The organism is Dermacoccus sp. CCH2-D9, from assembly GCF_001556795.1.
Lineage (GTDB): Bacteria > Actinomycetota > Actinomycetes > Actinomycetales > Dermatophilaceae > Dermacoccus > Dermacoccus nishinomiyaensis.
The window spans coordinates 1-113,765 of record NZ_LSJT01000146.1 but is presented as its reverse complement, the minus strand read 5'-3'; the positions used below and the strand labels follow the sequence as shown (position 1 = coordinate 113,765).

Here is a 113,765-nt window from a genome sequence, read left to right as displayed (position 1 = left end):
GTTCCGTAGCCGAATAACCTCTCGACCCACCGCTCCACATCATCCCCGAGCGGCACCCAATGCCGTAGCTCGGTCCAGACCCCGTTACCATTCTTCGACCTGACGTACTTCTCACGGGGACAGGGGGCGATCAGATGTCAGAATCTGATCGCGCTCGCTCTCCTGCAAGCGCCCGGCGCAACAACTCCACCATCTCCTCATGATGAGTGCGCACATCTGCGTCGTTCCAACTCCCGGTCTCCGCCCGCCGTGCCATCAGCTCGAGTTTCAGGCTCTGCCGGCGAGCATCGTGGTTGTTCGCCTTCTGCGCTGGGAGGTAGTTGCTGAACTTCGAGTTGGTGCTCACAGTGACCAGCGCCAAGTTCCCGAACCAGTCGAGAAGGTGCGGATCCTCCAGGCGGTATGCGAAGGAGGAGTGCTCGATGTCCTCGGTGCCCGGGGAGAAGTGCTCCACGGAGGTGCGGTAGCTGAAGGTGAAGTCCCATTGGTTCATCTCCTCCACCAGCAGGTAGTCCAGGTACGTGAACACGATGCGCGGGATGGCGAAGCCGAGCGCCATCCCATCCGGGCCGGTCTCCTCCTTGTCCGGGTCCGGGGTCACCGCCTCGCGCAGGCGCTCGTGGGCATGGGACTCGAGACAGTGGAGGAAGCCCTGAGCTGTGATCGGCTCATCGTGATCGGTGAGCTCGGTGACGTAGCGAAGTGCATCGGTCATCCAGTGCATCGTGCGCGGGGAGGTGTAGGTGATGCGCAGCGCCGACTGCAGCAGCAGGATCCGTCGGTGCAGGCTGCGCGGGCCGGCACCGGATTCGTCAGCGGCGAAGGTCGAGGGGTACCGGGGAGTGTCCTGCCCGTTGTTGCCGCGACGGGACGATCCTCGCGCGAGCCGGTACAACGACCAGCTGCCAGGTTCCTCGTCCGTGGTGGATTCGTGCCCGGTGGTCAGCGTCGCATCACGCTTGAGAATGAAATGATCGAACAGGTAGCGGATGCGCAGCAGGTCCGTGGTGAACTTGCGCACCCAGTCAATCCGCTCCGGCGGCGGTAGTGAATCGACGCGTGCAGAGAAGCGCTGCACTAGCAGTTTGTCGTCGAGCTGACGATCATCCTCCCGTGCGGAGCCCCTGCCTGCTCCCTCCACCGCGAGAACCTGCAGCAGCAGAGTCGGGAACGTGATCTGCGATGTGAATCGCTCGCCGCCGTCGGCATCTTCCGACTCGGTCCTGACCGTGGTCTGGGAGTAGGCAGCCACCGCATCGTCGAGGGTCAGCGCGGTGGATTCGGGTGTGTTCGAAGCGTCGTCGGCGGCGGGCGAGGCCGCTTCGGAGGTGGTGTCGATGAGTTGTGCACGCAAGCGGGAGAAATCTGCTGTCGGCATCTGGTCCCAGTCGGGGCCGAAGACTTCTGCGCGTTGGGAGGTGTTTCCGGCAGTGGCGCTCATCCCCACGTAGTGCTCCATGTCGGAGCATGCTGTCCAGACGCGGTTCAGCAGGGCGCGATCGAGGGGGTCAGACAGGTATCGGAGGAGTCGCGCCTTGACGATGTCCACGGGACTGAGCTGCGCACCGCGCGTATTCATGATCTCGAAGTACCGATTCAGATCGGTGCTCCGGTCGATCGGCATGCGGACGACGAGGACCCTGGTGAGCAGATAGTCGATCACCTGGGGAGTCTGTAAACGGTCACCGTCGGCCCCGCCGTCCAGTAGCTGTTCGATAATCATCGATGCGCGGAGGATGCCGGAGTCCTCTCGATCCTTCTCATCCTCCGCCGGCTCATCGATCGTATCGGCGACGCCGCGGAGAGCGCGGGTGGCCTTCTCCCGAGCCTCGTAGGTGAGCGGCCGAAGCGGACCGATGCGGTCCTTCAAACCCGGCCGGGAAGAGAGCTTGACCAGCAGGATATACAAGGTGGTCAGGCGCTGCTGTCCGTCGATCACGTCGAGCGGCTCATCGGCCCGTTGCGGAGGGGCGACCACGAGGTTGCCAAGGAAGTAGTCCTTGGCCTCCTCCTGCTCGGCCTCGTCGAAGACGTCGTGGATCAGGCGGTGTATCTGCTCCTCGCCCCAGGTGTAATTGCGCTGGTAGAGGGGAATCGAATAGCTGGGAGCGTCCGGGCTGAAGAGCTGCCCGACGGGGATGGCCTGGACGTCATCCTGAGCGATGGTCTGTGTCATCTCAGCGGGACTCCTTCAGCAGGGTGAGGAGCCGTGCATCCTCCGGGTTGTCAGTCCGCGCCGTGCGCGGGGCGCTCATGTTCTCCAGCTCGATCTCCCGCGGATCGAGACTGTCGCGGATGGCGGAGAACAGGTTCACCTTGTTCAGGCCGTCCATATTGGTGCTGATCCCTCGTGCGTAGTTGTCCGTGGTTCTCCAGCCCAGACGCTCGTACGCCAAGCGGAGGGAGTATGCCCAGCGGAAGAGGTGGCGTCGTACCTGCGGCATATCGGCCTCGGAGTACTTGTTCGTGTAGTACAGGACCGCGGCGACGTACAGCTCCCGGCAGTACCTGAATCGCGCCCCGTCGTGGAAGACCGTGCGATCCGCAGTCGTGAGACCGGCTGTGTTGGCGTCGGAGAAGAGTTCCTCGTCCAGCCGCTCATACTCCTCGAGCATGAACGCGGCGTAGTCGAAGAAGGACTTACCCGCAGCGACCGGAGCATCGAGCTGGTGCTGGGCCCGCTTGAGATCTCTGCGGGTCACCGAGTCGGCATCAGGATAGGACCACTCCTGCAGGCCGGGAAGCACCGCCTTGGCAGCGCGATGGTATTCGGCCCCCGGCAGGCGGCGAGTGGATCTGCCGACTCCCTTGAAGAGGTCGAGGTCATCGGTGGTATATGCATGCGCTGGCATGTTGCGGCTCCACCAGTGGATGCGGGCCAGGTAGGTGCCGAAGAGCCGGTCCAGCTCGTTCTCGTCGGCCTTCTCCCATTGCTCGACCACGGCGCGCTGCTCGGCAGTGCTGGCATCTGCCATTTCGCGCAGGTGGAAGGCCTTGAGCAGGTCGTGCGGGCGCAGTGATTTGCCTCGGAAGTTCTGCGAGTCGAAGAACTGGAATGCCTCATCCTCGTCATCGGTGACGATCTTCAGAACTTTGGCTTCGGCGTCGAGGAATTCCCGGTACCTGTCGAGGCGCCCCGGAGAACGTTCGAGGTCGGCGACCCGTCGCGAGAGTTCCTGATGGACGTGGTGGATCGGGGTGTCCCCTGATTGGAGATGGGGGATTCTCTGGCCGCGCAGAAGCGCCCGCAGCAGATGGAGGGTCAGGATTCTCTGCTGTCCATCGACCACCTCGAAATGCGACTCCTGGGGACGCCTCAGGAGGATGACGGTGCCCATGATGTACGAATGCTCCGGCCTGCTATCGAGAGCCTCCGCGACATCCGTGAACAGCTGTGCCGCGATGCGTGGGGACCAGGAGTACGGGCGCTGGAAATCCGGTATGCGCAGGTCGGGACCTTGAGTGCCGAGCAGTTCGTCGACGGAGACGAACTGCAGCATCTCGGTGTTGATCGTCATGGTGTCGACGGTAATCGATAGGTAGGACGCTGTACCAGGGGTCGGGATCCGAAATTGCATCGTGCAGTCAGTGCTGGAGTGCATGCAGGAGCATGGTGTGCGGGCAACAACGACAAAACGGTCAAGATCGCAACTGCGATAACACTCCAGAGCTGGATCACTGAGCCCCCTTAGGTTAGACCGGAACTCGACTACACATTGAACCTAAATTCCACCACGTCGCCGCACATACCAACCTCTGCGCGTGCACAGCTTCCTGGACCCCGTCATGCCGTCTCCCCACAGCCCAGTCGCGAAGAACGATCCCCATCTCGGGCTCACGCAGGCTGTTAGGACCTCGCGCCCGTGCTCGTAAGCATCCAAGCGCACAGAGATTGAGACAACTCTCGGTAGTAGGTAGACTGACCTACCTACTACCGGAGGGCGACATGAATCAAGGATCAGCGCGAGAGCGGCTGCTCGATGCCGCAGCGAGACGCTTCTACGAGGACGGCGTGCACGCGACAGGGATCGACACGATCACTTCTGAGGCCGGGGTCGCGAAGAAGAGCCTCTACAACAACTTCTCGTCCAAGGCAGAGCTCGTCAGCGCTTATATCGATTCCCGCCACGAGGAGTGGCTCGGCCTCCACCAGGCACGTGCGGTGAAGGCGTCTACGGCAGCAGACCGAGTGCTGGCAGTGTTCGACGCCTACATCGACCACGCGAACGATGCCTACGGCAAGGGCTTCCGGGGATGCGGGCTGCTCAATGCGGCCGCCGAGTTCCCGGCCGGACACCCTGCTCGCTCGGCCGTGCGCGCGCACAAGGAGCAGGTGGAGCGGATTCTCGTCGAGAACCTGGAAGTCATGGCCACCGACGCCGAGGCGCTGGAGCTGGCCGAGCACTTCAGCTTCCTCCTCGAAGGAGCCGTCGCACGGGCAGGTCTCGAGGGCACCCCGGCGCGCCTGGAGCACGCCCGAGCCATCGCATCGCGGATGCTGGCCGCACTGTGAAGCGAGGCTCCCCCACCGGCATCTTCGCGGTGCTCGCCGCCGCCCTCCTGTGGGGTACCACGGGGACTGCGGCGACGTTCGCACCGACAGTCGGCCCGCTGGCCATGGGCGCGGCCGCGCTCGGCATCGGCGGGATCCTGCAGGCAGCCATCGCGGCCCCCTCGCTCCGCCGGGAACGACCCGCACTGTCTTCGCAACGTGGGACAGTGCTCGTCGGAGCCGCAGCCGTGCTGATCTACCCGCTGGCCTTCTACAGCTCGATGCATCTGGCTGGCGTCGCGGTCGGCACTGTTGTGTCCCTCGGCTCTGCCCCCATCGCCTCGGGCCTTCTGGAACGAGTGATCGAGCGACGCAGACTCAGCGGCTGGTGGATGCTCGCCGTAGCGCTCGGCATCGCGGGCAGCGCAGTACTGTGCGCTGCGAAGATGCACGACTCGCCGAGCGAGACGCTCCCCACGGTCGCCGGCGTCATCCTGGGCCTGGTTGCTGGCGCAACCTACGCCATGTACTCGTGGAGCGCTCACCGCCTCATGAACCGCGGCGTCGGGCGCGCGGCAGCGATGGGCGCTGTCTTCGGTCTGGGCGGCATTGCGCTGATGCCCGTACTCATGCTCACCGGCGCACCACTCATCGCTTCCGCCCAGCCCATGATGGTCGGGCTCTACATGGCAATGGTCCCGATGTTCCTGGGCTATCTGCTCTTCGGGTACGGCCTCACGCGCGTCACTCTAAGCGCCGCGACAACGCTCACCCTCGCTGAACCCGCAATCGCCGCCCTCCTGGCGGTGGTCATCGTCGGTGAGCGCCTCCCCGCCCTCGGCTGGGTTGGACTGGCGGGCATCTGCGCCTCGCTCCTGGTCCTCTCGCTCGCACCTGCGACACAGGCGCGTGCCGCCGAACCGTCGCGTTCTAGCGAGCTCCCGATAGGTCAGGAAGTCTGAATCAGTCGGCCTGAGATAGACGTCGGGCAAGACCTGGAGATCCGCCCAGGACCGGGATCAAATCACTTGGTGCGGCCCAAATAGCTCTGTGGAGAGGCTAAAGCGCAAATCTAAATTCCACCACGTCGCCGTCCTGCATGACGTAGTCCTTGCCTTCCATGCGGGCCTTGCCCTTCGCGCGAGCCTCGGCCACCGAACCACACTCGACGAGATCGTCGAATGAGATGATCTCAGCCTTGATGAAGCCCTTCTGGAAGTCGGTGTGGATGACGCCGGCGGCCATGGGCGCCGTCCAGCCCTTGCCGATCGTCCAGGCGCGCGTCTCCTTCGGCCCGGCCGTCAGATACGTCTGCAGCCCGAGCGTGTTGAAACCCTTGTGCGCGAGCTGCTCCAGGCCCGGCTCGGTGATACCGACCGACTCGAGCAGCTCCTTCGCGTCGTCCTCGTCGAGCTCGGCGACCTCGGACTCGAGCTGCGCATTGAGGAAGATCGCCTCCGCCGGCGCGACGAGCGCCTGCATCTCGGCCTGGAACGCCTCGTCCGTCAGCTGCGACTCGTCGACGTTGAACACATAGATGAACGGCTTCGCCGTCAGCAGCCCGAGCTCGCGGATCTCGCTCGTGTCGAAACCGACGGAGCTCAGCGTCTTGCCCTCCTCGAGCACCTTCTGCGCGGCCAGGGCAGCGTCATAGACCGACTTCTCGGTCTTCTTGCCCTTGACCTCCTTCTCCAGACGCGGCACAGCCTTCTCCAGCGTCTGCAGATCGGCGAGGATCAGCTCGGTGTTGATCGTCTCCAGATCCGAACTCGGCGACACCTTGCCGTCGACATGGTGCACGTCGTCATCGACGAACGCGCGCACGACCTGGCAGATCGCGTCCGCCTCACGAATGTTGGCGAGGAACTTGTTCCCCAGCCCCTCCCCCTCGGACGCACCCTTGACGATGCCCGCGATGTCGACGAACGACACCGTCGCCGGCAGGATCGCCGCCGAACCGAAGATCTCCGCGAGCTTCTTCAACCGCGGATCCGGCAACGGCACGACACCGACGTTCGGCTCGATCGTTGCGAAGGGATAGTTGGCAGCGAGCACGTTGTTCTTCGTCAGAGCGTTGAACATGGTCGACTTGCCGACGTTGGGGAGACCGACGATTCCGATGGTAAGAGCCACGAGAGAAGAGTCTACGTGCCACCGCCCGCGCCGGCTTCATCCGACGGACGCCTTCGACATCAGCGGCGCTGACACAATGACGCCATGCTCGTGCACCTGCGTCTCAACGTGCCGACGGACCTCACCGACGCCGTCCGCGACACCCTGAGCGACGACGCCCGCCTCACCAACCTCACCCACCTGCGCGGCGCGTCCCTCAAACCGGCCGGCGACGTCTTCGAAGCCGACGTCGCCCGCGAAGCCGCCACCGCCGTCCTCGACGACCTCAACGCCGTCGGCCTCGGCCACCGCGGCGGCATCGTCATCGGCCAACCCCTCGGCACCCCGTTCGACGCCGCGCACGACGTCGAAGAAGCCGCGCACGGCGACCCGGACGACGCCGTGATCTGGCACCTCGTCGAACGAGAGGCAGAGAAGGCGAGCTCACCGACGGCGACCTACCTCGTGTTCCTCTGCATCGCAACGGCCCTCGCGAGCATCGCCGTCATCACCGACTCGGCCGTCCTCGTCGTCGGCGCGATGGTCGTCGGGCCCGAGTTCGCCGTCATAGCCGCGATCTGCACCGGCATCGCCCTCGGACGTTGGCGCCTCGCCGCGCGCAGCGCCGCCACCCTGCTGTGGACATTCGCGTTCGCCATCGTCGTCATCATGCTCGCCGCCCTGCTCGCGGCATCGCTCGACGTCGTCTCGGCCGCCGACGTGACACGCCCCCGCCCTCAGACGGGCTTCATCTGGCGCCCCGACCTGTGGTCGTTCATCGTGGCGCTGCTCGCCGGCACGGCCGGGGTGCTCGCCCTGGCGACCGACAAGACGAGCGCCATGGTGGGCGTCTTCATCTCCGTCACGACGGTGCCCGCCGCCGGAAACCTCGCCCTCGGCCTCGCCATCTTCGACGCGGCCGAGATCACCGGATCCGCCGCGCAGCTCGGGATGAACCTGGCCGGAATGATCATCGCGGGCGTGCTGACGCTCGTCGTGCAACGCCTCGTCTGGCGCCACCTCAGCGACGCCATGCGCCACCGTTCCTCCGAACGGTGGCTACGCGCGCAACTCGGGCCGAGCCCGACCTCACCCGCCGCGGTCGCCACACGGGAGCACTGACCCCGCCACCGCACGGTGGTGACAGGCACCGACCTGGCACCTCCACCGCACACGCAGCGCACCGACAAACCGCGCCGTTCCGGGGTTGTCGGCGGCAGATGCTTGAGTTTCACCCGTGCAGACAACAGCCATCTTCGTGACGTTCGTCGCCGGCCTCGCCCTCGGAGCCCTCGCCATGTGGGTCGCCCTGCGACGCACGGCCGTGACCCCGACGGACGACGTCGCACAGCTCGCCGCGGCGCAGGCCGAGCGCGACGTGCTGCGTGAACGCATCGTCGACCTCGAGGCGACGGTGAGCGACGACGCGCAGACGGCCGCCCTTCTGGGGCCCCTGCGTGACGCCCTGAGCCGCGTCGAGCGCCAGGTCGCGACGCTGGAACGCGACCGTGTCGAGCAGTTCAGCTCTGTCGACGTCGCCCTGCGCCGCGTCACTGCCACGACGGACGAGCTGCGGCGCGAGACCTCATCGCTGGCCGGTTCGCTCAACGCCTCGAGCGTGCGCGGGCAGTGGGGCGAATCGCAGTTGCGGCGCATCCTCGAGCTGTCGGGCATGCTGCGTCGCTGCGACTTCGACGAGCAGTGGCGCGGGCGCAACGACACCGGTGACGACGTGCGCCCCGACGTCGTCGTCCATCTGCCGGGCGAGCGTTCGCTCGTCATCGATGCCAAGGCGCCGCTGAGTGCGTTCCTCGCGGCGCAGGAGGCGGACCTCGACGAACGCGCCCGCAGCGCCGCGTTGGGGCGCCACGCCAAGCAGCTGCGCTCGCACGTCGACACGCTCGCCTCGAAGCGTTACTGGACGGCACTGCCGCAGGCGCCCGCGTTCGTCATCTGCTTCGTGCCGGGCGACGCCATTCTCGCGTCCGCGCTCAATGCCGACCCCGGTTTGCTCGAGGAGGCGATGGAGCGTCACGTCGTGCTCGCCTCGCCGAGCACCCTCATCGCGACGATGCGCAGCGTCAGCGCGATGTGGCAGCAGGCGACGCTCGAGGAGAACGCGCGTGAGCTGCTGACGCTCGGCCGCGAGCTCTACGACCGCATCGGAGTGCTCGCCAAGCACACCCACGATCTCGGCGGCTCGTTGCGACGCAGCGTCGAGGCGTACAACCTGTTCGTCGGCTCGCTCGAGAGCCGCGTGCTCGTCACCGCGCGCCGGATGCACGACCTCGACGTCTCCGCCACCCCGCCGCGTGGCGTCGCGCCCCTCGACGTGACGCCGCGCCCACTCACCCACGAGGCGCTGCTCGAGCCCGTGCTCGCCGAACCCGCGCCGGGCAACCCCTCGGACGAGCGGGGCTGACGGTGCGCGGCCGGGCATGCTGGATGGGATGTCGAAGGCCCCCGCTCCGACACGGAGCGAGGGCCCGGCGCCCGCACGCGTCAGCGTGGCGGCATGTCTCAGTGAAGCGAGTCGGCGCCCTGAACGACCTGCTCGCCGCCGCGCATCGAGTCGGACATGCCGCGCGCCTTGAGGTCACGGCGCAGTTCGTTGGGCAGCGCGAACAGCAGGCTCTCCTCGGCGGCGACGATCGGCTTGACGTCCTCATAGCCGCGGGCGGCGAGGTAGTCGAGCACGCCCCGCACGAGGATCTCCGGCACCGATGCCCCCGAGGTCACACCGACGGTCGTGACCCCGTCGAGCCATGCCTCGTCGAGCTCATCGGCGTAGTCCACGAGGTGCCCGGCGCGCGAACCGTGCTCCAGCGCCACCTCGACGAGACGGACCGAGTTCGACGAGTTGCGCGAGCCGACGACGATCATGAGGTCGCACTCGGGCGCCATCTGCTTGACGGCGAGCTGACGGTTCTGCGTCGCATAGCAGATGTCGTCGCTCGGCGGATCCTGCAGGTGCGGAAACTTCTCGCGCAACCGGCGCACCGTCTCCATCGTCTCGTCGACGCTCAGCGTCGTCTGCGACAACCACACGACGCGCTCCGGGTCGCGCACCTCGACGTTGACGACATCGTCGGGCCCGTCGACGAGCGTGATGTGCTCGGGCGCCTCACCCGCAGTGCCGACGACCTCCTCGTGCCCCTCGTGCCCGATGAGCAGGATGTCGTAGTCCTGGCTCGCGAAGCGCGTGGCCTCGCGGTGCACCTTCGTGACGAGCGGGCATGTGGCGTCGATCGTCTTGAGGCTCAACGCCTTCGCCTCCTCGTGAACGACGGGAGCGACCCCGTGCGCAGAGAAGATGACGGTCGCGCCCTCAGGCACCTGGTCGGTCTCGTCGACGAAGATCGCGCCGCGTTTCTCGAGCGTCGTCACGACATGCTTGTTGTGGACGATCTCCTTGCGCACGTACACCGGCGGGCCGTAGAGGTCGAGAGCCTTCTCGACGGTGATGACGGCCCGATCCACGCCCGCGCAGTATCCGCGCGGCGCGGCCAGGAGAACTCGCTTCGTCTGGGTATCCACGCCCATCATCGTAACGACCACGGCCTCCGAGGCCGAGCGAGTGGGAGCGGCATCACGCGTCGTGGGGTCGCGAACGCGAGCGCCGCAGACTGTTCGCTCCCGCAGAGCGCACCTCACCGCCGCATTCGTCCTTCGCACCCGAGCGTGGCGCCTCGCCCCCGTAGAGTTGCCCCGTGACGAGCACACCCCCAGGCACGGGCACGCCGGCGGGCCTTCCGGCCCTCGCGGGCGACACGACCGCCGAGCAGCCGTGGCCGGTGCGCGTGCTCAGCATGAAGATCGCGCAGTACGTCGATCGCATGTCGCCGCTGTGGGTCGAGGGGCAGATCGTGCAACTCAACATCCGCGCCCGCACGGCGTATTTGACGCTGCGGGACGCCGACGTCGACATGTCCCTCTCCCTCACCGTTCCGACGAACACGCTCAACGCGATGGGCCCCGCGGTTCGTGAAGGGGCGCGCGTCGTCGTGCACGCCAAACCGACGTTCTGGACGAAGCGCGGCAGCCTCATGATGGAGGGCCGCACGATGCGGCCCGTCGGCGAGGGCGAACTGCTCCTGCGCCTCGAACAGCTCAAGCGCACGCTCGCCGCAGAGGGCCTGTTCGCCCCCGACCGCAAACGGCCGCTGCCGTTCCTGCCCCGCGTCATCGGGCTCATCACCGGGCGTGAGGGCGCAGCCGAGAACGACGTCGTCGAGAACGCGCGACGCCGCTGGCCGGCCGCCCACTTCGAGATCCGCCACGTTCCCGTCCAGGGCCCCGACTGCGTCACCGCCGTCAGCGGCGCCCTGCGCGAACTCGACGGTCTCGACCACGTCGACGTCATCGTCATCGCGCGCGGCGGCGGCTCCTTCGAGGACCTGCTCGGGTTCAGCAACGAGACGCTCGTGCGGGCCGTCAGCGCCGCGCGCACTCCCGTCGTCAGCGCCATCGGGCACGACGTCGACACGCCGCTGCTCGATCACGTCGCCGACCGACGCGCCTCGACCCCGACGGACGCCGCCAAGCTCGTCGTACCGGATCTGGCCGCCGAACAGGCCGCCCTCGCGCAACACCGCACGCGGCTCAGCCAAGGCCTGCGCGGCCGCTTCGCCGCCGAACGGCGCCACCTCAACTCCCTCGTCGGGCGGCCCGTGCTGCGCGAACCGGGCACCCTCGTCACCCAGCAACGCGACGAGGTCGACCGCCTCACGAACCGCAGCGCCTACGCGATGCGGCAACGTCTCACCCGCGCGCGCGACCAGATCGCTCACGGGCGCGCCCAGGTGATCGCCCTGTCCCCGCAGAAGACCCTCGACCGCGGGTACGCCGTCGTCCAGCACGCCGACGGCTCCCTCGTCATGGCCCGTGACGACGTCAGCGTCGACGACATCCTCAAGGTGACCGTGTCGCAGGGCAACTTCGCCGTCACGCCCTATAGCGGCAAACCCCGGACGCGCCGAGCGGGGACGCCGGCGACAACGAAGGCGCGCACGGCTGCATCGTCTAAGAAGGCGACGCAGGGCCGCGCGTCCGATGCCCCGAAGGCCAAGAAGAAGACTGCACCGGCGACGGCTGACGATGCGACGCCCACCACCACCCGATCCGAGACCACCGAGGACGACGCATGAGCGACACGCACGAGGCACCCGCGAACGAGGCGTCCGAGGACGTCATGAACCACGACTCGACCAATGGCGCCCAGGCCGGCAACCCCGAGACCGTGCCCGCGAGCGCGCCCGACGCCGCGAACGCCGACATCGCGAGCATGGGTTACGAACAGGCTCGCGACGAGCTCGCCCAGATCGTCACGACGCTCGAAGGTGGTCGCGCGCCGCTCGAGGAGAGCATGCGGCTGTGGGAGCGCGGCGAGGCCCTCGCCGATCACTGCACGCGGTGGCTCGACGGGGCACAGTCGCGCATCGAAGAATCCGTCGCGCGCCGAGAGAACGGCAGAGAAAGAGCCTAACGCGCCGCGCATCTGACACTGCGCACGCCCGGCCTCAGCGGGTCCGAGTTCAGCGTTCCCGACGCTCGCGTTGGCTCACTTCGCGATCTGGCTGTACGGCTTGGCCGCCGCGGCGATCTGCTGCAACTGGGCCCACGAGCCCTTGCCGGTGACGACGGTGTCGAGCCCGGCGAGCGGCTGCGAGCGCACGAGCCCCTTCTGGCCCGACTGCATCTCGACCTTGCGCCAGCTCACGCCCCCGAGGTCGACGCTGCCGGCATCAGAGCCGGATGCGACGTCCTTGATCCAAGCTGCGCCGCCGTCCTTGCGCTGCTGGATCGAGACGTAGTCCTCACCGTCACCCTGATAGCCCGCCCGCCAACGCTCCGCGTGATCCTTGTCGCCCGGCACGATCGCGACGTTGACGGCACGCCACGGCGAACCGAGCCCGTCGGCGACGGCGACGTCCCAGTGCTTCGTCGACGACACCTCGCGCGCGATCTGTGACGCCTGCACGGTGGGCAGTTTCGTGGCCCCCTGACGAGGAATGAGGGCCAAAATCACCAAACAGCCGGCGATACAAGCGATCATGGACAGGACCATGCTCTTGGCGTTTCCCTGCATCCCGCGCCGCTTCGGCGGAGGGGGCGGGGGCATGGCCGGCGCTGACGCAGGCTGTGTCGGCTCGGTGGTCGTGGCCTTCTCGTGCGGGGTACTCACTCCCCCATGTTCGCCGACGCACCTGCGTCAGCGGAAACCGGGGCGGCCCGCCGCCCCGGCCACGCCGCCTCGAGCACCGCGGGAGCCAGCCGCCACACCAGTGCGACATCGAGGAGACACCGACCGTGACATCGAAGCTGCCCACCTACCAGATCCCCGACCGCAACCTGGCGCTCGAACTCGTGCGCGTCACCGAGTCAGCCGCCATGGCCGCCGGCCCCTGGGTGGGTCGTGGCGAGAAGAACCTCGCGGACGGCGCCGCCGTCGAGGCGATGCGCACCCTCATCTCGACGGTGAGCATGAACGGCACCGTCGTCATCGGCGAGGGCGAGAAGGACGAGGCCCCGATGCTGTTCAACGGTGAGCAGGTGGGCGACGGCACGGGCCCCGACGTCGACGTCGCCGTCGACCCGATCGACGGCACGACGCTGACGGCGAAGGGCATGCCGAACGCCGTCTCCGTCCTCGCCGTCAGCGAGCGCGGCTCGATGTACGACCCGAGTGCCGTGTTCTACATGGACAAGCTCGTCACCGGCCCCGAGGCCGCGGACGTCGTCGACATCCGCCTGCCCGTCGCCGAGAACATCCGCCGCATCGCGAAGGCGAAGAACACGACGAACAACGGCGTCACGGTCGTGCTGCTCGATCGCCCGCGCCACGAGCCGCTCGCGCAGGAGATCCGTGACGCCGGCGCGCGCATCAAGTTCATCTCCGACGGCGACGTCGCCGGCGCCATCATGGCTGCCCGCCCCAACACGGGTGTCGACCTGTTGCTCGGCATCGGCGGCACGCCTGAGGGCATCATCACCGCGTGCGCGATCAAGTGCATCGGCGGCGTCATCCAGGGCCGTCTTGCGCCGAAGGACGACGAGGAGAAGCAGCGCGCCCTCGACGCGGGCCACGACGTCAATCGTGTGCTGACGACGAACGACCTCGTCCGCGGCGACAACTGCTTCTTCGTCGCGACGGGCATCACCGACGGTGAACTGCTCAAGGGTGTGCGCTACCGCGAGAACGGCTGCACGACGAGCTCGCTCGTCATGCGCAGCAAGAGCGGTACCGTACGAACCATCGAGGCCGAGCACCGCCTGAGCAAGGTGGCTGAATACGCTTCGGAGCAGTACCAGTGAGTCGGGGCAGCGCATGACGCCGGCCGCGGCGACGAGACGCCAGGAGCCGACGCATGACCCAGCCCAATACCGCCACCACGCTCGTCATCGGTGAGGCCCTCATCGACGTCGTCCATCCTCGCGACGGCGAGAGCGCGGAACACGTCGGTGGCAGCCCGCTCAACGTCGCGGTCGGGCTGTCGCGCCTCGGCCACCCCGCCGTCCTCGCCACGCACCTCGGTGAGGACGAGCGGGGTCACCGCATCCAGCGCCTGCTCACCGACGAGGGCGTCGAGCTGACGGTCGCGAGCTTCGACCTCGACGCCACGTCGACAGCTCAGGCCCACCTCGATGACGACGGCGCCGCAACGTACGACTTCGCCATCGACTGGCCGGCGGTCACGGGCCTGCCGACGGATGTCGCGCACGTCCACACCGGCTCGATCGGCGCCTCGCTCACCCCGGGCTCCGCGTCGGTCTTCGAGGCGTTGAAGGCCGCTCACGCGTCCGCGACGACGTCGTTCGACCCGAACGTGCGCCCCTCCCTCATGGGCAGCCCCGACGACGAGCGCGAGCGCGTCGAGCAGTTCTGCGGGTACGTCGATGTCATCAAGTCCTCCGACGAGGACGCGCAGTGGCTCTACCCGGGCCGCAGCGTCGAGGAGATCGCCGAGTTGTGGGCCGGCCTCGGGCCGCGACTCGTCATCATCACCCGCGGCGGTGACGGAGCGCACGTCCGCCTCGCCGAGAGCGGCACCTTCGAGGTGGCCGGGCGCTCCGTCGAGGTCGCCGACACCGTCGGCGCCGGCGACTCGTTCATGTCAGGGCTCATCTCGGGGCTGCTCGACCTCGGGCTGCTCGGCGGTGTCGAGGCCCGTCAGCGCCTCGCGCACGCCCGCGAGGACGACGTGCGCCCCGCCCTCGCGCGCGCCATCGCCACATCCTCGACGACGGTGACGCGCGCCGGCTCGAACCCGCCCACGCGTGAAGAGATCGCCGGCCTCTGAGCTCGCACCAGGTCTCGACGCTTGCGCCAGTGCACCCGGCGCACAACCACGGCCCGACGGCGACACAGCACAGCCATGCCGAGCACCGTCCTTGCGAGGGCAGCGTCCTTGCAACGCAGCCCCACCGCGCAGTATTCGGATGCCGCACGAACACAGCACGAGGGCCCGCATCGTCACCGATGCGGGCCCTCGACCTCTACTGGAGCGTGACCTCAACCGATGCTCGGGGTGAACCCGAGCATGAGGCTCACATCAACGCTCAGACGTCCGTTCCTCCGGAGATGGCGCCGCGGGCGTCACGCTCCTTGGCACGCTGCAGCGCGGCCTTGCGCTGCTTCTCCGAGTTCGCCGCGATCTGGGTGGCCTTCTCCTCGTTGCGCGTGTAGTTGTGGCCCGATTCCGGGTCGAACACGTGCATGTGTGCCGGGTCGAACGCGAACTCGACCTCGTCGCCCTCGAAGATCTGCGAGCGAGCGTCGAGGTTGACGACGAGCTGGCTGCGAGCGCCCTCACCGTCGAGGTCCTTCTCGAGCGCGTCGAGGTGCTGCTTCGCGGCCGGGTCCTGCTCGAACGGGATGTAGGCGTACTGCTCGTTGCCGAGCCACTCCGTCTGGTCGACGACGGCCTTGAACGTCGCGCCACCGGAGACCGGGTTGACCTCGGCGTCCTTGATGTACTCGGGGCGGATGCCGACGATGACGATGTCCTTGCCCGCGACGTCACGGGCGAGCTGCTCCGTCATCGGCACGGTCGCGAACGGCAGACGCAGCGTGGTGTCCTCGACCCGTGCGGGCACGAAGTTCATCGGCGGCGAGCCGATGAAGCCCGCGACGAAGAGGTTGGCGGGCTGTTCGTACAGCTCGCGCGGGCTCGCACACTGCTGCAGCACGCCCTTCTTCAGCACGGCGACGCGGTCACCGAGCGTCATGGCCTCGGTCTGGTCGTGCGTGACGTAGATCGTCGTGATGCCGAGGCGACGCTGCATGCGCGCGATCTCCGTCCGCATCTGCCCGCGCAGCTTGGCGTCGAGGTTCGACAGCGGCTCGTCGAACAGGAACGCGTCGGCGTCGCGGACGATCGCGCGGCCCATCGCGACACGCTGACGCTGACCACCGGAGAGGTTGCCGGGCTTGCGCTCGAGGTGCTCGTCGAGTTCGAGCATCTTGCTCGCCTCGCGCACCTTGCGCTGGATCTCGTCATCGCTCACCTTGCCCTTGTTGAGCCGCAGCGGGAACGCGATGTTCTCGAACACCGTCAGGTGCGGGTAGAGGGCGTAGTTCTGGAACACCATCGCGAGGTTGCGGTCGCGCGGTGCGAGGTCGTTGACGCGCTTGCCGTTGATCTCGAGGTCACCGGAGGTGATGTCCTCGAGGCCGACGACCATGCGCAGCAGCGTCGACTTACCGCAGCCGGACGGGCCGACGAGGATCATGAACTCGCCGTCGGCGATGTCGAGGCTGACGTCGTTGACGGCCGGGAATCCGTCGCCGTACTTCTTGACGATGTTCTTGAGCTGGATGCTGGACATGAGGTGTCTCTCCTAAAGAGGCGGGCGTCAGCCCTTGACGGCGCCGGAGGTGAGGCCGGAGACGATCCGACGCTGGAAGATCAGGACGAGGATGATGACGGGGATCGTCACGATGACGGCGGCCGCGGCGATGGCGCCCGTCGGCTGCGTGAACTGGCTGGCGCCGGTGAAGAAGCTCAGCGCGGCGGGCACCGTGCGGGCGTTGCCCGACGTCAGCGAGATGGCGAACACGAAGTCGTTCCACGCCGTGAAGAACGTGATGATGGCCGTCGTGAAGACACCCGGGCCGGCGAGCGGCGCGATGACCTTGCGGAACGCCTGCCACGACGTCGCACCGTCGACCTGGGCGGCCTGCTCCATCTCCCACGGGATCTGCTGGAAGAACGCGGACAGCGTCCAGATCGCCAGCGGCAGCGTCAGCGCGAGGTACGGGATGACGAGGCCGGGGATCGTGTCGAACAGCCCGATCTGACGCCACATGTTGAACAGCGGCGTCACCATCGCGATGACCGGGAAGAACGAGACGGCGAGCGCCATCGTCAGGATCATCTTCTTGCCCGGGAAGTCGAGGCGGGCGATCGCGTAGGCGCAGAACGTCGCGAGGATGACAGAGATCAGCGTGGCGAGCAGCGACACGACGATCGAGTGCCACAGCGCCGGCATGAACAGGTCGGACGCTCCCCCCTTGAGGATCAACTCGTAGTTGTCCCAGCTCGGGTGCGTCGGGAAGAAGTTGCCGAAGCTGTTCTCCTTGCCCGTCGTGTCCGTGAGGGCTGCGTCGCTCTTGAGCGACAGCGCGAAGATCCACACGAGCGGCAGCAGCGTCCAGATCATGACGGGGATGGCGAAACCGAACATCCCCCACTTGGCCTTGTTCGAGACGTTGGTTTCCATCAGTTGTTCCTCCCGGCAGCGAGGTCGACCTTGAAGCCCTTGACGAAGATCGCCGCGATGATGAGCACGCAGAGGAAGAGGATGACAGCGAGGGCAGAGCCCATGCCGATCTCCACGCGATCGATCGCTTCACGGGAGACGAGCATCGAAAGGCTCGTCGTGTCGTTGGCGCCGCCGGTCATGACGTACGGGTTGTCGAAGATGCGGAAGGCGTCGAGCGTGCGGAACAGCAGGGCGACCATGATGGCGGCCTTCATGTTCGGCAGGATCACCTTCGTGAGGCGCTGCCACCAGGTGGCGCCGTCGACCTTGGCGGCCTCCTCCATCGAGGAGTCGACCTGTGCGAGGCCCGTCAGCAGCAGCAGTGACATGAACGGCGTCGTCTTCCAGATCTCCGACAGGCAGATGACGAACAGCGAGCTGCCCCGCTGACCGAACCAGTCGTAGTCGAGCGGGAACGAGCCGAACGTCAGGGTGTGCAGCCAGTGGTTGACGAAGCCGGTGCTGACGTCGAAGCCGAACTTCCACGCGAACGCGGAGACGACCGTGATGATCGCGTACGGCAGCAGGACGACGGTGCGCAGCGTGCGTCGTGGCATGACGATCTTGTTCATGAGCATCGCGATGGCGAAGCCGAGGATCAGCTCGACGACGACCGTGACGATCGTGATGATGAGCGTCGTGCCCATGGCGTTCCAGAACAGCGAGTCCTTGAGCGCGGAGGCGTAGTTCTGGAACCACACGAACTTCTTGCCCGCCGGGTCGGTGAGGCGGTACTTGAAGAACGACAGGTACAGCGCGTTGAGGATCGGGTACAGCGTCACGAGACACATGACGACGAACGCCGGCCCCGCGAGCTTCCACCCGAGGTTGCGCTCGGCGCGTGCGCGATCGGAGAGCGGCGCCTTCTTGCGCTTCGTCCCCGTTGCGACACCGGTGGCCGCACTCTTCTCCATGGATGCAGCGGTACTCACAGCAGGGCCTTCCCCTTCAGGACGTCGAGGATGAACTTCTGGGCCTCGGCCGGAGTGTTCGGCGTCACCTTCGACGGCGGCGAGAACTTCTGCTGCAGAGCCCCGGAGATGTCACCCCAGTAGGGCGAGAGCGGACGCGGCACGGCCTTGTCCAACGAGGTGCGGATCTGGGCGGCGATCCCGTTCGGGAACGCCTTCTTGACGTCCGCCGAGTCGTACGAGGCCTTGCGGCTGCTCGGATTGCCCGAGGCAACCATGTACGCCGTCGTGTTCTTCTCGTTCGTGATGCAGTCCGCCGCCTGGTAGGCGAGGTCGGTGTGCTTCGAGTTCTTGCCGACGGCGAGCTGGATACCACCGAACGGAGGCGCGGCGTCGTGCGAGGCGTCGGTGCGCGGGTAGACCGCGGCCGCCACGTCCTCGGCCACCTTCGGCGCGGCCTTCTGGATGGCACCGTAGGAGTAGGGCCAGTTGACGAGGAAACCGCCGCTCGGCGCCTGGAACAGCGTCAGCGACGCCGTCTCGTCGGACGAGCCGATCGCGGGGCCGCCGACGCCGGACGTCGCAACCTTGTTGATGATCGACGCGGCCTTCTTGCCGGCGTCCGAGTCGAGGCCGAGCTTGATGTTCTCGTACGTCGCACTCGGGTCCTCGACGATCTTGCCGCCGGCGCCCGCGACGAGCGCGTTGATCCACACGGCGTAGCCCTCGTAGAGCTTGCCCTGGACGCCGACGTTCGTCTTCGTCTTCTTCGCGGCGTCGATGACCTGGTCCCAGGTCACCGGCTTGCTCATGTCGAGACCGGCCTTCTGCGCCGTCGACTTCTTGTACCAGAGCAGCTGCGTGTTCGCCCAGAACGGCACGGACGTCAGCTTGCCCTGGTACATCGAGGCGTCGATGGAGCTCTGGACGCGGTCCTCCGTGAAGTTCTTCTGCATCGACTCCGGCACGGGCGCGAGGTAGCCCGCAGCAGCGAACTCGGTGACGAACGCCGGGTCGGTGCTCATGAGGTCCATCGAGCTGTCGCCCGCGGCGAGGCGACGCAGCAGCTGCGTGCGTTGGTCGGAGGCCGAGTTCGGCAGCAGCTCGACCTTGATCTTGTACTTGCCGCCGGAGGCCTTCGTGCAGTTCGCGGCGAGTGCGGCCTGGCCACCCTTGGAGGCGTCGGAGTTGCCGACGTCCGGGTTGATGTACCAGGTCAGCGTGGGCGTGCCGCCCCCGCTGTCGCCACCGCACCCGGCGAGCGCGGTCGTCGCGAGCATCGCCATCGATGCTGCGGCAGCCACTCGCCTGCGTGACTTGGATGTGTTCATGAACACCGCTCCATCCTTGTTAATCGACAACTCATCATCCATGCACGCTGTGATGGACGCCATACCCGCACCGCCATGGAGACCAAACGGTTATTGAGCCGTTACACGGTCGCGCGATCAGGGGTGCTACTTTCCCCCTCCCCTCCTGCGATCTGCGTCCACATCTGCGATTCTCGTCCGCATTCACACCCCACCCCCGCATGCCCTGACGGCGGCGCCGCAGGCTCGTCGGGCCGCAGCCGCGTCGCGCTCCGATAGTCTCCACGCATGGCTGATTTCGCGTACTCCGACCTGCTGCCCACCGGCGAGGACACGACCACCTACCGCAAGCTGACGAGCGACGGGGTGCGCACGCTCGAGGGCCCCGGCGGGCGCACCTTCCTCGAGGTCGACCCCTCGGCCCTGGAGACGTTGTCGGCCACCGCGATGCACGACATCGCGCACTACCTGCGTACGTCTCACCTCGCGCAGCTGCGCAAGATCCTCGACGACCCCGAGGCGAGCAACAACGACAAGTTCGTCGCGCTCGACCTGCTCAAGAACGCGAACATCGCGGCGGCGGGCGTCCTGCCGATGTGTCAGGACACGGGCACGGCGATCGTCATGGGCAAGAAGGGTTCGCAGGTGCTCGTCGCGCGTGACGAGCACGACCCCGCGCCCGACGAGGCGTCGCTCGCGAAGGGCGTCTACGACGCGTACACGAAGCTCAATCTGCGCTACAGCCAGATGGCGCCGCTGACGATGTGGGACGAGAAGAACACCGGCTCGAACCTGCCCGCGCAGATCGAGATCTACGCCGACAGCCAGCCGGGCCACGAGACCATCTACAAGTTCCTCTTCATGGCCAAGGGCGGCGGCAGCGCCAACAAGTCGTTCCTGTACCAGGAGACGAAGGCGATCCTCAACCCCAAGCGCATGCTCGAGTTCCTCGACGAGAAGTTGCGCAGCCTCGGCACCGCCGCGTGCCCGCCGTACCACCTCGCCGTCGTCATCGGTGGCACGAGCGCCGAGTTCGCGCTCAAGACGGCGAAGTACGCGAGCGCCAAGTACCTCGACGAGCTGCCGACGTCCGGTGACGCCGCCACCGGCCACGGCTTCCGCGACCCGGAGCTCGAGGAGCAGATCCTCGAACTGACGCGCAACTTCGGCATCGGCGCGCAGTTCGGTGGCAAGTACTTCTGTCACGACGTGCGCGTCGTCCGCCTCCCGCGCCACGGCGCGTCGCTGCCCGTCGCGATCGCCGTCAGCTGCTCGGCCGACCGTCAGGTGCTCGGCAAGATCACGCCCGAGGGCGTGTTCATCGAGCAGCTCGAGACCGACCCGGCGCAGTTCCTGCCCGACGTCACCGAGGCGCACCTCATCGAGAGCGGCGACGAGGCAGTCGGCGCGGGCTCGACCGGCAAGGGCGCCGCCGTCGACATCGACCTGAGCCGCCCGATGGACGAGATCCGCGCCGAGCTGAGCAAGCATCCCGTCAAGACCCGCCTGTCGCTGACGGGGACGCTCGTCGTCGCGCGCGACATCGCGCACGCGAAGATCAAGGAGCGTCTCGACGCCGGCGAGGAGATGCCGCAGTACCTCAAGGACCACCCGGTCTACTACGCGGGCCCGGCGAAGACGCCGGAGGGCATGGCGTCCGGTTCGTTCGGGCCGACGACGGCCGGGCGCATGGATTCGTACGTCAAGCAGTTCCAGGCCGCCGGCGGCTCGATGGTCATGCTCGCCAAGGGCAACCGCAGCGCCCAGGTGACGGAGGCCTGCCAGGAGTACGGCGGGTTCTACCTCGGCTCGATCGGCGGCCCGGCCGCGCGTCTCGCCCTCGACTGCATCAAGAAGGTCGAGGTGCTCGAATACCCTGAGCTCGGCATGGAGGCCGTGTGGAAGATCGAGGTCGAGAACTTCCCCGCGTTCATCGTCGTCGACGACAAGGGCAACGACTTCTTCGCCGCCACGGCGAAGCCGACCGCCATGACCATCACCACCCGCCCCAAACTGACGTGAGGATCTGACCATGAGTGAAAACGCCCCCCTGAGCGCGACCTCCGCAGACGCGAGCGCCACAGGCCCGTTCGCCGACCTGCTCGACGCCAACCGCGAGTTCGCCGAGGACTTCGCCTTCGGCGGGTTCGACGGCATCGCGCGCGCCGGCGTCGCCATCGTCACCTGCATGGACTCGCGCATCGACCCGCTGCGCATGCTCGGGCTCTCGCAAGGCGACGCGAAGATCTTCCGCAACCCGGGCGGACGCGTCACGCCCGCCGCGCTCGAGGCGCTCGTCCTCGGCGTCTACCTTCTCGGCGTGAAGCGCATCCTCGTCGTGCCCCACACGAGGTGCGCGATGACGAAGAACTCCGAGCAGGAGCTGCGCGAGAAGATCACCGAACTGTCCGGCCAGGACGCCTCGTGGCAGGGCTTCCACGTCGTCGCCGACCAGGAGGTCGCGCTCAAGCAGGACGTCGCCGCCGTGCGCAGCCACCCCCTCATCGGTGACGACGTCGCCGTCGGCGGGTTCATCTACGACGTCGACTCCGGGCTGATGAAGCAGCTCGTCTGACATCTTGCTCGACATGATCTGGGCCCGCGCCGCGTCGGCGCGGGCCCACTCACATTCAGCCCGAGGCATGCAAACTCGGGACGTTCGCCCCTCCCGCGCCCCCACCCCCAGGGCTATCGTCGACGGTGAATCGAGGCACTCATCCGATCCTCGCCGACGAAATGAGCTGACATGCCCAAGCCCGCCGTTCGCGTCGCCGTCAGCGGAGCCGCCGGCGCCATCGGTTACAGCCTCCCCTTCCGCATCGCCGCGGGTGAACTGCTCGGCCCCGACCAGCCCGTCGAGCTGCGCCTGCTCGAGGTCGACGAAGCGCTCGGCAAGCTGGAGGGCACCGTCATGGAGCTGCAGGACTGCGCGTTCCCGCTGCTCGCGGGCATGGAGACCGGCTCCGACGCGCGCCGCATGTTCGACGGCGTCAGTCACGCGCTGCTCGTCGGCGCGAAGCCGCGCGGGCCGGGCATGGAGCGCGGCGACCTGCTCGAGGTCAACGGCCGCATCTTCGGCCCGCAGGGAGAGGCGCTCAACGACGCTGCCGCCGATGACGTGCAGGTCACCGTCACCGGCAACCCGGCGAACACGAACTGCCTCATCGCGATGCATGCGGCACGTGACATCCCGAACGAACGCTTCAGCGCGCTGACGCGCCTCGACCAGAACCGCGCCGTCGCGCAGCTCGCCACGAAGACGGGTGCGAGCGTCACCGACATCCACGACGTCATCATCTGGGGCAACCACAGCGCGACGCAGTACCCGGACGTCACGCACGCGACGATCCACGGCCGTGCCGCGCGCCTCGAGGTGGGCGATGACGCCTGGCTCAACGACGTCTTCATCCGACGGTCGCGAAGCGCGGCGCCGCGATCATCGACGCCCGAGGCGCGTCGTCAGCGGCGAGCGCCGCGAGCGCGACGATCGATCACGCCCGCGACTGGGCTCTCGGCACCGGCCGGATCGTCTCCATGGCCGTGCCGTCGGACGGCTCCTACGGCGTGCCCGAGGGGCTCGTGTCGAGCTTCCCCGTCACCGTCACAGAGCGCGCCTGGCGGATCGTTCCCGATCTCACGATCGACGAGTTCAGCCGCGCCCGCATCGACGCGAGCGTCGCCGAGCTCGAGAGCGAGCGCGACGCCGTCCGCGCACTCGGGCTCATCTGAGCCCAGCGACTCGCGGCGGCGCGTCAGGAGACCAGGGGGTTCCTGACGCGCCGACGTGCATCCCACGAACAGTACGACCGGGGCCGTCTGACGTAGCCGGCACGACTGGTGAACCGCAGGACGTCACAGCGTCATGACGAGCTACCGACGAACCTCACCATCCGGTCGAACGCCTCGTCGAGCTCATCGCTCGCGACAGCGAGGCTCATCCGCATGAACCGGTGCCCGTCGACGGGGTCGAAGTCGATCCCGGGGGTGATGGCGACGCCCGTCGCGGCGAGCACGTCGGCGCACCAGCGCGCGGAGTCGTCGGTGAGGTGCGCGACGTCGCACCAGGCGTAGAACGCGCCGTCCGGTGGCGCGTAGGTCGTCACCCCGATCTCGGGAAGGCGCCGCTGCACCAACTCACGATTGCGCCGGTACGTCTCGACGTGCTCCTCCAGCTCACCGCGTGCCGCCTCGCCGAGGGCCGCGAGCGCCGCATGCTGTGACACGGCCGGCGGGCAGATCGTGAGATTCGAGGCGAGGATGGCGACGCGTCGGCGCAGGTGCGCGGGCACGAGCATCCACCCGACGCGCCAACCCGTCATCGAGAAGAACTTCGACACCGAACCGATGACGGCGCCCTGGCGCGACGTCTGCCACGCGCTCGACGTCGCGCGCCCGAACGAGATGCCGTGGTAGATCTCGTCGCTGACGAGCAGCACGCCGTGCGCGTCGCACCAGCGCGCGATGGCTGCGAGTTCGTCCGCGTCGATGATCGTGCCCGTCGGGTTGGCGGGGCTCGCGACGACGAGCCCCTTCGGCGCGGCGCCGCGCGCGACACGTTCCGCCTCGAGCATCGCGACGGTGGGTTGGTAGCGCACCTCGGCGCCGCACGCGAGCTCCACGACGGACGTCCCCAGCGCCCGCAGCGTATTGCGGTAGGCGGGGTAGCCCGGGCGGGTCATCCACACCTCGTCGCCGCCGTCGAACGCAGCGAGGAACAGCAGCGTGAACGCGCCCGACGACCCGGTCGTGACGACGACGTCGTCAGCACTCACGTCGTCGACGCCGAGGTCGCGGTGATACGCGGCGATCGCCTCACGCAGCGGCCGGATGCCGACCGTCTCGGTGTACCCGAGCGCATCGGCCTCGATCGCCGCGACGGCCGCCTCCCGGGCTGCGCGCGGCGCGCCCGTCGAGGGCTGGCCGGCGCACAGGCTGATGACGTCGGCGTGCGTAAGCTGACGTTCCGCTGCCGCGGCGAGCACCTCCATGACGTGGAACGGCTCGACGTCGCTGCGTCGACTCGGCTGGGCGGCTGGCAGGCTCATGCCTGCCACTGTGACACACCCCGCACGCGTGACGGCCGTCGGCGCTGTCCGTCAGCTCCCGTCGACAGCTCGTCGGGCCACCACACGACTGGGAGGCACACGACTGCGCCCAGATGCACCCGGGTGCATCTGGGCGCAGGACGAAAGCGCGCAGCCGGCAGATCAGTCGATCGACAGCTCGCGCTTGACGACGTCGGCGAGGTGCGTCGCGACGGCCTGCGCGCGTTCGGCGGTGTCGGCCTCGACCATGACGCGCACGACCGGTTCGGTGCCCGACTTGCGCAGCAGCACGCGCCCGGCGCCGGCGAGGTCGCTCTCGGCGGCGCGCACGGCGGCCTGCACGCCGTCGTGCGAATCGACGGCCGACTTGTCGACGCCCTTGACGTTGATGAGCTTCTGCGGCATCCGCTGCATGACGGCGCCGAGCTGGGCGAGCGAGCGCCCACTCGAGGCAGCGCGGGCAGCGAGGAGCAGGCCCGTGAGCACGCCGTCACCGGTCGTGCCGTGGTCGAGTGCGATGACGTGCCCGGACTGCTCGCCCCCGAGCGAGTACGACCCGCGGCGCATCTCCTCGAGCACGTAGCGGTCGCCGACACCGGTCTGCTTGACGTTGATGCCCTCGCGCTCCATCGCCTTGATCATGCCGAGGTTGCTCATGACCGTCGCGACGAGCGTGTCCTCGGCGAGCACGCCGCGCTCCTTGAGGTCGAGCGCGAGGATCGCCATGATCTGGTCGCCGTCGACCACCTCACCCGTTCCGTCGACGGCGAGGCAGCGGTCCGCGTCACCGTCGAAGGCCACACCGAAGTCGGCTCCATTCGCGACGACCGCTTCCTGCAGCTTCTCCAGGTGCGTCGAGCCGTAGCCGTCGTTGATGTTGAGCCCGTCCGGCGTCGCACCGATGACGACGACGTCCGCGCCCGCGCGGCGGAACACCTCGGGCCCGACGACGGAGGCCGCGCCGTGCGCGCAGTCGACGACGATCTTGAGGCCCTCGAGGCGGTGCGGAAGCGCGCCGAGCAGGTGACCGATGTACTTCTCACCGCCCTCGGCGTAGGGATGCACACGACCGACCGACGCACCCGTCGGACGCTCGTACTCCTCATGCAGGTGCGCCTCGATCGCGTCCTCGAGCGCGTCGGGCAGCTTGTGGCCGCCGCGGCTGAAGAACTTGATGCCGTTGTCGGGCATCGCGTTGTGCGAGGCCGACAGCATCGCGCCGAGGTCGGCGTTCATCGTCGCCGTCAGGTAGGCGATGGCCGGCGTCGGCAGCACGCCCGCGTCGTAGACGTCGACGCCCGCGCTCGCGAGCCCGGCGACGGTGGCCGCACCGAGGAACTCCCCCGACGCGCGCGGGTCGCGTCCGACGACGGCGACAGGACGCTCGTGATCGGCCGAGACCTCCCCGGCCTCGACGAGTACCCGTGCTGCTGCGACGGACAGCCCGAGTGCGAGCTCTGCCGTGACGTCCTGGTTGGCGACGCCACGCACACCGTCAGTGCCGAACATGCGGCCCATGTGCCCCTCCTGAGGTCTTCGGAATCTCTCTCCACAATACGCGGCGGTACGCGAATCGCTCCGCACCCGGCGCGTGGGCCGGATACGGAGCGATTCGAGCAGTGCAGCGCGTGGATCAGCGCTTGCTGAACTGCGACGCCTTGCGGGCCTTCTTGAGACCGGCCTTCTTGCGCTCCGGAACGCGTGCGTCACGCGTGAGGAAGCCGGCCTTCTTGAGGATCGGACGGTTCAGCTCTTCGTCGACGCCGTTCAGCGAACGGGCGACGCCGAGGCGAACGGCACCGGCCTGGCCCGAGGGGCCACCGCCGTGCACGCGCACGAGGACGTCGTACGCACCGTCCAGCTCGAGCACCGTGAGGGGCTCGTTGACGATCTGCTGGTGCACCTTGTTCGGGAAGTACTCCTCGAGGGTGCGGCCGTTGATCTTCCACTCGCCCGTACCGGGGACGATGCGGACGCGGGCGATGGCCTGCTTGCGGCGGCCGGTCGCGGCGCCGGGCGCGGAAGCGGACGGGCGACGAACCTCGCCGTTCTCGCCGACGGGGCCGGTCGACTCGCTCGTGTATTCGGTCAGCTGCGGCTCGTCCGTCTCGAGGACGTCGAGCTCAACGTTCTGGTCTGCCACGGTTCTCCTAAGAATTCAGCAGCGCGCGCGATTACTGCGCGACCTGGGTGATCTCGAACGGCTTGGGCTGCTGCGCGGCGTGCGGGTGCTCGGCACCGCGGTACACCTTGAGCTTGGCGATCTGGGCGCGGCCCAGCTTCGTCTTGGGCAGCATGCCTCGGACGGCCTTCTCGACGGCCTTCTCCGGGTCCTTCGCCATGAGCTCCGTGTAGGAGGTCGAGGTCAGACCGCCGGGGAAGCCCGAGTGACGGTAGGCCTTCTTCTTCTCGAGCTTGGCGCCGGTGAGGGCGACCTTGTCGGCGTTGATGATGATGACGAAGTCACCGGTGTCGATGTGCGGCGCAAACGTGGGCTTGTGCTTGCCACGCAGCAGCGATGCAGTCTGGGACGCGAGGCGACCCAGAACGACGTCGGTGGCGTCGATGACGTGCCAGGTGCGGTCAGCCTGAGCCGACTCCTGGTTGGGGGTGAACGTACGCACGGTCGTTCCCTTCGTTCTGTCGTTGACGATGGGCGGCCACTTCGTGCGCGCTCACCGCCCGGGCGACAGCCCGCATGCGACCAGCTGCGACGAAGCAACAGTCATCCAGTCTACGGCAGATGCACACCCGGTCGAAATCGTGCAGTCATGACGTATCCCCTTGCGCCGCAATGTCTTTCACGGATCGCCACACCCGTCGATCGACGCGCTCCGGGTCGATCGCACAACTATTGTGCAAAATGGACGCCTCCGTCGTCGCGCCATCGACTCCGGTAGCCTCACGCCATGAACACGGCCGCGGGCAGCGACCCCTACCGCGTCATCGCCCATCCGATGCGTTCGCGCATCCTCGCGCACCTGCGTCTGCACGGCGGTTCGACGTCTGCCGAACTGGCCCGAGCCCTCGGCACGCACACCGGGGCGACGAGCTACCACGTGCGCGTGCTCGAGAGCGCAGGCCTGGTCGAAGACACCGGGCTCGGCAACGCGAAAACGCGCGTCTGGGCTCTCGTCGACGAATCGGACGACACCGATGACGCGAACGCCGGTGATGCCCTCGAGTTCCTCGACGACGCCGACGCCGAAGACGCGCGCTGGCTCGAGCACGACTTCATCACGCACGTCAGTGAGCGCGCCCACGCCTGGGTCGACGAGCAGGACGCCTGGCCCTACGTGTGGCAGGACGAGTGCCGCGCGTTCGACTCCCCCGTCCTCGTGAGCGAGGAGCAGATGAGCGCTCTGCGCTCCGAGATGGAGGCGCTTCTTGCGCGGTATCGCCGAGCCGGCGCAGGCACCCCGGGTGCGCGACGGGTCGCCGTCACCGTCGTCCCGCTGCCGTTGCCGAACGTCACGTGAGCACCGGCCCAGGCGAGCTCCATGACCGGCCGATGAATTCGAGCGAACGGGCCGAATCCACGCGTCCTGACACTCGCGTCCGGCCACTCCGCTCGTATTCGCCGCGCTGACGTCGAGCCAGCGGTCGCGACGCGGTCAGGTTGCCCCATCGAGGTCAGCCGCCGAACGCATGACGCGCGACGCCGCATCGCGCGCCGCGAACTGATCGGGGCTCGGGTAGCTGACCTCCTCGAGGCACAGCCCGTGCGGCGGCATGACGACGACGCCCGGGTCGCGTCGCCCCGCCGTCAGCAACTGCGCGGGCCAGTCGATCGGGCGACGCCCCTCCCCCACCGGCACGACGCCGCCGATGAGGGCCCGCACCATCGAGTGGCAGAACGCGTCGGCCTCCAACCGCGCGGTGAGCACGCCGTCCGCCTCGCGCGTCCACGCGTAGTCGAGCAGCGTGCGGATCGTCGTCGCACCCTCGCGGGGCTTGCAGTAGGCCGCGAAGTCGTGCAACCCGACGAGCAGGGCCGACGCGGCGTTCATCGCGTCGACGTCCAGGTTTCGTTTGACGACGACGGTGTCGCGCCGACGAAGCGGGTCGAGGCGCGCCGCATCGTCGAGCAGGCGATAGCTGTAGCGGCGCTTCAGCGCCGAGAAGCGAGCATCGAAACTTGCGGGCTGCTCACTGGCGGCCTTGACGACGACGTCCCCCGCCAGGACGCCGTTGAGGCGCGTGACGAGCGCCTGCGCGGGCGCACGCTCGCTTCGCCCCGGCAGCGCAGCCCACGCGTCGGCGTCGATGTCGCCGTGGCACACCCCACCGCGCGCGTGGACGCCGGCGTCGGTGCGCCCGGCCACCGTCAGCCGGACGTCGTCGCGGCGCAGGACGCGCGTGAGCGCACCCGTCAGTTCTCCCTCGACAGTGCGACGTCCGGGCTGGCGGGCCCACCCCGAGAAGTCGGTGCCGTCGTAGGCGAAGTCGATCCTGAAACGCATGCCGCCCAACCTATCCCGCGAACTCGACCACGGACGCGACGATGCCCGCCTCCCCCGAGGGGGGAAGCGGGCATCGTGCGTGACAGGTCGATCAGGCGTCGCCGTCAGCCTTCGAGGCACCGCCGGACGTCTCCGTCGCGGCAGGGGTCACGGGCGTGACGTCCGCTGCCGGAGCGGCCGCAGCGTCTTCCTTGACCGCGCGCTTCGTGGCGGCCTCGGCCTCCTTGACCGTCGACTGCTTCGCGGAGTAGGCCTCGCGAACCAGTTCGATGACGACCATGGGGGCGTTGTCGCCCTTGCGCGGCGCGATCTTGGTGATGCGCGTGTAGCCGCCGGGACGCTCGGCCATGTCGGGTGCGATCTCCGTGAAGAGACGGTGCACGGCCGACTTGTCCGAGATCTTGCGCATCACGCGTCGACGCGAGGCGAGGTCGCCGCGCTTGCCGAACGAGATGAGGCGCTCGGCGTACGGACGCAGGCGCTTGGCCTTCGCCTCCGTCGTCGTGACGCGGTCGTGGGTGAACAGCTGAGTGGCCATGTTGGCCATGATCAGCCGCTCGTGCGACGGGCTGCCGCCGACGCGGGCGCCCTTCGTGGGGGTAGGCATGTTTTCTCCTTGGTCTACCGGTCAGCTGCGAGAATGCTCAACTCAGCGAGCAGGCTCACCGCTGTACCGAAAAGCTGCTCAGTACTGCTCGTCCTCGGCGAGGTCCGCGCCGTCGGCGTCCTCGTCGTAGCGGTCGGCGATGACGCTGGCGTCGAACCCGGGCGGGCTGTCCTTCAGCTGAAGGCCCATGTCGCGCAGCTTGTCGGCGACCTCGTGGATCGACTTCGAACCGAAGTTGCGAATGTCGAGCAGGTCGGCCTCGCTGCGGGACACGAGTTCACCCACGGTGTGGATGCCCTCGCGCTTGAGGCAGTTGTAGGAGCGGACGGTGAGGTCGAGGTCCTCGATCGGCAGAGCGAGGTCCTCGGCGAGCGCTGCGTCGGTCGGGGACGGACCCATGTCGATGCCCTCGGCCTCGACGTTGAGCTCACGCGCGAGACCGAACAGCTCGACGAGCGTGGAGCCGGCCGAAGCCATGGCGTCACGCGGGGCCATCGAGTTCTTCGTCTCGACGTCGACGATGAGCTTGTCGAAGTCGGTGCGCTGCTCGACACGCGTGGCCTCGACCTTGTAGGTCACGGCCAGCACCGGCGAGTAGATGGAGTCGACCGGGATGCGGCCGATCTCCTGCTCCGCCGACTTGTTCAGCGCCGCCGAGACGTAGCCGCGGCCGCGCTCGACCGTCAGCTCCATCTCGATGCTGCCCTTGTCGTTCAGCGTCGCGATCTCGAGGTCGGGGTTGTGCACCTCGACACCGGCCGGGGGCGCGATGTCAGCAGCGGTGACGACACCCGCGCCCTGCTTGCGCAGGTACATCACGACGGGCTCGTCGTGCTCCGAGGAGACGACCAGACCCTTGATGTTGAGGATGACCTCGGTGACGTCTTCCTTGACGCCGGGGATCGTCGAGAACTCGTGCTGGACGCCGTCGATGCGGATGCTGGTGACGGCGGCACCCGGGATGCTCGAGAGCAGGGTGCGGCGGAGCGAGTTGCCGAGCGTGTAGCCGAAACCCGGCTCCAGGGGCTCGATGACGAACCGCGAACGGCTCTCGGAAACCACGTCCTCGGAGAGCGTGGGGCGCTGTGCGATGAGCACTCTCTTTGTCCTTTCCTACGGCGACCACTATTTGACGCCGGGTGAACGAGCAGGAATCGAGTCCTGCGCCGGTGCGAGCTCTGTCTCTCGGACCGGCAGGTGGAAGGTGGCGCCTCACGCGGCGCGAAGCGCCACCTTCCGATGCGAAGCTCGGATCAGTTCTTCGAGTAGAGCTCGACGATGAGCTGCTCGGTGAGCTGGCTGTCGATCTGCTCGCGCGTCGGGAGCTGGTGGATCAGCACCTGCAGCGTGCCCGGGACGACGTGCAGCCACGCCGGAACGGGACGCTCGCCGAACGTCTCGCGAGCGAGCTGGATCGGGAACGCCTCGCGCGACTTCTCACGGACCGTGATGATGTCGTACTGCTCGACGCGGTAGGACGGGACGTCGACGCGCACGCCGTTGACCTCGAAGTGACCGTGCGTGACGAGCTGGCGAGCAGCGCGACGCGTGCGGGCGAGGCCGGCGCGGTAGATGACGTTGTCGAGGCGGGACTCGAGGATGATGAGCAGGTTCTCACCGGTCTTGCCGGGGCGGCGCGCCGCCTCCTTGTAGTACCGGACGAACTGCTTCTCCATGACGCCGTAGGTGAAGCGGGCCTTCTGCTTCTCCTGCAGCTGGTGGAGGTACTCCTTCTCCTGGATTCGACCGCGGCCGTGCTGGCCGGGCGGGAAGGGGCGCATCTCGAAGTTCTTGTCACCACCGACGAGGTCGGTCTTGAGTCGACGCGACTTCTTGGTGATCGGGCCGGTGTAACGGGCCATGTGGGGTGTCTCCTAGTTCGTCTTCGTTCGCGGTGTCTGGGTGATCAGACGCGGCGACGCTTGGGCGGGCGGACGCCGTTGTGCGGCGTGGGCGTGACATCGCTGATCGCGCCGACCTCGAGGCCGGTCGCGGTGAGCGAGCGGATGGCGGTCTCACGACCGGAACCCGGGCCCTTGACGAAGACGTCGACCTTGCGCATGCCGTGGTCCATGGCACGACGCGCAGCGGCCTCGGCGGCCATCTGCGCTGCGTAGGGGGTCGACTTGCGGGAGCCCTTGAAGCCGACCTGGCCGGCGGACGCCCACGAGATCACGGCACCGGTGGGGTCCGTGATGGAAACGATGGTGTTGTTGAACGTGCTCTTGATGTGGGCCTGGCCCGCAGCAACGTTCTTCTTCTCCTTGCGGCGCACCTTCTTGGCGCCCGCGGCCATACGGCTCTTGGGAGGCATAGTTCGAATCTCCTGTTTCGACGCTCAGTTGAGGAAGTAGTCGTGATCAGCCGAAGCTGCTCGACTCACTTGGCCTTCTTCTTGCCGGCCACGGTGCGCTTCGGGCCCTTGCGGGTACGAGCGTTCGTCTTGGTGCGCTGACCGTGCACGGGCAGGCCACGGCGGTGGCGCAGACCCTCGTAGCTTCCGATCTCCACCTTGCGGCGGATGTCGGCGGCGATCTCACGGCGCAGGTCACCTTCGAGGCGGAAGCTTGCCTCGAGGTGGTCACGCAGCTTGACGAGTTCTTCCTCGGTGAGGTCGCGGACGCGCGTGTCCGGGTTGACGCCGGTCGCGGCCAGCGTCTCCTGGGCACGGGTACGCCCGACGCCGAAGATGTAGGTGAGGCCGACCTCGACGCGCTTCTCGCGCGGCAGGTCGACACCGATGAGACGTGCCATGTGTTCTCCTGATCATGAGCGGAGGTCTGGGGCAGCACCGTTCCCGCTATGGCGTGAGCCTCGATGCTCGTGATGAGCGGTGGGACTCGCGGGTCCTCGGCCTCCGCGCCGAGGGTGACGTCCACTGGCGTGTCTCTGGATCAGATCGCTCTGAGAGATCTCGACGATTCATCCTGTCGGATCCTCGTCAGAGCCCAGTGGGGCCGGGTGCTGCAGTTTCATGTGTTGCGTCCTGGTGAAGACGCTGTGAGCTGGTGCTCGGTGGATCAGCCCTGGCGCTGCTTGTGGCGCAGGTTCTCGCAGATCACCATGACTCGGCCGTTGCGGCGAATCACCTTGCACTTGTCACAGATCTTCTTGACGCTCGGCTGAACCTTCATCTGCCTGCTGTCTTGTCGATCGCGCTCTCGACACACCGACACGCTGCGACCATGCGGACGCAGCGCGGGGAGCGAGAACTGGGTTGAATCAGCGGTAACGGAAGACGATACGGCCGCGGGTCAGGTCATAGGGCGAGAGCTCGACGACGACCCGGTCCTCGGGGAGGATCCGGATGTAGTGCTGACGCATCTTGCCCGAGATGTGAGCGAGAACCTTGTGACCGTTCGTGAGCTCGACCCGGAACATCGCGTTCGGGAGAGCCTCGACGATCGTGCCCTCGATCTCGATGACACCGTCCTTCTTGGCCATAGCCTCCGCATTTCGCTGCACGAAACCGTCCCGGATGGACGGAATCTGTTGGCCGGCCTACCCGGTCGCGTGACGCTGAGCGCCACATACCACGACAGACCGTCCCTCAGTCTACGAGACGCGCTCGGCTTCCCCAAATCGCCTCGACCCGCCTCCGTTCCGATGAGAGGGGCTCGAGCGTTGGGGGACCCGGACGGCGTCGCGTCCGCGTGGGCCCTCAGTCGTCCAGGCCGCCGTACAACCCGAGCGGCTCGAGACGCGAACGTCCGCCGTCCTGCGCCGTCAGCACCCACAGGCCCTTCTCCGTCACCGCCACGGTGTGCTCGAAATGCGCGGCGAGGGAGCCGTCGTCGGTCTTGACGGTCCAGCCATCGTCGAGCTCATGCGTCTCGTACGTGCCGAGCGTGACCATCGGCTCGACGGCGACGACGAGACCAGGCTTCACCTTGGGGAGCCGCTCGTTGACGTACTCGTTGTAGACCGTTGGATCTTGGTGCAACTCACGACCCACACCGTGGCCCGTGTAGCCGTCGACGATCTCGAAGCTGGGCATCTCCGGCGGCAACCCTGCGAGGCGCTCCGGAGCGTTGAACTCCTCGAGCAGGTCTTGTACGCCCTCACCGACGTCGTTGAGGCGCTCGCCCACCTGAAGCGCCTCGATGCCGGCCCACATCGACGCCTCGGTCGCGAGCACGAGAGCGCGGCGCGGGTCGCCCTGCGCCCACGCCACGACACCCTCTCGTCTGATCGCCGGCTCATCACCCGCGTGACGCGCCGCCACGCGCGGCGCCGAGCTCGCGTCGTCCCTCGCCGCCCCGACGACGAACGTCAACGCCGAGTCGCCGTGCCACCCGTCGACGATCGCTCCGCAGTCGAGCGAGACGACGTCGCCGTCTTGCAGCACGCGCTCCCCCGGGATGCCATGGACCACCTCGTCGTTGACGGAGATGCACAGCGTCGCCGGAAAGCCGTTGTACCCGAGGAACGACGGCGTCGCACCGCGTTCGAGCATGTGGGCGTGGGCGATGGCGTCGACGTCCTTCGTCGTCATGCCCGCGCGCGTTCCGAGTGCCGACGCGCGAAGCGCCGAGCCGGTCACGAGACCGGCCCGGCGCATCGCGCGGATGTCGTCACTCGACTTGAGATCCAGTCGGGTGCGTCCGAACATCAGTTCTTCGCCGCGACCTCGTCGAGTGCCGCGCCGATCCGCGCCTCGACCTCGTCGATCGAGCCCATGCCGTCGACCTGGACGAGGAGGCCACGCTCGGTGTAGGCGGCGGCCAGCGGCGCCGTCTCGCGCACGTAGAGCTCCTGACGCTCGCGGATGACCTCTTCGGTGTCGTCCGCACGGCCCGACGTCTCGGCGCGCTTGAGCAGGCGCTGCACGAGCTCCTCGCCATCGACGGTGAGTTCCAGGGCCGCGTCGAGGGCCTGGCCCTTCGCCGCGAGCATCTCCTCGAGCGCGACGACCTGGCCCGCGGTGCGCGGGTATCCGTCGAGCAGGAAGCCGTTCGCGGCGTCCTTCTCGTCGAGGCGGTTCTTGACGATCTCGTTCGTGATCTCGTCCGTCACGTACCCACCGGAGGCCAGGATGTCCTTGACCTTGAGGCCGAGCTCGGTCTCGTTCTTGATGTTGGCGCGGAAGATATCGCCGGTCGAGATGTGCGGGATGCCCCGGCTTTGGGCCAGACGCTCCGCCTGCGTTCCCTTGCCTGCCCCGGGGGGTCCGAGAATGATGAGTCGCATTACCGCAAGAACCCTTCGTAGTTGTGCTGTTGCAGCTTGGAGTCGACCTGCTTGACGGTCTCCAGACCCACGCCGACGAGGATGAGAATGGACGCACCACCGAACGGAACGTTCTGGTTCGCGTCGAAGAGCGCCAGCGCGATCAGGGGTAGCAGCGCGAGGAACGCGATGTAGATCGCGCCGACGGTGGTGATGCGCGTCAGGACGTAGTTGAGGTACTTGGCCGTCGCGGAGCCGGCGCGAACGCCCGGAATGAAGCTGCCGGCCTGCTTGAGGTTGTCCGCCACCTCGTCGGGCTGGTAGGTGATCGACACGTAGAAGAACGTGAAGAACAGGATCAGGACCGTGTAGATCGCCATGTAGACGGGGTGGTCGCCGCGCGCCAGGTAGGTGTTGATCCACTGCGCCCAACCGGGCGGATTCGTCTTGTTCGCCGCGAACTGCGAAACCATGACGGGCAGGGAGAGCAAGGACGTCGCGAAGATGATCGGGATGACGTTGGCCATGTTGACCTTCAGCGGGATGTACGTCGTCGTCCCGCCGTAGGAGCGACGTCCGACCATGCGCTTCGCGTATTGGACGGGGATGCGTCGCTGGCTGTTCTCCACGAAAACGACGGCGGTCGTCACGGCCAAGCACATGATGACCACGGCGATGAAACGCCCCCAGCCCTGGTTGTGGATCGCCCACAGACTCTGGGGCACGCGAGCGGCAACGGCGGTCAGGATGAGCAGCGACATACCGTTGCCGATACCCCGTTCCGTCACCTGCTCACCGAGCCACATGATGAGGCCGGTGCCGGCCGTCAGGGTCAGAATCATGAGCAGGACGGTCGGGATCGAGTCGTCCGTCATGATCGTCGAACACGTGGTCGGGCTACCACCGAGAATCGTCCACGGGCTACGAGCGGCGGTGATGAGCGTCGAACTCTGCAGGAGCGCTAGCGCGATCGCGAGATAGCGGGTGTACTGCGTCATCTTCGCCTGCCCGCTCTGGCCCTCCTTCTTGAGGGTCTCGAAACGCGGGATGACGACCGTCAACAACTGAATGATGATCGACGCGGTGATGTAGGGCATGATGCCGAGCGCGAAGATCGACAGCTGGAGCAGCGCGCCACCTGAGAACAGGTTCGCGAGCCCGAGGAGGCTGTTCGAACCACCGGCCGCGGCCTGACACTTGGCCACGAGATCGAAGCTGATCCCCGGCGTCGGAATGTGCGAACCGAGCCGGAACAACGCCATGATGGCCAGCGTGAACAGGATCTTGTTGCGCAGTTCGGGCGTCCGGAAGGCGCGTCCAAAACTGGTCAGCACAAAAACCTCCTGAGCCGTGACGCGTCACGGCTGAATACGTAAAGGGCTTGCCGGGTGGCCCCGACGACGGCGTCGCACCCGACGCGGGCGACCACCATCAACGAATAGACGATACCCTCCCCCGCGTCCCGACGACGAAAGAACCCCGCCGGGAGCACCACATCGTGGCACCCCGGCGGGGTCCTGTCTCAGACGCGTCACTCAGCGGTGACGGAACCGCCTGCGGCCTCGATCTTGTCCTTGGCCGTGGCCGAGAACTTCTGCGCCGTGACGTTCACCTTGACGGTGATGTCGCCAGTGCCGAGCACCTTGACGGGCTGGCCCTTGCGGACGGCACCCTTCTCCACGAGCGCCGCGACGTCGACGTCGCCGCCCTCGGGGAACAAGGTGGAGATCTTGTCCAGGTTCACGACCTGGTACTCGACCTTGAACGGGTTCTTGAAGCCGCGGAGCTTGGGCAGACGCATGTGCAGCGGCGTCTGACCACCCTCGAAGCGAGCGGGAACCTGGTAGCGAGCCTTCGTACCCTTGGTACCACGACCCGCGGTCTTGCCCTTGGAGCCCTCACCGCGACCCACACGGGTCTTCGCGGTCTTGGCACCCGGGGCGGGACGCAGGTTGTGGATCTTCAGGGCCGACCCGTTGGCCTTGGTGTCAGGCATTTTCAGTCAACCTCCTCGACGGTCACGAGGTGCGCGACCGCGCGGACCATGCCCCGAAACTCGGGGCGGTCCTCCTTGACGACCGTGTGGCCGATGCGCTTGAGGCCCAGCGAACGCAGGGTCTCACGGTGCTGCGGCTTGCCACCGATCTCGGAACGGATCTGGGTCACCTTGAGCTGAGCCATCACGCACCTGCCTTCTCGGCCATCGCGTGCTGCATCGCAGCGGGGACGACGTCGTCGATCGGCAGGCCACGGCGAGCGGCCACGGCCTCCGGACGCTCGAGACCCTGGAGGGCCGCGACCGTCGCGTGGACGATGTTGATCGAGTTGTCGGAGCCCAGGGACTTCGACAGCACGTCGTGGATGCCCGCGCACTCGAGGACGGCGCGCACCGGACCACCGGCGATGACACCGGTACCGGGCGATGCCGGCTTCAGCAGGACGACGCCCGCCGCAGCCTCACCCTGAACGGGGTGCGGGATCGTGCCCTGGATGCGGGGGACGCGGAAGAAGTTCTTCTTCGCCTCCTCGACACCCTTGGCGATGGCCGCGGGAACTTCCTTGGCCTTGCCGTAGCCGACACCGACGGTGCCGTCACCGTCACCGACGACGACGAGGGCGGTGAAGCTGAAGCGACGACCACCCTTGACGACCTTGGCGACACGGTTGATGGTGACGACGTTCTCGACGTACTGGTTGCGCTCTTCCTCGCGACCGCGGCCGCGGCCGCCGTCACGACGACCGCCATCGCGGCGGTTGTCACGCTGGTTGTTGTCGCGCTCGCCGCCCGTCTGGGCGGTACCGGCGCCTCGACGCTGGGGTCCAGCCATCAGACATTCCTCTTCTCGGCGTTGTTCTGGTTGGTCATCACAGGCTCAGGCCACCTTCGCGGGCGCCGTCGGCGATCGCGGCGACGCGGCCGGCGTAGCGGTTGCCGCCACGGTCGAACACGACTGCCTCGATGCCCTGGGCCTTCGCACGCTCGGCCACGAGTTCGCCGACCTTGCGGGCCTTGGCGGACTTGTCACCCTCGAACGTGCGCAGGTCGGCTTCCATGGTGGACGCGGACGCGACGGTCTTGCCGACCGTGTCGTCGACGACCTGGACGAAGACGTGACGGCTGGAACGCGAGACGACCAGGCGCGGGCGAACCGCGGTCCCCGTGACCTTCTTGCGCAGGCGCAGGTGACGACGGCCGCGAGCTGCGGACTTGCTCGTCGAACGCTTGACGATCTTTGCCATGGCTTACTTACCAGCCTTTCCGACCTTGCGGCGGATGTGCTCGCCTTCGTAGCGGACACCCTTCGCCTTGTACGGGTCGGGCTTGCGCAGCTTGCGGATGTTGGCCGAGACCTCACCGACGAGCTGCTTGTCGATACCGGAGACCGAGAAGCGGGTCGGGTTCTCGACCACGAACGTGATGCCCTCGGGGGCCTTCACGAGGATCGGGTGCGAGTAGCCGAGCGCGAACTCGAGGTCGCTGCCCTTCGCCGTCACGCGGTAACCCGTGCCGTGGATCTCGAGCTTCTTGGTGTAGCCGTCGGTGACACCGACGACCATGTTGTTGATCAGGCTCCGCGTCAGTCCGTGACGGGCGCGCGCGTCGCGCTCGTCGTTGGGTCGCGTCACCTCGACGGATCCGTCCTCGCCCTTGGCGACGGTGATCGGCGCGGGAACCGTCAGGTCAAGGCTGCCCTTGGGGCCCTTAACCGTGACGTCCTGGCCGTCGATGGTCACCTCGACACCGGACGGGACAGGAACCGGGAGACGTCCAATACGTGACATCTGTTTCTCCTCCTAATTCCTGATTACCAGACGTAGGCGAGGACTTCCCCGCCAACACCCTTGGCCGCCGCCTGCTTGTCGGTGAGCAGACCGGAGGACGTGGAAAGAATGGCAATGCCGAGGCCACCGAGAACCTTGGGGAGGTTGGTGGACTTGGCGTAGACGCGAAGGCCGGGCTTCGAGACGCGGCGCACTCCGGCGATGGAGCGCTCACGGTTCGGGCCGTACTTCAGGTTGATCGTGAGCGTCTGGCCGACGCGGGCTTCTTCGACGGTCCAGCCGGCGATGTAACCCTCGCGTTCAAGAATCTCAGCGATGTGGGACTTCAGCTTCGAGAACGGCATGGACGTCGAGTCGTGGTGCGCCGAGTTGGCGTTCCGGACTCGCGTCAACATGTCCGCGATCGGGTCGGTCATGGTCATTGGGCTTCTCCGCCCTTCCTCACCGGGGTTTCAACCCGCGTGTGTTGGGTCGACCTACGGTGTAGAACGAACTAATGAAAGTGGTGGGTTCTTACCAGCTGGACTTGGTCACGCCCGGCAGTTCGCCGGCGTGTGCCATCTCGCGCAAGCAGATGCGGCACAGGCCGAACTTGCGGTAGACCGAGTGCGGGCGGCCGCAGCGCTGGCAGCGCGTGTAGCCACGAACCTTGAACTTCGGCTTGGCGTTCGCCTTGTTGATCAGTGCGGTCTTCGCCATCGTCACTTCTCCTTGAACGGGAATCCGAGGGCGCGCAGCAGGGCGCGGCCTTCGTCGTCGTTCGCGGCGGTCGTCACGACGGTGATGTCCATGCCGCGGACGCGGTCGATCTTGTCCTGGTCGATCTCGTGGAACATCGACTGCTCGTTCAGACCGAACGTGTAGTTGCCGTTGCCGTCGAACTGCTTCGGCGACAGGCCGCGGAAGTCGCGGATACGCGGCAGCGCAACCGAAACGAGGCGGTCGAGGAACTCCCACATGCGGTCGCCGCGCAGCGTGACGTGCGCGCCGATCGGCATGCCCTCACGCAGCTTGAACTGGGCGATCGACTTGCGTGCCTTGGTGACAGCCGGCTTCTGGCCGGTGATGGCCTCGAGGTCGCGGATGGCGCCCTCGATCAGCTTGCTGTCCTTCGCGGCGTCGCCGACACCCATGTTGACGACGACCTTGACGACACCCGGAACCTGCATCGCGTTGGCGAAGTTGAACTCGCCCTGCAGCTGGCCCTTGATCTCGTCCTGGTAGCGCGTCTTCAGACGCGGGGTGGTCTTCGTGGTCTCAGACATCACAGGTCCTTACCGGAACGCACGGACACGCGGGTACGCACGGTCTTGGTCTTGCCGTCGCGCTCGACCTGCTCGACGCGGGTGCGCACACGGGTGGGCTTGTTCGTCTCCGGGTCGACGAGGGCCACGTTCGAGACGTGGATCGGCGCCTCGACGACCGTGAGGCCGCCGGTGCCCGCACCGGGCTGACCGGCCTTGACGTGCTTCGTGACGCGGTTGATGCCCTCGACGAGGACACGCTGCGTCTCCGGGAACACGGCGATGACCTTGCCCTGCTTGCCCTTGTCGCCGCCATTCTTCTCGGAACGGCCGCTGATGACCTGGACGAGGTCGTTCTTCTTGATCTTCATCTTGGCCACCATGGTTCAGAGCACCTCCGGGGCAAGCGAAATGATCTTCATGAACTTCTTGTCGCGCAGTTCACGGCCGACGGGGCCGAAGATGCGCGTACCACGCGGGTCGCCGTCACCCTTGAGGATGACTGCCGCGTTCTCGTCGAAGCGGATGTAGGAGCCGTCTGCACGACGGCGCTCCTTCTTGGTGCGAACGATGACGGCCTTGACGACGTCACCCTTCTTGACATTGCCACCGGGGATGGCGTCCTTGACGGTGGCCACGATGGTGTCACCGATGCCGGCGTACCGGCGGCCAGAACCGCCGAGCACGCGGATGCACAGGATCTCCTTGGCACCGGTGTTGTCGGCGACACGAAGTCGCGACTCCTGCTGAATCACAGTTTCTACTCCTGTCGTCTCACTGGTTCTCGCCCGATCTGAGCGAGCCTTGCGGAACGTTTAATGGTCTCACACCGATCGGCGCACGCGAAAACCGGGAGAGTCCCCCGCGCCGGTGGGGCGACGACGAGATCGCCGCCCCACCGATGACGGGCGTGGACTTCCCGGCTACGCGCGTGCCTCGCGGCTTACTTGGCGCGCTCGAGGATCTCGACGACGCGCCAACGCTTCGTTGCCGAGAGCGGGCGGGTCTCCATGATGAGAACGCGGTCGCCGATGCCGGCGCTGTTGTTCTCGTCGTGGGCCTTCACCTTGCTGCTGCGGCGCATGACCTTGCCGTACAGGGCGTGCTTGACGCGGTCCTCGACCTCGACGACGACGGTCTTGTCCATCTTGTCGCTGACGACGTAACCCTGACGCGTCTTGCGGTAGTTGCGCTCTGCCTGCTCGGTCACAGCGGTCTCCTGCTTGTCAGTCATGGTCAGCCAACCTTCTCATCACGGCCGATGTTGAGCTCGCGCTCACGCATCTCCGTGTAGATGCGCGCGATGTCCGTGCGAACGGAACGCAGACGGGCCGAGCTCTCGAGCTGGCCGGTGGCCGACTGGAAGCGCAGGTTGAAGAGTTCCTTCTTCGCCTCTGCGAGCTTCTGCGTCAGCACCTCGTCCGTCATCTCGCGCAGTGCCTTCGGCTGCAGGTCTTCCGAACCCTTGGCCATCAGATGTCACCACCTTCACGCGCGACGAAGCGGCACTTCATCGGCAGCTTGTGCATCGCGAGACGCATGGCCTCGCGCGCAACCTCTTCGGACACACCGTTGACCTCGAACATGACGCGGCCCGGCTTGACGTTGGCGACCCACCACTCCGGCGAACCCTTACCGGAACCCATGCGGGTCTCGGCGGGCTTCTTCGTCAGCGGACGGTCCGGGTAGATGTTGATCCACACCTTTCCGCCACGCTTCATGTAGCGGGTCATCGCGATACGAGCGGACTCGATCTGACGGTTCGTGACGTAAGCCGGCTCGAGAGCCTGGATGCCGTAGTCACCGAACGTGACCTGCGTGCCGCCCTTGGCGGTGCCGCTGCGCTTCGGGTGGTGCTGCTTGCGGTGCTTCACTCGACGGGGAATGAGCATCAGGCTTCGCCTCCCTCAGTCTTGGCGGGCTCGGTGACCTCGGTCGTCGTCTCGCTGGTGACAGCGGTCTGCTCGGCGCGCTGGCCACGACCGCGCCCGCGCTCACCACGGTCGCCGCGCGGGCCGTCGTTGCGGCGGCCACGGGCCGGACGCTGCGGGGCGGCGGCCTGCTCACGAGCGAGCTCCTTGGCCGTCAGGTCGCCCTTGTAGATCCAGACCTTGACACCGATGCGGCCGAACGTCGTACGCGCCTCGTAGAAGCCGTAGTCGATGTTGGCGCGCAGCGTGTGCAGCGGCACACGACCTTCGCGGTAGAACTCCGAGCGCGACATCTCGGCGCCGCCGAGACGACCGGAGCACTGGACACGGATGCCCTTGGCGCCGGCGCGCTGCGCGGACATGATGCCCTTGCGCATCGCACGACGGAAGGACACGCGCGCCGAGAGCTGCTCGGCGATGCCCTGCGCGACGAGCTGAGCGTCGGCCTCGGGGTTCTTGACCTCGAGGATGTTCAGCTGAACCTGCTTGCCCGTGAGCTTCTCAAGGCGCGAGCGGAGGCGGTCGGCCTCGGCGCCGCGGCGGCCGATGACGATGCCCGGACGCGCCGTGTGGATGTCGACGCGAACACGGTCACGCGTGCGCTCGATGTCGACGCGTGCGATACCGGCGCGCTCCATGCCCTCGGACAGGAGCTTGCGGATCGCGACGTCTTCCTTGACGTAGTCGCTGTAGCGCTGGCCCGGCTTCGTCGAGTCGGCGAACCAGCGGCTCTTGTGCTCGGTCGTGATGCCGAGGCGGAAACCGTTCGGGTTGATCTTCTGACCCATCAGCGGTTACCTCCCTTCGAGTCGCGCTCGCCCACAACGATGGTGATGTGGCTCGTGCGCTTGAGGATGCGGCTCGCGCGGCCCTGGGCACGCGGGCGGAATCGCTTCATGGTCGGACCTTCGTCGACGAACGCGGTCGTGACGACCAGTGCGTTCTCGTCGAAGGGTGCGGAGTTCTTGTCCGCCGTGAAACGCGCGTTCGCAATGGCGCTGTTGAGCGTCTTGAGAACGGGCTCGCTGGCAGTCTGCGGAGCAAACTGCAGCAGAGCGATCGCGTCAGCGGCCTGCTTGCCACGGATCATGTCCACGACGCGGCGGGCCTTCATCGGCGTCACGCGGACGTGCCGCGCCTGCGCCTTGGCTTCCATCGCTGTCCCTTTACTTTCGTTCGTCATGTTGGGTTACCCCGCCGCGTCAGCGACGGCGACCCTTCTTGTCGTCCTTCTCGTGACCCTTGAAGGTACGAGTGGGAGCGAACTCACCCAACTTGTGGCCGACCATGCTCTCGGTCACGAAGACCGGAACGTGCTTGCGACCGTCGTGGACGGCCAGGGTGTGGCCGAGCATGTCCGGGGTGATCATCGAGCGGCGCGACCACGTCTTGATGACGCTCTGCGTGCCGGCTTCGTTCTGGGCATCGACCTTCTTCGCGAGGTGCTCGTCGACGAAGGGGCCCTTCTTGAGGCTACGAGGCATTTCGAAAGGCTCCTATCAGCGCTTCTTGCCAGTACGACGGCGACGCACGATGAGCTTGTCGCTGTCCTTGTTCGGGCGGCGGGTGCGGCCTTCCTTCTGGCCCCACGGGCTCACCGGGTTACGACCACCGGAGGTCTTGCCCTCACCACCACCGTGCGGGTGGTCCACCGGGTTCATCGCGACACCACGGACGGTCGGGCGCTTGCCCTTCCAGCGCATGCGGCCGGCCTTGCCCCAGTTGATGTTGCTCTGCTCGGCGTTGCCCACCTCACCGATCGTCGCGCGGCAGCGGACGTCGACGTTGCGGATCTCACCGGAGGGCATGCGCAGCTGGGCGTAGGGGCCGTCCTTCGCGACGAGCTGGACGCGAACACCCGCGGAACGGGCGATCTTCGCGCCGCCACCGGGGCGCAGCTCGACACAGTGGATGACGGTACCGACGGGGATGTTACGCATCGGCAGGTTGTTGCCGGGCTTGATGTCGGCCTCGGGACCGTTCTCGATGCGGTCGCCCTGCTTCAGCTTGTTCGGCGCGATGATGTAGCGCTTCTCGCCGTCGGCGTAGTGCAGCAGCGCGATGCGGGCGGTGCGGTTGGGGTCGTACTCGATGTGAGCGACCTTGGCCGGGATGCCGTCCTTGTCCGCGCGGCGGAAGTCGATCACACGGTAGGCGCGCTTGTGGCCACCACCGATGTGACGGGTCGTGATACGTCCGGAGGCGTTGCGGCCACCGGTCTTGGTCAGGGGGCGCACCAGCGACTTCTCGGGCGTGGAGCGAGTGATCTCGACGAAGTCGGCCACACTCGAGCCACGACGACCGGGGGTCGTGGGCTTGTACTTGCGAATAGCCATGGGTCTAAGTCGTCCTCAGTCTTGGATTGATTCGGCGATCGTCATCGAGGGTCAGGAGGCCTGACCGAAGATGTCGATGTTGCCTTCCGTGAGCGAGACGATGGCGCGCTTGGTGTCCTTGCGCTTGCCCATGCCGAAACGTGTACGGCGCGTCTTGCCCTTGCGGTTCAGCGTGTGCACCGATGCGACCTTGACGTCGAAGATCTGCTCGATGGCGATCTTGATCTCCGTCTTGTTCGCACGCGGGTCCACGATGAACGTGTACTTGCCCTCGTCGAGGAGTGCGTAGGACTTCTCCGAGACGACGGGCTGGATGATGACGTCGCGGGGGTCCTTGTTCAGGGTGCTCACTTGGTGTCCTCCGACTTCTGGCCGCCGGCGACGAATGCGTCGAACGCAGCCTTCGTGAACGCGATGTCGTCGGCGCACAGCACGTCGTACGTGTTGAGCTGGTCGCTCCAGAGCACGTGGACGTTCGGCAGGTTGCGAACGCTGAGCTCGGAGACCGAGTCCATGCGGTCGATGACGACGAGGAGGTTCTTGCGGTCCGAGAGCGTGCCGAGGAACTTCGCGGCAGCCTTCGTCGACGGCGCCTCACCGGCGACGACGGACTCGAGAACGTGGATGCGCTCGAAACGGGCGCGGTCCGAGAGGGCTCCGCGCAGGGCGGCGGCCTTCATCTTCTTGGGCGTGCGCTGGCTGTAGTCGCGCGGCTGCGGGCCGTGGACGGTGCCACCGCCGGCGAACTGCGGCGCGCGGGTCGAACCCTGACGGGCGCGACCGGTGCCCTTCTGGCGGTACGGCTTGCGCCCACCACCACGGACCTCGCCGCGGGTCTTGGTCTTGTGCGTGCCCTGACGAGCTGCGGCCAGCTGCGCCACCACGACCTGGTGGATCAGCGGGACGTTGGTGGCGACATCGAAGATGTCGGCCGGCAGTTCGACAGAACCGGACGTCTTGCCCTCGGGGCTCAGGATGTCAACGGTAGTCATGCTCAGGCTCCCTTGATGGCCGTGCGCACGAGAACGACAGCGCCCGCGGGGCCGGGAACGGCACCCTTGATGAGCAGCAGGCCCTTCTCAGCGTCCACGGCGTGGATCTGGAGGTTCTGGGTCGTCTGGCGAACGCCACCCATGCGACCGGCCATGCGCATGCCCTTGAAAACTCGACCCGGGGTGGCGCAGCCACCGATCGAACCCGGCTTGCGGTGGTTGCGGTGCGCACCGTGCGAGGCCGAGACACCGGCGAAGCCGTGACGCTTCATGACACCGGCGAAACCCTTGCCCTTGGTGCGGCCGACGACGTCGACCTTCTGGCCGGCCTCGAAAGCCTCTGCCGTCAGCTCCTGGCCGAGCGAGTACTCGCCGGCGTCGGAGGTGCGCAGTTCGGCCAGGTGGCGGCGCGGCGTGACGCCGGCCTTCTCGAAGTGGCCGGTCAGCGGCTTCGTGACCTTGCGCGGGTCGATCTGGCCGTAGCCGATCTGAACCGCGTTGTAGCCGTCGACGCCTTCGCTGCGCAGCTGCGTGACGACGCACGGGCCGACGGCGACGACGGTGACGGGGATGAGGCGGTTGTCGGCGTCCCAGACCTGGGTCATGCCGAGCTTCTCGCCGAGGAGGCCCTTCACGGGGCGCTCAGTGGTTGCAGTCATGAGTCAAACCCTCGCTTACAGCTTGATCTCGATGTTGACGTCGGCCGGGAGGTCGAGTCGCATGAGCGAGTCCACCGCCTTCGGCGTCGGGTCAACGATGTCGATGAGGCGCTTGTGCGTACGCATCTCGAAGTGCTCGCGGCTGTCCTTGTACTTGTGCGGCGACCGGATGACGCAGAAGACGTTCTTCTCCGTCGGCAGCGGCACCGGTCCAACGACCGTTGCGCCTGCACGGGTCACCGTGTCGACAATCTTGCGCGCCGAGCTGTCGATGACCTCGTGGTCATACGACTTCAGTCGGATGCGGATCTTCTGTCCCGCCATTCGCGTGAGTCTCTCTTCTCGCCGATCATGTTCGTGTCCGGCTCCCCCACCCACGCGCTCGGGCGTGTCGCGCGCCCTCCGGGCGCGATCTTCCGGCAGGAAGATCTGGAGGCTTTTCAGCCGGTGCTTGCGCTTCCCTGGACGCACGCCGTTCCATGAGAACGTGTGCACTTCGTGAGGGAAGTGCGAACAAGTGCGTTTCAGAGGCGGCAGTGCAGGTACGGACCTTCACCACGCGTCAAGCAACTTGTCCATAGTGCCAGATCGCCCCCGCCGCCTCCAAATCGGGGCGTCGGGGGCGCTGATGGCGAGGGCATAGTGCGGCGGTCGCGGCGTCTCAATCCCGCGCGTGCTCGAGCGCCGCGATGAGGACGCACAGGGCCACGCCCGCCATGGCCTCCTCGACCTCGGCCAGGGGCGGCAGGCTGGGCGCGAGCCGGATGTTCTCGTCCAACGGGTCCTTGCCGTACGGGAACGAGGCGCCTGCCGGTGTCAGGGCGATGCCCGCCTCCTTGGCGAGTTCGACGACGCGGCTCGCGGTGCCGGGCACGACGTCGAGGTTGACGAAGTAGCCGCCCTCCGGCTTGTTCCAGCGTGCGACCCCGTACTCACCCAGCCGCTCGCTGAGGGCTGCGTCGACGGCAGCGAACTTGGGCGCCATGATGGCGGCGTGCTTGCGCATGTGCTCGCGCACCCCCTCTGCGTCGCCGAAGAACTGCGCGTGGGCCAACTGGTTCACCTTGTCCGGGCCGATGGAGCCGTGCCCGAGGTTCGCCAAGTACCAGCCGACCGTCTCGCGCGAGCCGGCCAGGAACGCGACGCCGGCACCGGCGAAGGTGATCTTCGACGTGGAGGCGAACATGATCGGGCGATCGGGATGGCCCGACGCCTGGGCCAGGCTCACGATGTCGGCCGACTTCGCCTCGTTCATGCTGAGATGGTGCACGGCGTACGCGTTGTCCCAAAAAATGCGGAAATCAGGCGCGGCGGCCGGCATCGCCGCCAGCTTCGCCGCGACCTCCTGCGAGCAGATCGCGCCGGTGGGGTTGGCGTATGTCGGCACGATCCACATGCCCTTGATGCTCGGGTCGTGCGCGACGAGGTGGGCGCACTCGTCCGCGTCGGGCCCGTCCTCACGCATCGGCACGTTGATCATCTCGATGCCGAGGCTCTCGAGCAGCCCGAAGTGGCGGTCGTACCCGGGCACGGGTGCGAGGAACTTGACGCTTCCCTCCTGTGACCACGGGCGCGGCGAGCCGAGGCCGCCTCGCAGCAGGTGATAGACGAGAACGTCGTGCATCATCGTCAGGCTCGAGTTGTTGCCCGCAACGATCTGATCGACGTCGACCCCGAGCAGGTCGGCGAAGATGCTTCGGATCTCCACGAGACCGGGCAACCCCCCGTAGTTGCGGACGTCGACCCCTGACTCGTCCTTCGTCCCCTCGGGCAACGACAGTAGCGCGTTCGACAGGTCGAGCTGCGCTGACGACGGCTTGCCGCGCGTGAGATCGAGACTCAGCCCGCGCGCACGTAACTGTTCGTAGTCGGCCTGGACGCGCTTCAACAGCTCATCACGCTCGGCGCGGGTGAGGTCGGCGAGTGACACGATGTCTCCTAGGTGCTGCGGTCGGTCTTGTCACCATCCTTTCACGGCGGGCGCGTCCCCCACGGGGCCGGCGCGCTCTGGTGGTCCACATCGCGGGCTTCGTCGAACGGCCCGCTCATGAGGGCCACGGAACCGCTCGGTCGCCGGTGCCGTCACAGCCATGAACGCGTTCGAGACCACGAACGGACCCGAGGCAGAGGAGAGCACGATGAAGACCCCCCGCATGGCAGCAGCGGCCCTGACGTTCGCCGCCGCGCTGTCCCTCACGGCATGTCAGGACGAGCAGGCCGCGACCACCAAGGGCTCGGCCTCGTCCCCGACGTCGTCTGCGTCCACGGCAACGGAGTCCTCCCCCACATCGTCGTCGTCGAGTGCCGCCGAGACTTCACCCTCTTCGGCACCGCCGTCCGCCTCCGCCGGCAGTGACGCTGCGGCCGCCGGCCCCACCGGCGCCCGTCCCAAGGCACCCGAGAAGGTGACGCCGCCCGCGGGCTCCGTGATGACGAACGCGAGCGTCGTCATGGCGGGCGGATACAAATCCGAACCGAGTTCCCAGTACGCGAAGCTGTACAGCGTCTGGAAGATCGATGGCACCGGCCCCGGCGTCGCCACGATCCAGTACGAGATGCTGGACGGCGACAACAAGGTGCTCGCGACGGCTGAGAGCTCCATCAACGTGGGCAAGGGCCGCCAGATGACCAAGGTCGACAACGGCCTGAGCAAGGCGCCCGCCGGCAGCGTCAAGGTGCGCATGCGCATCACCAAGGTGGAGCCCAACCCGCACGCAGACGACATCGCGGTTTCCGATGTCAAGGTCATTCCGGACGGGTACGAAGGTTTTCGACCCCGCATCACCGGCAAATATGCGGCCGGCCCCGAGTCGCAGGTCTATGGCTTCAGCGCGGTGTGCTACGAGCGCGCGAGCGGACGTGTCGTCGTCGGCAACGGCATGGCCGACGACGGTGGCGCGAAGAGCGGTACCTTCACCCTCGATCTCGGCGCCGCCCCAAGCCACTGGCACCCCACGCAGTGCTTCGTCGGCCAGAGCGGCAGTGGTGCTTGACACCCGTCGCAGCGCACCATCGGGAACGCAGGAGGGCCCGAGCACCTCACGGTGCTCGGGCCCTTCTTCGATGATGTCACTCCCTCACGGGAGCGAGATCACTTGATGATCTTGGTGACGCGACCGGCGCCGACCGTACGACCACCCTCACGGATGGCGAACTTGAGGCCTTCCTCCATGGCGATGGGCTGGATGAGCTCCACCGTCATGTCGGTGTTGTCGCCGGGCATGACCATCTCGGTGCCCTCGGGCAGGTGCACGACACCCGTGACGTCCGTCGTACGGAAGTAGAACTGCGGACGGTAGTTGTCGTAGAACGGCGTGTGACGGCCACCTTCGTCCTTCGACAGGATGTAGACCTGAGCCTCGAAGTCCGTGTGCGGGGTGATCGAACCCGGCTTCACGACGACCTGGCCACGCTCGACGTCCTCGCGCTTGATGCCGCGAAGGAGCAGACCGACGTTCTCACCCGCGCGACCCTCGTCGAGCAGCTTGCGGAACATCTCGATGCCCGTGACGGTCGTCTTGGCAGCCGGACCCTCGTGGATACCGACGATCTCGACGTCCTCGTTGACGTTCAGGACACCGCGCTCGATGCGACCGGTGACGACGGTGCCACGACCGGTGATCGTGAAGACGTCCTCGACGGGCATGAGGAAAGGCTTGTCGATGTCGCGCTCCGGCTCCGGGATCGACTCGTCGACAGCGTTCATGAGGTTCATGAGCTTGTCGCCCCACTCGGCGTCGCCCTCGAGCGCCTTGAGCGCCGAGACCTGGACGACGGGCAGGTCGTCACCCGGGAAGTCGTAGGAGGACAGCAGTTCGCGGACCTCCATCTCGACGAGCTCCATGATCTCTTCGTCGTCGACCATGTCAGCCTTGTTCAGCGCGACGACGATGTAGGGAACGCCGACCTGGCGAGCCAGGAGGACGTGCTCCTTCGTCTGCGGCATCGGACCGTCGGTCGCGGCGACGACGAGGATGGCGCCGTCCATCTGCGCCGCACCCGTGATCATGTTCTTCACGTAGTCAGCGTGACCGGGGCAGTCGACGTGAGCGTAGTGACGCTGCTCCGTCTGGTACTCGATGTGCGCGATCGAGATGGTGATGCCGCGCTGCTTCTCCTCGGGCGCCTTGTCGATCTCGTCGAACGGCGTGAAGGGGTTGAGCTCGGGGTACTTGTCGTGCAGAACCTTGGAGATTGCTGCCGTCAGCGTCGTCTTGCCGTGGTCGATGTGACCAATGGTGCCGATGTTGACGTGCGGCTTGTTCCGCTCGAACTTTGCCTTCGCCACTTGGGTCCTCCTCAGGACTTGTGTTGGTCAAACGCTGTGTCGCCTTCGGGTGAAGGCGCCGGGACGCGTCTGTTGGTTACAGGTGGTGTACGGGTCAATCGACGGGGATGAACCCGTTCACTCGCCCCGGATCTTCTTGATGATCTCGTCCGCGACGCTCCGGGGAACCTCGCTGTACGAGTCGAACTGCATCGTGTAGTTGGCACGACCCTGCGTCTTGGAACGGAGGTCGCCAACGTACCCGAACATCTCCGACAACGGAACCAGGCCGCGAACGACCTTGGCGCCACTGACGTCCTCCATGGCCTGGATCTGGCCACGGCGGGAGTTGATGTCACCGATCACGTCACCCATGTACTCCTCGGGCGTACGGACCTCGACAGCCATCATCGGCTCGAGGAGCACGGGGTCGGCCTTGCGGACGGCCTCCTTGAGCGCCATGGAACCGGCAATCTTGAACGCCATCTCCGAGGAGTCGACGTCGTGGTAGGCACCGTCGACGAGGATCGCCTTGATGCCGACCAGCGGGTAGCCCGCGAGGACACCCTGCTGCATCGCATCCTGGATGCCGTTGTCGACTGACGGGATGTACTCGCGCGGCACGCGACCACCGACGACGGCGTTCTCGAACTCGTAGAGCTCGCCCTCGGCCGTGTCCAGGGGCTCGAAGGTGATCTGGACCTTCGCGAACTGGCCCGAACCACCGGTCTGCTTCTTGTGCGTGTAGTCGTACTTCGGGACGGCCTTGCGGATCGTCTCGCGGTAGGCGACCTGCGGCGCACCGACGTTTGCCTCGACCTTGAACTCGCGCTTCATGCGGTCGACCAGGATGTCGAGGTGGAGCTCGCCCATGCCTCGGATGATGGTCTGACCGGTCTCCTCGTCGAGCTCGACCTGGAAGGTCGGGTCTTCCTGAGCCAGCTTCTGGATGGCCGTGGAGAGCTTCTCCTGGTCACCCTTCGTCTTGGGCTCGATGGCCACGGAGATGACGGGCTCCGGGAACGTCATCGACTCGAGAACGATCTGCTCGTTCACGTCGGACAGCGTGTCACCGGTGGTGGTCTCCTTGAGACCGATCGCCGCGTAGATGTGACCGGCCTGTGCTTCCTCGACCGGGTTCTCCTTGTTGGCGTGCATCTGGAAGAGCTTGCCGACGCGCTCCTTCTTGCCCTTCGTCGAGTTGACGACGGCCGAGCCGGCGGAGATCTTGCCCGAGTAGACGCGGATGAAGGTCAGCGAACCGAAGAACGGGTGCGCGGCGACCTTGAACGCCAGAGCCGAGAACGGCTCGTCGAGAGCCGGCTTGCGCGTGATCTCGGTCTCCTCGTCGCCCGGCTTGTGGCCGATCATCGGGGGGACGTCGAGCGGGCTCGGCAGGTAGTCGACGACGGCGTCGAGCATCGGCTGGACACCGCGGTTCTTGAAGGCCGAACCACACATGACCGGGTACAGCTCGGAGTTGACCGTGAGCTTGCGGATGCCGGCCTTGAGCTCAGCCGTCGTGAGCTCCTCGCCACCGAGGTACTTCTCCATGAGGTCGTCGTCCGACTCGGCGACGCGCTCGACGAGCGCGTTGCGGTACTCATCGGCCTTGGCCTGCAGGTCGGCCGGGATCTCCTGGATCTCGTACTTGGCGCCCATGGTGACGTCACCCTTGGCGTCACCGGGCCACACGAGCGCCCGCATCTCGACGAGGTCGACGACACCGATGAAGTCGTTCTCCGCACCGATGGGGAGCTGGAGGACGAGGGGCTCGGCGCCCAGACGGTCCTTGATGGTCTGCACGGTGAAGTAGAAGTCCGCGCCCATCTTGTCCATCTTGTTGACGAAGCACATGCGCGGAACGTCGTACTTGTCCGCCTGACGCCAGACCGTCTCGGACTGGGGCTCGACGCCCTCCTTGCCGTCGAAGACGGCGACGGCGCCGTCGAGCACGCGCAGGGAACGCTCGACCTCGACGGTGAAGTCGACGTGGCCCGGCGTGTCGATGATGTTGATCTGGGTGCCGTTCCAGAACGACGTCACAGCAGCGGACGTGATCGTGATGCCACGCTCCTTCTCCTGCTCCATCCAGTCGGTCGTCGACGCACCGTCGTGCGTCTCACCGATCTTGTGGTTGACGCCGGTGTAGAACAGGATCCGCTCGGTCACCGTCGTCTTGCCGGCGTCGATGTGCGCCATGATGCCGATGTTGCGGACCTTCTTGAGGTCAGTCAGCACGTCCTGTGCCACGGTGTCTCTTCTCGTTCGAAGTTCAGTGTGAGTAGCTGGAGCGAGCCGGGACGGCGGCCCGAACCCATCCTACGGAGAGGACGGGCCGCCGACCCAACCGCGATCACCAGCGGTAGTGCGCGAAGGCCTTGTTCGACTCGGCCATCTTGTGCGTATCCTCGCGGCGCTTGACCGCGGCACCCAGACCGTTGCTGGCGTCCAGGATCTCGTTCATCAGACGCTCGGTCATCGTCTTCTCGCGACGCTGACGCGAGTAGCCGACGAGCCAGCGCAGCGACAGCGTCGTCGCGCGGCCCGGCTTGACCTCGATCGGCACCTGGTAGGTCGCACCACCGACGCGGCGGGACTTGACCTCGAGGGCCGGCTTGATGTTGTCGAGAGCGCGCTTCAGCGTCACGACCGGGTCGGTACCCGTCTTCTCACGGCAACCTTCGAGGGCGTCGTACACGATGCGCTCGGCGATGGACTTCTTGCCGTCGAGCAGGATCTTGTTGACGAGCTGCGTGACGAGCGGCGAACCGTAGACCGGGTCGACGACGAGGGGGCGCTTAGGAGCAGGACCCTTACGAGGCATTACTTCTTCTCCTTCTTGGCGCCGTAGCGGCTACGAGCCTGGTTGCGGCCCTTGACACCCTGGGTGTCGAGCGCGCCGCGGATGATCTTGTAGCGCACACCGGGAAGGTCCTTCACACGGCCACCACGCACGAGCACGATCGAGTGCTCCTGCAGGTTGTGGCCGACGCCCGGGATGTAAGCCGTGACCTCGATGCCAGAGGTGAGCTTCACACGGGCGACCTTGCGCAGAGCCGAGTTCGGCTTCTTCGGGGTCGTGGTGTAGACGCGGGTGCACACACCGCGTCGCTGGGGGCTGCCCTTGAGAGCCGGAGTCGAGGCCTTCGTGGCCTTGTCCTGGCGACCCTTGCGGACGAGCTGGTTGATCGTAGGCAACCTAGTTCTCCGAACGTGTCGTATCTGTTCTGCCTGCAGGATGAATCGCAGGCTCCTTGGTCTCGTCGCGGATCGTGCGCCGAAGGGCGCAACAGGCGCGACCCCTCCCCTGCACTTTCGTCGCGGGGCGCATGCACGACGTTCGAGACGCCGTGCCCGACCCATCGCGGCGACTGCCCGGCGAGGGTGTGATCATGAGTGGAGTCCGGACAGACTCCTGCCATGCACCCGAGTAGTTTACCGACTCTCCCGGGCCCCGGCCAAATCGCGGGAGCATGCACGTTCCGACCGCAACGCGACACGCCGACGAACCTGAGGAGACCGCGAGGGGCACCCCCTGCCTGTGCAGGAGATGCCCCTCGCGGCGTGGATCTGCGTCGATCAGCTGTCGAAGCCGAGCGTCGCGTCGTCCAGTCGGACGGCCTCGCCCGAGCCCGGGCCAAAGACCGGGTAGTCGTACGGCTGGTAGTCCGGCAGCGCGTACATCGCGGCCTTCGCCTCCTCCGTCGGCTCCACCTTGACGTTGCGGTAACGGCTGAGGCCGGTACCCGCCGGGATGAGCTTTCCGAGGATGACGTTCTCCTTGAGGCCGAGCAGCGGGTCGCTCTTCACGTTCATGGCGGCCTCGGTGAGGACGCGCGTCGTTTCCTGGAACGATGCCGCCGACAGCCACGACTCGGTGGCTAGCGAAGCCTTCGTGATGCCCATGAGCTCGCTACGACCCGACGCCGGACGTCCGCCCTCGGCGATCGCCTTGCGCGAGGCGTCCTCGAAGCGCGCGCGGTCGGCCAGCTCACCCGGGAGCAGGTCGGTGTCACCCGCCTCGATGATCGTCACGCGGCGCAGCATCTGACGCACGATGACCTCGATGTGCTTGTCGTGGATCGACACACCCTGCTGGCGGTACACGCCCTGGACCTCGTCGACGAGGTGCTTCTGCACCTCACGCGGGCCGAGGATGCGCAGCACCTGCTTCGGGTCGATCGCACCCTGCACGAGCAGCGTGCCGACCTCGACGCGCTGGCCGTCCTCGACGAGCAGGCGCGCACGCTTGCTCACCGGGTAGGCGTGCGGCTCCGAGCCGTCGTCCGGGATGAGGTTGATGCGACGAGCCTTGTCGGTCTCCTCGATCTCGATCTTTCCGGATGCCTCCGCGATCGGGGCGACACCCTTCGGCGTGCGAGCCTCGAAGAGCTCGACGACTCGGGGCAGACCCTGCGTGATGTCGTCACCCGCGGCACCGCCGGTGTGGAAGGTACGCATCGTCAGCTGCGTGCCCGGCTCACCGATCGACTGCGCCGCGATGATGCCGACAGCCTCGCCGATGTCGACGAGCTTGCCGGTCGCGAGCGAACGGCCGTAGCACTTCGCACACGTCCCGACGCGCGACTCACAGGTGAGGACCGAGCGGACCTTGACCTCTTCGATGCCGGCGTCGATCAGCTTGCTGAGCGCGACGTCACCGAGGTCGTCGCCGGCCTGCAGGAACGTCTCGCCGTCGATCTCGACCGTCTGCGCCACGTTGCGGGCGTAGACCGAGCTCTCGACGTCCTCGTGCTCGACCAGCTGGCCGTCAGAGTTGCGCTGCGCGATCGGCAGGACGAGACCGCGCTTCGTGCCGCAGTCCTCCTCGCGGATGATGACGTCCTGCGAGACGTCGACGAGACGACGCGTCAGGTAACCCGAGTCGGCCGTACGCAGAGCGGTGTCGGCCAGACCCTTTCGTGCACCGTGGGTCGAGATGAAGAACTCCAGCACCGACAGGCCCTCACGGAAGTTGGCCTTGATCGGACGCGGGATGATCTCGCCCTTCGGGTTGGCCATGAGGCCTCGCATACCCGCGAGCTGGCGCAGCTGGAACCAGTTACCACGGGCACCCGAGTTGACCATGCGGTAGATCGGGTTGTCCTTCGGGAAGTTGTTCTCCATCTGCTTGGAGACCTCGTTCGCCGCCTGCGTCCAGATCTCGATGAGCTCCTGACGGCGCTCGTCGTCCGTGATCAGACCACGGTCGAACTGCAGCTGCACCTTCGCGGCCTTGGCGTCGTAGCTCTCGAGGATCTCGTCCTTGTTCGAGGGCATGACGACGTCCGAGATGGCGACGGTCGTGCCCGAGCGCGTGGCCCAGTGGAAACCGGTCTCCTTCAGCGCATCGAGCGACGCCGCGACCTGGACCTTCGAGTAACGCTCCGCAAGGTCGTTGACGATGGCCGAGAGGACCTTCTTGTCGACGGGCTTGTTGATGTACTCGTAGTCCTCCGGCAGCGTGCCGTTGAAGATCGCGCGACCCAGGGTCGTACGGATCCGCAGCTCGGAGACGAAGCCGTTCTCGTCCGCCTCGACGCCGTCGGGCAGCACCGTGCCGGCCGTCGGGACGAAGTCGCGAAGACGCACCGAGATCGGCGTGCCGATCTTGATCTCGCCCGCGTCGAAGGCCATGCGGGCCTCGGCGACGGTCGAGAACGCGCGGATGTCCTCGTCCTTCATCTCGTCGGCGTCGAGCACCTCGGAGGTGAGGTGGAACAGACCGATGATCATGTCCTGCGTCGGCATCGTCACGGGACGACCGTCGGCGGGCTTGAGGATGTTGTTGCTCGAGAGCATGAGGATGCGGGCCTCGGCCTGCGCCTCGGAGCTGAGCGGCACGTGGACGGCCATCTGGTCACCGTCGAAGTCGGCGTTGAACGCCGAGCAGACAAGCGGGTGGATCTGGACGGCCTTGCCCTCGACGAGCTGCGGCTCGAACGCCTGGATGCCCAGACGGTGCAGCGTCGGCGCGCGGTTGAGCAGCACGGGGTGCTCACGGATGACCTCTTCGAGGACGTCCCACACGACCGGGCGGGCACGCTCGACCATGCGCTTCGCCGACTTGATGTTCTGCGCGTGCTCGAGGTCGACGAGGCGCTTCATGACGAACGGCTTGAACAGCTCGAGCGCCATCTGCTTGGGCAGACCGCACTGGTGCAGCTTGAGCGTCGGACCGACGACGATGACCGAACGACCCGAGTAGTCGACTCGCTTGCCGAGCAGGTTCTGACGGAAACGACCCTGCTTGCCCTTGAGCATGTCGGACAGCGACTTGAGCGGCCGGTTGCCCGGACCGGTCACCGGTCGGCCACGACGGCCGTTGTCGAACAGCGCGTCGACGGCCTCCTGAAGCATGCGCTTCTCGTTGTTGACGATGATCTCCGGCGCACCGAGGTCGAGCAGACGCTTGAGTCGGTTGTTGCGGTTGATCACACGGCGGTACAGGTCGTTGAGGTCGGACGTCGCGAAACGGCCACCGTCGAGCTGCACCATCGGGCGCAGGTCCGGCGGGATGACCGGGACGCAGTCGAGAACCATGCCGGCCGGCTTGTTCTCGGTCTGCTGGAAGGCCGTGACGACGCGCAGACGCTTGAGCGCACGCGTCTTCTTCTGGCCCTTGCCCGTCGCGATGATCTCGCGCAGCAGCTCCGCCTCGGCGTCGAGGTCGAAGTTCTCGAGACGCTTCTGCAGCGCCGCAGCGCCCATGCCGCCCTCGAAGTACAGACCGAAACGGTCACGCATCTCGCGGTAGAGGATCTCGTCGCCCTCGAGGTCCTGGACCTTGAGGTTCTTGAAACGATCCCAGACCTGCTCGAGGCGCTCGATCTGCTGATCCGCGCGCTTGCGGATCTGCGTCATCTCGCGCTCGGCCGACTCGCGGACCTTGCGGCGGGCGTCAGCCTTGGCGCCCTCCTTCTCGAGCTCGGCGAGGTCGGCCTCGAGCTTCGTCGAACGCGTGTTGATGTCCGCGTCGCGACGGTTCTCGAGTTCCTTCTTCTCGACCTCGATCTGGTTCTCGAGCGACGGCAGGTCGGCGTGACGCTGCTCCTCGTCGACCGAGGTGATCATGTAGGCCGCGAAGTAGATGACCTTCTCGAGGTCCTTCGGCGCGAGGTCCAGCAGGTAGCCCAGACGGCTCGGGACACCCTTGAAGTACCAGATGTGCGTGACCGGCGCGGCGAGCTCGATGTGGCCCATGCGCTCGCGACGAACCGCGGAACGCGTGACCTCGACGCCGCAGCGCTCACAGATGATGCCCTTGAAACGGACGCGCTTGTACTTGCCGCAGTAGCACTCCCAGTCGCGCGTCGGGCCGAAGATCTTCTCGCAGAAGAGTCCGTCCTTCTCGGGCTTGAGGGTGCGGTAGTTGATGGTTTCGGGCTTCTTGACCTCGCCGTGCGACCACTCGCGGATGTCGTCCGCGGTCGCGAGGCCGATGCGAAGCTCGTCGAAGAAGTTGACGTCCAGCACGTTGCTGATTCCTTCTCTCGCCTAAATCTGAAAAGTCTGATCGTTGCTGTTGTGGTTGTCCGGTCGGCTCGTTCGAGCCGCGGACCTACGTCTGCGCCGGCTGATCCGACACGCGGTGGGCCGGGCGATCATCTCGATCGACCCACCGCGTGTCGGGCGCCGTGATCAGACTTCCTCGACGCTGCTCGGCTCGCGGCGCGACAGGTCGATGCCCAGCTCCTCCGCGGCCCGGAACACTTCCTGCTCCGAGTCGCGCAGGTCGATGGCGGTGCCGTCACTGCTCAGGACCTCGACGTTGAGGCAGAGCGACTGCATCTCCTTGATGAGGACCTTGAACGACTCCGGGATGCCCGGCTCGGGGATGTTCTCGCCCTTGACGATGGCCTCGTACACCTTGACGCGGCCCGTCACGTCGTCCGACTTGATCGTCAGCAACTCCTGCAGGGCGTATGCGGCGCCGTAGGCCTCGAGGGCCCACACCTCCATCTCACCGAAGCGCTGACCACCGAACTGCGCCTTACCACCGAGCGGCTGCTGCGTGATCATCGAGTACGGACCCGTCGAACGCGCGTGGATCTTCTCGTCGACGAGGTGGTGCAGCTTCAGGATGTACATGTACCCGACGGAGACCGGCTCCGGGAACGGCTCACCCGAGCGGCCGTCGAACAGCTGCGCCTTGCCGGAGTCGCCGATGAGGCGCACGCCGTCGCGCGTCGTGTTCGTCGACTCGAGCAGGCCACGGATCTCCGTCTCGCGCGCACCGTCGAACACGGGCGTCGCAATACGGGTGTTCGGGCCCGTCTCACGTGCATCGGCCGGGATCTTGGCCGCCCACTCCGGGTCACCCTCGATCTTCCAACCACGCGAGGCGGCCCAGCCCATGTGCAGCTCGAGCACCTGACCGGGGTTCATTCGCGAGGGAACACCGAGCGGGTTGAGCACGACGTCGACCGGCGTGCCGTCCTCGAGGAACGGCATGTCCTCGACCGGCAGGATCTTCGAGATGACGCCCTTGTTGCCGTGACGGCCGGCGAGCTTGTCACCGTCGGTGATCTTGCGCTTGTTCGCCACGTAGACACGCACGAGCTGGTTGACGCCCGGGGGCAACTCGTCGCCCTCGTCACGGTCGAAGACCTTGACGCCGATGACCGTGCCGGTCTCACCGTGCGGAACCTTCATCGACGTGTCGCGAACCTCACGGGCCTTCTCACCGAAGATGGCGCGCAGCAGGCGCTCCTCCGGCGTCAGCTCGGTCTCACCCTTGGGCGTGACCTTGCCGACGAGCAGGTCGCCGTCACGAACCTCGGCGCCGACGCGGATGATGCCGCGCTCGTCGAGGTCGGCCAGCACCTCGTCGGAGACGTTCGGGATGTCCCGCGTGATCTCCTCCGGGCCCAGCTTCGTGTCGCGGGCGTCGATCTCGTGCTCCTCGATGTGGATCGAGGAGAGCGTGTCGTCCTGCACGAGGCGCTGCGACAGGATGATCGCGTCCTCGTAGTTGTAGCCCTCCCACGGCATGAACGCCACGAGCAGGTTCTTGCCGAGCGACATCTCGCCGCCGTCGGTAGCGGGGCCGTCAGCGATGACGGCGCCCTCATCGAGGCGCTCACCCTCGTTGACCACGACACGTTGGTTGTAGCAGGTGCCCTGGTTCGAGCGCGTGAACTTCGCGATGCGGTACGTCGAGTACGTCGCGTCGTCGTTGGCGACCGTGACGAGGTCGGCGGAGACCTCCTGCACGACACCCGCCTTGGTGGCTCGCACGACGTCACCCGAGTCGAGTGCCGCACGGTACTCGATGCCGGTACCGACGAGCGGAGCCTCCGAACGAACGAGCGGCACCGCCTGACGCTGCATGTTGGCACCCATGAGGGCGCGGTTGGCGTCGTCGTGCTCGAGGAACGGGATGAGTGCGGTCGCGGCCGACACCATCTGACGCGCCGAGACGTCCATGTAGTCGACGTCCTCGATCGCGACGTCGCTCGCCTCTCCGCCCTTGGTGCGCGCCATGACGCGGTCCTCGGCGAAGTGGTTGTCCGGCGTCAGCGGCGCGTTGGCCTGCGCGATGACGAACGTGTCCTCCTCGTCCGCCGACAAGTAGTCGACGTCGTCGGTGACCTGGCCGTCGACGACCTTGCGGTACGGCGTCTCGACGAAACCGAACGGGTTGATGCGACCGAACGACGCGAGCGAACCGATGAGACCGATGTTCGGGCCTTCCGGCGTCTCGATCGGGCACATGCGGCCGTAGTGCGACGGGTGGACGTCACGGACCTCCATGCCTGCGCGGTCCCGCGACAGACCACCGGGGCCCAGCGCTGACAGACGACGCTTGTGCGTCAGACCGGCGAGCGGGTTGTTCTGGTCCATGAACTGCGACAGCTGCGACGTTCCGAAGAACTCCTTGATCGACGCCACCACGGGGCGGATGTTGATCAGGGTCTGCGGCGTGATGGCCTCGACGTCCTGCGTCGTCATGCGCTCACGAACCACGCGCTCCATGCGGGACAGGCCCGTGCGAACCTGGTTCTGGATGAGCTCACCGACGTTGCGCAGGCGGCGGTTGCCGAAGTGGTCGATGTCGTCGATCTCGACGCGGACGTCGATCTCTTCGCCGTGACGCGTGCCCTTCATCGTCTCCTCGCCGGCGTGCAGCGCGACGATGTACTTGATGGTGGCGACGATGTCGTCGATGCCGAGCGTCGAGTCTTCGAGCCCGCCGTCGACGCCCAGCTTCTTGTTGACCTTGTAGCGGCCGACCTTCGCGAGATCGTAGCGCTTGCCATTGAAGTACAGGTTGTCGAGCAGCTGCTGGGCAGCCTCACGCGTCGGCGGTTCGCCCGGGCGCAGCTTGCGGTAGATCTCGAGCAGCGCGGCGTCCTGGTCGGCCGTGTGGTCCTTCTCCAGGGTGGCGCGCATCGACTCGTACTGGCCGAACTCCTCGAGGATCTGAGCCTCGGTCCAGCCCAGCGCCTTGAGCAGCACCGTCACGGACTGCTTGCGCTTGCGGTCGACGCGGACACCGACCATGTCGCGCTTGTCGATCTCGAACTCGAGCCACGCACCACGGCTGGGGATGACCTTCGCCGTGTAGATCTCCTTGTCAGAGGTCTTGTCGATGGAGCGCTCGAAGTAGACGCCCGGCGAACGGACGAGCTGCGAGACGACGACGCGCTCGGTGCCGTTGATGACGAACGTGCCGCGGTCCGTCATGAGCGGGAAGTCGCCCATGAAGACCGTCTGGCTCTTGATCTCGCCCGTCTCGGCGTTCATGAACTCAGCCGTGACGAACAGCGGAGCCGCGTACGTCATGTCGCGCTCCTTGCACTCCTCGATGGAGTACTTGACGTCCTCGAATCGGTGGTCGCGGAAGCTCAGCGACATCGAGCCGGAGAAGTCTTCGATCGGCGAGATCTCCTCGAAGATCTCCTCCAGACCGGAGCGCTCGGGCACGTCGACACGGCCCTCCGACTTGGCGGCGGCCACGCGGGCCTGCCACTTCTCGTTGCCGAGAAGCCAGTCGAAGCTCTCGGTCTGCAGCGCGAGCAGATCCGGGATTTCGAGGGGCTCACGAATTTTGGCGAAGGTGAGACGGCCGGAGGCAGTCTTCGCCGAGGACAGAGTCTGGGTCGCGGTGCGCGAGGCAGCCAAGGAGGGTCCCTTCCAGAGGCCTTATAGATCGGCAGTGCGCGCCACCTGCCGTACGGGTCCTCCCCCCTCGACGCTCCTCGGACGGCCGGCGTCATGATGTCGCGACCAAGCAGAGCGGGCAGCTCTTCGTGGTGGCGTCTTGACGCGGAATCCGGATCGGGTGTCGGGGGCAGGCGCAGACAGGGCAGCGCAAAATAGCAGGATAGTACCCAGAGAAGAAGGATGCAAGCCGACGAACTCGGAACCCGAGTCTGTCGCACCGCGCGCCCATCCTGACGAGCCCGGGTGGACCGCATCGACCGCTATGATCCGGCGCCTCCCCCGGCGCCGTCTTGACCCCACGAGAATGACGCAGGGCGGGCGCACAGTCAAGCAGCGACGCGCCGGTCGCCCGTCACCCCGCCAGGTGCGACCAGCGCGTCTCGAGCTCACGCCACGGGCCGGCGTCCGCAACCCTGCCCGCCTCCAGGACGACGACGCGGTCGGCCCGGGCGAGAGCCGAACGCTTCGACGTCGCCCCGACGACGGCGCTGCCACGCGCACGCAACGCGTCCCACAGCTCGAGCTCGGTGCGCGCGTCGAGCGCGCTCGAGACGTCGTCGGCCAGGAGCAGTTCGGCCTCCGTCGACAGGGCTCGCGCGAGCGCCAGCCGCTGAACCTGCCCACCGGACAGGCGCACCCCGCGGTGGCCGACGAGACTGTCCCGGCCGCCCGCGTTGTCGATGTCGGGGGTGAGACGCGCAGCGTCGACGGAAGTGTCGAACTCGCGCTCGTGACCGAGGAGCACGTTCTCGGCGAAGGAGCCGGAGAGCACTCGGGGCGTCTGGGCGACGTAGGCGACCTGGCCGGGGCGGAGGAAGAGCTCTGGCTCGCTCACCTCTCGTCCGTTCCACGTGAGCGAGCCGGTGTGGTGCACGAGCCCCGCGAGTGCCGCCAGCAGGCTCGACTTGCCGGAGCCCACGGCGCCCAGGAGCAGCACGAGCTCGCCCTGCCCGACGGTGAGATCCACGCCTTCGACGCCGACCGTCCCGTCATCGTGCAGGGCGGCGAGGTCGCGCAACGCCAGTTCGCGCAAGGGCTCCCTCGGCGTCTCAGGTACCTGAGGTGCCGCACCGGAGGGCAGGTCGAGGCCAGCCGGGAGGTCGACGAGATCGGCCCCGCCGGCGAGTTCGCTCGTCGCCCTGAGCCAGGCCCGCGTTCCGGGCGCCTCGGTGACGACCGACCCGGCGACCCGGCCGAACCAGTCGAAGTTGGACGCCGCGTTGACGACGAGCAGCGCCGTCGCAAGGCCCCAGGTGCCGTACAGCGCCCCCGCCCAGGCTGCCACGATGCCTGCCTGCACCATGAGCGTCGGGACGCCGTCGAGCACGGCGGCGACTCGGTGCTCGCGCACCGCGGCCTCGACGCGCGTGCGGTCGACGGCGGCGAGGTGTTCGCGGATGCGCCCGGTGCGACCCGCGAGCTTGATGGTGCGCGCTGCTTCGAGCGAGGAGACGAGGGCGCGACCGAACTGGGCACGGGACGCCGACGCCCGCGCGGCGGAGCGGCCCGCCACGCGCCGTCCGAGGGCGGAGGCCAGCGCCGAGCCGACCATGATGACGAGCAGGACGAGACCCGCGAGCCAGGTGCCACCGAGCACAGCGGTGAGAACGACGATGACGAAACCGTTGGTGAAGTCGATCCACCGGTCGGCATAGCGGACGAAGCGATCCGAATCCATCGCGCGCGCGACGACCTCGCCGGGAGGCGTGCGCGGCAGCCGGTGCTGCCCCGTCTGTCCGATGAGCACGCGCATGCGCACCCGCAGGGAGATCTCGATCCACCACCGCGGGTAACGGATGACGGCCACCGCGAGCGAGACCGGGCCGAGCATCACGCACACCGCGACCGCTGCGGCCCAACCCCATGCGGGGGTGCCGTCCGCCAGGGCCTGCACGGTGTGACCCCAAGCCCAGCCCGTGACGCTGCCGATGGCACCGAAGATGGAGAACGCGAGGAACGCGAAGATGGCCACGACGCCCCACTCGGGCCGCACCTTCAGCGCGTTGATGATCGCGCGTGCGAGGGACGAACCCTCGGGGATGTCGCGCGTGACGGGCGCCGCGCCCGTGCGTCGCGCGTGCGCGACGTGCGGGGCCTCGTGGTCCGGGGCGGGGACGGCGGACGCGCCGGCGGCTTCGGTGAGGTCGCGGAAGTAACCGGGTGTCTCGAGCAGTTCGTCACGGCGACCGAACTGCACGAGGCGCCCGCGCTCCATGACGCCGATGAAGTCGGCCCGCTCGATGGTGCCGAGACGATGCGCGATGAGGATGCCGGTGCGCCCCTCGAGCAACCGTGCAGAGGCCGCGACGACGCGGGCCTCCGTCACCGGATCCATGCGGGCGGTCGCCTCGTCGAGCACGATGACGCGCACGTCGCGTGCGAGCAGACGGGCGAACGCCAGCAGCTGTTCCTCGCCGGCCGACAGGCTCACGCCACCCGGGCCGAGCACCGTGTCGAGGCCGTCGGGCAGGGTCGAGACCCACGGGCCGAGACCGAGCGTCTCGACGACGTCCTCGATCTGAGCGCGCGGCAGCGGCTCGAAGACGGTGATGTTCTCCGCCAGCGTGCCGGCGAGGATCTCGGTGCGCTGCGTGACGACACCGACGCCCCCGCGCAGCGCCTCCAGGTCGAGGTCGCGCACGTCGACGCCGCCGAGGAAGAGCGAACCGGGCGGCGGCTCGACGGCGCGCGAGACGAGGGAGGCCAACGTCGACTTGCCGGATCCGGTGCGTCCCACCAGGGCGAGAGTCGACCCGGCCGGCACGTGCAGGTCGACGTCCTGCAGCGCGAACGTGCCGGTGCCGTAGCTGAAGTCGAGGTGACGTACGTCGAGATCCAGCGGGCCCTCCGGCAGCGCTCGTCCGCCCTCGGGTTCGGCCGGAACGGCCAGGAGGGCGCGCAGGCGCACGATGGCGCCGAGGCCCGCCTGCATGTCCGGGAACTGCTCGGCGACCCGGGCCAGCATGCCGACGAACGTGCTCGTGACGAGGAACATCGTGACGAGATCACCGACCGACATCGACGTGCGCGAGGCGAGCGCGACGCCGGCGAGCACGACGAGGACGAGCAGCAGGTGCAGCGACAGGCCGGTGCGCAGCAGCAGCTTGACCTCGAGGCGCACGACGGCCAGGAACCGCTCGTGCACGCGCGCCGACAGCTTGGCGAGGCGCGCGACCACGAACGGCTGGCCGAGGCTCGTGCGGATGTCGTCGCGGCCCGCGACGCCCTCCTCGAAGATGGCGGCGTGCTCGGTCCAGGCGGCCTCCTCGAGAACCTTGCCCGCCGCGATCGGGGCGAGCAAGGAACGCATGAGCACCCACGTCAGCGCCGCGAAGAGCGGGAAGAGCACCCAGGCCGGCCACCACGTGATACCTGCGACGATCCACATCGGCACCATGGCGAGCGTCATCCGCAGCACCATCCAGATCTGCTGACGCAGCAGGTTCGAGATCTCGTGGGTGTCGTCGTCGACACGGTCGAGGATCTCACCGCCCGCCTGCTCCGACAGGGCCTCGAGCGGTTGCGCGAGCACCGCGTCGACGAGGTCGCGACGCAGCTGCCCGGCGGCACGATCGACCATACCCGCCCACAGGAAGCGCCCCGCGGTGTCGACGAGCGCCCCACCGAGGACGGTGACGGCCAGCAGCGTCACGAGGCGAGCGCTCGTGTGCTCGGCCAGCCGGCCCGCGATGACGGACGCCGCCGTCGTCGCCAACGCTGTGACGGCCGCGAGGATGACGGCGGCCCACGTACTGGGGACGGCGATGCGTCGCCATCCGATCTGGCGGGATGGCGAGGCGTGCGGCGCGGGTGGTGTCGTCATGGCACGTCACAGGCTACGGGTGAACACCGACAACCGCACTCGAATATCGCGCGCGTCATCGGCGGCACCGGCCTCGGCAGGGTTCCTCTGGCGCGACGCCAGGTCTGCGGGCATGCGAAAGCGGGCCGCACCGTGATGGTGCGACCCGCTTCGACGCGATGTCTCGCGATCAGTGCCCAGGCAGTGCCCGGGCAGAGATCACTTGACCTCGACGGTGGCGCCGGCGCCTTCGAGGGCTTCCTTGGCCTTGTCGGCAGCGTCCTTGGCGACACCTTCGAGAACCGGCTTCGGGGCGCCGTCGACGAGGTCCTTGGCCTCCTTGAGACCGAGGGACGTGAGGGCGCGCACCTCCTTGATGACCTGGATCTTCTTGTCACCGGCCGAGGCCAGGATGACGTCGAACTCGGACTTCTCCTCGGCAGCGCCGGCGTCGCCGCCGCCTGCAGCCGGAGCAGCCGCGGCAGCAACCGGGGCAGCAGCGGTGACGTTGAAGGTGTCTTCGAAGAGCGTCACGAACTCGGAGAGCTCGATGAGCGTCATTTCCTTGAAAGCCTCGAGGAGCTCGTCGTTGGAGAGCTTCGCCATGATGGGCGTCCTTTCTGTTCTGTCGGACCCGGACCGATGTGGTCGTGGGATCCGTGCCGTGAGTGGCGTTGTGGTGGGTTTGCGCTGATGCCGGTCAGGACCGGATCAGGCCTCGTCGCCACCCTCGGCGACGTCTGCGGTGGCCGCTTCGGCAGCCGGGGCTGCGTCGGTGGCCGGTCCCTCGGTCTCGACCTTCGCACGCAGGGCGTCGACGGTGCGAGCAGCCTGCGACAGCGGGGCCGCGAAGAGGTAGACAGCCTGGCTGAGCGAGGCCTGGAGGCCCCCGGCCAGCTTGGCGAGCAGGGTCTCGCGGGACTCGAGGTCCGCGAGCTTGTTGATCTCCTCGGCCGACATGGCCTTGCCGTCAAGGACGCCGCCCTTGATGACGAGGAGAGGGTTGGCCTTGGCGAAGTCACGCAGCTTCTTCGCCGTCTCCACCGGGTCACCGGTGACGAAGGCGATAGCGGACGGGCCCTGGAGCTGGCCGTCGAAAGCCGTCACGCCGGCTTCAGCAGCCGCACGGGCGGTCAGCGTGTTCTTCACCACGGCGTAGGTGGCGTGCTCACGGATGGAGTTACGCAGATCGGTGATCTGCGCCACGGTGAGACCGCGGTACTCCGTCAGCACGGCAGCATCCGAGTTGCGGAAGTTGTCCGCAAGCTCGGCAATGGCTGCATCCTTAGCGGCGGTAGCCATGCGCGCCTCCTTCGGTGGTGAGTGCCAGTCGCTCGGGCGACACGAAAAAAGAGCCTCGGCGCAGGCGCGCTGAGGCTCTGAAAACATGCTGACGAACAGCACGATCATCGACTGAAGCTCACCTGCGCCGGACGCTCACTGACGTGAGGCCTTCGGTCACATCCACCCAGAGGCAGAGTGCAACAACCGGCGGTCATTGGTCCTCCCAATGTACCGGGCGGGCGGCGGGCGGCCAAATCGGTGCGATCGACGCCCGTGGGCACTGGTGCACAGGCCGCAGAAACCTGACGAAAAACTTACCGTCGCGATCGGGTGCGACGCGCGCCGGGCTGGTGAGACTCGAGAAGTGGCCGGTGACGCACCGGGCGCTGTCTCACCGCCTACCGAAGGACCAAGCATGCCCGACGCACCCACCCCCGCAACTGCTCTACCCGACGATGGCGCGACCGCTCGTCGTGGACTTGCCGGGCGCCATCTCGCGCCACGTGGGGTCGCCGCGATCGCCCTGGCCGCGGCCGTGACGACGGCGGTGAGTGGGTGCGGCGACGACTCGACGGCCGATGCCTCGACGAGCACCATCGCCCCCTCCGACATGAGCCGCATCGCGGCCGGCAACACGCCGCGTTCCAGTTCGACTGACCCTTCTACGTCGTTGCGCAGCGCCGCCTCGTCTGCGCCCGCGACCTCGCGGAGTGCTTCGGTCGCGTCGAGCGCATCCGGGACGACATCCAAGGCCGGCGCCGCCGCAGTCGTCATCCCCGACGCCGCCAAGGCCCACACCAAAGACGGCGCCAAGGCCTTCGTGAAGTTCTACTGGGAAACCCTCGACCAACTGGACGCGGCACCCAAGGAAAACGTCCTGGCCAACCTGTACGCGCCGACTTGCACTGGCTGCGACCAGCAGGCTCTTGGGGTGGCAGAAAACGCTCGCACCGGAGTACACATCGAGGGATCCCGCACCACCCTCACCAAGCTCCAGGAAGCACCCACCTCATCACTGGACGAGCCCGTCTTTACCTTCGATCAAGCAGAGACACCAGCGACCCGGGTCGAGAGCGGAGGCAAGCGCACCGAGCTGAGCGCCATCAAGCTTAGGGGCGCCGTTCGACTCATGTGGGACGGCCAGCACTGGCGAGTGGGGATGTACGGTGCAGATCGCGCTTAAGACATCAGCGCCGCTGCTCATGGCCACAGCCGTCCTTGCCTCTGCCCCAGCCGCGGCATCGGGAAATCCCTGCGAGGGGACAAACCGGCAAGCGTGCCTCGGCGGCGACACAGTCTCCGTCGTGGTGGTGGCGGGTAAGAAGGAAGGCCGCGGCCAACTGCCAGACGGGCCACAACGTCCCCAGAACGCGCGCCCGGGAACAGGCACCCTGCCCCACATAAGCACTGGCTCAGCCGCCCCACATCCAGGAGCCCCGGAAGGCACCGGAACCGGCCGAGCCGCCACCACGGGAACAACGACCGCAACCGTCGATGCGACTGTGAACACCCGTTTAGCAGACATTCCGTGCGCGACAGGGGAAGGACAGACCCCGAAGCTATCGTGCGTCAACTACACCACCGCGCCACCTGCACCCACGATGACCACCCCCGCATCAGAAACCGCCACAGCGCCAGCAGCTCCGGCCGCGCCCACCTACACCGCCGAACAAGCAGCCACCCAGGCCTGGACGACTCAGACCTTCACGAAGGCCACCGTCGCCATCCAGCCCACCGGCAACACCACCCTCACCGGCTTGCCCACCTACTTCCACGCCACCTACGGCCCCGACGGGCTCGCCCCCGGTGAGACGACCACCGTCACCCTGCTCGGACACACCATCACCCTGCGCCCCACCGACGTCACCTACACCTACCACTACGGCGACACCGCCACCCACGGCCCCACCACCGACGCGGGCGGGCCCTACCCCACCGGCACCGTCACTCACACCTACCCCACCAAGGGCACCGTCACCACCCGCATCGACACCACCCTCAGCGGCCAGTACCAGGAGAACAACGGCCCCTGGCGCACCATCCCCGGCGCCACGACGATCACGGGACAGCCTCAACGGCTCACCATCGCCACCCTCCAATCACGCCTCCACCACTGACCACCGCACCCAGGGAACACACCCGCCGCCCGACCGCTCGCACCCACCCGCCAGCTGCACCACGAATGCGCGACTGCGCGCACGTTCCCCGTGTGGGTGCACAAGTCCCCAGCAGAGTCGCTGCACCAACTGTTCACCCACTGGCCACGATGACGCACCCTGCGCGCCGCGGCCCGCCGCCTACTGTCAGCTCGTCCTGTTGCTGAACTAACGAAAGCCCCTCATGCCACTGCTTCCCCAGCGCCCCACCGCCATCGTCACCGTCGCCGCAGCCGTCGCGGGGCTGACGTCGTTCTCGCTGTCCACCGCAGGTTCGGCGCAGGCTGCGTCGACCACCGTCACGATCAGCGAGGTGTTCGGCGGAGGCGGCAACAGCGGCGCACCGCTGCGCAGCGACTTCGTCGAGCTCTACAACACCTCGAGCGCGCCCGTCGACCTCACCGGCTGGAGCGTCCAGTACTGGTCCGCGTCGGGCACGAGCGCCCAGACGACTCCGCTCAGCGGCCAGGTCGCACCGGGACACCACTTCCTCGTCAAGGAAGCCGACGGCGCGAACGCGTCCGCGCCCGCCCTGGAGAATCCTGACGTGACGGGCACGATCGCGATGTCGGGCACCGCGGGCCGCGTCGCCGTCGTCGACCCGAACGGCGCCACCGTCGACCTCGTCGGCTGGGGCGGGGCGAGCGTCGCGGAGGGTTCCCCTGCCCCCGCGACGACGAACTCGACATCCGTCTTCCGCAAGAGCGAGTGCACCGACACCGACGACAACGCTGTCGACTTCACCGTCGGCACCCCGACGCCGACGTCGTCGGCGGCCGGCGCGACGGCCTGCACCCCGCAGGCGCCGCACGAGCCGTCGACGGTGACGATCCAGCAGATCCAGGGTTCCTCGCACCTCTCGCCGCTCAGGGACGAGCGCGTCAGCAAGGTCAGCGGTGTCGTCACCGCCATCAATGCCACCGGGTTCTGGATGCAGGCCCCGAGCGACGACGACGACGCGACGAGCGACGCCGTCTTCGTCTACACCAAGACCGCGCCCACCGCCGTCGTCGGTGACGCCGTCAGCGTCGACGCCACCGTCTCCGAATTCCGACCGGGCGGCGCCTCGGGCAACGACAACCTGACGACGACGCAGCTGACGAGCCCCGTCGTCACCGTCACCGCGTCCGGGCAAGCGCTGCCAGCGCCTGCCGTCCTCGGCAAGGACCGCATCGCCCCACAGCAGAACGTCGAGTCGGGCGACCCGAAGAACGTCGAATCGGCAGCGGCCACCTTCGACCCGACGAAGAACGCGATCGACTTCGACGAGTCGCTCGAAGGCATGCGCGTCGCCCTCGACGATGCGCGCGCCGTCGGCCCGACCAACCCCAAGTACCGCGAGACCCCGGTCGTGCCCGGCCAGAACGTCGACGCGCTGACCACGCCGCGCGGTGGCGTGCTCTACTCCGGCTACGACCACCCGAACGCGATGCGCGTCATCCTCGACGACCAGGCCAAGCCCGCCAACCCGCTGCCCGTCAGCACCGTAGGTGACGTCTACACCGGCCGCACCACCGGCATCATGGACTACTCCTTCGCCATGCCGCACGTGCACGTCACCGACGTCGCGGGGCACCGCAGCGCCGGCCTGAAGCGCGAGACGACGAAGGCCCAGGGCCTGTTCGAGATGGCCGTCGCGACATTCAACGTCGAGAACCTCGCACCCAGCGACCCCCAGACGAAGTACGACCGCCTCGCCGGCCAGATCACGGGCAACCTGCACTCCCCCGATGTCCTCGCGCTCGAAGAGATCCAGGACAACAACGGCGCCCAGAACGACGGCACCGTCGACTCGTCCACGACCGTCAAGAAGCTCGTCGACACCATCAAGGCCGCCGGCGGCCCGACGTACCAGGCGCGCTGGGTCGACCCCGAGAACGGCAAGGACGGAGGCCAGCCCGGAGGCAACATCCGCCAGGTGTTCCTCTACCGCACCGACCGCGGCACGTCGTTCGTCGACAAGGGAACCCCCGGCGCGACGACGGCCACCGGCGTCACCGGGCGTGGCCTGTTCACCGACCTCACCGTCTCGCCCGGCCGCATCGACCCGACGAACACCGCCTTCACCGACTCGCGCAAGCCGCTCGTCGGCGAGTTCAAGTTCCGCGGGACGAAGGTGTACGTCATCGCCAACCACTTCAACAGCAAGGGCGGCGACGACCCGCTCTTCGGCCGCTGGCAGCAGCCCGTGCGCTCGTCCGAGACGCAGCGCCACGCGCAGGCCACCGTCGTGCGCGGATTCATCGACAAGCTGCTCGCCGCCGACCCCAACGCTCGCATCGTGACGCTCGGTGACCTCAACGACTTCGAGTTCAGCCAGACCACCGACATCCTCGCCGGAAACGGCAAGACAGCGATGACGGACCTGCCGCGCACCCTGCCCGCCAGCGAGCGGTACTCGTACGTGTACGAGGGCAACAGCCAGATCCTCGACCACATCCTGCTCAGCCCCAAGCTCGCCCAGCCCTGGCTCGGCCTCGGGAAGCCGCCGTTCAACTACGACATCGTCCACACCAACAGCGAGTTCCCCGACCAGGACTCCGACCACGACCCGCAGATCGTCCGCATGACCGTCACCCCGTTCTGACGTCATGCGGCCGGCCACGTGATCTGGACGGCACAACAGGCGAGGCCCGCACCCCGAACGAATCGGGATGCGGGCCTCGCCCGTCGAGAAGCGTCGACCGCTCACGTAGAGCGATCGAGCGAGAAGCCGATCAGGCCTGCTCGGCGCCGTCCTCCGTGAGGTTGCGCGTGCGCGACTGGTCGATCAGGATGCCAGGGCCCATCGTCGTGGCCATCGTGGCCTTCGTGATGTAACGACCCTTCGACGCCGACGGCTTCAGCCGCAGGATCTCATCGAGCGCAGCCGCATAGTTCTCGACGAGAGCCTTCTCGTCGAACGAGGACTTGCCGATGATGAAGTGCAGGTTCGCGTGCTTGTCGACCCGGAACTCGATCTTTCCGCCCTTGATGTCTCCGACGGCCTTCGCGACGTCCATCGTCACCGTGCCCGTCTTAGGGTTCGGCATGAGACCACGCGGACCGAGCACCTTACCCAGGCGACCGACCTTGCCCATGAGGTCCGGCGTCGCGACGACGGCGTCGAAGTCCGTCCAGCCACCCTGAACCCTGGCGATCAGGTCATCCGAACCAACGAAGTCGGCGCCGGCAGCCTCAGCCGCCGCAGCCTTGTCACCGTTCGCGAACACGAGGACGCGAGCCGTCTTACCCGTGCCGTTCGGCAGGTTCACCGTGCCACGAACCATCTGGTCCGCCTTGCGCGGGTCGACACCGAGGCGCATCGCAACCTCGACCGTCGAATCGAACTTCGTGCCGGCCGTCTCCTTCGCGAGGCGAACAGCCTCGAGCGGCGAGTACAGCTTGCCTTCTTCGATCTTCTCTTCCGCCGCGCGGTACGTCTTGCTGCGCTTCATCTCAAACTCCTTCAACAGGGAGATCGTGGTTCTACGAGCCAGCGCCGGCCCAACCACTTTCGGGCTCCGCGCCCCCGACACCAGGTCGATCCTGACGCCGCGATGCCACACAGGCAACCGGTTGATCCTACGTGACGTGCGGGGGTGGGGTGAAATCGGCGACGGAGCACGAAGCCCCTGACCCAGGTGAGGGCCAGGGGCTTGCGTCGAACCGGGAGAACCGTCAGACGATTTCTTCTCGACTGATCGACCCGCCGAAACGTCACGGCGGCATGAACATCACCGACCGTACCGAAGGTGCACTCTCAGACACTTTTTCTCGACTGAACGCACCCCGGCCGGAACGTCACGGCAGTACGAACATCACTGCCCGTACCGAGGATGCACTCTCAGACACTTTTCCTCGACTGAACGCACCCCGCCGGAACGTCACGGCAGTACGAACATCACTGCCCGTACCGGCGGTGCACTTTCAGTCGGTGGTAATCCCCATCGAACGCGCCGTACCCGCAATGATCCGCGACGCCATGTCGAGATCGTTCGCGTTGAGGTCCTGCATCTTCTGCTGCGCGATCTCACGAACCTGATCCGCCGACAGGTGCGCGACCTTCGTCTTGTGCGGCTCGCCGGAACCCTTCTGGACGCCCGCAGCCTTCTTGATGAGCTCAGCAGCCGGCGGCGTCTTCGTGATGAACGTGAACGAACGGTCCTCGTAGACCGTGATCTCGACCGGGATGACGTTGCCGCGCTGGGACTCCGTCGCAGCGTTGTACGCCTTGACGAACTCCATGATGTTCACACCGTGCTGACCCAGCGCCGGACCGACCGGCGGAGCCGGCGTCGCCGCACCGGCCTGGATCTGCAGCTTGATGAAACCGGAAACCTTCTTCTTCGGAGGCATGAAGCCACCTCTTTCCTGTCATGGGCCGACGCCGTGGGCGATGACCCGGTTGCATCCTCACCACCCGGACAGGCGATGAGAGGTTGATGACGACCGCCGCGACGAAACGCGCGGCAGGTCGAAGGATCAGATCTTCGCGACCTGGTTGAAGCCCAGTTCGACCGGCGTCTCGCGACCGAAGATCGACACGAGCACCTTGATCTTCTGCGTGTCCGCGTTGATCTCGGAGATCGTCGCGGGCAACGTCTCGAACGGGCCTTCCATGACGGTGACGGACTCGCCGACGGTGAAGTCGACATCCGCGGACGCCGACGACGCGGAGCCACTCGACGCGGCCGCACCCTCAGCCGAAGCCTCCGGCTCCTCGAACGTCGGGTTCAGCATCGTGACGACCTCGTCGATCGACAACGGGTACGGCTGGTGCGCGTTGCCGACGAAGCCCGTGACACCCGGGGTGTGACGCACTGCGCCCCACGACTCGTCCGTCAGATCCATGCGCACGAGCACGTAACCCGGGATGCGCACGCGCGTACCCGACTTCTTCTGCCCGTTCTTGATCTCGGTGTAGTCCTCCATCGGAACCTCGATCTGGAAGATGTAATCCTCCATGTTGAGGCTCGTGATGCGCTGCTCGAGGTTCGTCTTCACACGCTTCTCGTAGCCCGCGTAGGAGTGGATGACGTACCAGTCACCGAACTGCGACTTGAGCTCCGCGATGAACGCCTCGCGAGGGTCGACCGCGTCAGCCTGCTCGGCCGGGGCGACCTCGGCGTCGACGACGGCCTCCTGCTCCACCTCGCGCTCGGCGTCGTCGGCGTGGGCCTCGGCGGCGCTCGGCAGTTCGCCGACTTCGCCCTGCTCGGGCGCCAGGTCAGCGTCAGGCGTGCGCACAGCGCCCGCCGCGAATTCGGCCTCTTCCGCCGCAGCCGGCGAAAGCTGCTCGGGGTTCTGCTCGGTCATCGACCTGCTTCCTTCACATGTGGGGACGTACGTCGCGTGCTCTCACACGAACGCCGCCCGCGCGGCCCCCGCGGGGGCGCTCAGGCGGCGAATCTTCGAGATGGGCCCGGGACTCAGTTCGAACCGAAGACCCAGGAGACCGCACGCGTGAACAGCCAGTCTAGACCGTTGACGTACGCCATGATGACGGCGAGGAAGACCAGGACCGCGATCGTGTACGTCGTCAACTCGTCACGCGTCGGATAAACGACCTTGCGCATCTCGCCGATGACCTGCCGGATGAACAACAGGATGCGGCCGAAGAAACCGCGGCGCTCAGATTCACCCGCGACGGAAGCCCCCGTCACGACATCGGAATCTGCCACGGCCCCGCCCTCTCGGATCAATACGCTGTGCAGGGCACGAGGGACTTGAACCCCCAACCCCCGGTTTTGGAGACCGGTGCTCTGCCAATTGAGCTAGTGCCCTTCGCGAGCGAACCCGCGCGACGCGGCGGTTGAGTGCCGTGTCGACCCCCAACTGTACGGGACGACGACGCTCGAACGGAAATCTGGCCCTCCCCCGTGCGTGATGCGCGGCAGCCGTCGCGCGAGGGCGGTGACAGGATGAGCGGGTGACGAGTCGCGACACCTCCCCCAGCCGCTCCCGGCGAGACCTCGACGCCCTGCCGAAGGCGCACCTGCACCTGCACTTCACCGGCTCGATGGCGTTCGACACCCTGCTCGACATGAGCGTGACGCACGGCGTCCGGCTGCCGGACAGCCTGAGGCGCAGCTGGCCTCCTCAGCTCGCATCGGCCCGCGACGAGCGGGGTTGGTTCCGCTTCCAACGCCTCTACGACGCCGCCCGCGCCTGCGTGCGTAGCGAGGATGACATGCGCCGCATCGTCGACGAGGCCGCCGCGAGCGATGCGCGTGAGGGCTCACGATGGTTGGAGATCCAGGTCGACCCCACGTCCTACGCACCGTTCGTCGGCGGCATCACACCCGCCTTGGAGATCGTGCTCGACGAAGCTGCGCGGGCCGGTGAGCGTCACGGCATCGGGGTGGGCGTCGTAGTCGCGGCGTCACGGCTACGGCATCCCCTCGACGCGCGGACGTTGGCCCGGCTCGCGGCGAAGAACGCCGGCGGTGTCGTCGGCTTCGGATTGAGCAACGACGAACGCCGCGGCGACACCTCCGCGTTCGCGCCGGCGTTCCGCATCGCGCGCAACGCGGGCCTCGCCTCACTGCCCCACGGGGGCGAACTGCTAGGCGCCGACGCCGTGAGCGAGACGCTCGACGCGCTGCACCCCACGCGGCTCGGGCACGGGGTGCGTTCCGCGGAATCGCCTGAGGTGTTGGCGCGCGTCGTCGATGCCGGCGTCGGGCTCGAGGTGTGCCCCGGCAGCAATGTGGCACTCGGCGTGTACGAGAGCGCCCCGGAGGTGCCCCTGCGTCCCTTGTTCGACGCAGGCGCGCGGATGGCGCTCGGCGCCGACGACCCGCTGCTGTTCGGCTCACGCCTCACGGATCAGTACCGCACCGCGCGCGACGTCCACGGATTCAGCGACGCCGAACTCGCCCAGCTCGCGCGCGACAGTTTCACGATCTCGAACGCGCCGGCGGACGTCGTCGCGGCCGCGGACGCCGACATCGACGCCTGGCTCGCCGCACCGCCTGCTTGAGCGCTCAGCCGGCCTCCCAGATTGCTGCGTCGCGCTCGAGCATCGAGTGCGCGGACGCCCGAGGTGGGCGGAGCGGGTCAGGCGATCGGTTCGAGCCCGACCCACACGGGCTCGGGCACGAGACGCACGCCGAACGCGGCCTCGACGCCGTCGACGATCTCGGTGGCGAGGGCCACGACGTCCGATGCGCCGGCATCGCCACGGTTCGTCAGAGCGAGCGTGTGCTTGGTCGACAACGCCGCCGGGCCGGGCATGTTGTACCCCTTGCCGAAGCCGGCCTTGTCGATGAGCCAGGCCGCCGACGTCTTGAGCAACCCCGGGTGCGCCGCGCCGGCGGGGAATTCGGGCGGTGTGGGTCCGTCGGCGCCGAGGCGCTCGGCCGCTCGCTCGCGGATGCGCGCCATGACGCGTTCGGAGACGATCGGGTTGGTGAAGAACGAACCGCACGACCAGGTGTCATGATCGGCCTCGACGACGACCATCCCGCGCTTGGAACGCTGGGCGAGGACGGCCTCGCGGGCGTCGGCGAGCGGAACGCGATCGCCCTGCTCGACGCCGAGCCCCGCGGCGAGATCCGCGTACGCGATGGGCTGGCTGCGATCGGCCTTGCGCAGCTGGAACGACACGTCGAGCACGACGTAGCGACCGCTCGCGTCGCCATCACGGAAGGGGGTGTTCTTGAAGAGGCTGTGACGGTAGGTGAAGTCGCAGTCGGCGTTGGCGAACGTCTTGATCTGCTGGGTGACACGGTCGTACGTCCGTACGCTCGCGACGGTCTGCGCGACCTCCTGGCCGTACGCGCCGACGTTCTGCACGGGCGTCGCGCCGACGAGCCCCGGGATACCCGACAACGCCTCGATGCCGGACCAGTCGTGGCTGCACGCGTACGCGACGAACTCGTCCCACACCATGCCGGCGCCGACACGAACCGTCACGCCCCCGCAGTCGGAGTCGTGCTCGACCTCGAGGGTGTCGTTCGCGATCTTGACGACCGTGCCGGGAAAACCCTCGTCCGCGATGAGCAGGTTCGAACCGCCCGAGAGCACGAGCAGCGGCTCCTCGGCGTCATCGACCTCGCGCACGACGTCGACGATCTCGTCGATCGTCTCCGCGACCACGAGACGTCGAGCAGGGCCACCGACATGCATCGTCGTCAGGCTCGCGAGCGGGACGTCGAACTGCTCCTGCATGAAGACCTCGATCAGAGTTGGATGACTGCTCTCGTTCGACTCAAGACCTTAGTGCCTGCCACCGACACCGCCGCGTCCAGCGTCACCCTGCCCGCGTCGTCGTCGCGCGAGAACAGCGAGACGACGATGTCGACGCGTGCATCGCCGCCGGCAGGCACGACGACGGGCGCGGCGAAGCGGGTGCCGAAGGAGACGATCAAGTGCCCCTGCGCCAGCTCCTCGATGCGTGAGGCGACCAGCCCCATCGTCAGCATGCCGTGGGCGATGACGTCGGGCAGGCCGACGCTCTTGGCGAACGCCTCGTCCTGGTGGATCGGGTTCTGATCGCCGCTGGCGTCGGCGTAGGCGACGAGATCGGCGCGTCGAAGCGTTTCGCTCGTCTCGAGCAACGTGTCGCCCGCGCTCGCGGACGTGAGGTCGACGCTGCGGTGTTCGTGCTCGCTCATGCGTGTGCCTCCTCTGCCCTGATGACGACGACGCTCGTCGTGTCAGCTCGATGCGACCCATCAGCGGTCGTGACGGCGGTGGCGAGCGTGACCATGTCGTGTCCGCCGGCCGAGCGAACGCGCGCGACGGTCGTCTCGGCGATGAGCGCCTCTCCCGCGACGATCGGCGCGTGATGCGTGAACGTCTCCTCACCATGGACGAGGCGCGAGAAGTCGACGCCGGCCTCCTCATCGCGCATGAAGAGCGCCTCCGCCTGCTGGGCGAGCGTGACGGCGAACGTCGTCGGCGCGACGATGTCCGTGTGGCCCGCGGCGCGGGCGGCGTCGACGTCGAGGCAACGGTCGTCGCTCGTGCGGACGGCGCGGGCGAACGTCACGATCTCATCGCGCGTGACGACGTGCGCCTGCGGCATGCGGTAGGTGCGGCCCTCGACCGCCGGGTTCACTGGCATGTCTCGACGCTAGAGGTGCCTCGGCGTTACTCGGAAGTCGGAGAGGCGCGAGGTCGAGGCGCGCATAGGTTCGAAGACGGCAGCACGACGGACGTCAGACGCATGTGACCGACAATCGCAGATGGGGACGAAAATCGCGAAGGTGGACAGGATTCGCCGATGGGGCGGGAATCGCAGATGGGGCGGGGTTGCGAAACGGCCGTCACCCTCGAGGGGTGACGGCCGTGACGTGTGGTTCAGACGAGATCAGCGGGTCTCGCGGTGAGCCGTGTGCTTCGTGCAGCGCTTGCAGTACTTCGCCAGCTCGAGACGGTCGGGGTTGTTCCGACGGTTCTTCTTGGTGACGTAGTTGCGCTCCTTGCACTCGGTGCAAGCCATCGTGATCTTCGGGCGAACGTCAGCGCTCTTCGAGGCCATGTCCTACACCTACTCTCAAAAAAGTCGAAAACTGTCGCGAGACAGACTGTCGGGAAAAACTTGGTAGCGGGAGCGGGACTCGATCCCGCGACCTCACGATTATGAGTCGTGCGCTCTAACCAGCTGAGCTACCCCGCCATGCCATGATCGCCGTCTCCGGCGCTCACGCGAGCCCCCAAACGGAATCGAACCGTTGACCTTCTCCTTACCATGGAGACGCTCTGCCGACTGAGCTATAGGGGCCTCACGCCACTGCCGCCGAGGCTATTTCAGCTGCTCAGCGCGTTTCAGGCGCGAGGAACACCTTACACGGCGCCCGAACGAACACGAAATCGACGAGCCCACGGCGCCGGACGCGGTGCCGCCGCGGATCGCCCCACGAAGTCGGGATCGGGTCGTCGTCACCGTCCCGGCGCCGAGACGTGTCACGCACGAGACGCGGGATCCCGACGGCACGTCATGCCGTCGGGATCCCGCGTCTCAGGGGTGTGCCTCACAGCGGACGGATCGTGCCCCGAGCGTGCTCCGTGCCCTTCTTGGCGTTGCGCAGCGCGAGGTCGAACGACCCCGGCCCGCCCGCAGACTGCGCGATGAAACGCACCGTCGACGGGATGAGCACCGGCTTCTTGAACGCAACGTTCACCTCGTAGGCGTCGGGCAACCGGTTCTCGAGCGCGCCGAGCATGCGGGCCTTGCTCCACATGCCGTGCACGATCGTCGTCGGGAAGCCGAGCGCCTTCGCGGCGAGCGGGTTCATGTGGATCGGGTTGACGTCGCCCGACACCTTTGCGTATCGGCGTCCGAGGTCGCCGGCGAGGCGCCACGTTGCACCGAAACCGTCGATGGCGTCCGGCTCGTCGACCTTCGGCGGCACCTCTCCGTCGACCTTCGCGCCGCGAAAGAGGTACGTCGAGCGGTCCTCCCACACGAGTTCGCCGTCGACGTACGCCTCACCGACGAGGTCGGCCTGCGCACCACGGAAGTGCGGGCGCAGGTTCTCGACCCGCGCGCGCAGCTCCAGCGTCTCGCCCAACAGCACCGGACGGTGCTGACGGATCGTGTTCTCGAGGTGCACCGAACCCATGAGGGCGAACGGGAAGCCCGGATCCGACATGAGCGCGACCTGCAGCGGGAAGACGAGCACGTGCAGGTACGTGCTCGGCACCCGGTTGCTCAACGCGAACCCGCAGACCGCGTCGTAGTCGGCGACGTCCGCGACGCTCGGCGTCACGTCGCGTCGCACGACCTCGAGGTCGGGCAGCGTCCGCCCCTTGCGCTTCGACCCGGTGACGACGGCTTTCGCGAACATGGGGCCGAGCTTCTTCTCGCCCTTCAGCTCGATCGTGCGCGTCACGTCAGGCTCCGATCTGGCTCTGCCCGCACACGCGCAGCACCTGGCCGGTGACGCCCGCCGAGCCCGGCTCGGCGAAGAACGCGATGGCCTCGCCGACGTCGATCGGGTTGCCGCCCTGCATCATCGAGTTGAGGCGGCGGCCCACCTCGCGCGTCGCCATCGGAATCTTGGACGTCATGTCGGTCTCGATGAAGCCGGGCGCGACGGCGTTGACGGTGATGTCGCGCTCGGCCAGCTTCTCCGAGAGCTCACGCACCATGCCGATGACGCCGGCCTTCGACGCCGCGTAGTTCGCCTGACCGCGGTTGCCGCCGATACCGGAGGTCGAGGCGACCGACACGATGCGTCCGCGGTCCTTGAGACCACCCTTCGTCGCCGGGTCGAGCAGCACCTCGTTGATGCGGAACTGCGCGCCGAGGTTGACGTCGACGACCGAGTTCCAGCGCGCCTCGTCGGTGTTGACGAACAGCTTGTCGCGCGTGATGCCCGCGTTGTGGACGATGACGTCGAGCTTGTCGGCGTGACGGGCGACGGCTTCGGCGATCTTCGCTCCCGCGTCGGGTGAGGTGATGTCGAGCCCGAGCGAGGTGCCGCCGATCTCGTTGGCGACCTTGCTCAGCGCGTCCCCGGCGGCCGGGATGTCGACGGCGATGACGTGCGCACCGGCGCGGGCGAACACGCGCGCGATCTGCGCGCCGATGCCGCGCGCCGCACCCGTGATGACGGCGACCTGGCCTGCGAACGGCTGGTGCCAGTCGGCGACCTCGGTGACGGCGTGCTTGCGGATGCGGATCGGCTGACCCGACACATACGCCGAGCGGCTCGAGCCGAAGAAGCGCAGCGGCGCCTCGAGCACGGCCGCGTCGCCCTGGGCGTCGGGGTCGATCCAGAACAGGTTCGCCGAGCCGCCGGCGCGCAGTTCCTTGCCGATCGAGCGCGTGATGCCCTCGAACGCCTGCGCCGTCGCGGCGGCTTCGACGTCGTCGAGCGCGGACGGCGTCGTCGCCATGACGATGACGCGCGCCGACCTGCCGAGCGCCTTGACCGCCGGGATGGCGATCTCGCGGAACGTCTCGAGGTCGGTCAGCTTCGTCGCCGCGGTGACGTCGATGACGAACGCGCCGAGCTTGTCGGAGTACGTCGCCTCTGCGGTGGCGTCGACCACGTCGGCGCCGGAGCCGCGCAGGATCGCCGCGGCCGTCGAACCGACGACGCCGGAACCGACCGTGCCGACGGCGGCGGGGCCGTCGAGCAGGTCCTGACCGACCTCGTAACGGCGCAGGACGGGCGGCTGCGGCAGCCCGATCTGCTTGGCGAGCTTCTTGCCGAAACCGTTGTTGACGAAGTTCGAGTAACCGTCAGCCATCACACTGCCTCCAGAATCGCGACGACGCCCTGGCCACCAGCGGCGCACACGGAGATGAGGCCGCGGCCGGAGCCCTTCTCGTGCAGCTGCTTGGCGAGCTGCGCGATGATGCGGCCACCGGTGGCCGCGAACGGGTGGCCCGCGGCGAGCGAGCTTCCGTTGACGTTGAGCTTGCTGCGGTCGATCGAGCCGAGCGGCGCGTCGAGACCGAGCTTGTCCTTGCAGAACTCGGGGCTCTCCCAGGCCTTGAGCGTGGCGAGCACCGTCGAGGCGAACGCCTCGTGGATCTCGTAGAAGTCGAAGTCCTGCAGGCTCAGACCGTTGCGCGCGAGCAGGCGCGGCACCGCGTACGCGGGGGCCATGAGCAGGCCCTCCTTGCCGTCGACGTAGTCGACCGCGGCGGCCTCGCCGTCGACGAAACGGGCGAGCAGCGGCAGATTGCGCTCCTTCGCCCACGCCTCGCTGCCGAACAGCACGGCCGAGGCGCCATCCGTCAGCGGCGTCGAGTTGCCGGCGGTCATCGTCAGGCCCTCGCCCTTGCCGAAGACCGGCTTGAGCTTCGCGAGCTTCTCGGCCGTGCTGTCGGGACGCAGGTTGTTGTCCTTGGCGAGGCCGAGGAACGGCGTGATGAGGTCGTCGAAGAAGCCACGCTCGTAGGCGGCGGCCATCTTCTGGTGCGACGCGGCGGCGAGCTCGTCCTGGGCCTCACGCGTGATGCCCCACTCCTTGGCCGTGATGGCCATGTGGTCGCCCATCGCGAGGCCGGTGCGCGGCTCCGAGTTGCGGGGCTGCTCGGGCGCGAGCTGGTTCGGGCGGATCGAGGCGAACGCCTTGAGGCGATCCGGCGTCGTCTTCGCGTAGTTCGCCTTCATGAGCGTCTTGCGCAGACCCTCGTTCAGTGCGAGCGGCGCGTCGGACGTCGTGTCCGTGCCACCGGCGATCGCCGAGTCGATCTGGCCGAGCTTGATCTTGTTCGTCACCAGGATCGCGGCCTCGAGACCCGTCGCGCAGGCCTGCTGGATGTCATAGGCCGGCGTCGTCGGCGCGAGGTGGCTGCCGAGGACGGATTCGCGGGTGAGGTTGAAGTCGCGCGAGTGCTTGATGACAGCACCGGCGACGACCTCACCGAGACGCTCACCCGAGAGGGAGAAGCGCGAGACGAGGCCGTCGAGGGCCGCCGTCAGCATGTCCTGGTTGGAGGCCTTGAGGTAGGCGCCGCCCGAGCGGGCGAACGGGATGCGGTTGCCGCCGATGACGTAGGCGTCACGGATCGTGGTCATGAATCGCTCCGGTTGAGTCGTGGTGGGTCGTGCGCGAGTCGATGACGAGGCCGCGCGGACGTCAGCACTCGTCAAAACTTACCGATACGGACAGTAGCAGGTACGGCGCGTACGCGATACCGTGTCAGGCATGTCCACCACCACCCGAGCAACGAGCGCCCAACCCGACGGACGCGACGCGCGCTGGGCCGCCCATCGCGTCGCCCGCCGTCGCGAGCTCGTCGACGCCGCCCTGCGCGCCATCCGCCGTCACGGCGCCGGGGTGGGGATGGACGAGATCGCGGCCGAGGCCGGCACGAGCAAGACCGTCATCTACCGTCACCTCGGCGACCGGCTGGGGCTCTACCTCGCCGTGTGCGAATCGGTCGACGCGCTCATCCTCGCCGAGATCGACGCGGCCGCGAGCGCCACGTCGGATGGTGACGGCGACGCCCGCGCCACCGGTTCGTCCGCGCGACGCACGCCCGGGCCCGCGATGCTCGGCGCCGTCATCGACTCCTACCTGCGCCTCGTCGAACGCGATCCCGAGGTGTACCGGTTCGTCGTGAGGCGCCCGGACGTGACGCTGCCGGAGGGTCCTGGCGATCCCGTCACCGGCCTTTCGGGACGGATCGCCGACAACCTCTTCGACCTCCTGCTGGCCTTCGGCCCCGACACCGAGGAAGCTCGCGGGAGAGCGCGAGCGTTCGCGTGGGGCGTCGTCGGCCTCGTCAAGGAATCGGCCGACCGGTGGCTGGAGAGCCCCGGCGGATTGAGTCGCGCGCAACTCGCCGCCCACCTCGCCGCGCTCGCCCACGGCGGCCTCGCCGGGGCGCTGGCGCGAGACGCGCCAGGGCCGGCCGATGCGCACATCGCTACTGCTGGCCCCGGCGGCGTCGACCAACCCGACCGCCCCGCCGACACCGGACGCGACGAGCGAAGCATCCACGACGACACTGCCCGATCCGACGAAACACCGACGTTCGACCCGGCCGGATGACACGATCCGTTCCGAGGCAGCTCTCACCCGCAGGCCGCACCGCGGCGCCCGCGGCCGACAAGGAGGACGACATGAGCACGACTCCCGAGACCACGACCGAGAACACTTCGCCCGCGCCCGCGACGAACGACGTCGTCGAGCAGATGCGCATCGCGCTCGACGGGCCGTGGCGCGACCTGCGCGAGCGGATCCGCGGCGAGCTGCCGTGGGAGGCCATCAGTGGCACGCCCGGCGAGTCGATCGAGGCTCAGCGCGAGCGAGTGACGCGTCAGGTGCTCGCGCTCGCCGACAAGGGGTACGGCTCGATCGGTTTCCCGACGCAGTACGGCGGCACGCTCGACTACGGCGCGTCCTGCGTCGCGTTCGAGATGGAGGCCTACGGCGACCTGTCGCTGCTCATCAAGAACGGCGTCCAGTTCGGTCTGTTCGGCGGCGCCGTCTCGCGCCTCGGCACCGACAAGCACCTCGCCGCGTACGTGCCCGACATCATGAGCGGCAAGCTCATGGGCTGCTTCGCGATGACGGAGGTCGGCCACGGCTCGAACGTCGCCGCCGTCGAGACGACCGCGACGTACGACGTGGAGACCGACGAGATCGTCGTGCACTCCCCCACTGTCTCCGCGACGAAGACGTACATCGGGAACGCCGCCAAGGACGGACGCGCGGCCGCCGTGTTCGCGCAGCTCGTCGTCCCGAGCGTCGGTGACGTCGCCGACGGCGAGGAGGAGACCCCGAGCAAGGGCGTCCACGTCGTCGTCGTGCCGATCCGCGACGAGGACGGCAACCCGATGCCGGGCGTCACGATCGGCGACAACGGCGTCAAGGGCGGGCTGCCCGGCGTCGACAACGGCACGATCGCGTTCGACCACGTCCGTGTGCCCCGCGAGAACCTGCTCGACAAGTTCGGTGGCATCGACGAGACCGGCACCTACGTCTCGGAGATCGACAACATCAACCGGCGCTTCTTCACGATGCTCGGCACGCTCGTGCGCGGCCGCGTGTGCGTCGGCGGCGGCGCGGGTGCGGCGGCGCAGAAGGCGCTCGCCATCGCCGTCCGCTACGGCGACCAGCGGCGTCAGTTCTCCGCTCCCGGCTCGCCCGACGAACTCGTCGTCCTCGACTACCTCGCGCATCAGCGCAAGCTGCTGCCGCGCCTCGCGAAGTCGTTCGCGCTGCGCTTCACGCAGAACGCCATGACGGCACGCCTGCAGGAACTGGAGGACGCAGCGACGTCGTCGGAGAAGGAGACGCCCGGCGCCGACCACGAGGACGCTCAGCGTGAACTCGAGGCGTGGGTCGCCGGCATGAAGGCGCAGACGACATGGCATGCGCTCGACACGATCCAGGCGTGCCGCGAGGCGTGCGGCGGCGCCGGGTACATGGCGGCCAACGGGCTGACGCAGATGCGCGCCGACGTCGACGTGTTCGCGACGTTCGAGGGCGACAACACCGTCCTCATGCAGCTTGTCGCGAAGGGGCTGCTGACGGAGTACAAGGACCAGTGGGGCGATCTCGACATCGCGGGAACGATCGCGAAGGTCACCGCGCAGACCGTCGAGGGACTCGTCGAGAACACGCTGAAGCGTGCCGGCCTGCAGCGCCTCATCGACGGCGCGACGCCGCGCAACGACGAGACGGCGCTCGACTCACGCGGCTGGCAGGAGTCGATGTTCTCCGAGCGCGCGTCGCACCTGCTCGAGACGGCCGCGATGCGGCTGCGCAAGGCGGGCAAGAGCGACGGGTTCGCCGTGTTCAACGCGGCCCAGGATCACATCCTCGCCGCGGCGAAGGCCGACATCGACCTGCGGATCTTCGAAGCGTTCAAGGAAGGCCTCGAGGCCATGCCCGAGGGCGAGGCGCGCGAGCTCATGGCGAAGGTGTTCGACCTCTACGCACTGGCGTCGATAGAGGAGGACAAGGGCTGGTTCATCGAGCACGGCCGCATCACGGCGTCACGTTCGAAGGCCGTCACGACGCGCATCAACGAGCTGTGCGCCGAGCTGCGTCCCCACGCCGTCGACCTGACGAAGGCGTTCGGCATCCCCGAGTCGTGGCTCGAGAACGACCTCATCGACCTCGGGCAAGACCGCGCCGGTGTGACGGCCTGACGACGGGTTCGACGCCTCGCGGGTTACAGGGCGCTTCGGCGGCCGACGCATCGCGGCGCGAATGCTGACGGGCGCCTCACCTGGCTGGTGAGGCGCCCGTCAGGCGTTCTGTCCGCGCGTCTGGTGATGTGCCTGGCCGCACGCGGGGGCGTCCCGGGGCTCAGCGCACCGGTTCGCTGGAGGCGACGAGCTGTTCGAACGTCATCGCCTTCTGCCCGGTGAGCAGTCGCACGTCGTTGCTGACGACGTCGAGCTCCCCCGCGGCGATCGCCGTGTAGGTGCTCACCCATGCGTCCATCTCGAACGGCTGCGGGTCGTACTTCTGCCGTGACGCGCGCGCCTGCTCGATCGTCTCGGGTTCGTAGCGGAAGTCGCGGTCGCGACCCGCGCTGAGGATGGCGGCGATCTCGTCCAGCGTCAGGGCCTGCGGGCCGGTGAGATCGTACGTGCGGCCCGCGTGCTCGCCCGGCGCGAGGAGCACCGCCTGCGCGGCACGGGCGACGTCCGCTCGGGCGACGGGCGCGACGCGTCCGTCACCCGCCGGGCCGCGGAGGACGCCGTCCTCGTCGGCGAAGTGCTCGAAGACGTCGGCATAGAAGCTGTCCCGCAGGAACGTCCACACCATGCCAGAGGCCTTGATGTGCTCCTCCGTCGCGAAGTGGTCGCGCCCGAGCGTGAACGTCGAATCGGGCGCCGCATTGAGGAACGAGGTATAGACGATGTGCTGCACGCCCGACTTCGCGGCCTGGTCGACGAAGTTGCGGTGCTCCTCGACGCGCGTCGGGCTCTCGGCCGCCGACACCATGAACAGGGTGCCGACGCCCTCGAGCGCGGCGGCGGCGTCGGGGGCTCCGTACTCGGCGACGGCGACCTCGCTCTCACCGTCGCCGTCACCGAGATGTGGCAGGCGCGAGACGTCGCGCAGGAGAAAGCGAACCGGGCGTCCCGGTGCCGAGACGAGGCGCGCGACGGCGCCGCCGACGGCACCCGTCACACCGGTGACACCGATGCGGGGAAGAGTGGTGGAATCTGCGCGAAAGGCCATGTGCCCATCATGCCCGTCTATCGTGGCGCGCATGAGAACGATTCAGCACATCGCGGTGGCGGAGGAGTGGCGGGACGCGCTCGAGAACGGCGAGTACATCTGGTCGACGCGCGGCATGACGATCGAACAGGTCGGCTACCTGCACGCGAGTTTCCCCGAGCAGGTGCGGCCGACGCTCGAGCGGTTCTACTCGGACATCGACGTGCCGCTGGTGCTGCTGACGTTGGACGCGGACGCCATCGTCGCGGCGGGGCTCGAGGTTCGCGTCGAACCCGCGCTCCCCGGCGCGGTGGGCAGCGAGAAGTTTCCGCATGTCTACGGTGGCCCTCTGCCGACGTCATGCGTGAGCAACGTCGAGGCGATCGGACAGCCGCCGGCTGCGTGAGCGTGGCGCCCACTCGGCAGACGGGCCTTGGCAAGACGAGAGCCCCGCAGACGAATCTGCAGGGCTCTCGGTGCATCTGTGGTGCCAGGTGAAGGATTCGAACCTTCGTAGCTTTCGCGACGGATTTACAGTCCGCTCCCATTGGCCGCTCGGGCAACCTGGCGCGCGTGCTCGGAAACCATAGCAAGAGCGCGCGCCGTTGAGCGAATCGGCAGGGCACGCGCGGGTGTGCGAGGTCACGGCGGCGCGGCGGCGTCGCCGTCAGGAAATGATGCCGGCTGGAACGGTGACGCGACGGCGCGGGATCGGCGTCACGGCATAATGAGGCGCAGGAAGCGCCCGCGTTCAACGAAGGAGAAACCGTGGCAGACAGCTCGTTCGACATCGTCAGCAAGATCGACAAGCAGGAGGTCGCCAACGCGGTCAACCAGGCCGCGAAGGAGATCAGTTCTCGCTATGACTTCAAGAACGTCGGCGCGTCGGTCGAACTCTCCGGGGAATCGATCGTCATGAAGGCCAACTCCGAGGAGCGCACGCTCGCCGTCCTCGACGTGCTGCAGACGAAGCTCGTCAAGCGTGGTGTGTCGCTCAAGACGCTCGACTACGGCGACGACGAACCGACGCCGAAACTCTCCGGCAAGGAATACCGCCTCGAGGCGAAACTCAAGGAGGGCATCTCGAGCGAGAACGCGAAGAAGATCAGCAAGATCATCCGCGACGAGGGCCCCAAGAGCGTCAAGGCCCGCATCGAGGGTGACGAACTGCGCGTCACGAGCAAGAGCCGCGACGACCTGCAGGAGGTGCAGGCCCTGCTCAAGGGTTCCGACCTCGACGTCGCACTGCAGTTCACGAACTACCGCTGACCGGCGTACTTCACCACCCGATGGACGAGGGCCCCGCACCGACTCGCTCGGCGCGGGGCCTCGTCGTCGGCATCCTCGACGTCAGCGCCAGGGGTGGCGCAGGATCAGTTCGGTGTTGCGGTCGGCGTCGGCGCCCATGAGGGCGGCGGAGCGGTTCGGATCGTTGTAGGACAGCTCGCGGTACAGCGACGCCAGATCCGCCTGGTCCTGCCCTGTCGTCGACGCTGCGTACGGCGCGGCCGACTCGACCAGCGTCGTGTACAGGCTGAGCGTGCCGTCGGCGTTGTCACAGAGCTCGATGATGCGCGCGTGCTGCGGGAAGTCGACGTGGCTCGCCGTGTTGATCTCCCAGAACGACCGTCGCGGATCGGCGTGACGATGCGCGGTGATGCGGTTCTCGTGCGTGTGCCCGTTGACCCACGCCACGACGTTGCGGAAGCGCATGAGCGTGTCGCGCACCTCGCGCCCGGCGTGCCGCAGTTCGGGCGTGGCCGGGTCGAGCAGCACGTTCGTCATCGTCGTGCTCGTGTGATGGCTGAAGATGACGAACATCTCGTCGGCGACGGCATGGCGTTGTGTGCGACCCCAGAAGTCGACGTACGTGCTGCTGCCCGCGGTGAGGACACGCTGCAACCACAGGAACTGCTCGTGCCCGAGGCTGCCCTCGGTGAATCCGGCGCGGTTCGTCGAATCGAGCGAGATGCCCGTGACACCGTCGGCGATGCGGAACGTGTAGTAGCCGCGCCCGGTCGCCACGTTCTCGTCCGTGAAGCCATGGCCGCCGCTCGGCAGGTGCGCGCGCATGTACTCCGTCGGGGTGAACGGCCTGCGGCGCTCATCGGGTGTGACGTGCCAGGTGTTCTTGGTGCTGCTGCTGACGCCCTTGATCGCCGTGCTGCCGGTCGCGAAGGTGCGTCGCAGTGCCGCATCGGACGTGCCCGAGGTGAAGCCGGTGAACTTCACGTCGCCGGTGTACATCGCGGCCAGTGCACCCCAGTCGGACGGCAGGACGCCGCTGACGGAGTCGTCGTGGTTGCCGAAGACCGAGAACCATCGCACGTTCAGCCCCGGGCTGCGGTGCGCTGCCGTGGCGCGGCGGAAGAAGCCGTCGAGGACCGGGAAGCCTGCGCTGACGTACCGGTCGCGGACGGAGGCATTCTCGACGTTGTAGTACTGCGGGTTGCCGCTCGTCTGCGCGCCCTCCCACCGGTCGCTCGCGCCCGTGTTCGGGGTGATGACGCCGCCGTTCATGACTGCGAGGTACCACTCGAGCTCGACGTGCTCGTGGTTGTCCGTGTTGTCACCCGTCGAGACGACGCAGTCGAACCGGCGCCCGGTGAACGGGCCCTTGGCGAGGTCGTTGACCCGCTCGACCAGCTGCGCCGCCCCCTGGGTGCCGAGAGCCTCCTGCGGGCGGCACGCGCTCGAGTTGACCGTGTTGAGGAACTCGAAGCGCACCGGGCTCTGCGCGTCGACGACGTGCAGGTCGGTGAACTGGACGATGCTCGCGAGGCCGGTGCGGGTGTCGTCGCGGGAAGGTCGCGGCTCGGCGAGGTCGGCGCGCACGACGAGGGGGTAGCCCGGCCCGGCCGTCAGACGCGTGTAGCCGCTCGTCGCCACCGGGGCCGCAGCCTGCTCGAGCGTCGTGCCGCGGGTGTAGACCGAACGATCCGCGGCCTGCGCGAGTTGGGCGTTGGTCGCGGCGAGCGCTGCGGTGACGAGGGAGCCGGAGGCGCCCTTGAGGAACGCGCGACGTGTGGGGCGAGGCATGACGACAACTCTCCGTCGGGGATGAGGAGGTGCCAGCGTGCCCCTGGCGCGGGGCATGGACGTGACGGGCGGCTGAATGCGACGTGAACTCGTAGCTCCTCAACCGACCTGATTCTCGGGCCCGACAACGAGGCATTCGAGGCGCGGATCATCGAGGAACCGCTGGGCCAACGACGCCTCGGCGGCGAGGTAGGTGCTCACGAGATCGGTGTCGTTCGCCAGGCACCACGCGCCGGATTCGGGGTAGACGATCGAGACCGTGTGCCAGTCGTCGACGAGGACGATCTCGTCGAAAGCGCCGGTGAACGGCACGATCTCTCGCTCCGGTTGGTCGATGCGACATTGTGTGGCGCCCTCGACGTCCAACCCGCCGATGCCGGCCCAGATCCCCTGGACGATGCGGGACGCATCGGCACGCCGCCTGAGATCGTCGCGCAACAGCTGATGGATGACACGGCGCTCGGGCTCCGGAATGACCCCCTCGACGAGCTCGACGCCGCGTTCGCTCTCGAAGTCGAGGTCGATCAAACCATCAGGACGACGATCGGGGCGCCAGCCCGGCTCGTCGAGTCGGGCGTCGGGCAGGGCACTCCATCGCAGGCGCGTGATGTCGTCGTCGCGCTTCTCGATCGGGTGCAGGATGCGGACATACGCGTCGAATCCGCGCCCGACGAGCCCGTCGACCGTCGAGAACCCGCCGAAGGACGGTTGCCAGGCCAGCACATCGACGGGGTGAAGGGCGAACCCGTCGCTCCAGTGATCCGCGCGAACTCGGACGCCTCGCTCTGCGACGAGGCACTGCGCCGGCGTGAGATCGGCGTCGGGATCGACGGAGAAACCGACGCTCACCGCGCCGGCACGCTGCCCAGCCGGGGCCAGTTCCATCGGCAGGGTTCCGGGCATCTCGTCGAGAAGGGCCTCGAGCTCTGCCTCGTCGACGTCGTCCTCCGTGACATCCGGCGTGGGCGGGAAGAGCGCGAACCGGGTCTTGACGGCGAGCGCCGTCACGAAGAGAAGTGGGAAGCGGGCCCGCTCGCCGCGCGGCCACCATCGCGGGGCTGACAGTTCGTACCACCCGAACTGCTTCGGGCCGCGCCACGATCGCCAGTCGATGAGGTAGTCAGCGCTTCGCATCTCGTCCCGGGTCATGGCATTGACGCTATGGGGCGCCTGCTCACCCCGTCCACACTTTTTCTGGTGCCCCCGCCTGACGGCCAGCTCCTACGGTGTTCCTCGAACCGTGGATGAGGTGCGCATCGCGACGGCGCCGAGACCATCGCAGCGGTTACGTAAAGGTAAGGATCGCAGCCCGGCGACAAGTACCTGTGACGGGGCGTACCATGCAAAGAGCGATCAAGCTACCCATGAGTTAAGAAAGGCGGCGTCCCATGCCCCGCAACATCTACGACGAAGACCACGAGGCGTTCCGCGCTTCCGCCCGCGAGTTCGTCGAGCGCACCCTCGCCCCGCGTGCCGAGGAGATGATCCGCGATCACGTCATCGCGCGTGACATCTGGCTCGAGGCCGGCAAGCAGGGCTTCTTCGGCCTGTGCATCCCGGAGGAGTACGGCGGCGCCGGCATCGACGACTACCGCTTCAACGCGATCTTCGCCGAAGAGATCAGCAAGTTCACCGCCGCCGTCGCGTCGTGCTTCGGCATCCACTCGGATGTCACCGCGCCGTACATCGTCAGCCTCGGCACCGAGGAGCAGAAGCAGAAGTACCTGCCGCGCGTCGCGACGGGTGAGCTGATCCTGTCGATCGGCATGACGGAGCCGTCGGGCGGTTCGGACCTCGCCAACCTCAAGTCGACGGCCGTCAAGGCTGACGACGGTTCGGGCGACTGGATCCTCAACGGCTCGAAGACGTTCATCACGAACGGCCACCAGTGCGACGTCGCCGTCGTCGCGGCACGCACGGACCCGAGCAAGGGCGCCAAGGGCATCTCGCTGTTCCTCGTCGAGGCCGGCACGGAGGGCTTCACGAAGGGCAACAAGCTCGACAAGGTCGGCCAGGTCGAGTCCGACACCTCCGAGCTGTTCTTCGACAACGTGCGCCTGCCCGCCGACGCGCTGCTCGGCCCGCAGGACCTCGGCTTCATCGCGATGATGAAGCACTTGCCGCAGGAGCGCATCGGCAACGCCATCGCGAACATCGCGAACGCGAAGCAGATCCTCGCCGAGACGATCCAGTACTGCAAGGACCGCAAGGCGTTCGGTCAGCCGATCGGCTCGTTCCAGCACAACACGTTCAAGATCGCCGAGATGGTGACGAAGATCGAGGTCTCCGAGGCGTACATCGACGACTGTGTCGCCGCGCACGCCGAGGGCAAGCTGACGGCCGTCGACGCCGCGAAGGCGAAGTGGTGGGCCGCCCAGGTGCAGTGCGACGTGCTCGACGAGTGCGTGCAGTTGCACGGTGGCTACGGCTACATGAACGAGTACCGCGTGGCACGTGCGTGGCGTGACGCTCGCGTGCACAAGATCTGGGCCGGTTCGAACGAGATCATGAAGATGATCATCGGGCGTGACCTGGGTTTGTGACGAGCGAATACCGAAGGTCGAGGGCCATGGCCCTCGGCCGTAGGTGAGCGTCCGGCGAAGGGTTGTGGAGGTTCGTGCTACCCAGAGCACGAACCTCCACAACCCTCGTGGGAGCGGCTGCCACCCGTCAGGCGAACGCGTCGGCGGCTGTCGTCGTCGAGCCCACCGCGTCAGGCTGCTTCGTCCAGGACGCTTGGGCGTTGAGGACGCGGATGGCTTCGTCCGGGCCGTAGGGCAGGCCATTTTCGCGCATGTCGGCGGTCGTGTGCGCGTCTTCGACGAGCGTCATGTCGTAGCCGCGGTGGATGCCGCCGTAGAACGTCGAGCGGATGCAGGCGTCGGTCTGGGCGCCGCAGAGGACGATGCGTTTGACGTCGCGCTCCTGCAGACGTTCGGCGAGGTCGGTCTCGACGAACGCATCACCCCACGTCTTGTGGACGACCAGTTCGCCAGGTGCCGGAACAAGCTGCGGGACGACCTGCCATGCGTCGCTGTCACGCGGCATCCCCGGGTCGGAGTGCTGCACCCAGATGACGGGCACACCCTGCTCACGCGCCCGATCGACGAGCGATGAGATCTTCGCGACGACGTCGTCGCTGTTGACGGATTCGGCCATGACATCGTTCTGCACATCGACGACGAGAAGTGCTGTTTCGCTCATGCAGTCAGCGTAGGTGGCCCCGGTGACAACGCTGCCCGGACGTCCCACTCGATGCAGAACGACGCCAGGCGGAGACGCGGCGGCCCGCGGACGTCCCACTTCATGTCAGGCGGCGCCATGTGGGGAAGTCATCAGGCCTGACGGGCAGTGCGCAGGACAATGCCATCCAGTTGTTGAGCAATGCTCAACAAGATGCCCCAGGAGCGTTGTCGGTGTGGTGTGATGTGATGCACAGCACAGTCAACGTCTGGAGTGCACATGTCCGAGCTGCCCGTCGTCTCCACCACGCTCTCCCTCGCCAGCGTGCTCGCCGAACCGGCGCGCCGCACCCCTGACGCTCTTGCCCTGATCGAGGGCGAGCGTCGACTCACGTACGCGGAGGTCTGGCGCGAGGCGCGCACGGTCGCCGCGCAACTCATCGCGGACGGCGTCACGCCCGGCGACCGCGTCGCGCTGCTGGCGCCCAACGTCGTCGAGTTCGTCACGAGCTACTACGGCATCCTCGCGGCGGGTGGCGTCGTCGTCCCCGTGCCGACGCTGCTGCAAGGGCGCGAGGCCGCCTACCTCCTCGAGACGGCCGAGGTGAGCCGCCTGCTCCACCACCCGGCTGTCGCGGCGACGGCGACGAAGGCGTCGGAGATCACCGGCGTCCCCGCGGTCGACATCACCACGTACGCGGCCAGCGCCGAACCCATCAGCAACTTCGTGGCACGCGAGCCGCTCGACCCCGCCGTCATCTTCTTCACGAGCGGCACGACGGGCAAGCCCAAGGGCGCGATCCTCACCCATCTCAACCTGGTGATGAACTGCACGGTCAGCGCGTTCGACGGCAACGGCGTCGCGGCGGGCGCCGTCGTCCTGGGGTGCCTGCCGTTGTTCCACATCTTCGGTCAGTCCGTCTCGCTCAACGCGGCGTTCCGGCGCGGCGTCACCGTCGTCCTGCAGCCCCGTTTCGACGCGACGGAGGCGCTGCGCCTCATGAACGCCGAGGGCGTGACGATGATCTGCGCCGTGCCGACGATGTACATCCAGCTGCTCAAGGCGGTCGGCGAGCACCCCGAGATCCCCGTCCCGCAGCTCGCTGACGCCATCAGCGGCGGCGCGTCGCTGCCCGTAGCCGTGCTCGAGAAGTTCGAGAGGGTGTTCTCGACGAAGATCCACGAAGGCTACGGCCTCAGCGAGACCTCGCCGTCGATCACGTCGAACCAGGAGGCGCTCGGCGTCGAACCGGGCACCGTCGGACACGCGCTGTGGGGCATCGACATGGGCATCGCCGACCTGACGGTGCCCGAACGCGTCGAGCTGCTGCCGCCGGGCGAACGCGGCGAGGTCGTCTGCCGCGGCCACGCCATCTTCGCCGGCTACTGGAACAACCCGGCCGCGAGCGCCGAAGCCCTGCAGGACGGATGGTTCCGCACCGGCGACATCGGCATCCAGGACGAGACGGGGCGGGTGCGCATCGTCGACCGAACGAAGGATCTCGTCATCCGCGGCGGGTACAACGTCTACCCGCGCGAGGTCGAGGAGACGCTGATGCGCTATGACGGCGTCGCGCAGGTCGCCGTGATCGGCGTGCCCGACGAGCAGTACGGCGAGGAGATCATGGCCGTCGTCGTGCCGTCCGACGACGCTGCGCTCGACGCTGAGACGCTCGTCGCCTGGAGCCGAGAGCAGCTCGGATCGCACAAGTACCCGCGCCGCGTCGACATCGTCGAGGCGCTGCCGCTCGGGCCGAGCATGAAGGTGCTCAAGCGCGAACTTCGCACGAGGTACGCCGAAGGGGCATAGTGTTGTTGAGCAACGCTCAATAGCGTTGCGTGCGTCTTTCGAGAGGAATGCTTCATGACTGCACAGGCCAGCCGCTTCACTGGCAAGGTCGCGATCGTCACCGGCGCGAGCCGCGGGATCGGCCTCGCCATCGCCCAGCGCTTCGTCGACGAGGGCGCGAACGTCATCATCACCGCGCGCGGCCAGGAGACGCTCGATGCGGCCGTCGCGCAGCTCGGCGACGCGGCCGTCGCCGTCGCCGGCAAAGCGCAGGACAAGGCGCACCAGGACGAGGTCGTGCGCACCGCGATGGAGCGCTGGGGCCGCATCGACGTGCTCGTCAACAACACGGGCATCAACCCCGTCTACGGCGGCCTCATGGACCTCGACGACGACGCGGCGCGCAAGATCGCCGACGTCAACCTGCTCGCGACGCTGTCGTGGACGCGCGCCGTCTGGAACGCGTGGATGAAGGACAACGGCGGCTCGGTCGTCAACCTCGCGAGCATCGCCGGGCTGCGCGCCGCACCCGGCATCGCGTTCTACGGCGTGACGAAGGCCGGCGTCATCCACATGACGGAGGAGCTCGCCGCCGAACTCGGCCCGAAGGTGCGCGTCAACGCCGTCGCCCCCGCCGTCGTCAAGACCGACTTCGCGAAGGCCCTGTACGAGGGACGCGAGGAATCCGTCGCCAAGCCCTACCCGCTCAAGCGCCTCGGCGCGCCGGAGGACATCGCGGGGCCCGTCGCGTTCCTCGCCTCCGACGACGCCGCGTGGATGACGGGCCAGACGCTCGTCGTCGACGGCGGCATCACCGTCACCGGCGGGCTCGTCTGAGACCTGCTGCCGGCTACTGCTGGCCGTCGCTGTTTGCGTGCACGTGCACGCGAGTAGATGAGCCACGAAACCTGAACGACCCCCCGCTCCACGAAAGGACTTCCCCATGACCCAGCGAACCGCCATCGTCACCGGAGCCGCGCGCGGCATCGGCGCCGCCGTCGCCAAGCGCCTCGCTGCGGACGGCATGAAGGTCGCCGTCCTCGACCTCGACGAATCCGCTTGCGCGGCAACGGTCGAGGCCATCAAGACCGCCGGCGGCGACGCCCTGGCCGTCGGCTGCGATGTCGCCGATGAGGAGAGCGTCAAGGGCGCCGTCGCCCGCGTTGCCGACGAGCTCGGCGCGCCGACCGTCCTCGTCAACAACGCCGGCATCCTGCGCGACAACCTGCTGTTCAAGATGTCGGCCGACGACTGGGACATGGTGATGAACGTGCACCTGCGCGGCTCGTTCCTCATGTCGCGCGAGTGCCAGGCGCACATGACGAAGGAGGGTTTCGGCCGCATCGTCAACCTGTCGTCGAGCTCCGCGCTCGGCAACCGCGGCCAGGCGAACTACTCGGCCGCGAAGGCGGGGCTGCAGGGCTTCACGAAGACGCTCGCCATCGAGCTCGGCAAGTTCGGCGTGACGGCGAATGCCATCGCCCCGGGCTTCATCGAGACGGACATGACGGCGGCGACGGCCGAGCGCGTCGGCGTGCCGTTCGAGGACTTCATCAAGGGCGCCGCCGAGATGACGGCCGTCAAGAAGGCCGGCCAGCCCGACGACATCGCCAACGCGGCGTCGTTCTTCTGCGACGAGCGCTCCGGGTACGTCTCCGGGCAGGTGCTGTACGTCGCCGGCGGACCGCTCTGCTGAACCGGGACGAGGAGAACACCATGCGAACGTTCAACGGACTCGACGAACTCAAGACGGCTGTCGGCGAGCATCTCGGCACGAGCGAGTGGCACGAGATCACGCAGAAGATGGTCGACCAGTTCGCGGACGCCACCGGCGACCACCAGTGGATCCACGTCGACCCCGAACGCGCCAAGAGCGGCCCGTTCGGCACGACCATCGCGCACGGCTACCTGACGTTGTCGCTCGCGCCGATGCTGTCGTCGGAGATCTGGACGATCGAAGGCATCACGATGGCCGTCAACTACGGCTCGAACAAGGTGCGCTTCACGCAGCCCGTGCCCGTGGGGTCGCGGGTGCGCGGCAGCATCGTGCTCGACAGCGTCGACGAGAGCCCCAAGGGCGCCCAGGTCGCCATGACGCTGACCGTCGAGATCGAGGGTCAAGAGCGACCCGCGTGCGTCGCGCAGACGCTGAGCGTCATCGTGCCCTGACGATCGGCGCCGCTGCGCTCGTGTTCGAGCGCGCACGATGGCGGGTGACTCACGAGGTGGAGGGCAGTTTCGAACCAACCAGTGAGTTACCCGCCATCATGCGTCAGGCCTGCGATTCGTCGGTCCCGGGGTCGATGAACGCGGCCCCTATTCTGCGGGACTCCTCGTCCCCCAACCACTCGAGCGCATGAATCGGGGCGGGGCGACCGCCCTGCCTGACCCCTGTCCACTCTCGTCGAGCCCACTGTTCGGTCTCGGCCTCGATTGCCGCGCCGTCACTCAGCCAGATGTCTGTGCACACTCCGTCCGGCAGGTCGAGCCACAGAATCGCGTTCTCGTAGGGTGCCGACCAGCATCGCCACCACAGATGACCACTCTCGAGCGTGGCGAGGCGAACCGATTCGACGTACAGAACTCCTGAGCGACCATCGGGCAACGTGGCACGCGCCGCGCGATCGCGAAACGGGTCGAGACACGGATCGGGCACGAACCCCGTCTCGAGATCGGGCTTTGGTGACAGCCCGGTCAGCCCTCGACGAACGCGGCGCGCGAGGCGAGGACCTCACGCACGAGGGCCTGCTGATCGACGACGGCACGGCGCACCGATGCGGGCAGGTCGCGCTCGAGCATGCGGCGGGCTTCGACGTCGAGTTCCTCGCTCGCGAGGGCCGTCGGGAACGCAAGCGACGCGACGCGGGCGAGCGCGTCCTCGCCCACCCACGCGCGCATCGCGGGAACGTCGCTGACGTAGCGCTCGATGTACGGCGCAAGGGTGGCCTCGTCGTCGGCCGACCAAAAACCCGTGGCGAGCGCGTTCATCTCGTAGTTGCTGTGCGCCGGCGTGTCATCGGTGGGAGCGGCCGTCAGCTCCTCCCACGCCCATTCCTTCGCCTCCGCGGTCGGGAACGACGCCCGTGCCGTGAGATAGCCGAGCTGACCCGACATCGTCTCGTCAGCCGCGAGGGCGTCGCCGAGCTCGGCGATCGTCACCGCGTCGAGCTGTGCGAGGCGACGCGCCACGCGCCACCGGAACGGTGCGTCACCGTCGAGCCCCGCCGGCAGGCCCTCCCCCGCGAACCACGGACGCAGACGCTCGGCGTCGCCCGTCGAGGCGACGAGACGCGCCCCCGCGAGGAGGCGGGGATCGTCGACGGCATCGACCCGTGCGCCCGAGGACGCACCGGCCGAAGTCGATGACGGTGCGCCGGCAGGGCTCAGCGAAGATGCGCCGGCAGCGCTCGACGACGGGCTGGCAGTGCTCGTCGAGGACGCCGCTGACATGGCGCTCGTCGAAGAATCCGATGCCGCAGCCATGAGCTGCTCCCCCACCGCGGCGAGACGTGCCGCAGCGTCCGAACGCTCGGACCACGGCATGAAGCGTCCGACGACCTGCCCCAGGGCCACGCCGACGGCGACGTCGAGCACGGGCATCTGCGTCTCGGCCGGCAGCGCGCCCTCGGCGATGGCGAGCACCTGCTGCGGGGAGACGACAGCCGTCGCGAGGCCGTGGGCGAGTGCCGTCCAGATCATGCCGCGCGTGGTTGCGTCGGCGATGCCGGACAGTGCTGTCGGCAGCGCAGCGAGGGTCGCGGCGTCGAACTCGACGCCTGCCCACGTCAGGTCACCGGCGTTCGGGATGATGGCGGCGACCTGCTCACCGCGCGCCATCGTTCCGCTCACCTCGGGCAGGTCGACGAGGCCCGCAGCGCCCGTCAGGTCGTCGACGGCGACGAGGGCGCCGTCGGCTGAATGGGCGCTCAAGCGGAGGGTGTGCGTGCGCTCGGCAGGCCACTGCGTGTTGGCCTCGATGACGAGGTGGGGCGCGCTCGTCGTGTCAGCCGCGGCGGAGGCATCGTGATCCGAGGGAGCGGACGCAGCCGGGTCGCGGGCGTCGTCGAGCGAGCGGGTGGTACGTGCTGCGTCATCGGTACCCTCGGTCACCACACCGCGGGCCGCGCCGACGAACCCGTCGACGCGGAGGGTGTCCATGCCGGCCGTCTCGAGCCACGCGGCGGCCCATCGCGTCAGGTCGGTGCCGGAGGCCTCTTCGAGGGAGGCGAGGAAGTCGGCGAGCGTCGCGTTGGCGAACGCGTGCCGCTGCAGGTGAAGGCGCACGCCCGCGATGAACGCGTCGTCACCGATGTGGTGGATGAGCTGACGCAGCACCGCCGAACCCTTGGCGTAGGAGATGCCGTCGAAGTTCTGCAGCGCCGTGTCGGTGTCGGGCGCGGGCGCGCCCGCGACGGGGTGCGTCGACGGCGACCGCTCCGCCGCGTAACCCCATGCCTTGCGGCCGGCGGCGACGTCGACCCACGCGTCGTCGAACTCGGTGGCCGCGACGAGCGTGCGGTTGGCCATGTACTCGGCGAACGACTCGTTGAGCCACAGGTCGTCCCACCACTGCATCGTCACGAGGTCGCCGAACCACATGTGCGCCATCTCGTGGCTGATCGTGTTGGCGCGCGACAGGTGCTCGGTGCGGCTCGCGGCGCCGGTGAAGACGAGCTGGTCGCGGAACGTCACGCACCCCGGGTTCTCCATCGCGCCCGCGTTGAACTCAGGAACGAACACCTGGTGGTACTCGCCGAACGGGTATCGGATGCCGAACAGCTGGTGGTAGTAGTCGAACGACTCGCGCGTCACGGTGAGCATCTCGTCGGCCTGCGCCTCGAGCCGGTCGCGCAACGAGGCGCGCGCGTGCAGCGCGAGGGGAATGCCGTCGTGCTCAGCCGTGACGGTGGCGAAGGGGCCGGCGCAGACGGTGACGAAATACGTCGCGAGCGGTTTCGTCGTCGCAGCGCGCCAGAGCTGCGGCTCGACCTCGCGCATGGCGCCGTTGGCGACGACCGTCCACCCCTGCGGGGCGCGCACGGTGACGTCGTACGGCGCCTTGAGGTCGGGCTGGTCGAAGCAGGCGTAGACGCGCGATGCCGCGTCCATGAACAGGTGGCCGTAGACGTAGTCGTTGCTGTCGGCGGGGTCGGTGGCCCGGTGCAGGCCCTGCCCGTCGCGCCCGTACGTCATGCGCGCGGTGACGACGAGTTCGTTGCGCTCGGCGAGATCGTCGAGGCGCAGGCGACGACCGTCGAGGGCCGTGGTGACGTCGAGGTCACGCCCGTTGAGCGACGCTGACAGCAGCTCGTCGGGGTCGAGGTCGACGAACGTCGACGCTCCGGCCTGCGCGTCGAACGTCAGCGTCGTCGTCGAACCGAACGTGCGGGGCCCCGCGTCGAGATCGAGGTCGATGCGGTAGGCCGTCGGATGCACGATCGCGGCTCGTGCTTGCGCTTCGTCACGCGTCAGAGTCATGCTGCCATCCTGCCAGCCCAGGGTGTGCCGCAGGTGGAACGCGGTTACCGACGGCGCGGGCCTCAGAAGAAGCGCAGCAGCAACGACGGCAGGATGCTCGTCGCGACGAGCACGAGCGCCATCAGCGCGATGACGACGCGGTGGCCGCGCGTCGTGACGACCAACGGCGAGGCCGCCGCGCCTGCGGACGTACCCACGACGGTCGCGCCCGCCCCCTCGACGGAGTCAGCGGCCGGCGCATCGGATGCGTCGCCCGTCGCGTCACCGATCGGCACGAACATCGCGACGATCCAGCGCAGGTACACCGCCACGCCGAGCAGCGTGTTGAGCACCGCGAACCCGAGCAGCCACCACGAGTGGTCGACGGCGACGGGTTTCATCGCGACGACCTTCGCGACGACACCGACGATGCTCGGCGGCAACCCGGCGAGCGCGAGCAGGCCGAGCGCCATCGTCGCCGCACTCAGCGGATGCGAGCGGAACATGCCGCGCAGCGCGTCGATCTGCACTGCCCGGCCGGGCCGCTCGAACGCGGCGAGGACGACGAACACCGCGGCCGTGCCCAGCGTGTAGAGCGCAAGATACTGTGCGGCTGCATGCGTCGAACCGGCCGAGACGCTCGTGAGCGGCAGCAGCACCCAACCGGCCTGCGCAACCGTCGACCACGCCATGAGACGCAGCAGATCGACCTGACGCAGCGCCATGACGTTGCCGAGCGTCATCGACAACGCCGCGATGATGCCGAGGGCCGCCTGCGCCGGCGAACCGAGCGCGGACGCCGCCGACACGACGACGAGCATCGCGCCGAGCGCGCCCACCTTGGACGTCGTCGCGAGGAACGCCGCGACCCACGTGCCGGACCCCGCGAACGCCTCCGGCGTCCACGCGTGGAACGGCGCGAGCGACAGCTTGAAACCCACACCGGCGAGCACGAGCATCATCGCGACGACGGCGAGCGGCTTGCGGGCCGGGTCGGCGAACGCCGTGATGACGGCGTCACCGCTCATCGCGATGGTGCCCGTCGCAGCAAACCACAACGCACACCCGAGCGCGAGCACGGCGAACGACGCGAGCGCCGTGACGAGCAACGTCAACGCACCGTGCGCGGCCGCCCGGCCACCACGCAACGCGACGAGGGCGATGCTCGGCAGCGTCGCGAGTTCGAGGAGCACGAGCCACGATGCGAGGTCTCGCGCGGCGACGACGCCGACGCATCCGGCCGTCGCGGACAGCACGAGCATGGCGCGCACCGCGGCGCGTTGAGGGGACGTCGGACGCACCGGCTCGAGCGCCGCGAGCACGACGACGACGAGCGCCGAGACGAGCGCCAACCCCGCGAGGCCCGTCCCCGGCGCGTCGAGACGCCACCAGCATTCCCCGCCCGAGCACAGCGTCGCCAAGTGCCCTCGGCGCCCCGCGACGACGAGGGCACCCAACGCACCGATCAGACCGAGAGCCGCGATGATCCACGGCAACCGCGCCTTGGCGTGGAAGACCACGTCGACGAGCAGCACGAGAAGCGCCGCGACCATCGGCACGGCAGCCGGAGCGAGGGCGAGAGCGTCGACGGAGATCTTCACTTGACGCCTCCCAGCAGCGTGACGAGCTCGTCGTTCATGAGATGCATGAGGGGGCTCGGGACGAGACCGAGGGCGATCGTCGCGAGCGTCAGCACGCCGATCGCGAGCCACTCCGCGCCCGTGACGCGCTGCATGGCCGCGGCGCCGTCGGCCGGCGACGCGACGGCTGCCACGCCATTCGAGGCGTCGGCGACGGCCGTCGCGTCAGACGCAGCGTTCGCAGTCGCTCGACGGGCGTCATCGACAGCCGCGCGACGAGTGTCGTCGTCGAGGTCGCCGGACCAGACGGCGCGCAATACGCGTGCGCCGTAGACGGCGGCGAGCACGGCGCCGAGGGCGGCGAGGGCCGTCAGCACGTGGAACAGGGTGTTGGGTCGTGACGGCGCATCCCACGCCGCGAAGAGTGCGAGGATTTCGCCCCAGAAACCGGCGAGCCCCGGCAGCCCGAACGCAGCGGCGACCCCGACGACCAGGGCGAACCCGAGTCGCGGATGGGTGTCACGCAATCCGAGCGCGGGTGCGTCGACGTCGACCGGCCCACGGCGCGCCTTCAGCGCACCGACGATCGCGAACAGCAGCGCCGAGATGACACCGTGCGCGATGTTGCCGTAGAGCGCGGCGCCGAAACCGATGACCTGCCCGGCCGCGAGCGCCAGCATGACGAAACCCATGTGGGCGATCGACGACCACGCGACGAGGCGTTTGAGGTCGTGTTCGACGAGACAGACGAGGCCACCGACGATGATGCCGGCGACCGCCAGGATCGCGACGATCGGCGCGATGCGGCGCCATGCGTCCGGCATCGGCAGCGCGACGAGACGGACGAAACCGTACGTGCCCAGCTTGAGCAGCACGGCGGCGAGCATCATCGAACCGGCAGTCGGTGCCGCCGTGTGAGCGCGCGGCAGCCACGCGTGCACGCCGAGCAGCGGCACCTTGACGGCGAGGCCGACGCTGATGAGCGTCGCGGCGATGAGCGTCGTCGTGAATGGCAGGTGGTGTGCGGCCGCCGTGAGGTGGTCGAGGTCGCTCGTGCCGGTCGCGGCGACGAGCACGAGCAGCCCCGCGAGCATGAGCATGGAGCCACCGACGGTGTAGAGCGCGAACATCCACCCGGCGCGACGACGCTCGGCGGGCGCAGCGTCACCGAAGCGGTCGATGAGCACCCACATCGGCACGAGGGCGACCTCGAAGGCGATGAAGAAGCCGATGACGTCGCGCACCGTGAACGCGGCGACGGCCGCGCCGAGCACGACGAGCAGGCTGCCGTAGAACAGCCCCGGCGTGCCCTTCGGACGCTGACGGGACGACACGGCGACGGCGAGCAGCGTCACCGCTGCGGCGAGCACGACGAGGGGCGCGCTGATGCCGTCGATCGTCAGGTGCAGGCGCAGCCCGATCTGCGGCGCCCACGGCCGGTCGACGACGGCGTCCCCCATCGCCGCGGCGAGGCCGGCGCCGAGCGACGCAGCCGCGGTCAGGAGGGCGATGCACCAGGCGGCGGTGTGCGACAGCGGACGTCCGAGACGGTCGGCCGCCATGAGAGCGGCGCCGAGACCGAGCGGCAGGGCGCTGGCGAGGAGCAGGGCGATCACCACAACGTCACCCCCACGACCGAGGCGACGACGACGCCGACGACGACCCACGACAGGCCCGTCGAGGGGCGGCGCGTGTGCGGTGCGTCGGCGAGGTCGCCGAGGCGCGCCATGCCGGCGGGCAGCGTGTCGTGCGCTGCGGCGAGACGAAGATCGGTGCCGTGGACGACATGGGCGAACCACACGATCGGCCGCGTCAGCGCGAGGTAGGCACGATCGAGGCCGAACCCGCGCGTGGCGAGCAGCGTCATGCGTCGCGGCAGGCGCCGGGAGGCGTCACCGTAGAGCTGACGCAGCGACATGATGCGCACGACGAGCACCGACGCGAGCACGAGCAGCACGGTGGCCCCCATCATCGGCAGGTTGAGATGCCGGGTGTCGATGTCGATGAGCGGCGTCAGCGCGAGGGCTCCACCGAAGATGCCGCCGAGGGCGAGCACCCACATCATGAACCGCACCATGACGCCGGGGCGCGGCAGCACCTCGTCCTCGTCGTACTCCTCGACGGCGGCGATCTCCTCGCCGTGCTCGTCGACCTCGGGCGAGGTGCGCAGCAGTTCGACGATGTCGACGTCGCGCACGACGTGCGAGTCGTTGAGGACCTGACGTTCACCGCGGCGCTCCAGCGTCGTGCGGTGCTGCAGGATGAGCCAGGCACGCATCGAATACGCGGCAGTCGCGGCGACGATGAGGAACAGCATGATGAACCCGATGAGCCCTTCGACGTGTCCGTCCGCCTGCGAGCGCGCTGCGTCGTTGATCATCGCATCCTTCGAGACGAACGCGATCGTCGGCGGCAGCCCCGCCATGGTGAACAACCCCAGGGTCGCCGGAACGAACGTGCGCGGCAGGCGACGCAGCGACCCCGACATGCGACTCGCGAGCGTGCTGCCGATGACGACGGACAGCCAGCCGAGCAGCAAGAACAGCATCGACTTGAAGAAGGCGTGGCCGACGAGGTGGAGCAGCGCGGCGTCGGCCGAGTCACCCGGCGGGACGGCGCCGACGGCCAGCAGCATGAGCCCGACCTGGCTGACGGTCGACCACGCGAGCAACCGCTTGAGGTCGAACTGGCAGAACGCGGCCAGCGCCGCGAGCAGCGACGTGACACCGGTGACGAGGACGAGCGTCAGGCGGGCTGTCGGTTCGAGCGCGAGCAGCGGCTCGAACTGGGCGAGCACGACGGTGCCGGCGGCGACCATCGTCGCGGCGTGGATGAGCGCGGAGGCGGGCGTCGGGCCCTCCATCGCATCAGGCAGCCAGTCGCTGAACGGCAGCTGCGCCGACTTGCCGAGCACGCCGCAGACGAGGCCGAGCAGGACGGCGAGTCGCAGAGGGCCGTCGATGTGCGTCCACGTGCTGAGGATGTCGCTGATACGCGTCGTGTGCGCGACCATCGCGAGCGCCGCGAGGCCGACGATGAACGGCGCGTCTGCGAGGCGGGTGACGACGAAGGCCTTGAACGCTGCGCGGCGGGCCGCAGCGCGCTCGCTCTCGTGACCGATGAGCAGGTACGAGCACCAGCCCATGACCTCCCAGCCCATCAGCGTGAGCAGCACGTCGTTCGACAGCACGACGAGCACCATCGCTCCAGTGAACAGCGCGACGCTCGAGGCGAACACGCGATAGCGCGGATCGGAGTACAGGTACCAGCGCGCGAAGAGCTGCACCGTCAGTGACACGAGAAGCACGACGGCGACGATGAGCGCGCTCGTCGCGTCGTCGCGCAACTGCAGCGGCACCCGCAGCGTGGGCCCGAGCGGCAGCGCGTCGAGCGTCGTGACGTCCTGCGCCACCCCCGACCCGAGATGACGCAGGACCAGCCAGACGGACGCGCCGAGCGCCGCGGCCGTCGTCACGGAGGCGAGGACGAAGGCGACGACGTTGCGGCGTCCGAGGACGAACGCCAATAGCGTGCCGATGAGCGGCAGCGCGAGAGCCGCCTGCGCGAGGTGAGACGTCACGCTCGTCACGAGGTCACCTCCGGCGAGGATGCTGAGGATGCCGGCGACGTGGTCGACGTCGCGGCCGGCGAAGCTGTGGTGGCCGTCACGCCCGCCTCGCGAGCGCCGCTGTTCTCGCCCGTGACCTCACGCGTGTCGGCGCGTACCTCGTCGGCGTCGAGTCCTTCGCCGAGGTCGATGTGACCGCGCGCGCGAAATGCATACAGGATGATGCCGAGCGCGAGGGTCACCTCGGCGGCGGCGAGGGTGATGACGAACAGGGACATGATCTGGGCGGAGCCGCCCGGATCGGGCAGGATCGCGCTCGTCGTGACGAGCACGAGGTTTGCGGCCGCGAGCACGAGTTCGACACCGATGAGCATGAGGACGGCGTTGCGGCGCGCGAGGATGGCGTAGACACCGGCGCCGGCGAGGATCGAGGCGAGGCCGAACGGCAGCACGAGGTGGATCATCGACCGCCTCCCGAGCGTCGCGAACCGATCATCGCGAGGGCCCCGACGAGGGCGGCGAGCAGGACGAGCGAGACGACCTCGAACGGCCACGCGAACCGGCCGAACAGGTTCTGCGCGAGGTCGGTCGTCGTGCCCGAGTCGATGCGCGCGCGGCGTGTGCCGAACGCCGAGACGAACGCAGAGAACAACAGACCGCCCGTCGCCGCGGCGATGACGAGGGCGGCCATCCGCGTCATGATGGGCGCGTCGTGGTCGCCGCTGCGCCCGATCGGCGCGCGCGTCAGCATGACGGCGAACAGGACGAGGACGACGACCGCGCCGACGTAGACGAGCAACTGCACGAGCGCGACGAGTTCGGCGCCGAGGACGAGGTAGCAGCCCGACAGCGTCGCGAGGCACACCGTCAGCCACAGTGCCGCGTGGACGATCTGCCGCGTCGTCACCGCACAGATCGCGGACGCGGCGCTGATGAGGCCGAGGCAGGCGAACAGGGCGTCATGGACGGTCATGGTCGCTCCCCCCTGGTCCTGGCTGTCCGGCTGCTGATGGGCGTGTCGACTTCGGTGTGGCGGGCGGTGGCCCGCGTCGTCGTGGTGCTCGCGTTCACTGCGTCGGCCGACGTCGTTGCACGCGTGCGGGTTTGCTCGCCGCAGCCACCTCGGCGGCCCCGGGTGCGCCGTCGTCGAGATCGGGAGGCGCGGGGACGGTGCGCATCCACGCGCCGAGCTCGTCCTTCTCCTGCAGCAGGTCGCGGATGTCGTTCGTCGCGTACTCGAACTCGGGGCTCCAGAACAGCGCGTCGAACGGGCAGACCTCGATGCAGATGCCGCAGTACATGCACAAGGAGAAGTCGATCGCGAACCGGTCGACGACGTTGCGCTGACGATCGCGCCCACCGGGCGCCTCGCTCGGCACCGTCTCCTTGTGCGAGTCGATGTAGAGGCACCAGTCGGGGCACTCGCGTGCGCACAGCATGCAGGCGGTGCAGTTCTCCTCGAGCAGCGCGATGACGCCGCGGCTGCGCGGCGGCAGGTCGGGCTTGACGTCCGGGTACTGCTGCACGGACGTCTTCTTCGTCATCGTGCGCGCAGTCGTGCGCATCCCGGTGAGCAGGCCGCGGATCGGACCCGCCTCACGCCCGGAGGAGGGCAGCGGGTGGACGTGGCGACCGAGATCGCGCGGGGCGTCGGGAGTCGCGTCGCCCGAGGCGGACGCGTCGTTCTCGTGAGGCTGAGTCATGCGGTGTAGATCACTCCTGCCGCGGTGAGAGCGAGTTGGACGAGTGCGAGCGGGACGAGCACGAACCAGGCGAAACGCTGCAGCTGGTCCTCACGCAGCCGCGGCCAGCTCATGCGCATCCACAAGATGACGAAGGCGACGACGGCCGTCTTGAGCAGCATCCACACGAACCCGAGCGCGCCCTCGAACGGGCCGTTCCACCCGCCGAGGTAGAGCGCGGCGAACAGTGCCGACATCACGACGATGCCTGCGTACTCGCTCAGCAGGAACAGCGCGAAACGCAGGCCGGTGTACTCCGTCATCACGCCCATGACGACCTCTGAGTCGGCGACGGGCATGTCGAACGGCGGGCGTTGCAGCTCGGCCGTCATCGCGACGAGCAGGACGAACGCGCCCGGCAGCTGCCACAGCAACCAGATCGGGTGCCACTCGTGGACGATGCCGGAGATGCTGAGCGAACCCGCAGCCATCGCGAACGACGCGCACGCGAGGATGAGCGGCACCTCGTAGCTGACGAGCTGCGCGGCCGACCGGAACGCGCCGAGCGTCGCGTACTTGTTGCCCGAACCGAACCCTGCCATGAGCGTCGCGACCGTGCCGATGCCGGAGACGGCGAGCACGTAGACGAGCGACGCGGGCAGGTCACCGGCGACGAGGCTCGGCGTGAACGGGACGGCCGCGAGCGCCAGCAGATAGCTGAACATCGACACCGCCGGCGCGAGCTTGAACACGCCCCGGTCAGCGGCGCGCGGCGTCACGTCCTCCTTCTGCGCAAACTTGACGCCGTCGGCGACGAGCTGCGCCCACCCGTGAAAACCGCCGGCCTCCATCGGGCCGAGGCGCCCCTGCATGTGCGCCATCACCTTGTGTTCGACCTGGCCGAGCACGAGCGGCAGCACCATGAAACAGGCGAGCACGGCCACGCTGCGCAACGTGACGTCGAGAACGCTCATCGCGGCCCCCACGTGTCGTCGGGGACGCCCGGCGCCATGACCTTGCGGCGCTTGGCCGCTCCCGCGCGAGGGCTCTCACCCTTGGACTCGCCGGGGTCCTTGATGCCCGGCCACTCCTTGCTCGCGCGCGCCGTGAGGACGAACGACTTTCGCAGCGGCGTGCCGATGAACGTCTCGGGCAGCAGCAGCTTGCGCAGACCGGCGCCCGTGCCGTCGTCGAACCCGTCGAAGACGATGCCGAACATCTCGAACGTCTCACGTTCGTGCCATGCCGCGCCGCGCCACAGGCCGGTGAGGCTCGGGGCGTGCGCCGGGTCGTCACCCGAGGCGAGCGGCACCCGTGCGCGCGTCATGACACTCGCGCGCACGCCGGGGACGTCGCCGTCACCGATCTCATAGAGGTGGCTGACGAGGTCGAAACCGGCCGGCTTGTCGGGCAGATCGCGATCGGTCTCGTCGACGGCGGTGACGAAGTCGAAGAACGTGTAGCCGTCGGCGCGGTGCGCTTCATGCGTGGCGATCCACTCGTCGAGCGCGACGTCGACGCGGCGCGGTTCGCGGCTCATGCGTCATCACCGGTCGTGGGGGTGTCGGGTGTCGGGGCGTCGGCCTTGGTGGCGCCCGTCGCCTTCGTCGAGGGGACGTCGTGCCCCGGCTTCGTCACGAGCGGACGCTGGACGGACGCGGCGCTGCGGCGCTTGGTGGAGAACGGGTTGAGGCGCGACATGATGCTCTCGCCGGTCAGCTTCTCCTGCGCGATCTGGTTCTGCAGCGTGACGATGCCCTGCAGCAGCGCTTCGGGGCGCGGCGGGCAACCGGGCACGTAGACGTCGACGGGCACGAGCTGGTCGACGCCTTTCGTCACGGAGTAAGAATCCCAGTACGGCCCACCGGAGTTCGAACACGCGCCGAAGCTGATGACGTACTTCGGCTCGGGCATCTGGTCGTAGAGGCGACGGACGGCGGGCGCCATCTTGTCGGTGACGGTGCCGGAGACGACCATGAGGTCGGCCTGACGTGGGCCCGGCGCGAAGGGGATGACGCCGAGGCGGATGAAGTCGTGGCGCGACATCGAGCCGGCGATGAATTCGATCGCGCAGCAGGCGAGGCCGAAGTTGAACACCCACAGTGAGTAGCGGCGCCCCCAGTTGAGGACGAGCCGCATCGGCTTCGGTGCATGCTCCTGCGCCATGCCGACGTGGGGACGCACCGTCGGCATCGGCAGGTCGACGGCGCGCTCTGCGGTGGCTTCGATCGGCCCTGCCGTGGGGAAGGTCGCGTCGGCGGCGGGCGTGCGGGAATCGTCGGTCATCGTCGGATCACCTCACAGCCAGGCCAGCAGGCCCCGGCGCGCGGCATGCGCGAGGCCGACGAGCAGGACGAGGATGAAGATGCCCATCTCAAGCAGTGAAGCGACGCCGAGACCGCTCGTGCGCAGGACGAGCGCCCACGGGAACAGGTAGACGGCGTCGACGGCGAACACCACGTAGAGAAACGCGAACGCGACGTACCGGAAACCGGACTGCTGCCAGTTGCCGGCGATGGGGTCGACGCCCGACTCGTACGTCGTCAGCTTCGTCGGGCTGGGCACGCGCGGTGCGAGGACACGACGGACCACCATGGCAGCGACGAAGAGCGCGACGCCCCCGAGGGTGACGCCGAGCACGACGAGGTAGCCCAGCAGACCGGAATTCACCGGCCCAGCCTATCGGGGCGCACCACCTGCGCCCGCGAGGCTGGCGCGTGTGTCTCGCCTGCGGGCGTTCTGCGGTGACGCCGGGCATCATGCGGCTGCCCTCTCACAGATGGAGTGGGGAGCCTGTCTGCCCCTGTCACCGACGGGAGTTCGTCGAGGCTGAAGGCCCGCACCCGCAGCCGTGGCGTTCATAGGCTCCTGCCGGCAGGTGCGATGTCGCCGATGGGACGCAAGAACCCCGGAATCCCGCGGTTGTCGGAGGCAGCGTCTACTGTCTGTGACGTGGCACTCATCCTGCATCGGGAAGCTTCCCCGACCGCTCTCGCCGAGCAGCTCGGCTCGCTCCTCGCGAGCGATCCGCTCGACGTGTTCGACCGTGAACTCGTCATCGCGCCCTCCCCCGGCGTCGAGCGCTGGCTGAGCCAACGTCTCGCGCACGAGCTCGGCGCGAACATCGGCGACGACGGGGTGTGCGCCGGGCTGAGCGTCCACACGCCGTACTCGTTCATGTCGTTCGCCCTCGAGCGCGAGTTCGACGACCCGTGGCACCCCGACCGGCTCGCCTGGCTCGTCCTCGAAGCCGTCGACGCGGCCGTGCAGCGCCCCGGGTTCGAGACGCTCGCCCACCACCTCGGGGCCGATGCGCTGCCCGGCGGCGCGTCGAAGAACGACGCGTGGTTCCACCGTGCCCGCCAGTCTCGTCGGTACGCGGTCGCGCGGCGCCTCGCGGGGCTGTTCGCGCGCTACAGCGACGAGCGTCCCGCGCTCGTTCGTGCCTGGGAGAGCGGTGCCGGCGGCGACGTCGCGCCCGACCTCGCGTGGCAGCCCCGGTTGTGGCGTGACGTGCTCGACGTGGCGCGCGCGCACGGCATCGACGAGTCGCCCGTCGCGCGGCTCGACCGCGTGTGCACCAGCCTGCGCGACGGCACGCTGACGCTGTCCCTGCCGCGGCGCGTCAACTTCTTCGGCTACACGCGGGTGTCGACGGCGACACTCGACCTGTTCGAAGCGATCGCCGCACGTCACGAGACGCACCTGTGGCTGCCGCACCCGAGCGACGCCCTCTGGCAGCGGTTGCGCCAGCTCGATTCCGGCGGCCTCCGGCGCCGCGACGACGACAGCGCGCGCGCCGCGGAGCACCCGTTGCTCGCCACGCTCGGGCGTGACGTCCGCGAACTCGAACTGACGCTGCTGCGACGCGACGTCGAGGACGCGAGCGCACCGGCGGCCGCCCCGTTTGGGCAGGGGCCTGCCGGTGAGGGATCCTCGCGCGGGGCTGCTGCCGGCACGCGCCTCGAGCAGCTGCAGGCCGACATCCGCGCCAACCGCGCCCCGAGCGCCGTCTCGACCATCGACGACACGACCTCCTTCCAGGTTCACGCCTGTCACGGCCCGGCCCGTCAGGTCGACGCACTGCGCGAGACGCTGCTGTGGCTGCTCGACGAGTCCAAGGGCAGTCTGCAGCCGCGCGACATCGTCGTCATGTGCCCCGACGTCGAGACGTACGCGCCGCTCATCAAGGCGGCGTTCGCCTCCGTCGACGACGACGGCGCGCACCATCCCGGTCGGCGTCTGCGCGTGCAGCTCGCCGACCGCGGCCTCGCCGCCACCAACCCCCTCGCCGAGGTGGCCCTGAGACTGCTCGGCCTCGCCGGCGGGCGCGCCACCGCATCCGAGGTGCTCGACTTCGCGCACCTGCCCGCCGTGCGCCAGAAGTTCGGTTTCGACACGGATGCCCTCGACCGCATCAGCCGGTGGGTGCGCACGAGCGGTGCACGTTGGGGTTACGACGCCGAGCACCGCCGCGAGTACGGCCTCCTCGAGATGCCGGCCAACACGTGGACGCTGGCTCTCGACCGGCTCGCACTCGGCGTCGCGATGAGCGCCGACACAGAAGCTCCGGCGGGCGCCCTGCTGCCGATCGACGATCTGGGCACCTCCGACATCGAGACGGCGAGCGCCTTCGTCACCCTCATGACGGAGGTGACGGCGGCCGCCAAGGCCGTGCGCGGCACGAGCTCAGCGGGCGTCGACCTTACCCGGGGCAGTTTCACGCCGCAGGAATGGTTCGACTGGTTGCGGCGTCACGTGGGCGCCGTCGCTGCTCCGTCACGCGACGAGGCGTGGCAGCTCGGAGCGTTCGAGCGCGAGTTGGCGTTCCTCGCCGAGGGCAGCACCCGCACCGGTCTGCGCCTCACCGACATGCGCGTCATGCTCGAGCAGCGCTGGGGCCCGCGCCCGTCGCGCAGCAACTTCCGCAACGGCGCCGTCAGCGTGTGCACGCTGACGCCGATGCGTTCGGTGCCGCACCAGGCCGTCATCCTGCTCGGCCTCGACGACGAGAGCTTCCCCCGCTCCTTCGTCGTCGACGGTGACGACGCGCTCGCTCGCGACCCTCATCTCGGCGAGCGCGACCCGCGCAGTGAGGACAGGCAACTGCTCCTCGATGCCGTCATGGCGTCGCGCAAGCACCTCATCGCGTTCTACTCGGGCTTCGACGAGCGTGACGGCACTCGCCGCCCGCCCGCCGTCCCGCTGCAGGAGCTCATCGCCGCGGCCGCCGCGACCGGCGCGCCGACCCCCGAGGATGCCGAGCGTCACCCCTTCGAGTTCGTCCACCCGCTGCAACCGTTCGACGAACGCAACTTCACGTTCAGTTCACCCCTGCCGGGTGGCTCGTACGACGCGGCCGCGCTCGCCGGCGCGCGTTCGTTGCGGCAGGCGCGTGAGAGCGGACGCGACGTCGCCGACGAGACCTCGCTGCCGCCGCTGCTCACCGGCCTGCTGCCGGCCCGCGAACCCCGTGACGTCACCCTCGACGAGCTCGTGAGGTTCATCGAGAACCCGGCCCGCACGTTCCTGTCCGACCGGCTGCAGACGGGCGTCACGTACGAGGCCGACGAGACCGAGGATGCGCTACCGATCGACCTCGACCCGCTCGAACAGTGGGCCGTCGGCGATCGCCTCCTGCGTCGCACCCTCAGCGGGGTGCCGCTGGAGCAGGCGAGCGCCGAGGAGAGCCACAGTGGCGCGTTGCCACCGAGCCCGCTGCCGTCGAAGATCGGCGACATCACGCGCAAGGTCGGCGCCATCCTTCAGGGCCTGCCGCCGGGTGAGCGACGCAGTATCGACGTGTCGATCCCCCTCACGCTCAACGGGCCGAGCGGGCCGGCCTCCGTCCGGCTGACGGGTGTCGTCCCGCACGTCATCGGCGACGAGATCCAGATCGTCAACTACAGCTCCGTCAGTGCTCGGCACCTCGCGCGGGCCTGGGTGAGCGTCCTCGCGGTCGCCGCCTCGCGTCCTGGGCAGGAGTGGAGCGCCGCCGTGCGCGGCAAGTACGGCGAGTGCCGCCTCACCGCACCCGATGACCCGCTCGGCGCGCTCACCGACCTCGCGGCCCTGCGCCTCGACGGTCTGCGCGCGCCCCTGCCGGTGCCGGCGAAGACGTCGCTCGCGTTCATCGAGGGCTACCGCACCGGGCGACGCTCGCGCAACGCCACCGAAGAACTCGCCCTCAACGTCGGGGCGAGCAAGGCCCGCCCGGTCTGGGAAGGCACCTTCGATCGCGAGGGAGAACGCGACGACCCCTGGTGGCAGCGCGTTTACGCGCCACAGGTGCCCTCACTCGACCGGCTCAATGCGGGCAACGTGTTCATCGACCGGAGCAAACGGCTGTGGATGCCGCTGCTCGACCAGAAGGGACCGATCGGGCGATGACCGAGACCCCAGCACCCGTCGCGACGAACCCGCTCGGGGCACCCGCGCCGCCGCCGTCCGCGCAGTTCGACGTCACGGCGCCCATCCCGCACGGCACGACCCTCATCGAGGCGAGCGCCGGAACGGGCAAGACCTGGACGCTGAGCGCCCTCGTGACCCGTCTCGTGGCCGAGGAGGGGCTACCGCTCGAGGAACTGCTCGTCGTGACGTTCTCCCGCGCCGCCAGCCAAGAACTGCGCGAACGCGTGCGCGAACAGCTCGAACGCGTGCTCACGCGGCTGCGGCAGGCGCCCCGCGACGACGACGGCGTCCTCGTCGCAGCCCTGCGCAGCGACGACCCAGGCATGCTCGCCGAGCGCTGCGACCGCCTCGCCCGGGCGCTCGCGTCGTTCGACTCGGCGCTCATCGCGACGATCCACCAGTTCTGCCACGACGTGCTCAAGGGCCTCGGCGTCGCCGGCGATTCCGACTCGTTCGCGACGCTCGTCGAGGACACGACCGGCCTGCGCGACGAGGTCATCGACGACCTTTACGTCGCCCGCCGCGCGCAGGATCCGTCGTTCGACCTCTCGCACGAGCGGGCACGATTCATCGGCCACTGCGTATTGACGAACACCGGCGCCGCCCTCGACGCGCCCGCCGACGACAGCCAACGCGCCGTCATCGACTTCGCTGAGGCGCTGCGCAACGAGTACGCGCGCCGCAAGCGCCGCGCCGGCATCCTCGAGTACGACGACCTGCTCGTCGACCTGCGCACCGCACTGCGTGCAACCCCGTCGATCGCCCGCGAACGGATGCGGGCGCGGTGGAGTGTCGTGCTCGTCGACGAGTTCCAGGACACCGACCCCGTGCAATGGGAGGTCTTCCAGACGGCGTTCTCGGAGGCGGGCCGCTCCCTCATCCTCGTCGGCGACCCCAAGCAGGCGATCTACGGTTTCCGCGGCGGCGACGTCCACACCTACCTGCGGGCGTCGCAGACCGCCGAGCACCGTTCGACGC

Annotated in this window: 108 protein-coding genes, 4 tRNA genes and 1 pseudogene; 28 read left to right on the top strand and 85 right to left on the bottom strand. The window is 67.9% G+C overall.

Annotation, left to right across the window (positions count from 1 at the left end; genetic code table 11):
* Positions 1 to 130 precede the first annotated feature (130 nt).
* Both AX669_RS12190 and AX669_RS12185 read right to left on the bottom strand, forming a co-directional pair.
* A complete protein-coding gene (locus tag AX669_RS12190; protein WP_006946302.1) occupies positions 131 to 2,176 on the bottom strand; it encodes a DUF262 domain-containing protein in 2,046 nt (681 codons plus the stop codon).
* Position 2,177: 1 nt separating this feature from the next.
* On the bottom strand, positions 2,178 to 3,518 hold the full coding sequence (locus AX669_RS12185; RefSeq protein ID WP_006946161.1) for a DUF262 domain-containing protein: 1,341 nt from the start codon (positions 3,516 to 3,518) through the stop codon (positions 2,178 to 2,180).
* A gap of 428 nt (positions 3,519 to 3,946) precedes the next feature.
* Between AX669_RS12185 and AX669_RS12180 the strand changes: the two genes are divergently transcribed.
* Together AX669_RS12180 and AX669_RS12175 are read left to right on the top strand one after the other, a co-directional pair.
* Complete coding sequence (locus AX669_RS12180) at positions 3,947 to 4,513, top strand: TetR/AcrR family transcriptional regulator (protein WP_006946191.1); 567 nt, start codon at positions 3,947 to 3,949, stop codon at positions 4,511 to 4,513.
* Complete coding sequence (locus tag AX669_RS12175; RefSeq protein WP_006946079.1) at positions 4,510 to 5,454, top strand: DMT family transporter; 945 nt, start codon at positions 4,510 to 4,512, stop codon at positions 5,452 to 5,454. The genes AX669_RS12180 and AX669_RS12175 overlap by 4 nt, the downstream gene beginning before the upstream one ends.
* Positions 5,455 to 5,551: 97 nt before the next feature.
* On the opposite strand, the gene ychF is transcribed toward AX669_RS12175, so the two are convergent.
* Complete coding sequence (ychF, locus tag AX669_RS12170; protein WP_006946293.1) at positions 5,552 to 6,625, bottom strand: redox-regulated ATPase YchF; 1,074 nt, start codon at positions 6,623 to 6,625, stop codon at positions 5,552 to 5,554.
* 84 nt (positions 6,626 to 6,709) lie between these two features.
* On the opposite strand from ychF, the gene AX669_RS12165 reads away from it, so the two are divergent.
* Both AX669_RS12165 and AX669_RS12160 read left to right on the top strand, forming a co-directional pair.
* On the top strand, positions 6,710 to 7,726 hold the full coding sequence (locus AX669_RS12165; RefSeq protein WP_062258639.1) for a DUF389 domain-containing protein: 1,017 nt from the start codon (positions 6,710 to 6,712) through the stop codon (positions 7,724 to 7,726).
* Between the two features lie 115 nt (positions 7,727 to 7,841).
* Positions 7,842 to 9,026 carry a DNA recombination protein RmuC gene (locus AX669_RS12160; RefSeq protein ID WP_038567159.1) on the top strand — a complete coding sequence of 395 codons (1,185 nt, stop codon included), beginning with the start codon at positions 7,842 to 7,844 and terminating at the stop codon, positions 9,024 to 9,026.
* Between the two features lie 98 nt (positions 9,027 to 9,124).
* Here the strand turns inward: AX669_RS12160 and AX669_RS12155 are convergent, their stop codons facing one another.
* On the bottom strand, positions 9,125 to 10,147 hold the full coding sequence (locus AX669_RS12155) for a 4-hydroxy-3-methylbut-2-enyl diphosphate reductase (RefSeq protein ID WP_231729596.1): 1,023 nt from the start codon (positions 10,145 to 10,147) through the stop codon (positions 9,125 to 9,127).
* Positions 10,148 to 10,314: 167 nt separating this feature from the next.
* On the opposite strand from AX669_RS12155, the gene xseA reads away from it, so the two are divergent.
* Complete coding sequence (gene xseA, locus AX669_RS12150; RefSeq protein ID WP_062258636.1) at positions 10,315 to 11,751, top strand: exodeoxyribonuclease VII large subunit; 1,437 nt, start codon at positions 10,315 to 10,317, stop codon at positions 11,749 to 11,751.
* The gene (locus AX669_RS14005) at positions 11,748 to 12,089 is read left to right on the top strand and encodes an exodeoxyribonuclease VII small subunit (RefSeq protein ID WP_082740955.1); all 342 of its coding nucleotides are present in this window, start codon (positions 11,748 to 11,750) and stop codon (positions 12,087 to 12,089) included. Before xseA ends, AX669_RS14005 begins: the two co-directional genes overlap by 4 nt.
* A gap of 75 nt (positions 12,090 to 12,164) precedes the next feature.
* Here the strand turns inward: AX669_RS14005 and AX669_RS12140 are convergent, their stop codons facing one another.
* Positions 12,165 to 12,671, bottom strand: a complete 507-nt coding sequence (locus AX669_RS12140; protein ID WP_255356590.1) for a DUF4245 family protein — start codon at positions 12,669 to 12,671, stop codon at positions 12,165 to 12,167.
* Positions 12,672 to 12,913: 242 nt separating this feature from the next.
* On the opposite strand from AX669_RS12140, the gene glpX reads away from it, so the two are divergent.
* Together glpX and AX669_RS12130 are read left to right on the top strand one after the other, a co-directional pair.
* A complete protein-coding gene (glpX, locus tag AX669_RS12135) occupies positions 12,914 to 13,918 on the top strand; it encodes a class II fructose-bisphosphatase (protein WP_006946101.1) in 1,005 nt (334 codons plus the stop codon).
* 53 nt (positions 13,919 to 13,971) lie between these two features.
* Positions 13,972 to 14,904 (top strand): carbohydrate kinase, encoded by a 933-nt coding sequence (locus AX669_RS12130; RefSeq protein WP_062258632.1) that lies wholly within the window; start codon positions 13,972 to 13,974, stop codon positions 14,902 to 14,904.
* A gap of 259 nt (positions 14,905 to 15,163) precedes the next feature.
* On the opposite strand, the gene AX669_RS12125 is transcribed toward AX669_RS12130, so the two are convergent.
* Genes AX669_RS12125 through AX669_RS12110 form a run of 4 tightly spaced genes read right to left on the bottom strand, consistent with a single transcriptional unit; the run spans position 15,164 to position 19,610 of the window.
* Positions 15,164 to 16,432, bottom strand: coding sequence for an ABC transporter ATP-binding protein (locus AX669_RS12125; protein ID WP_006946297.1), 1,269 nt, complete (start codon positions 16,430 to 16,432; stop codon positions 15,164 to 15,166).
* Positions 16,433 to 16,459: 27 nt separating this feature from the next.
* The gene (locus tag AX669_RS12120) at positions 16,460 to 17,326 is read right to left on the bottom strand and encodes a carbohydrate ABC transporter permease (RefSeq protein ID WP_006946055.1); all 867 of its coding nucleotides are present in this window, start codon (positions 17,324 to 17,326) and stop codon (positions 16,460 to 16,462) included.
* Positions 17,326 to 18,282, bottom strand: a complete 957-nt coding sequence (locus AX669_RS12115; RefSeq protein ID WP_038567145.1) for a carbohydrate ABC transporter permease — start codon at positions 18,280 to 18,282, stop codon at positions 17,326 to 17,328. Before AX669_RS12115 ends, AX669_RS12120 begins: the two co-directional genes overlap by 1 nt.
* 14 nt (positions 18,283 to 18,296) lie before the next feature.
* The gene (locus AX669_RS12110; protein ID WP_062258668.1) at positions 18,297 to 19,610 is read right to left on the bottom strand and encodes an extracellular solute-binding protein; all 1,314 of its coding nucleotides are present in this window, start codon (positions 19,608 to 19,610) and stop codon (positions 18,297 to 18,299) included.
* Between the two features lie 267 nt (positions 19,611 to 19,877).
* Between AX669_RS12110 and AX669_RS12105 the strand changes: the two genes are divergently transcribed.
* The 3 genes and pseudogenes from AX669_RS12105 to AX669_RS12095 all read left to right on the top strand — a co-directional run.
* Positions 19,878 to 21,611, top strand: a complete 1,734-nt coding sequence (locus AX669_RS12105) for a fumarate hydratase (protein ID WP_062258631.1) — start codon at positions 19,878 to 19,880, stop codon at positions 21,609 to 21,611.
* A gap of 10 nt (positions 21,612 to 21,621) precedes the next feature.
* Positions 21,622 to 22,164, top strand: a complete 543-nt coding sequence (locus AX669_RS12100) for a carbonic anhydrase (RefSeq protein ID WP_062258629.1) — start codon at positions 21,622 to 21,624, stop codon at positions 22,162 to 22,164.
* Between the two features lie 171 nt (positions 22,165 to 22,335).
* Positions 22,336 to 23,237 (top strand): annotated as a pseudogene (locus tag AX669_RS12095) (malate dehydrogenase); the annotation flags it as partial.
* A gap of 212 nt (positions 23,238 to 23,449) precedes the next feature.
* On the opposite strand, the gene AX669_RS12090 reads toward AX669_RS12095, so the two are convergent.
* The 4 genes from AX669_RS12090 to rplM all read right to left on the bottom strand — a co-directional run bounded on the left by AX669_RS12090 (position 23,450) and on the right by rplM (position 27,258).
* On the bottom strand, positions 23,450 to 24,634 hold the full coding sequence (locus tag AX669_RS12090) for an aminotransferase class I/II-fold pyridoxal phosphate-dependent enzyme (protein WP_062258627.1): 1,185 nt from the start codon (positions 24,632 to 24,634) through the stop codon (positions 23,450 to 23,452).
* Between the two features lie 162 nt (positions 24,635 to 24,796).
* Entirely contained in the window at positions 24,797 to 26,152 is a 1,356-nt protein-coding gene (glmM, locus tag AX669_RS12085) for a phosphoglucosamine mutase (RefSeq protein WP_062258625.1), read from the bottom strand.
* A 115-nt stretch (positions 26,153 to 26,267) separates the two neighbouring features.
* Entirely contained in the window at positions 26,268 to 26,777 is a 510-nt protein-coding gene (gene rpsI / locus AX669_RS12080; protein WP_006946115.1) for a 30S ribosomal protein S9, read from the bottom strand.
* A 31-nt stretch (positions 26,778 to 26,808) separates the two neighbouring features.
* A complete protein-coding gene (gene rplM, locus AX669_RS12075; protein ID WP_006946227.1) occupies positions 26,809 to 27,258 on the bottom strand; it encodes a 50S ribosomal protein L13 in 450 nt (149 codons plus the stop codon).
* A 285-nt stretch (positions 27,259 to 27,543) separates the two neighbouring features.
* Between rplM and AX669_RS12070 the strand changes: the two genes are divergently transcribed.
* A complete protein-coding gene (locus tag AX669_RS12070; protein ID WP_038567131.1) occupies positions 27,544 to 28,113 on the top strand; it encodes a helix-turn-helix domain-containing protein in 570 nt (189 codons plus the stop codon).
* A 135-nt stretch (positions 28,114 to 28,248) separates the two neighbouring features.
* On the opposite strand, the gene truA is transcribed toward AX669_RS12070, so the two are convergent.
* The 33 genes from truA to AX669_RS11905 all read right to left on the bottom strand — a co-directional run bounded on the left by truA (position 28,249) and on the right by AX669_RS11905 (position 47,748).
* Positions 28,249 to 29,097, bottom strand: a complete 849-nt coding sequence (gene truA, locus AX669_RS12065; protein WP_062258666.1) for a tRNA pseudouridine(38-40) synthase TruA — start codon at positions 29,095 to 29,097, stop codon at positions 28,249 to 28,251.
* 91 nt (positions 29,098 to 29,188) lie between these two features.
* Positions 29,189 to 29,704, bottom strand: a complete 516-nt coding sequence (gene rplQ / locus AX669_RS12060; protein WP_062258623.1) for a 50S ribosomal protein L17 — start codon at positions 29,702 to 29,704, stop codon at positions 29,189 to 29,191.
* A gap of 78 nt (positions 29,705 to 29,782) precedes the next feature.
* Positions 29,783 to 30,802 (bottom strand): DNA-directed RNA polymerase subunit alpha, encoded by a 1,020-nt coding sequence (locus AX669_RS12055; protein ID WP_006946192.1) that lies wholly within the window; start codon positions 30,800 to 30,802, stop codon positions 29,783 to 29,785.
* Between the two features lie 155 nt (positions 30,803 to 30,957).
* Complete coding sequence (rpsD, locus tag AX669_RS12050; protein WP_006946058.1) at positions 30,958 to 31,566, bottom strand: 30S ribosomal protein S4; 609 nt, start codon at positions 31,564 to 31,566, stop codon at positions 30,958 to 30,960.
* A 44-nt stretch (positions 31,567 to 31,610) separates the two neighbouring features.
* Complete coding sequence (rpsK, locus tag AX669_RS12045; protein WP_006946182.1) at positions 31,611 to 32,018, bottom strand: 30S ribosomal protein S11; 408 nt, start codon at positions 32,016 to 32,018, stop codon at positions 31,611 to 31,613.
* Between the two features lie 65 nt (positions 32,019 to 32,083).
* Complete coding sequence (gene rpsM, locus AX669_RS12040; RefSeq protein ID WP_006946278.1) at positions 32,084 to 32,458, bottom strand: 30S ribosomal protein S13; 375 nt, start codon at positions 32,456 to 32,458, stop codon at positions 32,084 to 32,086.
* A 266-nt stretch (positions 32,459 to 32,724) separates the two neighbouring features.
* Positions 32,725 to 32,838: a 50S ribosomal protein L36 gene (gene rpmJ / locus AX669_RS12035; RefSeq protein WP_006592630.1), complete on the bottom strand. Its 114-nt coding sequence runs from the start codon at positions 32,836 to 32,838 to the stop codon at positions 32,725 to 32,727.
* An 88-nt stretch (positions 32,839 to 32,926) separates the two neighbouring features.
* Positions 32,927 to 33,148: a translation initiation factor IF-1 gene (gene infA, locus AX669_RS12030; protein ID WP_006946284.1), complete on the bottom strand. Its 222-nt coding sequence runs from the start codon at positions 33,146 to 33,148 to the stop codon at positions 32,927 to 32,929.
* 217 nt (positions 33,149 to 33,365) lie between these two features.
* On the bottom strand, positions 33,366 to 34,316 hold the full coding sequence (locus AX669_RS12025) for a M24 family metallopeptidase (protein ID WP_062258621.1): 951 nt from the start codon (positions 34,314 to 34,316) through the stop codon (positions 33,366 to 33,368).
* On the bottom strand, positions 34,316 to 34,894 hold the full coding sequence (locus AX669_RS12020) for an adenylate kinase (protein WP_038567119.1): 579 nt from the start codon (positions 34,892 to 34,894) through the stop codon (positions 34,316 to 34,318). The genes AX669_RS12025 and AX669_RS12020 overlap by 1 nt, the downstream gene beginning before the upstream one ends.
* The gene (secY, locus tag AX669_RS12015) at positions 34,894 to 36,207 is read right to left on the bottom strand and encodes a preprotein translocase subunit SecY (RefSeq protein ID WP_006946158.1); all 1,314 of its coding nucleotides are present in this window, start codon (positions 36,205 to 36,207) and stop codon (positions 34,894 to 34,896) included. The genes AX669_RS12020 and secY overlap by 1 nt, the downstream gene beginning before the upstream one ends.
* Before the next feature lie 197 nt (positions 36,208 to 36,404).
* A complete protein-coding gene (gene rplO, locus AX669_RS12010) occupies positions 36,405 to 36,869 on the bottom strand; it encodes a 50S ribosomal protein L15 (protein ID WP_006946289.1) in 465 nt (154 codons plus the stop codon).
* 2 nt (positions 36,870 to 36,871) lie between these two features.
* Entirely contained in the window at positions 36,872 to 37,054 is a 183-nt protein-coding gene (gene rpmD, locus AX669_RS12005) for a 50S ribosomal protein L30 (RefSeq protein WP_038567114.1), read from the bottom strand.
* Positions 37,054 to 37,701 carry a 30S ribosomal protein S5 gene (gene rpsE, locus AX669_RS12000; RefSeq protein WP_062258619.1) on the bottom strand — a complete coding sequence of 216 codons (648 nt, stop codon included), beginning with the start codon at positions 37,699 to 37,701 and terminating at the stop codon, positions 37,054 to 37,056. The genes rpmD and rpsE overlap by 1 nt, the downstream gene beginning before the upstream one ends.
* Before the next feature lie 37 nt (positions 37,702 to 37,738).
* Positions 37,739 to 38,113, bottom strand: a complete 375-nt coding sequence (rplR, locus tag AX669_RS11995; RefSeq protein ID WP_006946162.1) for a 50S ribosomal protein L18 — start codon at positions 38,111 to 38,113, stop codon at positions 37,739 to 37,741.
* Positions 38,114 to 38,116: 3 nt separating this feature from the next.
* A complete protein-coding gene (rplF, locus tag AX669_RS11990) occupies positions 38,117 to 38,656 on the bottom strand; it encodes a 50S ribosomal protein L6 (protein WP_006946061.1) in 540 nt (179 codons plus the stop codon).
* Between the two features lie 23 nt (positions 38,657 to 38,679).
* Positions 38,680 to 39,078: a 30S ribosomal protein S8 gene (rpsH, locus tag AX669_RS11985; RefSeq protein WP_006946236.1), complete on the bottom strand. Its 399-nt coding sequence runs from the start codon at positions 39,076 to 39,078 to the stop codon at positions 38,680 to 38,682.
* 91 nt (positions 39,079 to 39,169) lie between these two features.
* Positions 39,170 to 39,355 (bottom strand): type Z 30S ribosomal protein S14, encoded by a 186-nt coding sequence (locus AX669_RS11980; RefSeq protein ID WP_006946078.1) that lies wholly within the window; start codon positions 39,353 to 39,355, stop codon positions 39,170 to 39,172.
* Between the two features lie 2 nt (positions 39,356 to 39,357).
* On the bottom strand, positions 39,358 to 39,921 hold the full coding sequence (gene rplE / locus AX669_RS11975; RefSeq protein WP_006946222.1) for a 50S ribosomal protein L5: 564 nt from the start codon (positions 39,919 to 39,921) through the stop codon (positions 39,358 to 39,360).
* Positions 39,921 to 40,283 carry a 50S ribosomal protein L24 gene (gene rplX, locus AX669_RS11970; RefSeq protein WP_006946282.1) on the bottom strand — a complete coding sequence of 121 codons (363 nt, stop codon included), beginning with the start codon at positions 40,281 to 40,283 and terminating at the stop codon, positions 39,921 to 39,923. The genes rplE and rplX overlap by 1 nt, the downstream gene beginning before the upstream one ends.
* Positions 40,284 to 40,286: 3 nt before the next feature.
* A complete protein-coding gene (gene rplN / locus AX669_RS11965) occupies positions 40,287 to 40,655 on the bottom strand; it encodes a 50S ribosomal protein L14 (RefSeq protein ID WP_006946197.1) in 369 nt (122 codons plus the stop codon).
* 188 nt (positions 40,656 to 40,843) lie between these two features.
* A complete protein-coding gene (rpsQ, locus tag AX669_RS11960; protein WP_038567110.1) occupies positions 40,844 to 41,134 on the bottom strand; it encodes a 30S ribosomal protein S17 in 291 nt (96 codons plus the stop codon).
* Between the two features lie 2 nt (positions 41,135 to 41,136).
* Entirely contained in the window at positions 41,137 to 41,373 is a 237-nt protein-coding gene (gene rpmC, locus AX669_RS11955; RefSeq protein ID WP_006946167.1) for a 50S ribosomal protein L29, read from the bottom strand.
* Entirely contained in the window at positions 41,373 to 41,792 is a 420-nt protein-coding gene (gene rplP / locus AX669_RS11950; protein ID WP_006946267.1) for a 50S ribosomal protein L16, read from the bottom strand. The genes rpmC and rplP overlap by 1 nt, the downstream gene beginning before the upstream one ends.
* Entirely contained in the window at positions 41,792 to 42,619 is an 828-nt protein-coding gene (gene rpsC / locus AX669_RS11945; protein ID WP_006946142.1) for a 30S ribosomal protein S3, read from the bottom strand. The genes rplP and rpsC overlap by 1 nt, the downstream gene beginning before the upstream one ends.
* Positions 42,619 to 42,987 (bottom strand): 50S ribosomal protein L22, encoded by a 369-nt coding sequence (gene rplV / locus AX669_RS11940; protein ID WP_006946292.1) that lies wholly within the window; start codon positions 42,985 to 42,987, stop codon positions 42,619 to 42,621. The genes rpsC and rplV overlap by 1 nt, the downstream gene beginning before the upstream one ends.
* 46 nt (positions 42,988 to 43,033) lie before the next feature.
* A complete protein-coding gene (gene rpsS / locus AX669_RS11935; RefSeq protein WP_006946113.1) occupies positions 43,034 to 43,315 on the bottom strand; it encodes a 30S ribosomal protein S19 in 282 nt (93 codons plus the stop codon).
* A 15-nt stretch (positions 43,316 to 43,330) separates the two neighbouring features.
* Positions 43,331 to 44,167, bottom strand: coding sequence for a 50S ribosomal protein L2 (gene rplB, locus AX669_RS11930; protein ID WP_006946059.1), 837 nt, complete (start codon positions 44,165 to 44,167; stop codon positions 43,331 to 43,333).
* Positions 44,168 to 44,218: 51 nt separating this feature from the next.
* Positions 44,219 to 44,518: a 50S ribosomal protein L23 gene (gene rplW / locus AX669_RS11925; RefSeq protein WP_006946188.1), complete on the bottom strand. Its 300-nt coding sequence runs from the start codon at positions 44,516 to 44,518 to the stop codon at positions 44,219 to 44,221.
* Complete coding sequence (gene rplD, locus AX669_RS11920) at positions 44,515 to 45,159, bottom strand: 50S ribosomal protein L4 (protein WP_006946139.1); 645 nt, start codon at positions 45,157 to 45,159, stop codon at positions 44,515 to 44,517. The genes rplW and rplD overlap by 4 nt, the downstream gene beginning before the upstream one ends.
* Before the next feature lie 2 nt (positions 45,160 to 45,161).
* The gene (gene rplC, locus AX669_RS11915) at positions 45,162 to 45,818 is read right to left on the bottom strand and encodes a 50S ribosomal protein L3 (protein WP_038567101.1); all 657 of its coding nucleotides are present in this window, start codon (positions 45,816 to 45,818) and stop codon (positions 45,162 to 45,164) included.
* A 15-nt stretch (positions 45,819 to 45,833) separates the two neighbouring features.
* Entirely contained in the window at positions 45,834 to 46,142 is a 309-nt protein-coding gene (gene rpsJ, locus AX669_RS11910) for a 30S ribosomal protein S10 (protein ID WP_006946210.1), read from the bottom strand.
* Between the two features lie 337 nt (positions 46,143 to 46,479).
* Positions 46,480 to 47,748 carry an aminotransferase gene (locus AX669_RS11905; RefSeq protein ID WP_062258617.1) on the bottom strand — a complete coding sequence of 423 codons (1,269 nt, stop codon included), beginning with the start codon at positions 47,746 to 47,748 and terminating at the stop codon, positions 46,480 to 46,482.
* A gap of 208 nt (positions 47,749 to 47,956) precedes the next feature.
* On the opposite strand from AX669_RS11905, the gene AX669_RS11900 reads away from it, so the two are divergent.
* Positions 47,957 to 48,811, top strand: a complete 855-nt coding sequence (locus tag AX669_RS11900; protein WP_131940629.1) for a hypothetical protein — start codon at positions 47,957 to 47,959, stop codon at positions 48,809 to 48,811.
* Positions 48,812 to 48,909: 98 nt separating this feature from the next.
* Here the strand turns inward: AX669_RS11900 and tuf are convergent, their stop codons facing one another.
* The 9 genes from tuf to rplJ form a co-directional block, all read right to left on the bottom strand.
* Entirely contained in the window at positions 48,910 to 50,106 is a 1,197-nt protein-coding gene (gene tuf, locus AX669_RS11895) for an elongation factor Tu (protein ID WP_006946303.1), read from the bottom strand.
* A 117-nt stretch (positions 50,107 to 50,223) separates the two neighbouring features.
* Entirely contained in the window at positions 50,224 to 52,338 is a 2,115-nt protein-coding gene (gene fusA, locus AX669_RS11890) for an elongation factor G (protein ID WP_006946174.1), read from the bottom strand.
* A 103-nt stretch (positions 52,339 to 52,441) separates the two neighbouring features.
* The gene (gene rpsG / locus AX669_RS11885; protein ID WP_006946238.1) at positions 52,442 to 52,912 is read right to left on the bottom strand and encodes a 30S ribosomal protein S7; all 471 of its coding nucleotides are present in this window, start codon (positions 52,910 to 52,912) and stop codon (positions 52,442 to 52,444) included.
* Complete coding sequence (gene rpsL / locus AX669_RS11880; RefSeq protein ID WP_006946105.1) at positions 52,912 to 53,286, bottom strand: 30S ribosomal protein S12; 375 nt, start codon at positions 53,284 to 53,286, stop codon at positions 52,912 to 52,914. The genes rpsG and rpsL overlap by 1 nt, the downstream gene beginning before the upstream one ends.
* Before the next feature lie 381 nt (positions 53,287 to 53,667).
* Entirely contained in the window at positions 53,668 to 57,564 is a 3,897-nt protein-coding gene (locus AX669_RS11875; protein WP_062258613.1) for a DNA-directed RNA polymerase subunit beta', read from the bottom strand.
* A 165-nt stretch (positions 57,565 to 57,729) separates the two neighbouring features.
* Positions 57,730 to 61,215: a DNA-directed RNA polymerase subunit beta gene (gene rpoB / locus AX669_RS11870; protein WP_062258611.1), complete on the bottom strand. Its 3,486-nt coding sequence runs from the start codon at positions 61,213 to 61,215 to the stop codon at positions 57,730 to 57,732.
* Between the two features lie 394 nt (positions 61,216 to 61,609).
* A complete protein-coding gene (locus tag AX669_RS11865; RefSeq protein ID WP_006946251.1) occupies positions 61,610 to 65,080 on the bottom strand; it encodes an ABC transporter ATP-binding protein in 3,471 nt (1,156 codons plus the stop codon).
* A 198-nt stretch (positions 65,081 to 65,278) separates the two neighbouring features.
* On the bottom strand, positions 65,279 to 65,665 hold the full coding sequence (rplL, locus tag AX669_RS11860) for a 50S ribosomal protein L7/L12 (protein WP_006946083.1): 387 nt from the start codon (positions 65,663 to 65,665) through the stop codon (positions 65,279 to 65,281).
* Between the two features lie 105 nt (positions 65,666 to 65,770).
* Positions 65,771 to 66,361: a 50S ribosomal protein L10 gene (gene rplJ, locus AX669_RS11855; protein WP_040014839.1), complete on the bottom strand. Its 591-nt coding sequence runs from the start codon at positions 66,359 to 66,361 to the stop codon at positions 65,771 to 65,773.
* Between the two features lie 397 nt (positions 66,362 to 66,758).
* On the opposite strand from rplJ, the gene AX669_RS11850 reads away from it, so the two are divergent.
* From AX669_RS11850 to AX669_RS11840, 3 genes are all read left to right on the top strand, one after another.
* Entirely contained in the window at positions 66,759 to 67,526 is a 768-nt protein-coding gene (locus tag AX669_RS11850) for a DUF6318 family protein (protein WP_156445009.1), read from the top strand.
* A 418-nt stretch (positions 67,527 to 67,944) separates the two neighbouring features.
* On the top strand, positions 67,945 to 68,460 hold the full coding sequence (locus AX669_RS11845) for a hypothetical protein (RefSeq protein ID WP_062258606.1): 516 nt from the start codon (positions 67,945 to 67,947) through the stop codon (positions 68,458 to 68,460).
* A 223-nt stretch (positions 68,461 to 68,683) separates the two neighbouring features.
* Positions 68,684 to 71,086: a lamin tail domain-containing protein gene (locus tag AX669_RS11840; protein ID WP_062258604.1), complete on the top strand. Its 2,403-nt coding sequence runs from the start codon at positions 68,684 to 68,686 to the stop codon at positions 71,084 to 71,086.
* A gap of 130 nt (positions 71,087 to 71,216) precedes the next feature.
* Here the strand turns inward: AX669_RS11840 and rplA are convergent, their stop codons facing one another.
* From rplA to AX669_RS11815, 5 genes are all read right to left on the bottom strand, one after another.
* A complete protein-coding gene (gene rplA / locus AX669_RS11835; RefSeq protein WP_062258602.1) occupies positions 71,217 to 71,936 on the bottom strand; it encodes a 50S ribosomal protein L1 in 720 nt (239 codons plus the stop codon).
* A gap of 472 nt (positions 71,937 to 72,408) precedes the next feature.
* The gene (gene rplK, locus AX669_RS11830) at positions 72,409 to 72,837 is read right to left on the bottom strand and encodes a 50S ribosomal protein L11 (RefSeq protein ID WP_006946271.1); all 429 of its coding nucleotides are present in this window, start codon (positions 72,835 to 72,837) and stop codon (positions 72,409 to 72,411) included.
* 126 nt (positions 72,838 to 72,963) lie between these two features.
* Positions 72,964 to 73,797, bottom strand: coding sequence for a transcription termination/antitermination protein NusG (gene nusG, locus AX669_RS11825; RefSeq protein ID WP_006946230.1), 834 nt, complete (start codon positions 73,795 to 73,797; stop codon positions 72,964 to 72,966).
* 113 nt (positions 73,798 to 73,910) lie between these two features.
* Positions 73,911 to 74,162, bottom strand: coding sequence for a preprotein translocase subunit SecE (secE, locus tag AX669_RS11820; protein ID WP_006946054.1), 252 nt, complete (start codon positions 74,160 to 74,162; stop codon positions 73,911 to 73,913).
* A gap of 30 nt (positions 74,163 to 74,192) precedes the next feature.
* A tRNA-Trp gene (locus tag AX669_RS11815) sits at positions 74,193 to 74,265 on the bottom strand.
* 145 nt (positions 74,266 to 74,410) lie between these two features.
* Here AX669_RS11815 and AX669_RS11810 point away from each other — a divergent pair.
* Positions 74,411 to 75,463, top strand: a complete 1,053-nt coding sequence (locus AX669_RS11810) for an adenosine deaminase (protein WP_006946103.1) — start codon at positions 74,411 to 74,413, stop codon at positions 75,461 to 75,463.
* Between the two features lie 77 nt (positions 75,464 to 75,540).
* On the opposite strand, the gene AX669_RS11805 is transcribed toward AX669_RS11810, so the two are convergent.
* From AX669_RS11805 to AX669_RS11765, 9 genes are all read right to left on the bottom strand, one after another.
* Positions 75,541 to 76,653: a UDP-N-acetylmuramate dehydrogenase gene (locus AX669_RS11805; protein ID WP_062258600.1), complete on the bottom strand. Its 1,113-nt coding sequence runs from the start codon at positions 76,651 to 76,653 to the stop codon at positions 75,541 to 75,543.
* Positions 76,654 to 76,664: 11 nt separating this feature from the next.
* The gene (locus AX669_RS11800; protein ID WP_006946241.1) at positions 76,665 to 77,099 is read right to left on the bottom strand and encodes a MaoC/PaaZ C-terminal domain-containing protein; all 435 of its coding nucleotides are present in this window, start codon (positions 77,097 to 77,099) and stop codon (positions 76,665 to 76,667) included.
* Complete coding sequence (locus AX669_RS11795) at positions 77,096 to 77,551, bottom strand: MaoC family dehydratase N-terminal domain-containing protein (protein WP_074040615.1); 456 nt, start codon at positions 77,549 to 77,551, stop codon at positions 77,096 to 77,098. Before AX669_RS11795 ends, AX669_RS11800 begins: the two co-directional genes overlap by 4 nt.
* A gap of 246 nt (positions 77,552 to 77,797) precedes the next feature.
* Complete coding sequence (rpmG, locus tag AX669_RS11790; RefSeq protein ID WP_006946127.1) at positions 77,798 to 77,968, bottom strand: 50S ribosomal protein L33; 171 nt, start codon at positions 77,966 to 77,968, stop codon at positions 77,798 to 77,800.
* A 61-nt stretch (positions 77,969 to 78,029) separates the two neighbouring features.
* Positions 78,030 to 78,106 (bottom strand) — tRNA-Met (locus AX669_RS11785).
* Positions 78,107 to 78,138: 32 nt separating this feature from the next.
* Positions 78,139 to 78,211 (bottom strand) — tRNA-Thr (locus AX669_RS11780).
* Positions 78,212 to 78,461: 250 nt separating this feature from the next.
* Complete coding sequence (locus AX669_RS11775) at positions 78,462 to 79,322, bottom strand: MaoC/PaaZ C-terminal domain-containing protein (protein WP_197418912.1); 861 nt, start codon at positions 79,320 to 79,322, stop codon at positions 78,462 to 78,464.
* Position 79,323: 1 nt separating this feature from the next.
* On the bottom strand, positions 79,324 to 80,688 hold the full coding sequence (locus tag AX669_RS11770; protein ID WP_062258595.1) for a 3-oxoacyl-ACP reductase: 1,365 nt from the start codon (positions 80,686 to 80,688) through the stop codon (positions 79,324 to 79,326).
* Positions 80,688 to 81,968: an acetyl-CoA C-acetyltransferase gene (locus tag AX669_RS11765; RefSeq protein ID WP_062258594.1), complete on the bottom strand. Its 1,281-nt coding sequence runs from the start codon at positions 81,966 to 81,968 to the stop codon at positions 80,688 to 80,690. The genes AX669_RS11770 and AX669_RS11765 overlap by 1 nt, the downstream gene beginning before the upstream one ends.
* A 130-nt stretch (positions 81,969 to 82,098) precedes the next feature.
* On the opposite strand from AX669_RS11765, the gene AX669_RS11760 reads away from it, so the two are divergent.
* Complete coding sequence (locus AX669_RS11760) at positions 82,099 to 82,947, top strand: TetR/AcrR family transcriptional regulator (RefSeq protein ID WP_062258592.1); 849 nt, start codon at positions 82,099 to 82,101, stop codon at positions 82,945 to 82,947.
* Positions 82,948 to 83,018: 71 nt separating this feature from the next.
* On the top strand, positions 83,019 to 85,055 hold the full coding sequence (locus AX669_RS11755) for an acyl-CoA dehydrogenase (RefSeq protein ID WP_062258663.1): 2,037 nt from the start codon (positions 83,019 to 83,021) through the stop codon (positions 85,053 to 85,055).
* Between the two features lie 160 nt (positions 85,056 to 85,215).
* Here AX669_RS11755 and AX669_RS11750 read toward each other — a convergent pair whose 3' ends face one another.
* Positions 85,216 to 86,100: an SDR family oxidoreductase gene (locus AX669_RS11750; protein ID WP_082740948.1), complete on the bottom strand. Its 885-nt coding sequence runs from the start codon at positions 86,098 to 86,100 to the stop codon at positions 85,216 to 85,218.
* A gap of 31 nt (positions 86,101 to 86,131) precedes the next feature.
* Between AX669_RS11750 and AX669_RS11745 the strand changes: the two genes are divergently transcribed.
* Positions 86,132 to 86,485: a DUF952 domain-containing protein gene (locus AX669_RS11745; RefSeq protein WP_062258588.1), complete on the top strand. Its 354-nt coding sequence runs from the start codon at positions 86,132 to 86,134 to the stop codon at positions 86,483 to 86,485.
* A gap of 79 nt (positions 86,486 to 86,564) precedes the next feature.
* On the opposite strand, the gene AX669_RS11740 is transcribed toward AX669_RS11745, so the two are convergent.
* Positions 86,565 to 86,648: transfer RNA gene (locus AX669_RS11740), tRNA-Tyr, on the bottom strand.
* A gap of 199 nt (positions 86,649 to 86,847) precedes the next feature.
* Here AX669_RS11740 and AX669_RS11735 point away from each other — a divergent pair.
* Positions 86,848 to 87,348 carry a YajQ family cyclic di-GMP-binding protein gene (locus AX669_RS11735; protein ID WP_062258586.1) on the top strand — a complete coding sequence of 167 codons (501 nt, stop codon included), beginning with the start codon at positions 86,848 to 86,850 and terminating at the stop codon, positions 87,346 to 87,348.
* 81 nt (positions 87,349 to 87,429) lie between these two features.
* Here AX669_RS11735 and AX669_RS11730 read toward each other — a convergent pair whose 3' ends face one another.
* Positions 87,430 to 89,118 (bottom strand): TIGR03767 family metallophosphoesterase, encoded by a 1,689-nt coding sequence (locus AX669_RS11730; RefSeq protein WP_062258584.1) that lies wholly within the window; start codon positions 89,116 to 89,118, stop codon positions 87,430 to 87,432.
* Between the two features lie 99 nt (positions 89,119 to 89,217).
* Positions 89,218 to 90,267: a hypothetical protein gene (locus AX669_RS11725; RefSeq protein WP_062258582.1), complete on the bottom strand. Its 1,050-nt coding sequence runs from the start codon at positions 90,265 to 90,267 to the stop codon at positions 89,218 to 89,220.
* A 239-nt stretch (positions 90,268 to 90,506) separates the two neighbouring features.
* Between AX669_RS11725 and AX669_RS11720 the strand changes: the two genes are divergently transcribed.
* Positions 90,507 to 91,661: an acyl-CoA dehydrogenase family protein gene (locus tag AX669_RS11720; protein ID WP_006946057.1), complete on the top strand. Its 1,155-nt coding sequence runs from the start codon at positions 90,507 to 90,509 to the stop codon at positions 91,659 to 91,661.
* Between the two features lie 127 nt (positions 91,662 to 91,788).
* Here the strand turns inward: AX669_RS11720 and AX669_RS11715 are convergent, their stop codons facing one another.
* On the bottom strand, positions 91,789 to 92,322 hold the full coding sequence (locus AX669_RS11715) for an isochorismatase family protein (protein ID WP_062258580.1): 534 nt from the start codon (positions 92,320 to 92,322) through the stop codon (positions 91,789 to 91,791).
* 258 nt (positions 92,323 to 92,580) lie between these two features.
* Between AX669_RS11715 and AX669_RS11710 the strand changes: the two genes are divergently transcribed.
* The 4 genes from AX669_RS11710 to AX669_RS11695 all read left to right on the top strand — a co-directional run bounded on the left by AX669_RS11710 (position 92,581) and on the right by AX669_RS11695 (position 96,258).
* A complete protein-coding gene (locus AX669_RS11710) occupies positions 92,581 to 94,110 on the top strand; it encodes an AMP-binding protein (RefSeq protein WP_062258577.1) in 1,530 nt (509 codons plus the stop codon).
* 54 nt (positions 94,111 to 94,164) lie between these two features.
* On the top strand, positions 94,165 to 94,926 hold the full coding sequence (locus tag AX669_RS11705; protein WP_006946150.1) for an SDR family oxidoreductase: 762 nt from the start codon (positions 94,165 to 94,167) through the stop codon (positions 94,924 to 94,926).
* Between the two features lie 106 nt (positions 94,927 to 95,032).
* Positions 95,033 to 95,785: a 3-oxoacyl-ACP reductase FabG gene (fabG, locus tag AX669_RS11700; protein WP_006946283.1), complete on the top strand. Its 753-nt coding sequence runs from the start codon at positions 95,033 to 95,035 to the stop codon at positions 95,783 to 95,785.
* Positions 95,786 to 95,805: 20 nt separating this feature from the next.
* On the top strand, positions 95,806 to 96,258 hold the full coding sequence (locus AX669_RS11695) for a MaoC family dehydratase (RefSeq protein ID WP_038567023.1): 453 nt from the start codon (positions 95,806 to 95,808) through the stop codon (positions 96,256 to 96,258).
* Between the two features lie 525 nt (positions 96,259 to 96,783).
* On the opposite strand, the gene pepN is transcribed toward AX669_RS11695, so the two are convergent.
* The 11 genes from pepN to AX669_RS11635 all read right to left on the bottom strand — a co-directional run bounded on the left by pepN (position 96,784) and on the right by AX669_RS11635 (position 109,046).
* On the bottom strand, positions 96,784 to 99,567 hold the full coding sequence (pepN, locus tag AX669_RS11685) for an aminopeptidase N (protein WP_062258573.1): 2,784 nt from the start codon (positions 99,565 to 99,567) through the stop codon (positions 96,784 to 96,786).
* Positions 99,568 to 99,629: 62 nt separating this feature from the next.
* Positions 99,630 to 101,147 (bottom strand): NADH-quinone oxidoreductase subunit N, encoded by a 1,518-nt coding sequence (locus AX669_RS11680; RefSeq protein WP_062258571.1) that lies wholly within the window; start codon positions 101,145 to 101,147, stop codon positions 99,630 to 99,632.
* Complete coding sequence (locus tag AX669_RS11675) at positions 101,144 to 102,742, bottom strand: NuoM family protein (RefSeq protein WP_231729593.1); 1,599 nt, start codon at positions 102,740 to 102,742, stop codon at positions 101,144 to 101,146. The genes AX669_RS11680 and AX669_RS11675 overlap by 4 nt, the downstream gene beginning before the upstream one ends.
* Positions 102,739 to 104,715, bottom strand: coding sequence for an NADH-quinone oxidoreductase subunit L (locus AX669_RS11670; RefSeq protein WP_062258567.1), 1,977 nt, complete (start codon positions 104,713 to 104,715; stop codon positions 102,739 to 102,741). Before AX669_RS11670 ends, AX669_RS11675 begins: the two co-directional genes overlap by 4 nt.
* Positions 104,712 to 105,158, bottom strand: a complete 447-nt coding sequence (nuoK, locus tag AX669_RS13115) for an NADH-quinone oxidoreductase subunit NuoK (protein WP_082740947.1) — start codon at positions 105,156 to 105,158, stop codon at positions 104,712 to 104,714. Before nuoK ends, AX669_RS11670 begins: the two co-directional genes overlap by 4 nt.
* The gene (locus AX669_RS11660) at positions 105,155 to 105,667 is read right to left on the bottom strand and encodes an NADH-quinone oxidoreductase subunit J (protein ID WP_038567014.1); all 513 of its coding nucleotides are present in this window, start codon (positions 105,665 to 105,667) and stop codon (positions 105,155 to 105,157) included. The genes nuoK and AX669_RS11660 overlap by 4 nt, the downstream gene beginning before the upstream one ends.
* A 94-nt stretch (positions 105,668 to 105,761) precedes the next feature.
* Entirely contained in the window at positions 105,762 to 106,397 is a 636-nt protein-coding gene (locus AX669_RS11655) for an NADH-quinone oxidoreductase subunit I (protein ID WP_082740946.1), read from the bottom strand.
* Positions 106,394 to 107,350, bottom strand: coding sequence for a complex I subunit 1 family protein (locus tag AX669_RS11650; protein ID WP_006946099.1), 957 nt, complete (start codon positions 107,348 to 107,350; stop codon positions 106,394 to 106,396). The genes AX669_RS11655 and AX669_RS11650 overlap by 4 nt, the downstream gene beginning before the upstream one ends.
* Positions 107,347 to 107,916 (bottom strand): NADH-quinone oxidoreductase subunit C, encoded by a 570-nt coding sequence (locus AX669_RS11645; RefSeq protein WP_038567011.1) that lies wholly within the window; start codon positions 107,914 to 107,916, stop codon positions 107,347 to 107,349. Before AX669_RS11645 ends, AX669_RS11650 begins: the two co-directional genes overlap by 4 nt.
* Complete coding sequence (locus tag AX669_RS11640; RefSeq protein WP_062258566.1) at positions 107,913 to 108,662, bottom strand: NADH-quinone oxidoreductase subunit B; 750 nt, start codon at positions 108,660 to 108,662, stop codon at positions 107,913 to 107,915. Before AX669_RS11640 ends, AX669_RS11645 begins: the two co-directional genes overlap by 4 nt.
* A 12-nt stretch (positions 108,663 to 108,674) precedes the next feature.
* Complete coding sequence (locus AX669_RS11635; RefSeq protein ID WP_082740945.1) at positions 108,675 to 109,046, bottom strand: NADH-quinone oxidoreductase subunit A; 372 nt, start codon at positions 109,044 to 109,046, stop codon at positions 108,675 to 108,677.
* Positions 109,047 to 109,328: 282 nt separating this feature from the next.
* Here AX669_RS11635 and recC point away from each other — a divergent pair, with 282 nt between their 5' ends.
* Together recC and AX669_RS11625 are read left to right on the top strand one after the other, a co-directional pair.
* A complete protein-coding gene (recC, locus tag AX669_RS11630) occupies positions 109,329 to 112,766 on the top strand; it encodes an exodeoxyribonuclease V subunit gamma (RefSeq protein WP_062258564.1) in 3,438 nt (1,145 codons plus the stop codon).
* A partial coding sequence (locus tag AX669_RS11625) for an exodeoxyribonuclease V subunit beta (RefSeq protein ID WP_156445008.1) occupies positions 112,763 to 113,765 on the top strand: 1,003 nt, incomplete at its 3' end. The genes recC and AX669_RS11625, both read left to right, overlap by 4 nt.

Bases quoted from the DNA above. Each gene is read 5' to 3' on its own strand.
- AX669_RS12190 (WP_006946302.1), bottom strand. From the start codon at position 2,176: ATGACACAGACCATCGCTCAGGATGACGTCCAGGCCATCCCCGTCGGG.
- AX669_RS12185 (WP_006946161.1), bottom strand. From the start codon at position 3,518: ATGACGATCAACACCGAGATGCTGCAGTTCGTCTCCGTCGACGAACTG.
- AX669_RS12180 (WP_006946191.1), top strand. From the start codon at position 3,947: ATGAATCAAGGATCAGCGCGAGAGCGGCTGCTCGATGCCGCAGCGAGA.
- AX669_RS12165 (WP_062258639.1), top strand. From the start codon at position 6,710: ATGCTCGTGCACCTGCGTCTCAACGTGCCGACGGACCTCACCGACGCC.
- AX669_RS12155 (WP_231729596.1), bottom strand. From the start codon at position 10,147: ATGGGCGTGGATACCCAGACGAAGCGAGTTCTCCTGGCCGCGCCGCGC.
- AX669_RS14005 (WP_082740955.1), top strand. From the start codon at position 11,748: ATGAGCGACACGCACGAGGCACCCGCGAACGAGGCGTCCGAGGACGTC.
- AX669_RS12140 (WP_255356590.1), bottom strand. From the start codon at position 12,671: ATGGTCCTGTCCATGATCGCTTGTATCGCCGGCTGTTTGGTGATTTTG.
- AX669_RS12130 (WP_062258632.1), top strand. From the start codon at position 13,972: ATGACCCAGCCCAATACCGCCACCACGCTCGTCATCGGTGAGGCCCTC.
- AX669_RS12125 (WP_006946297.1), bottom strand. From the start codon at position 16,432: ATGTCCAGCATCCAGCTCAAGAACATCGTCAAGAAGTACGGCGACGGA.
- AX669_RS12120 (WP_006946055.1), bottom strand. From the start codon at position 17,326: ATGGAAACCAACGTCTCGAACAAGGCCAAGTGGGGGATGTTCGGTTTC.
- AX669_RS12115 (WP_038567145.1), bottom strand. From the start codon at position 18,282: ATGGAGAAGAGTGCGGCCACCGGTGTCGCAACGGGGACGAAGCGCAAG.
- AX669_RS12110 (WP_062258668.1), bottom strand. From the start codon at position 19,610: ATGAACACATCCAAGTCACGCAGGCGAGTGGCTGCCGCAGCATCGATG.
- AX669_RS12105 (WP_062258631.1), top strand. From the start codon at position 19,878: ATGGCTGATTTCGCGTACTCCGACCTGCTGCCCACCGGCGAGGACACG.
- AX669_RS12100 (WP_062258629.1), top strand. From the start codon at position 21,622: ATGAGTGAAAACGCCCCCCTGAGCGCGACCTCCGCAGACGCGAGCGCC.
- AX669_RS12090 (WP_062258627.1), bottom strand. From the start codon at position 24,634: ATGAGCCTGCCAGCCGCCCAGCCGAGTCGACGCAGCGACGTCGAGCCG.
- glmM (WP_062258625.1), bottom strand. From the start codon at position 26,152: ATGGGCCGCATGTTCGGCACTGACGGTGTGCGTGGCGTCGCCAACCAG.
- AX669_RS12070 (WP_038567131.1), top strand. From the start codon at position 27,544: ATGAACACGGCCGCGGGCAGCGACCCCTACCGCGTCATCGCCCATCCG.
- truA (WP_062258666.1), bottom strand. From the start codon at position 29,097: ATGCGTTTCAGGATCGACTTCGCCTACGACGGCACCGACTTCTCGGGG.
- rplQ (WP_062258623.1), bottom strand. From the start codon at position 29,704: ATGCCTACCCCCACGAAGGGCGCCCGCGTCGGCGGCAGCCCGTCGCAC.
- rpsD (WP_006946058.1), bottom strand. From the start codon at position 31,566: ATGGCCCGTTACACCGGCCCGATCACCAAGAAGTCGCGTCGACTCAAG.
- rpsK (WP_006946182.1), bottom strand. From the start codon at position 32,018: ATGCCTCCCAAGAGCCGTATGGCCGCGGGCGCCAAGAAGGTGCGCCGC.
- rpsM (WP_006946278.1), bottom strand. From the start codon at position 32,458: ATGGCACGTCTCATCGGTGTCGACCTGCCGCGCGAGAAGCGCGTCGAG.
- rpmJ (WP_006592630.1), bottom strand. From the start codon at position 32,838: ATGAAGGTTCAGCCGAGCGTCAAGAAGATCTGTGACAAGTGCAAGGTG.
- infA (WP_006946284.1), bottom strand. From the start codon at position 33,148: ATGGCCAAGAAGGACGGTGTCATCGAGATCGAGGGCACGATCGTCGAG.
- AX669_RS12025 (WP_062258621.1), bottom strand. From the start codon at position 34,316: ATGTTCGGACGCACCCGACTGGATCTCAAGTCGAGTGACGACATCCGC.
- AX669_RS12020 (WP_038567119.1), bottom strand. From the start codon at position 34,894: ATGCGACTCATCATTCTCGGACCCCCCGGGGCAGGCAAGGGAACGCAG.
- rplO (WP_006946289.1), bottom strand. From the start codon at position 36,869: ATGCCTGACACCAAGGCCAACGGGTCGGCCCTGAAGATCCACAACCTG.
- rpmD (WP_038567114.1), bottom strand. From the start codon at position 37,054: ATGGCTCAGCTCAAGGTGACCCAGATCCGTTCCGAGATCGGTGGCAAG.
- rpsE (WP_062258619.1), bottom strand. From the start codon at position 37,701: ATGGCTGGACCCCAGCGTCGAGGCGCCGGTACCGCCCAGACGGGCGGC.
- rplR (WP_006946162.1), bottom strand. From the start codon at position 38,113: ATGGCAAAGATCGTCAAGCGTTCGACGAGCAAGTCCGCAGCTCGCGGC.
- rplF (WP_006946061.1), bottom strand. From the start codon at position 38,656: ATGTCACGTATTGGACGTCTCCCGGTTCCTGTCCCGTCCGGTGTCGAG.
- rpsH (WP_006946236.1), bottom strand. From the start codon at position 39,078: ATGACCATGACCGACCCGATCGCGGACATGTTGACGCGAGTCCGGAAC.
- AX669_RS11980 (WP_006946078.1), bottom strand. From the start codon at position 39,355: ATGGCGAAGACCGCACTGATCAACAAGGCGAACGCCAAGCCGAAGTTC.
- rplE (WP_006946222.1), bottom strand. From the start codon at position 39,921: ATGTCTGAGACCACGAAGACCACCCCGCGTCTGAAGACGCGCTACCAG.
- rplX (WP_006946282.1), bottom strand. From the start codon at position 40,283: ATGGTGGCCAAGATGAAGATCAAGAAGAACGACCTCGTCCAGGTCATC.
- rpsQ (WP_038567110.1), bottom strand. From the start codon at position 41,134: ATGACTGACAAGCAGGAGACCGCTGTGACCGAGCAGGCAGAGCGCAAC.
- rpmC (WP_006946167.1), bottom strand. From the start codon at position 41,373: ATGGCCAAGGGTTCGGAAGACCTGCAGCCGAAGGCACTGCGCGAGATG.
- rplP (WP_006946267.1), bottom strand. From the start codon at position 41,792: ATGCTCATTCCCCGTCGAGTGAAGCACCGCAAGCAGCACCACCCGAAG.
- rpsC (WP_006946142.1), bottom strand. From the start codon at position 42,619: ATGGGTCAGAAGATCAACCCGAACGGTTTCCGCCTCGGCATCACGACC.
- rplV (WP_006946292.1), bottom strand. From the start codon at position 42,987: ATGGAAGCCAAGGCGCAGGCGCGGCACGTCCGCGTGACGCCGATGAAG.
- rpsS (WP_006946113.1), bottom strand. From the start codon at position 43,315: ATGCCTCGTAGCCTCAAGAAGGGCCCCTTCGTCGACGAGCACCTCGCG.
- rplB (WP_006946059.1), bottom strand. From the start codon at position 44,167: ATGGCTATTCGCAAGTACAAGCCCACGACCCCCGGTCGTCGTGGCTCG.
- rplD (WP_006946139.1), bottom strand. From the start codon at position 45,159: ATGACTACCGTTGACATCCTGAGCCCCGAGGGCAAGACGTCCGGTTCT.
- rplC (WP_038567101.1), bottom strand. From the start codon at position 45,818: ATGACTGCAACCACTGAGCGCCCCGTGAAGGGCCTCCTCGGCGAGAAG.
- rpsJ (WP_006946210.1), bottom strand. From the start codon at position 46,142: ATGGCGGGACAGAAGATCCGCATCCGACTGAAGTCGTATGACCACGAG.
- AX669_RS11900 (WP_131940629.1), top strand. From the start codon at position 47,957: ATGAAGACCCCCCGCATGGCAGCAGCGGCCCTGACGTTCGCCGCCGCG.
- rpsG (WP_006946238.1), bottom strand. From the start codon at position 52,912: ATGCCTCGTAAGGGTCCTGCTCCTAAGCGCCCCCTCGTCGTCGACCCG.
- AX669_RS11865 (WP_006946251.1), bottom strand. From the start codon at position 65,080: ATGACGACACCACCCGCGCCGCACGCCTCGCCATCCCGCCAGATCGGA.
- rplL (WP_006946083.1), bottom strand. From the start codon at position 65,665: ATGGCGAAGCTCTCCAACGACGAGCTCCTCGAGGCTTTCAAGGAAATG.
- rplJ (WP_040014839.1), bottom strand. From the start codon at position 66,361: ATGGCTACCGCCGCTAAGGATGCAGCCATTGCCGAGCTTGCGGACAAC.
- AX669_RS11850 (WP_156445009.1), top strand. From the start codon at position 66,759: ATGCCCGACGCACCCACCCCCGCAACTGCTCTACCCGACGATGGCGCG.
- AX669_RS11845 (WP_062258606.1), top strand. From the start codon at position 67,945: ATGACCACCCCCGCATCAGAAACCGCCACAGCGCCAGCAGCTCCGGCC.
- AX669_RS11840 (WP_062258604.1), top strand. From the start codon at position 68,684: ATGCCACTGCTTCCCCAGCGCCCCACCGCCATCGTCACCGTCGCCGCA.
- rplA (WP_062258602.1), bottom strand. From the start codon at position 71,936: ATGAAGCGCAGCAAGACGTACCGCGCGGCGGAAGAGAAGATCGAAGAA.
- rplK (WP_006946271.1), bottom strand. From the start codon at position 72,837: ATGCCTCCGAAGAAGAAGGTTTCCGGTTTCATCAAGCTGCAGATCCAG.
- nusG (WP_006946230.1), bottom strand. From the start codon at position 73,797: ATGACCGAGCAGAACCCCGAGCAGCTTTCGCCGGCTGCGGCGGAAGAG.
- AX669_RS11805 (WP_062258600.1), bottom strand. From the start codon at position 76,653: ATGCAGGAGCAGTTCGACGTCCCGCTCGCGAGCCTGACGACGATGCAT.
- AX669_RS11800 (WP_006946241.1), bottom strand. From the start codon at position 77,099: ATGAGCGAGCACGAACACCGCAGCGTCGACCTCACGTCCGCGAGCGCG.
- AX669_RS11795 (WP_074040615.1), bottom strand. From the start codon at position 77,551: ATGCCAGTGAACCCGGCGGTCGAGGGCCGCACCTACCGCATGCCGCAG.
- rpmG (WP_006946127.1), bottom strand. From the start codon at position 77,968: ATGGCCTCGAAGAGCGCTGACGTTCGCCCGAAGATCACGATGGCTTGC.
- AX669_RS11770 (WP_062258595.1), bottom strand. From the start codon at position 80,688: ATGGCTGACGGTTACTCGAACTTCGTCAACAACGGTTTCGGCAAGAAG.
- AX669_RS11765 (WP_062258594.1), bottom strand. From the start codon at position 81,968: ATGACCACGATCCGTGACGCCTACGTCATCGGCGGCAACCGCATCCCG.
- AX669_RS11760 (WP_062258592.1), top strand. From the start codon at position 82,099: ATGTCCACCACCACCCGAGCAACGAGCGCCCAACCCGACGGACGCGAC.
- AX669_RS11755 (WP_062258663.1), top strand. From the start codon at position 83,019: ATGAGCACGACTCCCGAGACCACGACCGAGAACACTTCGCCCGCGCCC.
- AX669_RS11750 (WP_082740948.1), bottom strand. From the start codon at position 86,100: ATGGCCTTTCGCGCAGATTCCACCACTCTTCCCCGCATCGGTGTCACC.
- AX669_RS11745 (WP_062258588.1), top strand. From the start codon at position 86,132: ATGAGAACGATTCAGCACATCGCGGTGGCGGAGGAGTGGCGGGACGCG.
- AX669_RS11730 (WP_062258584.1), bottom strand. From the start codon at position 89,118: ATGCCTCGCCCCACACGTCGCGCGTTCCTCAAGGGCGCCTCCGGCTCC.
- AX669_RS11725 (WP_062258582.1), bottom strand. From the start codon at position 90,267: ATGACCCGGGACGAGATGCGAAGCGCTGACTACCTCATCGACTGGCGA.
- AX669_RS11720 (WP_006946057.1), top strand. From the start codon at position 90,507: ATGCCCCGCAACATCTACGACGAAGACCACGAGGCGTTCCGCGCTTCC.
- AX669_RS11715 (WP_062258580.1), bottom strand. From the start codon at position 92,322: ATGAGCGAAACAGCACTTCTCGTCGTCGATGTGCAGAACGATGTCATG.
- AX669_RS11710 (WP_062258577.1), top strand. From the start codon at position 92,581: ATGTCCGAGCTGCCCGTCGTCTCCACCACGCTCTCCCTCGCCAGCGTG.
- AX669_RS11705 (WP_006946150.1), top strand. From the start codon at position 94,165: ATGACTGCACAGGCCAGCCGCTTCACTGGCAAGGTCGCGATCGTCACC.
- fabG (WP_006946283.1), top strand. From the start codon at position 95,033: ATGACCCAGCGAACCGCCATCGTCACCGGAGCCGCGCGCGGCATCGGC.
- AX669_RS11695 (WP_038567023.1), top strand. From the start codon at position 95,806: ATGCGAACGTTCAACGGACTCGACGAACTCAAGACGGCTGTCGGCGAG.
- pepN (WP_062258573.1), bottom strand. From the start codon at position 99,567: ATGACTCTGACGCGTGACGAAGCGCAAGCACGAGCCGCGATCGTGCAT.
- nuoK (WP_082740947.1), bottom strand. From the start codon at position 105,158: ATGATCCACCTCGTGCTGCCGTTCGGCCTCGCCTCGATCCTCGCCGGC.
- AX669_RS11660 (WP_038567014.1), bottom strand. From the start codon at position 105,667: ATGACCGTCCATGACGCCCTGTTCGCCTGCCTCGGCCTCATCAGCGCC.
- AX669_RS11655 (WP_082740946.1), bottom strand. From the start codon at position 106,397: ATGACTCAGCCTCACGAGAACGACGCGTCCGCCTCGGGCGACGCGACT.
- AX669_RS11650 (WP_006946099.1), bottom strand. From the start codon at position 107,350: ATGAGCGTTCTCGACGTCACGTTGCGCAGCGTGGCCGTGCTCGCCTGT.
- AX669_RS11645 (WP_038567011.1), bottom strand. From the start codon at position 107,916: ATGAGCCGCGAACCGCGCCGCGTCGACGTCGCGCTCGACGAGTGGATC.
- AX669_RS11640 (WP_062258566.1), bottom strand. From the start codon at position 108,662: ATGACCGACGATTCCCGCACGCCCGCCGCCGACGCGACCTTCCCCACG.